Source organism: Rhizobium sp. AB2/73 (genome assembly GCF_020871915.1).
Taxonomy (GTDB): Bacteria; Pseudomonadota; Alphaproteobacteria; order Rhizobiales; family Rhizobiaceae; genus Rhizobium; species Rhizobium dioscoreae.
This window is the reverse complement of record NZ_CP067071.1, coordinates 222,739-338,081: the sequence shown is the minus strand read 5'-3', so window position 1 is coordinate 338,081 and position 115,343 is coordinate 222,739. Positions and strand designations below refer to the sequence as shown.

Below are 115,343 nucleotides of genomic sequence, written 5' to 3'. Positions count from 1 at the left end.
TCTGCTCGCTCGCCTTCCGCCTGGACGAACTGACACGGCCCAACATTATAGCCACCGCGCTGTTCGGCGATGGCGGAGCGGCCTGTGTGCTGCGAGCCGGCGAAGGCGGCATTGCTAAAATCGAATCGACCGGCGAACATCTTTTCCCCGACAGCCTCGGCATCATGGGCTGGAAGATCGACGATACCGGTTTTGGCATCATCCTCGAACAATCACTGCCGGTCTTCGCTGAAACGCATCTGAGGCGCGCGGTTGCCGGGATTCTGGAGCGATCGCGGCTACTACTCTCGGATATCGACCGCTTCATCTGTCATCCCGGCGGCGCCAAGGTATTGGCGGCGCTCGAAAGCGCACTCGGCCTGGAAGAAGGCTCGCTCGATATCGAACGCGAGGTGATCCGCGACTACGGCAACATGTCCTCTCCCACGGTGCTGTTCGTGCTGGAGCGGGTGATTGCGGCCGGATTGCCGGAGCGTTCCGCCCTGCTCGCCATGGGGCCGGGATTTTCGGCAAGCTGCATCACTCTCAGGAGGCTAGCTTGATGCTGTGGCCGTCAATCACGCTTCTGACCTTCGTAACGCTACAGCGGTTGGCGGAGCTTATCTACTCCAGGCGTAACACCGCCGCCCTGCTGGCTCGCGGCGCACAGGAATATGCACCAAAACATTATCCCATCATGGTGGCGATGCATACGGCATGGCTGATGGGGTTGTGGTTGCTCGCCATCGGCCGGTCGGTCGATCCCGTCTGGTTTGTGCTCTTCATGGTGCTGCAGGGACTGCGTCTCTGGGTGCTGGTGACACTCAAGGATCGTTGGACGACACGCATCATCATCCTGCCCCGCGCGCCGCTGGTGACCAAAGGACCCTATCGCTTCCTCAGCCATCCGAACTATGCCGTTGTCGTCGGCGAGATCGCCGTCTTGCCGCTCGCTTTCGGCATGCCGCTTTATGCCGCGATCTTTTCGCTGCTCAACGGCATCATTCTTGCTATCCGCATCCGCGCCGAAAACGCCTGCCTGCGACAGGCTGCAAGCTGATCCGCATTTTTCAATTGCGCCACTGAAATTTGGCAGGCATTTTCGATGCTTAGAGCGCGGTCAGGCAATGCGGAACGAACGACCGGGCGGCAATGCAATGAGCATGCGGATAGCAGGGTGAGATGACAAAGGACGCAATCGTTCTCGGTGCTGGTATCGTCGGGGTTTCTACGGCAATCCATCTGCAGCGGCGGGGACGGCAAGTTGTCCTCGTCGATCGCCAGCCACCGGGTCAGGGAACGTCCTTTGGCAATGCCGGCCTTATCCAGCGCGAGGGCGTGGTGCCCTATGGTTTTCCGCAGCAGTTCGGTCTGTTACTGCGCTATGCCTTCAATAACCGCATCGACGCGCATTACCATCTGCGCGCGTTGCCGGCGCAGATCGCCTTTCTTGCCCGCTATTGGTGGAACTCCAACACCAAGCGCCATGAGATGATTTCGCGCGCCTATGCGCCGCTGATCGAACATTCCGTCAGCGAGCACAATGACCTCATCGAAGCCTCGCATGCCGAGGAGCTCATTCGCAAGAACGGCTGGGTGGAACTGTTCCGCTCGAACGAAAAGCGCGATGCGGAATTTGCCGAAGCCGAGCGCCTCAACCGTGAATTCGGCATCGGCTATGATGCGCTGAGCAGCGCAGAGATCGCAAGTGCCGAGCCGCATCTGAGAGGCAGCTTTGCCGGAGCACTTCGCTGGCGTGATCCCTGGTCGGTGCTGGACCCGCACGGATTGACGGCCGCCTATCGGCGATATTTCGAAAGCATTGGCGGCCATGTGACGACCGGGGATGCCGTCTCGCTCGGCATGGCAGGTTCGGCGTGGAGAATGGTGACGGCGGAGGGATCGATCGAGGCGGAGGATGTTGTCGTCGCACTCGGCCCCTGGGCCGATATCGTCACGAAACGCTTCGGCTACGCTTTCCCGCTCGGCGTCAAGCGCGGCTACCATATGCATTACGCCGCCGAGGGCAATGCCATCCTCAACAACTGGATGCTGGATGCCGAGCGCGGCTATCTGCTGGCGCCGATGAGCCGCGGCATTCGTCTGACGACCGGCGCCGAATTCGCCCTGCGCGATGCACCGAAGACCCCGGTGCAGCTCGATCGTGCCGAGGCCGTCGCCCGCACCACCTTTCCGCTCGGCGAACGGCTCGATCCGGAACCCTGGATGGGCGCTCGCCCCTGTACGCCCGACATGATGCCGATCATCGGCAAGGCGCCGCGCCACAACGGCCTATGGTTCGCCTTCGGCCACGCGCATCATGGATTGACGCTCGGCCCGGTGACCGGCCGCGTGCTTGCCGAGCTCATCACCGGCGAGACACCCTTCATCGATATTTCCGCCTATGCGCCGGGCCGATTTGCACCCTGAGCTTTTGGCTTAAGAATTGTCCGGAGGCTTTTGACGGAGGCTTCGACAATGCCTTCGATCGTATCCTCGATATCGACAGTCACGACACCGGCTTCGCCGGTCGGCACTTCCAGCGTCTGCAGCTGGCTTTCGAGCAATGACGTCGGCATGAAATGCCCTTTGCGCTCGCCCATGCGCTTCGTCAGCAGCTCTTTCGAGCCTTCGAGATAGATGAAATAGAGGTGGCCGCCGGCAGACGCCCGCAGGCGTTCGCGATAGACGCGCTTCAGCGCCGAGCAGGTAACGACAACTCCCTCGTCTTTCGCAAGGCTTGCCGATATTTCCTGGCCGATCTTTTCCAGCCAGGGCCAGCGATCCTCATCCGTCAGCGGAATGCCCTTGCTCATCTTCTCGACATTGGCGGCCGGATGCAGAGCATCGCCTTCGATGAAATGGATGCCAAGCTTGGCCGCGACACCCTCACCGATTGAGGATTTGCCGCTGCCGCTCACACCCATGACGATGATGGCAAGGGGAATGTCTTGATTATCGCGCATAAGGCCTGTCCGGAATGATTGACTTGAACCGGGCACGACCGGTCTTCTCGCCAGCCGTGCCCGACTCACAACTTGGATCAATCCAGCGGAAAGAAACAGGAAAATTTATGCGTTCCTTCACCCGCAAGCTGCGGCTCGACCTGGCGGCACTTGTCCTGGGCACGCCAGCAGCGCGGATTGAAGTGGCAACCCTTCGGCGGATTGAGCGGCGACGGCAATTCGCCCTGAAGGCGGATACGGTTCTTTTCTCGATCCGGATCTGCGATCGGCGTCGCCGACAGAAGCGCGGCCGTATAGGGATGGCGCGGCCGGGTGAAGACTTCTTCCGCCGTGCCGGTTTCGACCGGTCGGCCGAGATACATCACCATCACGTCGTCGGCGATGTGGCGGACGACGGAGAGGCCGTGCGAGATAAAGAGATAGGCAAGCCCCATCTCCTTCTGCAGATCCATCAAAAGGTTCAGAACCTGCGCCTGGATCGACAGATCCAGCGCTGAGACCGGTTCGTCGAGCACCAGCACCTTCGGCTTCAGCATCAGGGCACGCGCAATGGCGATACGCTGGCGCTGGCCGCCGGAGAACATATGCGGATAGCGATCATAATGCTCCGGGCGCAGACCGACGCGCGCCATCATCTCCTCCGCCTTGCGGCGTCGTGTGGCGGCATCATCATCGGTGTTGATCTTCAGCGGCTCTTCCAGGATAGAGCCGACCTTCTGACGCGGATTGAGCGAACCATAGGGGTTCTGGAACACGATCTGCACGGCGCTGCGCAGGCTGCGGTCGCCAAGCTTCGCGGGCTTGCCGTCGATCAGCAATTCGCCAGCCGTCGGATTTTCGATCATCGTCACCAGACGGGCGAGCGTCGATTTACCACAGCCGGATTCACCGACGACAGCGAGCGTGCGGCCCGACTGCAGGCTGAAGCTGACGCCGTTCAGCGCCTTGACGGTAGCTTCCGGTTTGAAGGTGCCGCGCTTGACAGTGTAGAAACGGGCGAGATCGCGCCCTTCGAGAACAGCGCCGGTCATGCGGCACCTCCTGCTTTTTGCGTGACGGCAACGCCGGGGTGCCCGAGCGGCTTGCCATGTTCCAGCGGATAGTTGCAAAGGGCCAGACCCAGTTCAGACCCCTGCCGCTTGACGCCCTTGTCGCACTCCGGCGTGGCAAAGGAGCAGCGCGGCGCAAAGAGACAGCCTCTGGGACGATCGTGCTGACCGGGAACGACGCCAGCAATCGATGGCAGGCGCTCGCCGACTTCGGCACGCTCCGGCAGAGCCGAGAGAAGGGCTGCCGTATAGGGATGATGCGGATCGCGGAACAGGGCCTTGACCGGCTGCTCCTCGACCTTTTGACCGGCGTATTGCACCTGCACGCGCTCGGCGGTTTCGGCAACGACACCCATATCGTGGGTGATGAGCACGAGCGCCATGCCCTGCTCCCGCTGCAGGCGCACGAGCAGGTCGAGGATCTGCGCCTGGATCGTCACGTCGAGCGCGGTGGTCGGCTCATCGGCGATCAGCAGTTTCGGATTGCAGGCGAGCGCCATGGCGATCATGACGCGCTGGCTCATGCCGCCGGACATCTGATGCGGAAAGTTCGACAGCCGATCCTCGGGCGCGGGAATGCCGACCAGATTCAGCAGTTCGATCGAGCGCTCGCGGCGCGCCTTGCGGTCAAGCCCCATATGGATGCGCAGGGTCTCGCCGAGCTGGAAGCCGACCGTGAAGCACGGATTGAGGCTCGACATCGGCTCCTGGAAGATCATCGCCATGTCTTTGCCGATGATCTTGCGGCGCTGACGCGAGGAGATGCCGCGCAAGTCCTTGCCATCGAACATCATGCGGTCGGCGGTGATCTTCGCCGTCCAGGGCAGAAGCCCCATCATGGCGAGCATGGAAACGGATTTGCCGGAACCGGATTCGCCGACGATCGAGAGAATTTCTCCCTTGTCGCAGGTGAGCGAAACGCCATCGACCGCCCGGAACAGGCCGGACGAGGTCTGGAATTCAACGGATAGGTTTTCAATATCGAGGAGTGCCATTACGACCTCTTCAGCTTCGGGTCGAAGGCATCGCGCAGGCCGTCGCCCATCAGATTGATGGCGAGCACCGTGATCAGGATGCAGAGACCGGGGAAAGTAACGAGCCAAGGGTTGCTCTGGAAGAATTCACGCGAATCCGCGAGCATCGTGCCCCATTCCGGCGTCGGCGGCTGAGCGCCTTGGCCGAGGAAGCCGAGGGCTGCAGCATCGAGAATGGCGGCCGAGAAGGCGAGCGTCGCCTGTACGATCAGCGGACCGAGGCAATTCGGCAGGATCGTCTTGAACATCAGCCGCAGCGGACCGGCGCCGGCAACACGTGAGGCGATGACATATTCCTTGTCGCGCTCGGCCATGACGGATGCTCGCGTGAGACGAACGAAATGCGGCTGGTTGACGATGGAGATTGCAATCATCGCATTGGTCAGGCCCGGGCCGAGGATTGCCACCAGCACCAGGGCGAGCAGCAGAGAGGGAACCGCGAGGATGATGTCCATGATACGCATGATGATCGTATCGGTGCGGCCGCGAACATAACCGGCCACGAGGCCGATCAGGATGCCGGCCAGCGCCGAAAGCGAGGCAACCACCAAGCCGATGAACAGCGAGAACCGCGTGCCGTAGATTAGGCGCGACAGAAGATCGCGGCCGTTGGCATCGGTGCCGAGCAGGAAGCTGGTGGTGCCGCCTTCCGCCCAGGCCGGCGGCAGTCGCTGCATATCGCTGCCGTAAGCGGCATCGGGATTGTGAGGCGCCACGACCCCGGCAAAGATCGCCAGAAACAGGACGAAGAGGAAGATCGCAAGGCCGATGACGGCGCCTTTATTGCGAGAGAAATAATACCAGAACTCCGCAAGAGCGGAAGGACGGTCGGATTTGACACTAACCGTTTTGACGCTAACCGTGCTCATGGGGCCGCTCCTAGTGACGAATACGTGGGTTGACGAAGCCGTAGAGCAGATCGACAGCAAGATTGACGAGCATGACGATGCCAGCGATCAGCAACAGGCCACCCTGGACCACCGGATAATCACGCTTGAAGACGGCATCGATCATCCATTTGCCGATGCCTGGCCAGGAGAAGATGCTTTCCGTCAGGATGGCGCCGCCAAGCAGCACGCCGACCTGCAGGCCGATCGTGGTGACGACGGGGATCATCGCATTTCGCAACGCATGCACGGAAACGACGCGCAGCGGTGAGAGCCCCTTGGAGCGCGCCGTGCGCACATAATCCTCGCCCAGCACTTCCAGCATGGCTGAGCGCGTCTGGCGCGCAATGACGGCGAGCGGAATGGTGCCGAGCACGATGGTCGGCAGGATCAGCGAATTCAAGGCGGACCAGAAGGCGCCCTTCTGACCGGAGAGGAGGCTGTCGATCAGCATGAAGCCGGTGATCGGCTTGAAGAAATAGATGAGGCCGATGCGGCCGGAAACCGGCGTCCAGTGCAGATAGCCGTTGAAGACGATGATCAGCAGCAGGCCCCACCAGAAGATCGGCATTGAATAGCCGACAAGAGCCACGCCCATGACGCTTTGATCGAACCATGTCCCCCGCTTGACGGCGGCGAAAACGCCGGCCGGAATGCCAAGACAGATCGCAAGGATCATGGCGCAGATCGACAATTCGAGCGTTGCCGGGAAGAAGGTCAGGAAGTCGGTGAGCACGTCGCGCTTTGTCGTGATCGACGTGCCGAGATCGCCGTGCAGGGCGCTCCAGATGTATTTGCCGTACTGGACGATCATCGGCTGGTCGTAGCCGAGATCGTGGGAGATTTGCGCATGACGTTCCGGCGACATGACGCGTTCGCCCGACAGCAGCATGACAGGATCGCCGGGAAGCAGGCGGATGAAGGAGAAGGCGACGATCGATACGCCGAGAAATGTCGGGATCAGCACCGCTAGCCGGCTGAGAAGAAATCGCAACATGGCAGATGTCCAAATTTTTCCGGCGGTCAGACAGGGTGTCTGACCGCCGGGTCGCCCGGTCTTAGCCGGGCATTCTCACAGATTTTTCGTTATTCGGCGATATCGACGCCGTCGAAGCGATGAACGCCGACCGGATCCTGGAAGTAACCGGAGACATTCTTCGTCATCGGGATGAACTCTTCCGAATGGTCGATGGTCATCCAGGGAGCTTCGCGCTTGAAGACGACCTGAGCCTGTTCGTAGAGCTTGGTGCGCTCCTTGACGTCGGCTGTCTGCTTGGCCTTCTTCACGAGATCGTCGAATTCCTTGTTGCACCACTGCGCGCGGTTGTTGCCGCCGACGGCATCGCAGCCGAGAAGCGTGTCAAGGAAGTTGTCCGGGTCGCCGTTGTCACCGGTCCAGCCGAGGATGGCCGCACCGTCGCGGTCCTTGGCTGAAGAGAGCTTCAGGTACTGAGCCCAGTCATAGGTGACGATCTCGACCTTCACGCCGATCTTGGCCAGGTCTGCCTGCATGAGTTCGGCGGCACGGCGTGCGTTCAGCATATACGGACGCGAAACCGGCATTGCCCAGATCTTCATGCTGAGATCCTTGACGCCAGCCTTTTCAAGCAGCTTCTTGGCTTCGTCCGGATTGTAGGCGTCGTCCTTGATATCCTTGTTGTAGGACCACATGGTCGGCGGGATCGGGTTGGTCGCAACCTTGCCGGAACCCTGGAAGACGGCATCAACGATGGCCTGCTTGTTGACGGCCATGTTGATAGCCTTGCGCACTTCGACCTTGTCGAACGGCGCAACGAGCGTGTTGTAGGCGAGGTAGGAAACGTTCAGACCGGCCTGTTCGAGAACCTTGAGGTTCTTGTCAGCCTTCAGATCCTTGATGTCGGCGGCGTTCGGGTAAGGCATGAGGTTGCATTCGCCGGACTTCAGCTTCTGCGCGCGGACGGATGCATCCGGCGTAATCGCGAAGACGAGATCGTCGATCTTCTCCTTGCCCTTGAAGTAGGTTTCGTTCGCCTTGTAGCGGATGACGGCATCCGGCTGGTAGGCGACGAAGGTGAACGCGCCGGTGCCGAGAGGCTGCTGATTCATCTGCTCCATCTTCTTGTCGGCCTGCAGCTTGTCTGCATATTCCTTCGACAGGATCGAGGCGAAGTCCATGGCGAGGTCGGCGAGGAACGGAGCTTCCGGACGGTTCAGAACGAACTTGACGGTGAGGTCGTCAACCTTGTCGATCGACTTGATGAGCTTGGGGAAGCCCATGCCGTCGGCATATTCATAGGAACCGCCGGCAACATACTTGGCCCACGGATTGTCCGTACCGAGCTGACGGCCGATCGAGAAGATGACGTCGTCGGCATTGAGGTCACGCGTCGGCGTGAAGAAATCGGTCGTCTGGAACTTCACGCCCTTGCGAAGCTTGAAGGTGTATTCCTTGCCGTCGGGAGAAACGGTCCAGCTTTCGGCGAGGCCGGGTTCGATCTCGGTGCTGCCGTGCTTGAATTCGACAAGACGGCTATAAACCGTGCGCGAGGAAGCATCAAATGTGGTGCCGGCGGTATAGATGCCGGGATCGAAACCTTCCGGCGAACCTTCCGAGCAATAGACAAGCGTTTTCGACCAGGCGGACGTCGCCATGACCGAAGCCAAGGCTGTCACTGCCAGCAGGACAGAAATCTTTTTCATGATATCGTTTCCCAGATTTGTTATTCTTTTGAAGCCGTGGACACCACCAGAGGTTCCCATCCGGATCGCGCCGATGGAACTTTATTTTAAGTTTGAAAGCAACAAGCGCCGCCTAAAATTTTTCCAATTTCTATAGTTTGGAAATTTTTGGGCGAAAAAACCTTTGAATTGGTAATTTTCTGGCAAAAAATTACGTCCTTTTGGTTGATTCAGAATGATTTGCCGTTTTCCTCTTCCATCCGCCAACGGCTTATTGCCCGGATAGGAGGCAATACAAACGAAAATCCGCAGCTACCGGCGGTAACTGCGGACCAAAACATGACCGAACTTCGGATAACCGATCAGGCGGCCGGAGCCGCGACCACCGGCTTCTTCGCAATCGCCTTGTGATCCTTGTCGGTGAGGCCGAGCAGGAAGTTGATCTGCGGACGGGCCTTGACGAGGTCGTCGATGGAATATTCGGTCAGAACGTCGAAGAAAGCGTTTAGCGCCTTGCGCAACGCCGAGTTGAGGCCACAGCTATCGACCAGCGGGCATTCCACCACGCCATCCTCGAAGCACTCCGCCATGGCGAAACTGTCCTCGGTGACGCGGACGACGTCGAACAGGCTGATATCGGTCGCCGGCTTCGCAAGCCGCACACCGCCATTGCGGCCACGCACAGTTTCAACGAGACCTGCCTTGGTCAGCGGCTGCAGGATCTTGAAGAGGAACAGCTCGGACACGCTGTATGCCTTGGCGATCTCCGGGATGCGGCTCAGATGGCCATCATTGGCGGCGCAATACATCAGCATGCGCACGGCGTAATTGGTCTGCTTGGTCAAGCGCATACCGATCTCCTGGAATCGAGGCTGCTTAGGGGCTGGACCCGTATATAGTGGCTTTCTTAGTTTTGAACAATTCCAAAATATGAAATTCATATTCAGCTTATTTAGAAAGCCTGCCATCAAGCCCCTGCCGATCTCCAATCGGCGATGCCCCGAAGCTCATGGCACGGAAATCCAGACCGCCATTTCGCAGCCGCCCGGCTCGCGGAAATGAAACCGACGACCGCCCGGAAAATCGAAGGCAGGACGGGTGATGACGCCGCCGGCAAATTCGACGGCGCGCTGCGCGGCCTCCAGATCGGTGGTACGCACGACGGGCAAAGGCGTGCCGGCCGCCTCCCCCGCATCTCCGTCAATGCCGGCATCTATTCCGGCCGCCTCGATGACATGGTAGGTCGGCCCATAGCTGACAAAGCTCCAGTCGAAGGCTTCCTCGAAGAAGCGGCGGGTCTTCAGGCCATCTTTCGACGGAAATTCGAGGTAGTCGATCTGATAGGTCACGGCCATCGCTCGGCCCTCCCGTTGTTCTTGTTTTGTTCTAGATGAAAACAGCGGCCATGACAAGATGACTCGATCGAAAACAAACGCAATAAAAAAGCCGCCGCCCGAAAATACCGGACGACGGCTGATAAGAGCCGGTGATTGCGATGCTTACTTCATGGTCGGCATCACGAATTCCGCACCGTCCTTGATACCGGACGGCCAGCGGGCGGTGATCGTCTTGGTGCGCGTCCAGAACTTGATCGAATCCGTGCCATGCTGGTTGAGATCGCCGAAGCTCGATGCCTTCCAGCCACCGAAGGAGTGGTAGGCAAGCGGAACCGGGATCGGAACGTTGACGCCGATCATGCCGATGTTGATGCGCGAGGCGAAGTCGCGGGCCGCATCGCCGTCACGGGTGTAGATGGCGACGCCGTTGCCGTATTCGTGCTTCATCGGCAGATCGAGCGCTTCTTCGTAGTTCTTGGCGCGGACGACCGAGAGAACCGGTCCGAAGATCTCGGTCTTGTAGATATCCATGTCCGGCTTGACGTGATCGAACAGCGTGCCGCCGACGAAATAGCCGTCCTCATAGCCCTGCAGCTTGAAGCCGCGACCGTCGACGACCAGCTTGGCACCTTCCTCGACGCCGCGGTCAATCAGGCCATTGACGCGGTTATAGGCATCCTTGGTGACGAGCGGGCCCATGTCGGCCTTGTCATCGGTATAGGGGCCGATGCGCAGGGATTCGATCTTCGGCACCAGCTTCTCGACGAGACGGTTGGCGGTCTCTTCGCCGACCGGAACTGCGACAGAGACCGCCATGCAGCGCTCGCCGGCGGAGCCGTAGCCGGCGCCCATCAGTGCGTTGACGGCCTGGTCCATATCCGCGTCGGGCATGATGATCATATGGTTCTTGGCGCCGCCGAAGCACTGGGCGCGCTTACCGTTCATCGCGGCCGTGCCGTAGACGTAGCGGGCGATCGGCGTGGAGCCCACGAAGGAAACGGCAGCGATATCCGGATCGGTCAGGATGGCGTCGACGGCCGCCTTGTCGCCGTTGACGACGTTGAGGATGCCGGCAGGCAGGCCGGCTTCGATCATCAGCTCGGCCAAGCGGAGCGGCACGGACGGATCGCGCTCGGACGGCTTCAGGATGAAGGCGTTGCCGCAGGCGATTGCCGGGGCGAACATCCACATCGGGATCATGGCCGGGAAGTTGAACGGCGTGATGCCGGCACCGACGCCGACAGCCTGACGGATGGAATACATGTCGATCGCCGGGCCGGCGCCTTCAGTGAACTCACCCTTCTGCAGATGCGGAATGCCGCAAACGAATTCGCAGACTTCGAGGCCCCGGATGATATCGCCCTTGGAATCCTCGACCGTCTTGCCGTGCTCCTTGGAAAGAAGCGTCGCCAGCTCATCCATGTTCTGATTCAGAAGCTCGACGAATTTGAAGAAGACGCGGGCGCGGCGCTGCGGGTTGGTGGCAGCCCATTTCGGCTGAGCGGCCTTGGCATTTTCGACGGCTGCGCGCAGTTCCTCGACGCTGGCGAGCGCGACGGTCGCCTGCACTTCGCCGGTTGCCGGATTGTAGACGTTGCTCGCGCGTCCGCTCGTGCCGGCGACGTGCTTGCCGCCGATGAAATGACCGATCTCACGCATGGATGTGCCTCCTCGTTTTCTTGGATGCTGACAGGATGGCACTTCAATTTGCACAAATCAATGAGCTGCTATAAGCAACCGTTGTGCAAAAATTGAAGTCCTTCTTGTGCAAGAGAGAAGTGTAAATGGATTGGGATGATGTCCGGATGTTTCTGGCCGTGGCGCGCACCGGCCAAATCCTGGCCGCTTCGAAACGGCTCGGCGTCAACCACGCCACCCTCTCTCGTCGCGTGACGACGCTGGAAGAGCGCTTGAAGACACGGTTGCTCGTACGCCGCACCAATGGCTGCGACCTGACCGCTGAGGGCGAGATCTTCCTGCATGCGGCGGAGCGCATGGAAACGGAGATGCTGCGCGCGCAGGCGAGCGTCGGCCACCTCGACAGCGCGATCACCGGGACGGTGCGCATCGGCGCGCCTGATGGCTTCGGCGTTTCTTTCCTCGCGCCGCGGCTCGGGCGGCTGATCGCCCGTTATCCGGAGCTGCGTATCCAGCTTGTGCCTGTTCCCCGCTCCTTCTCGCTGTCACAGCGCGAGGCCGATATCGCCATCACGCTCGAACGTCCCGAGCAAGGTCGCCTGGTCTCATCGAAACTGACGGATTACACGCTTGGGCTCTATGCTTCCAAAGCCTATCTGGAACAGGCTGGATTGCCCGACAGCGTGGAAGCACTCAAGCTGCATCCGCGCGTGGGCTATGTCGAAGACCTGATCTTTACGGCTTCGCTCAATTTTTCCGGCGAGATCATGCGCAGTTGGGACGCCTCCTTCGAGATTTCCACCGCCATCGGCCAAACGGAAGCGGTGCGCTCCGGCGCCGGCATCGGCATCCTGCATGACTACATCGCCAGGCAGTTTCCGGAGCTGACGCGCATCCTGCCCGATTTGTCCATTAAGCGTGCCTATTGGACGACCTATCATGAAAGTGCCCGCGACCTGGTGCGCGTGCGCACCGTCGCGGACTTCCTGCAGGAGCTTGTCAGCGAGGAGCGGCGGATCTTCCTGTAAAATGATGCCGATGGACGCGCTTCCTGCTCGCATGCAGAGGTCACGGCATCAAGCTGCACCACCATGACGGCGCATGCGGCGGCTGAGCCTCCGCATGCTTCGGCGGCTCCTCATTCTCATCCGGATTGGGAACGGGAACCTCATCCGGCAGCCTGTCCGGATCCGGTTCCTCGACAGGCGGCTTCGGCGTCCAGCCGGGTTCGGGCATCGGAGGCGTCTCGGGGATCGGCTCGTTCGGTACAGACATGTCCGCTCCTTTTGTCTCGTTGCCGATATGGACACAACGACCAGCGATGCGGACGGTTCCAAGATATTTCGGCATGCGGCCCGCATTGTGGCGTGGGCGCGGACAGCCACTCCTTCCCGTTCGTCCCTTGCTGCTGGACAAAGGCCGGACGAAGCCTAGTATTTCGGACAGAGAACAGGGAGCAAGGACGATGAGCGACAAGAAGCAGCAGAAACTGGACGAGAAAAAGCACAAGGAACAGGACGATTATCTGGAGGAAGCGCTGGAAGAGACGTTTCCGGCAAGCGATCCGATATCGCCAGGTCACGTGTCCAAGAAGCCTGAAGACAAGAAATAATCCCACGAGGCCAAAGGCGTCGGTATCTTGTAAAGGATGGATCGGGAGAGAATGGTACGGTTGAGTGGGGTCGAACCACTGACCTCAGGTGCCACAAACCTGCGCTCTAACCAACTGAGCTACAACCGCACATGATCGCGTTGCCGCGTCAACGGGGGTCACATACGAGGACTTTGAAATTATTTCAAGTCCTATCTCCCCGCAATATAAAAAAGCTTTGCAGATATCCAAATGATGATGCTGGGCCGGATATCGGTCAAGCCGGCTTGAGCTGCAAATGAAAAGTCCCGCCCCAGGGTTTTCACCTGGGAACGGGACATTCATGCCTTGGGAGGCTTATTGGAAATGATCAGGCCTTGAAGGAGGCCATTGCCTTTTCAGCGGCGTCCTTGGCGGGCTTTGCCAGCTTTTCGGCAACCTTCTTGGTGGTGTCCTGAATGGACTTGGCCTGCTCGACGGTGACTTCGGCCTGCTTGCGGATGAAGGCGGTCTGAAGTTCGAAGAGTTCTGCAACGGACTTGACGCGAAGCAGGGCTTCCATGTGAGCCAGCGAGCTTTCGGCATTGGTGCGCAGAACGTCGATGGCCTTGAGGCCGATTTCGACCGAGCCGGCCTGTGCGGTCTGCACGGTTGCTTCAACAGTCTTGCCTGCTTCTTCGGTGGCAGCCTTCAGCTTGGCAAAGGCTTCCTTGGACTGGGCAGCACCCTTTTCCGCGAAGTCGCGGAAGGATTCGGAGAACTTGGACGGATCGAATGCAGCCGTTGAAAAAACGTCGTCTTTCTTTACAGTAGCCATGATTACGCTCCTAAAAGGGCCCTCCCTGAGGCGCCCGTCGTGAACTTGTGTGAGGGGTATATAATATAAATTATTGTGCAGTGCAACATATTTGTGCGCCGCACAATACATTAACCTTTCCGGCCGAAAAATGGGCCGCTCGCTGGACCGAAAAGCGCAGCGCCGTTATTAATAAATTGTTAAATCACGAGAGGCGATCACGCCCGCAAAACAGGTTGGAAAATGCCCGCAATTCAATATCCGTTCATTGACATTGCCGTGCATCCGCGCGTTCGGGAGCGTTTCGCGCGCGGTGAAGCCATGGTCATGTTCTCGACCGGCATGGATCGCGTGCTCTGGGCCAATGGCGCCGGCGCCAACCTTTTCGGCTATGATGTCATTTACGATTTCGTCGAACAGGGACCGAAGCCAGGCGACGTCTCGTTCCGCCAGATCGAGGCGACGGCGCGCGGCCTTGGTGCTATCGGCGATCAGCGCACATTCCTGATCCGCATGGCCTCCGGCTTCCAGCGGGCTGTCGTCAATGCCGCCGTCGAGCTGATCCGCATTCAGGCCGGCGAAGAGGCGGTGCTGTTTTCCTCTCCAGTTTCTTCGAAGCCGCTTTCCTCGGCCGAATGCGCCAAGCGCATGATCGACGGGTTCGACGATCCTGATACCCATATTGCCGTCATCGGCCGCGACGGCGAAATCGTTACCGCCTCTGCCGGCTTCAGGACACTCGGCGTAACGCCGCAGACCGCACGGATGCTGACGACCATGGCCGGAGCCCAGCCGGACCGGCTGATCAAGCGACCGATCCCGACCGGACGTGGCTACCTGCCCGCCGCCATCGGCAAGCTCTCCGAAATTCCGGCCCTACACCTGCTCTTCGTTGTCGAAACAGTGCTTGGCCATCTCGACCCGACGGGCGGCCTTGCCGAGGAGACCAGCCTTGCCGCCATCGAGCCGCAGGCGGAGGAAGTCCGTAAGGAGCTGGAAGCAGCGGCGGCGGACGAGGAGCCGAAAGCTGCTCCGGCCGCACCCTTCGGCGATATCATCGATGCGGTAGCTGGCATCGAAGAGCTGGACGAAACGCCGGAATATCGCGAGGACGAACAAGCGGAGGCGCCACCAGCCACCGGAAGCTCCGGTGAGACCGGAACGGACGCGACCGCCGATGCGGATGGCACGCCCGGCGCAGTTGCCGAGACCGAAGTTCACGCCAATGAGCATCAACCGGAAACCGTGCCGGATAGCGAAGATAAGACCGCCGCAGAGACAAAGACGGCAGCGGAACCGCCTCCGCCGGAAACTCACACCAATCCGGAAACCCGCACCGATATTGAAAACACCCCTACGGAAGGTTTCAGCTTCAAGCACAACGGGCGCGCCACCCGTTTCGTCTGGAAGATCGATGCCGCCGGTCATTTCAGCGAGGTTTCCCGCGAATTTGCCGATGCGGTGGGGCCGCATGCCGCCCAGATTGCCGGCACGGCCTTTGCCGATGTCGCCCGCCGCTTCAATCTCGATCCGGACGGCAAGATCGCGGAACTATTGGCGCGGCGCGACACATGGTCCGGCCGCACGATCTACTGGCCGGTGGAGGGTACGAGCCTGACCGTGCCGGTCGATCTCGCCGCTTTGCCGACCTATACCCGCAGCCGCGAATTCGATGGCTTCCGGGGCTTCGGCGTCGTCCGCCTGGCGGATGCCATCGAAGATCCGATGAAGCGCGGCATGACCCTCGGCACACAGGCAGTTGAAGACACCGCGCCCATCGCCGAATTGCCCCCCGAAGTGAAAGCTGCATCCAACGAGCAATCACCCGCTACCGAAGCTGTACCATCCCCAGCGGAAGAGATTGAAAATCCCGCTCAGGATAGCGCAGAATCCGCCTCGATCTCGCAGTACGAACCGCCGGCACTGCGGATTTCCGAGACGCCGAACCGTCGTGAGTCGGACAAGGTCGTTCGTCTGCATGAGCGTCGGACATTGACGCAGACTGGCCTTTCGCTGAGCGAACAGGCAGCGTTCCGCGAAATCGCACGACAGCTCGAGCCCTTCGGCAAGCGCACGGAACCGCCGGCGGAGCAGCCTCACGACGGGCAGCATGAGGCGGGTACGGATACTCCTCCACAACCGAATGCGGCCGACGAAATCCTCTCCGAGGCATCTGAAACTACGGACGGACACGGCCATGCCGATGACCAGTCGCCAGCAGCGACAATTGCGGAAGAGAATGTCGCGACGCCAGTCGTGAAATTCGTCGAGGCTACGGATGACAACGGCTCGAAAACGGCTGACGGGGCCGCAGCCGAAGCGTCGCCGACATCGGCCGAGCCGGAGGAAGACTTCGATCCCCTCGAGGTTCTGAACAACGCCATTCCGCCGCGTGTGAAAATGCGCACCGGCCTGTCGCCCGATATCGTCGACCAACTGCCGCTCGCGATTCTCATCCACGCCGGCGACCGCCTGATCCACGGCAATCCGGAATTCCTGCGGCTGACCGGCTATGACAGCCTCGACGAACTCGAGCAGGTCGGCGGGCTGGATGCGTTGCTGCAACGCAACGATCTCGAAGGCAAGACCGAGCAGCCCGGCACTATGATGGTCGTACGCGCCGACGATGCGCTCGTGCCGGTGACGGCCCGCCTGCAGTCGATCCGCTGGGAAGATGGTACGGCCTTGATGCTGGCGTTGATGCCGGTGGGAAGAAGCGAACCGGTACCGCCGCCAATTCCTGAAGAAGCCCGCCCCGAGCGCATCCTCGAAAAGGTCGCCAAGCTGCAGGTCGAAATCGAGGAACTGCGCTCGACGCTGGAAACGGCGACGGACGGCGTGATCATCATCGGCCAGGACGGCGAGATCCGCTCGATGAACCGCTCGGCAAGCGCCCTCTTCAACTACGACGACCAGGAGACCCGCGGCAAGCCCTTCGTCATGCTGTTTGCGCATGAAAGCCAGAAGGCAGTGCTCGACTATCTCGGCGGCCTTTCGGGCCATGGTGTCGCGAGCGTGCTGAACGACGGCCGTGAAGTGATCGGCCGCGAGGCGTCCGGCGGCTTCGTGCCGCTGTTCATGACCATGGGCCGGCTGAATTCCTCGAACGGTTACTGCGCCGTCATCCGCGACATCACGCAATGGAAGCGGACCGAAGAGGAGCTGCGCAACGCCAAGCGCGCCGCCGAAACCGCCAATGCGCACAAGACGGATTTCCTTGCCCGCGTCAGCCACGAAATCCGCACGCCGCTCAACGCCATCATCGGCTTTTCCGACATGATGGCCGGAGAGCGCTTCGGGCCGATCGGCCATTCGCGCTATATCGAATATGCGACCGATATCGGCCGCTCCGGCCGCCATGTGCTCGACATCGTGAACGACCTTCTCGATATCTCGAAGATCGAAGCCGGCGAGATGGATCTCGATTTTGCGTCGGTCGGCCTGAACGAAGCGATCACCGAGGCAGTGTCGCTGGTGCAGCCGCAGGCCAACAGCCAGCGTGTCATTATCCGCACCGCACTTTCTCAGTCTGTGCCGAATGTCGTGGCCGATCTGCGCTCGATCAAGCAGATCGCGCTCAACATTCTCTCCAATGCCATCCGCTTCACGCCATCGGGCGGGCAGATCGTCGTGTCGACGGCGTATGAGGGCAATGGCAGCGTCGTGATGCGCATCCGGGATACCGGCGTCGGCATGACACGCTCGGAGCTGGAGCAGGCCATGAAGCCGTTCAGGCAGGTGTCCACGAATTCCCGCAAGCGCGGCGACGGCACCGGCCTCGGCCTGCCACTGACCAAGGCGATGGTCGATGCCAACCGCGCAACTTTCTCGATCAATTCCGCCCCGAACGAGGGCACGCTGGTCGAGATCACCTTCCCCTCGCCGAGGGTGCTGGCGAACTGAGACAATCTCGGCTCGTGATCAAAACCAGAGATCGCGCACGCATCGTCCGTCGGAAGGAAGATCTTCAAACGTGTCGAGCCCATCGAAGTGATCGACCGGCAGGTCGGCAACGAGATCCGGCGGCGCCAGCCGCACATTGACGGCCATACGCCGGCGCCCATCCTTTTGCAGCCTTAAGCCCCGCCAGCTCACGACGCAGGCGCAGGATGGGCAGAACAGTATTTCGAGAGATGGCTTGTCCTTGCCGACGCGGGTATAGGAGGCAGTCCGGCCGGTCACTGAGATCCGCTCCCCTTCGTAGTCATAGGCCCACAGCGTGCCGTAGCGCCGGCAGAGCGTACAGTTGCAGGCCGTGATCGAGCCTGGAACGCCTTCAAGCGTCCAGCCCGCCTTGCCGCAATGACAGGAGCCGATCAGCATGGGTGCACCACTCCATTCGCTGCCTGGTCGAAGGAGCGGCATTCTGCCTTAGTCACGAGATCCCTGCAAATGCGCGGGAGGACACGAATTCTCACTTCGGGCTACCGACGCCGCGAATGCTCGGCTTTCAGGAAACAAGGACAGTCCAGCCAACACCCAAAGCGGCAGACGCCAGCAAGGTCGATATCACTGACATCTTCAGGCGAAAGATGGCCATCGCGGCCAACAGGGTCAGTAAGAGCGAGGGCGGTGAAAGCGAGGTCAGGACGGGCACATCAATCGTCCAAGAACCATAGGTGAGACTCGTGGTCTCACGGAACAGCACGTGGAGCCCGAACCAAATAGCAAGATTGAGGATGACGCCCACCACCGCCGCCGTTATTGCCGACATGGCGCCGGTCAGCGCGACATTCCCACGCATCTTCTCGATGAATGGCGCGCCTGCGAAAATCCAAAGGAAGCTCGGCAGGAAGGTGACCCATGTTGTCAGCACGGCGGCAAAGGTTGCTGCCGCAAGGGGGCTGAGGGTGCCGGGATTGCGATAGCCCGCCAGGAAACCAACGAACTGCGTGACCATGATCAGCGGTCCAGGCGTCGTTTCCGCCATTCCCAGACCATCGAGCATCTCACCCGGCCGCAGCCAACCCAGCTGCTGCACGGCCTCCTGCGCGACATAGGCCAGCACGGCATAGGCGCCGCCAAAGGTGACGACTGCCATCTCGCTGAAGAATATCCCGATTTTGGAAAAGACGTTGTCGGGGCCGAGCGTAACCACCAGAGCCACAACCGGAATGAGCCACGCGGCCGCCAGCACACCTGACGTCTTCAACGACCAGGCGAGGTTCGGTCGCGCGTGCAAAGGGATCTCCTCGCCAAGAACGGAGTCCTTATCCTCCAGAATTGCCCCGGAGCCCGACTTGTGTCCGCCGCCCATCGTGAAGGCCGCGACTCCTGCCCGAGACGCCAGGTAACCGATAAGTCCGGCTCCAACGATGATGACGGGAAACGGAACATGCAGGAAGAAGATCGCCACGAAGGCGGCGGCGGCCAAACCAACCATAGTCCTGCTCTTGAGGGCTCGGCTCCCGATGCGAAAAACCGCCTGAATGACGACCGCCAGGACGGCGCATTTGAGCCCGAAGAACATCCCTTCGATAAAAGTCAGGTTTCCGAAGAGGACGTAGACATAACTGAGCGCGAGGATTGCCAGGAAACCCGGCAGGACGAACAGAATGCCGGCGATCAGGCCGCCCAGCGTCCTGTTCAGCAGCCAGCCGATATAGATGGCAAGCTGATGCGCTTCCGGACCCGGCAGCAACATGCAGTAGTTCAGGGCATGAAGGAACCTGTGCTCTCCTACCCATTTCTTCTCGTCGACGACGATGCGGTGCATGACGGCGATCTGCCCCGCCGGTCCGCCGAAGCTCAGGGCGGCAACACGGATCCACACCCTCACCGCCTCACCGAGGGGCACGATATCCCGTTCGGCCGCGCTTGGTCGTGCGACCATATTCTTTACGAGATTCGTCATGCTCTCTTACACCTTCCTCGGATTTGGCCAGTTGTGCGTCTCTTCCGTTGCATCACGACACCAGCGATAGAAGGCATCGTAAAGCGTCATGCCGGCTTCCAGCTGCTGCAGGTCGTCGTTGAACATTCGCGAAAGCCCAAGCGAGGCCGCAAGCAGCCCGGGCACCTCAGGCGCGAGCTCGGGCCGGGCGGTATCGGCTCCCCGGACGATGGTTGCAAGATGAAGTAGAGGTTCGCTTCCAAGGCCAAATTCCTCGATCATGACATCGAAGGTGCATAACTCACCACGATGGCTCCAGAAGACGTCTTCGATATCGAATGGTGTTGCCTTAAAGCGATCGGCAACAGGCGCAACTTCGGTCGCCGGAACGAACAGGAAGATCGCTGATGGATCGATAAAGCGCCGGATCAGCCATGGGCAGGCGATGCGATCGATCTTCGGCCTTGCCCTTGTTACCCATACCGTCCGGCCGCTAGCATCTCGCGGAGGCAGCTTTTCCTCGGCGATCAACAGGTACTTCGCGCTGCGCCACGCTTCGAACCCACCTTCAAGGACCTCCGCCTCCTTTCCGACGACACGCAGATGGGCAGCAACTCCGTGAGCGAGTTTCTGTCCTTTTTGGCAGAGTATGATGGCAGGTCCCGCCAATTCGTTCGCCCAGTCCGCCACCCTTCGATAGTCGCGGCGGATGGAGCCGGGAATAAGACGGGGATCGGCGGCGAAATCCTCGTCATTGCGGACATCGATAATCGTCGGCAAACTGGGCGTGCCGATAATACGATTGAGCTTGTCGGGTGTGATTTCCAGAAATGACGGCACCGCGCGTCCTCCGTTGGCTCGGTTTTAAGGACGCGATTCTTCAGCCGTGGCCTCGTGGGGTGATCGCAACCCCATAATCGATTTTCTGCCTGACGCGTTCCAAATGTCAAGCCGAATAAGCGCGTGCTGCACCGGCAGGCGGGCATGCTCTCAGCGTCCGCAGCCCAATCACCGATTGCCCGCGACTTCACTGCCGCTGCGACGCCCCGGAAGACGATGGGAGCGCCGCGCTGGCCTGAGCGCGGCGTTCGAACTCACTCCCCGCGTGCCTTCGCAGCCTTGCGAGCTGCCCTGGAATTCGGATTGCCACCTTTCGGCGGGCCTTCGTTCTTGGCGAAGGCCGGTTTGCCGGGCTTTTTCGTCCAGGGCTTCTTGTCGGAACGCTCGGAAACGCCGCCCTCGCCTGCATGCGCCCGCTCCGGCTTGCGGTCGGACTTCCATTTCGGCTTCGGGCCGTCATTCGAACGCGGTCCCTTGTCAGCGAAGGGCTTCTTCTTAGCGAACCCGCCTTCCCGCTTGGCCTGGAAATCCGGCGTGCCTGCAAGCGGCTTGACGCGGATGCCGCGCTCGAGCGTCTTGTCCGGGCCGATGGCCGCGAGGAAGCGCTCAAAACTTTCCTGCGAGAGCTCGACGAAGGTCTCCTCGGGCTGCATCTTGATGGCGCCGATGTCGCGCTTGGTCAGATTGCCGTTGCGGCAAAGCATGGGGATCAGCCAGCGCGGCTCGGCATTCTGCTTGCGTCCAACCGAGAGCGATACCCAGAGGCCATCGGTGAAGTCGTTGCGTCCCCCCTCATCGCGAGGCGTAACGGGAAAATCGTCGCGGCGGGGCTTTCTGCGTTCACCTTCCGCCGGCACGTCCTGCAATTCCTCGGGCGCGGAGTGACCGGTGCGGTATTGCCGCAGGAATGCTGCCGCCACCTGCTCGGCGCCATGGCGCTCCAACAGCTGTTGGACGATCGAGTGCTCGTCTTCGGCAAGCGGCGCTGTAAAGACCGGATCGGCGAGAAGACGCTCGTCGTCCCGCTGGCTCACCTCGTCGGCTGACGGCGGCTTTGCCCAGGTGGCGTGGATACGGGCGGCTTCCAGCAGGCGCTCTGTGCGGCGACGGGCGCTTAGCGGCACGATCATGGCGCTGACGCCCTTGTTGCCGGCGCGGCCGGTGCGGCCGCTGCGATGCAGCAGCGTTTCCGGATTGGTCGGCAGATCGGCATGGATGACCAGTTCCAGGCCCGGCAGGTCGATGCCGCGGGCAGCAACATCGGTTGCGATACAGACGCGGGCGCGGCCGTCTCGCATGGCCTGCAGAGCGTGCGTGCGCTCGTTCTGGCTGAGTTCACCTGAGAGCGCAACGACCGAAAAGCCGCGATTGTTGAAGCGGGCCGTCAGGTGATTGACGGCGGCGCGCGTCGAGCAGAATACGATGGCATTGCGCGCCTCATAGTAGCGCAGCACGTTGATGATGGCATTCTCCTTGTCGCTCGGCACCACGGTCAGCGCGCGATAGTCGATATCGACATGCTGCTTGGCTTCGGAAGCGGTGGCGATGCGGACCGCGTCGCGCTGGTAGTTTTCGGCAAGCTTGGCGATCGAGCGCGGCACCGTGGCGGAAAACATCAGGGTGCGGCGCTCGGAGGGTGCTGCTTCCAGAATGAATTCCAGATCCTCGCGGAAACCGAGATCGAGCATCTCGTCGGCTTCGTCGAGCACGACGGCCTTGAGTTCGGAGATATCGAGCGAGTTGCGGCGGATGTGATCGCAGAGGCGACCGGGTGTGCCGACGACGATATGAGCGCCGCGCTCGAGCGTGCGTCGCTCCGTGCGCATGTCCATGCCGCCGACGCAGGAGGCGATCGTCGCGCCAGTCAGCCCATAGAGCCATTCCAGCTCGCGCTGCACCTGCAGCGCCAGTTCACGGGTCGGCGCGATCGCCAGTGCCAGTGGCGCTCCTGCGGGGCCAAACCGTTCCGCGCCGGCGAGGAGGCCGGGCGCCAGCGCCAGGCCGAAGGCAACCGTCTTGCCCGAGCCGGTCTGGGCCGAGACAAGCGCATCCTTGCCGGCGAGGCCGGGATCGAGCATGGCCTTTTGCACCGGCGTCAGCGTTTCATACCCGCGCTTCGCCAAAGCCTGGGCAATCGCAGGAGCGATGCCTTCGAATTCAGTCATCATCTGTCTTTCGGAATTCTTCGCACACCATCAGGCGGCGATCATCGTGGTTCGCACGTCGCGAACCTCTTCTTCAAGCGTGCACATACTTGCTCAATGCGGCAATGTACAGAGCAGAGGCGGATTCGCGGCGAGGAAACGAAAAAAAGGCAGCGAACCGCGCTGCCTTTGAAGTTTATGCTGTCGAAAGCAAGCTCGAGTCGGGGAACTTCATGTCTCGGGAGCCGAGATTGACTCCAATCCGCTCCAGCTCATGCGAACGGCCTCAAGTTGGGCTTTACTTTTGACCAAGCTTTCTTAACGCGAGGTTAGCAAACGATGGTCATCGTTTGCCCCTCAATTTTAAGGCTGACCTTAACTTTTGAGTTCTTCCAGCCCGGCAAAGAGATCCAGCGCTTCCGGATTGGCGAGCGCTTCCTTGTTCTTGACCGGGCGGCCATGCACCACCTCGCGCACCGCAAGCTCCACGATCTTGCCGGATTTCGTGCGGGGGATATCGGCAACGGCGATGATCTTGGCCGGCACATGGCGCGGCGAGGCGCCGGTGCGGATGCGGGTCTTCATCGCCTTGACGAGATCTTCGGTCAGGGAGACGCCGGCGGCAAGGCGAACGAAGAGCACGACGCGGACATCATCGTCCCAATCCTGACCAATGCAGAGCGCCTCCAGAACCTCGGGAATCTGCTCGACTTGGTTGTAGATCTCGGCCGTGCCGATGCGCACGCCGCCGGGATTGAGCGTGGCATCGGAGCGACCGTGAATAATGAGGCCGCCATGCTCTGTCCATTCGGCGAAATCCCCGTGGCACCAGATATTGTCGAAGCGCTCGAAATAGGCGGCGCGATATTTGGCACGCTCGGGATCATTCCAGAACATGACTGGCATGGAAGGGAAGGCTTTGGTGCAGACAAGCTCGCCCTTCTCGCCGCGTACCGGCTTGCCTTCGTCGTTCCAGACATCGACGGCAAGTCCGAGGCCCGGCCCCTGGATCTCGCCGCGCCAGACCGCTTGCAGCGGGTTGCCGAGCACGAAGCAGGAGACGATATCGGTGCCGCCTGAAATCGAGGCCAGCTGGATATCGTCCTTGATGCCCTCATAGACGAAGGTGAAGCCCTCCGGCGACAACGGCGAGCCGGTGGAGGTCATCAGCCGCAGGCTTGAAAGATCGTGCGAGTTTTTTGGCGTGAGGCCGCTCTTGTGAACCGCGTCGATATATTTGGCAGAGGTGCCGAACAGCGCGAATTTTTCTTCCTGCGCGTAGTCAAACAGGATGTTGCCGTCGGGCGCGAAGGGCGATCCGTCGTAGAGGCAGAGCGTCGCGCCGGCGGCAAGGCCGGTCGCCAGCCAGTTCCACATCATCCAGCCGCAGGTGGTGAAATAGAAGACCTTCTCACCAGGCACGACGCCGCAATGGAGGCGATGCTCCTTGAGGAGCTGCAGCAGCGCGCCTCCGGTGGAGTGCACTATGCATTTCGGAACGCCTGTGGTGCCTGAAGAAAACAGGATGAAGAGCGGGTGGGAGAAGGACACGGGCACAAATTCGACCGGCTTCGCCTCGAAGGGCGCGACCAGATCACCAAGGGTCCTCGCGCCCGGTGTCGCTGCCACGACGGCTTCGGCATTGCCCGCGTAGGGCACGATGATGGTAGGCGCTTTCAGGCGCTGGGCGATGGCGCTGACCTTTGCTGTGACGTCCTGCAGCTTGCCGCCGTACCAATAGCCGCTGCACGCGATGAAGAGCTTCGGCTCGATCTGGCCGAAACGATCCATGACGCCCTGCTCGCCGAAATCCGGCGAACAGGAGGACCAGATCGCACCGATCGACGCGGCCGCCAGCATGCAGGCAATGGTTTCGGGCATGTTCGGCATCATTGCAGCGATGCGGTCGCCCTTGCCGATACCCTCGGCGCGATAGGCCTGCTGCAGGCGGGAGACCATGGCGGCCAGCCGATCCCATGACCAGCGATCGCGCACCTTGTCCTCGCCCCAGAACACAAGCGCATCGCCCTCGCCGCTTCGCGAGAGCAGGTTTTCCGCGAAATTCAGCTCGGCATCGGGAAAGAAGCGGGCATCCAGCATGACATCGCCATGGATCAACGCCCGTTCACCGCGCTTGCCCTTCACACCGCAGAAATCCCAGACCGCCGACCAGAAGTTCTCACGGTCGGCGATGGACCAGGCGTGGAGGCTGGCAAAGTCGGACAGCGGGAGGTCGAAACGGCGGTTGCATTCCTGCATGAAAGCGAACATCGGACTCTGGCGGCGAAATGTTTCCGATGGTGTCCAGAGCGGCTGCTGATCCTGCATATTTCTCTCCCGCTTTTTGCACTATATAGCAATGCTGCAGCGCATTAATAAAATCACGGTGTTGTGGGTATTGCCAGTGCGTGACGTTTGCATCCGACAAACATTTCCTATATCCGGCAAACTCAGGCAGATTATCCCTACCAGTTCAAGAGTCTCCACGGGATCATGAGAGCTTCGAAAAACAACAAGTGGCGGTTGACGATGCGTTCGGCCTCGCGCTGGCTGCCTGCCGTTGCTCGCACGACCGGCATCATTCTTCTCACGATCCTCATCGTGTTCGCTGTCTTCAGAGCGACCGCGCCTTTCCTGATTTCAAGCGGTCTGGTGCGCTCCGGCATCGAGAAGGCATTGTCGGACTGGACGGGATATCGAGCCCAGATCGAAGGCGACCCGACGCTCGAATTCTGGCCGACCCCGCGCGTCACGCTCAATCAGGTCACCATCCGCGAGCCGTCGAGAAACGGCAAGGTCCTTGGCCATGTCGACAGCCTCTCTGCGGATTTCTCGCTGTGGTCGGCGATCCGCGGGCATGCGCATTTTCACGAATTCCATTTCCTGCGCCCGATTCTCTATATCCGCCGCGACGAGAACGGCCTGATCGACTGGACGAACGAAGGCCGCCTTTCCAAGGCGATCGAACAGGCCGAAACCTCCTCCGGCCAGGGCATGCGGATGAGCAAGGAACAGGATGCAGCCATCGGCATGCTGACCATTGAGGACGGAAGCGTCGAAATGACCGACGAGCGTAGCGGCAGCATCTACAAGCTGAACGCCGTCAATGCCGACATCGCCTGGCCGCGGCTTTCCCAGTCGCTGAGCGCTGTCATTCTTGCCCGCTTCAACGGTCAGGACATCAAGCTGAACTTCGACTCGACGCAGCCCCTGCTCTTCTTCGCCGGCAAAAATGTGAACACCACGACCAGCTTCGTTTCGCCGCTGATCAACTGGACCTATACAGGCATTACCAGCATATCGGATTTTTCGGCACTTTCGGGCAATCTGGATCTCAGTGTGCCGAACGTGCCCTCCTTCATCGCATGGAGCGGGCAGCGCCTGCCGGCAGCCGACGCCCTCAAGAATATTTCGCTCAGCGCCAATATCGCAGCAATCGACAAAGGCCTGCGCTTCAACAACCTCAGCTTCAAAGTCAACGATTCCGCCGCTTCCGGCATCATGGATCTGAACTATACGAAATCGGGCAAGCCGAAGATTTCCGGTACGCTTGCCTTCGACCAGATGAACCTCAATCCGTTCCTGGCCGCCTTCTCCATGCGTCTGGCCGCGGAAACCGCGATTGACGCGCTGTTGAACGGCAATCCGCTGCAGCGGCTCGATCTCGATATGCGGCTGTCGTCGAACAAGGCGGCTCTCGGCCCCTTCCAGTTCGAGAATATCGGCGCCAGCCTGCTGGTGGCGGGCGGCAAGGCAAAATTCGACATAGGCGACAGCAGCTTCGAGAGCGGTTCGCTGACCGCGCATCTGGAGGTCGCACCAGGCGATTTCGATGGCGGCGGCAAATTGCAGATATCGATCCGCAACGCCGATTTCGGCGGCCTCTTCACGCGCCTGAAGCTGATAGGCCCATTGCCGATGCCCTCATCGGCTTCACTGGATCTTTCGCTCAGCACCTCGAAGCCGATCTGGGTTGCCACGCTCAGCGACGTCGCCGGCACGCTGCACTTCACCTCGTCGGCAGGATCGTTTCGCCAATTCGATATCTCGACCTTCCGGACGCTCGCCGCCGAGAAGGCTTTCTTCCGGATGAGCGATATCGCCGATTCTTCTTTCGACTTCGATAGCATCAGCGTGGATGCCAGTTTTGCGAAGGGTTCCGCCGAGGTGCAGAACGCGGCCATTGCGGGCCGCAACGAAACGATCAGCTTTAACGGCGTCGTTCCGTTCCGCACCAACGGGCTGGCACTCTCCGGCGCGCTCGAGGCGACCTCGCCCTCCGACGCGGACGAACTGCCGATGCTGCCCTTCTTCATCGGCGGCAGCTGGCCGAATCCAGTGATTTCGCCGGTCGCAACGCTTCTGCAGAAGCCCATACAACAGCCGTAGTTCTTTCACGCCGTCCAGCCGCAGCACTTCAAGCTGCCGCAGCCGCCTGCTCGTCCCTCTGCCGTTGGACCTCCCGGCGCTTCGTCGCGATGGAGGCGCAGATAACGCCCACGGCGACCACGCCGATCAGGATGGTGCAGATGGCGTTGATCTCCGGCGTCACGCCAAGCTTCACCTGACTATATATCAGCATCGGCAGGGTCTTGGCGCCGGCACCCGAAGCGAAAGTGGCAATGACCAGATCGTCGAGCGATAGGGTGAGTGCCAGCACCCAGCCGGAGAAGACCGCCGGTGCGATGATCGGCAGCGTCACCTCGAAGAAGGTGCGCACCGGCGGCGCACCGAGATCCATCGCCGCTTCCTCGATCGAGCGATCGAAGGTTAGCAGGCGCGACTGCACGACAACGGCGACGAAGCACATGGTGAGCGTCGTATGCGCCATGACGATCGTCCAGAAGCCGCGATCGACGCCTGAGGTGACGAAGAGCAGCAGCAGCGACAAGCCGGTGATGACATCTGGCATGACCAGCGGCGCATAGATCATGCCCGAAAACAGAATGCGGCCGCGGAAGCGCGTATAGCGTACCAGGGTAATGGCCGCGAGTGTGCCGAGCACCGTCGCAATCGTCGCCGAGAGCAACGCGATGCGCACTGTCAGCCATGCGGCATTCAGCATCGTGTCATTGCTGAAAAGATGCACATACCATTGCGTCGAAAAGCCACCCCAGACGGTGACGAGGCGCGAGCTGTTGAAGGAATAGATGACCAGCAGCAGGATCGGCAGGTAGAGGAAGGCCAGACCGAGCGTGACCGAGACGATGTTGAAGCGGGACCAGCGGATCATAAATTATCTCCCCTTCTCATCGGCTTTCGCCTGGAAATGCTGGAAGAAGACGATGGGCACCACCAGCACCAGCAGGAGGATGGTCGCCACCGCCGAGGCGAGCGGCCAGTCTGTATTGCTGTAGAATTCCGTCCAGAGCACCTTGCCGATCATCAGGGTTTGCGAGCCGCCGAGCAGGTCGGGGATGACGAACTCACCGACGGCTGGGATGAAGACCAGCATGCAGCCGGCGATAACACCGGGAAGCGAGAGCGGAAAGGTGACCCGCCAGAAGGCGCCGATCGGCGTGCAGCCGAGATCCTGCGCCGCCTCGATCAGCGTGCCGTCCATCTTTTCCAGCGCGGAATAAAGCGGCAGCACCATGAAGGGCAGGTAGGAATAGACCATGCCGATATAGACGGCGGTATTGGTGTTCAGGATGACCAGCGGCTCATGGATGATGCCGAGCGCCATCAGAAGCTGGTTCAGGAGGCCCGTCGTGCTCAGGATCGACATCCAGGAATAGACGCGGATCAGGAAGCTCGTCCAGAAGGGCAGAATGACCAGCATCAGCAAGGTCGGCCGGATCGTGCGCGGCGCCTGCGCCATGCCGTAAGCGATCGGATAGGCGATGATCAGCGTCAATAACGTGGAGATGCCGGCGATCTGCAGGCTCTCGATATAGGCGTTCATGTAGAGCGGGTCGCCGGCAAGCCATGTGTAATTGTCGAACGACATGGTCTGCAGCTTGTCCCACCAGTCGCTGAAACTGTCGCTCCAGGCGAAGGACGGGTCGTAGGGCGGCACCGACAAGGCCTTCGTCGACAGCGAGATGCGGAAGACGATGAGGAAGGGCGCGAGAAAGAAGATCAGCAACCAGGCATAGGGAACGATGATCACGAGGCGCTGATAGATTAGGGAACCGAGCGCTTTCATGATCAATCCTTCAGCAAGACGCCGGCATTTTCGTCGAAGGAGACCCAGACGTTCTGGTCGTAGGCGAATGGCTCTTCCACGGCGCGGACAGCGTTCAGCGACGAGGCCTTGACCACCTGCCCGCTCTTCAGCTTGACGTGGAAGACGGTCATGTCGCCGAGATAGGCGATATCCCATATCTCGCCTTCGGCCGCATTGACCGAGGCATTGGCCGGCGGGCGCGGCGTCACTCTGAGCTTCTCCGGACGGATGGCGAGGCTGGCTCGGCTTCCCGCGGAGGGCGCGTCTCCCGAAGCCGTGCGCACCGTGAAGCCCGATTCGACCGCTATCTCGACGATGCCGGATTGTGCCGAGGTGACGTTGCCGTCGAGGATGTTCACATCGCCGATGAAGTCGGCAACGAAGCGGCAGTTGGGCGCCTCGTAGATCTCGGCCGGCGTTGCCACCTGCACCACCTTGCCGTGGCTCATGACCGCGATGCGATCGGCCATGGTCATCGCTTCTTCCTGGTCGTGGGTGACGACGACGAAGGTGAGCCCCAGGCTCTGCTGCAGATCCATGAGTTCGAACTGCGTCTCTTCGCGCAGCTTCTTGTCGAGCGCGCCAAGGGGTTCGTCGAGCAGCAGCACCTTCGGGCGTTTCGCAAGCGAGCGGGCCAAGGCCACGCGCTGGCGCTGGCCGCCGGACAGTTGGTTAGGCTTGCGCTTGGCGAATTGCTCCAGCTTGACGAGCTTCAGCATCTGCGCGACGCGATCGTCGATCTCGGCTTTCGGCATGCCATCCTGGCGCAGACCGAAGGCGATGTTCTTTTCCACCGACATATGGGGAAACAGCGCATAGGACTGGAACATCATGTTGACGGGGCGGCGATAGGGCGGCGTGCCGGCAAGATCCTGGCCATCCAGCACGATCTCGCCCGTCGTCGGCTGTTCGAAGCCCGCGAGCATGCGCAAAAGCGTGGACTTGCCGCAGCCGGATGCACCGAGAAGGGCAAAGAATTCACGATTGTAGATATTGAGGGAGAGGTTATCGACGGCGGTAAAATCACCGAACTTCTTGGTCACGTTCTTGAAGGAAATGTAAGGCTTGGCCGAAGGATCGATCCAAGGAGCAAAGGAACGCCGGATATTACCGAGTGACTTCATTATCTATCCCCAATTGAACGCCATTGTGGCGCGCGTCGCGCCGGCTCTTCCCCATCCCGGCACGCTCGTGATTCCTGACTTTATCCTCATAAGGAAAGGCCCGGACGTTGCCGTCCGGGCCGCTTCGATTTATTGGCCTGTCGTGACCTTTGTCCACAAGCGCGTCGCCACGCGCTGCGTTTTAGAGTCCCAGGGGGTCAGCGTATACAGTTTCTCGCGAACCGCATCCGTGGGATAAACGGCCGGATCATCGAGTACATCCTTGCTCACGAACTGCTGCGACGCCTTGTTGCCGTTGGCATAGGCGGTGAAGTTGCTGGCCTTCGCGATGACCTCAGGTTTCATGATGTAGTTGAGGAAGATATGCGCCTCTTCGACATGCGGCGCATCGGCGGGGATCGCCATGACGTCGAACCACATCTGCGCGCCCTTCGTCGGGATCGAATAGGCGATGTTGACGCCGTTCTTCGCTTCGGCGGCGCGGTTGCGGGCCTGCAGCACGTCGCCGGAATAACCAAACGCCAGGCAGATATCGCCATTGGCAAGCGCGTTAATGTATTCGGAGGAGTGGAACTTGCGCACGAAGGGACGGATCGCGGTCAGGAGATCCTCGGCCTTCTTGAGGTCCTCCTGCTTTGTCGAATTCGGGTCGAGGCCCAGATAGCGCAGCGCGGCTGGGATGACGTCGGTCGGCGAATCCAGCACGTAAATGCCGCAATCCTTGAACTTGGCGGCGAGCTTCGGATCGAAGATGACGTTGATATCGGGAGCGTCGTCGGTGCCGAGGATCTGCTTCACCTTGTCGACGTTGTAGCCGACACCGCTCGTGCCCCACATATAGTCGATGGCGTATTGGTTACCAGGATCATAGGTGGCGATGCGCTGCTGCACCGTATCCCACATGTTGGAGATGTTTGGCAGCTTGGACTTGTCGAGCTTCTGGAAGACGCCGGCCTTGATCTGGCGCTGCAGGAAATAGGCCGTCGGGACGACGATGTCGTAGCCGGTCTTGCCGGCCAGCAGCTTGGTTTCCAGCGTCTCGTTCTGGTCGAAGGTATCGTAGACGACCTTGATGCCGGTTTCCTTGGTGAAGTCCTCCAGGATCGAGTTGTCGATATAATCCGACCAGTTGTAGATATTGACGACCTTGTCTTCTGCCTGAGCGACCGTTGCCAGCGAAACGACGGCAAACGCCGTTGCTGCAAGCCGTGCGAACATGGACTTCATAGTCTCTCCTGTTTTGTTCAAGGGCATCCAGGCGATACCCAACCCTCTGTTTTTCCCGCTAGACTAGAAAGGAAATCGGAAGGCGACAAGGAAAAAAGCAAGCCGGCATAAGCTTTAGCCGTTTTCCCTGAAAACGGCCGATCTCCCCGCGAAATTGCCCGCCAAGAGACAATGCCGTTCGCACGCAATTGTGAACGCAGGGCTTGCTTCGTACGTGAATGCGCAAGCTGGCTTTGCTAACATCGAGGCGTTCTCGTCCGCGGACATTCTCAAGCTTGTTTCGCCATCCTGCCCAGCGGGCAAACTCAAACCCATCATCGGGGACCTATCATGCAATATCAAAAATTCGGCAATACCGGCCTCAGCGTCTCGCGCCTGTGTCTCGGCACGATGACCTTCGGGCTGCAGATCGAGCAGGAAGACATCGCTCATGCCATCCTCGACAAGGCGGCCGATGCGGGCGTCAATTTCATCGACACCGCCGATGTCTACCCGCTCGGCGGCGGCGAGCAGCTTGCCGGCCGCACCGAGGAGATTGTCGGCCGCTGGCTGAAGGGCAAGCGCGACCGCATCATCATCGCGACGAAGGCTGTCGGAAAGGTCGGCCCGTCTCCTTGGAATCAGGGCGCATCGCGCAAGCATCTTCTCGACGCCATCGACGCTTCGCTGCGGCGGCTGGGCACCGATTATGTCGACCTTTACCAGCTGCATTCGGACGATCGCGAGACGCCGATCGACGAGACGCTGGAGGCGCTCGATACCATCGTGCGCTCCGGCAAGGCCCGCTATGTCGGCGTGTCGAACTTCCTCGCCTACCGGCTGGCACTTGCGCTCGGCCGCGCCGATTTTCTGCGTACTGCCCGCTTCGTTTCGGTGCAGCCGCGCTACAATCTCTTGTTCCGCCAGATCGAGCGCGAGCTGCTGCCGCTCGCCGAGGAACAGCGCCTCGCCGTCATCCCCTATAACCCTATCGCCGGCGGCCTCCTTACCGGCAAGCACAAGCACGATGTAGCCCCAACAGAAGGGCGTTTCAGCGCACAGCTTCGCAGCGCCGGCAGCAATTATCTGCAGCGCTATTGGCATGAACGCGAATTTGCCACGATCGAGAAGTTGCGCGGCATAGCCGAAGAGGCCGGGCAATCGCTGACCAAGCTTGCCGTCGCCTGGGTTGCTGCCAACCCGGTCATCACCTCAGCCATTATAGGCGCCAGCCGTCCCGAACAGCTCACGGACACGCTGGCCGCCATCGACCTGAAACTCGATTCGGAACTGAAGGCGAAGCTTGACGAGGCCACGGTCGAATATCGCTGGGGCGACGCGGCTCGGTGAAGAAGCACGAACGGCGGTCAATTGCCGCCGGTTTCTTTACAGATAGGTCGGACGCTTGCCGGCAAAGAGCTCGGCGTGGCTTTTCAGCAATTTGGTCATGCGGTCGACCACGGTGCGGATCTCCCGGCGATGACGGTCGGCATTGTTCATGACAATCCACTGCCGATGGCGCAGCTCCGGAATTTCCTCGCCGACCCGCGCCAGCCGCGGCTCCTGGTCGCCGACGAAGCAGGGTAGTACGGCAATGCCGGAGCCGGCAAGCACCAGATCGTGCAGCGAACGCGGGCGACTGACGGTAAAAACGATTTCCTCGCGCTTGTTCTGGTGCGGCCAGCGCAGATAGGCCGAGATCGCCTCCTCCTCCGCTACCGCGATCCAGCGCTGCGGGCCGGAAAAACGCATGTTGCGGGCCTGATAGGCGGCATAGGCGACATCGCCGGTCTTGATGGCGGCGAGATTGGTCTCCTCCGGCTCGAAGGCGCGGATGCCGATATCGCTTTCGCGATGGGCGAGGCTGGCACGGCGTTCGCCGAGATGAAGGTCGATGCCGAACCCGTCACGCTCCGAGCAGATAGTCGGCATGTTCTGGCTGAGCAGCCAGCCGACCCAGGTGCCGGCAGCGATACGCACGATCGATGCGCCCTGAGCATCGCGCTGCCAGCTATCGACCTTGCGGGCGGCGGCTTCCATCTCCAGCAGTTGGTCGAACAGGGCCTGGCCGTTGCCGGTCAGCGTGTAGCCCGCCTGGCTGCGCTCGAACAGCGGGCGTCCGACCTGCCCCTCCAGCTCCAGCATGCGCCGGCCGATCGTCGCCGGGCTCAAGCCGCTGGAAGCAACCGCGCCGGTCAGGCCGCCACCACGGGCGACATCCAGAAAAAGCTGATAGGAATCCCATGTCGTGTTTTTCATAATTGAAAAACATAAGATGATCATGGCTGTTTATAAAGCAAATTCGCATGTGTAGTTGAAGGGATGCCTCACGGAAGGAGACATCTCATGATGGACAGCATGGCCCTGGCGAAAGCCATAGAAATACAGAGCCTGGCGCGCGAAGAGCAATGGCGCTGCGACGAGGATTTATTCTACCTCGACTACGGGCTCGAGCCGCCGCGGCTCTTCATATGGATTGAGCGGATATTTGTCGCTTTGAGCACCCGACTCCAGGCAATGAAAAAGGCGGACCGGCCGGAAATGGGCCGATCCGCCTGCGATAGCAACACCAGCTGCGGTCAGGCCGCCTGCTCGCGCATGTAGTTCGCGCTATAGCCGGTCTCGATCTTGAACTGCAGGATAAGGTGCAGCAGGGCATCGGCCTCGGTGGCGAGCTCGCGGCTCGCCGCCGTGGTTTCTTCTACCATGCCGGCATTCTGCTGGGTCATCTGATCCATGTGATTGACCGAGGAGTTGACCTCCTGCAGCGCGCTTGCCTGATCGTGGCTGGCGCGGGCGATCATTTCCACATGGTGGCTGATCGTCACGATCTGGCTGCTGATCTGCGCGAGCACCGAACCGGCCTCCTGCACGTACTGCGAACCGGAATTGACCTCCTCGGTCGACTTGTTGATGAGCCCCTTGATCTCCTTGGCGGCAGCGGCCGAGCGCTGTGCCAGCTCGCGCACCTCCATGGCGACGACCGCGAAGCCCTTGCCCGCATCGCCCGCGCGGGCGGCTTCGATACCGGCATTGAGCGCAAGAAGGTTGGTCTGGAAAGCGATCTCATCAATGACGCCGATGATCTGCTCGATCCGGCGCGAGGCGTCTTCGATACGCGACATGGCATCGATGGCGTTGCCGACGACGACGGAGCTGTCATCGGCGCTGCGCTTGGCTTCGCGCACGATTGCATCGGCGTCCTTCGCGCGCTCGGCAGATGAACGGACCGTCGTGGTGATCTGGTCGACGGCAGCGGCGGTCTGCTCCAGCGAAGAGGCCTGCTGCTCGGTGCGCTTGGAGAGATCCTCGGCGGAAGCCGCCATCTGAGCGCCGTTGCTCTGGATCATCTCGACATTGCTGCGGACCTGGCTCAGCGTCTGTTGCAGGCGGGACAGCGAACTGTTGAAGTCCTGGCGCAGCTGCTCGAGCCGGCCAATGAAAGGCGTGTCGATCGTCGCCGAGATATCGCCCTGGGCAAGGCGCTCGAGACCGGCGGCAAGCTCGCTGACGGCATAGTCGATCTGACGGTCAAGCTCGCGCTTTTCGGCATCGTTGCGCTGGCGTTCGTGCTCTGCGGCAGCACGTTCCTCGTCACTCTGCTCCTCGATGCGGATCTTCGAAATGGCGTTTTCCTTGAAGATGCCGAGGGCTCTGGCCATGTCGCCGATCTCGTCGCGGCGCTGCTCGCCGGAGATCGAGGTCTCCAGCATGCCATCGGCGATGCGGCGCATGGCGGCGGTGATCTGCCCGATCGGACGCTGCAGGGTCAGGACGAGCGCGATGCCACCAGCAACCGAGAGGATGATGCCGAGTGCAGTTGCCAGGATGGATATGGAATTTGCCTGGTTGCGCTCGCTGCCGGCGCTCTGCTTCTGCGTCTCGGCGAAAGCGGTCAGCTGGCCCCAGACCTGATCGAGCTGCTGGCGGGCACTGGCATATTCGCCGATCCGCTGATTGATGGTATCGACCAACTTGCCGCCGGCCTCATCCATGGACTTGATGGCCGGACGAATGGCCGAGTCGATGTCGCCGGCGAAATCCATGCTTTTCGCGCTCTGGTTCAGCGTATCGATATCGCCACCGAGCTTGGAGACTTCCTGGCGCAGGCGGACGAGATTGTCCTTGTTCGTATTGGCGTTGAAATCGGCCAGCACGAGCTGCAGCGAATAGATCGAGTCTTCAAGGCGGCGCGTGTCCTGCAGGACCGAATTGGTCTGTGCGACGCGGGCGTCGAGGGAGACGAAGGTCGTGGTCGCCTGGCGCATCATCTGCGTCGCCGTCAGCTGCGTATAGGTCGAGGTCTGGCGGAAGCGCGAAAGCAGCCGGCTGATATTGGTGATTGTATCGTCGGTCGGAACATCCGTGCTTTCGGTGAAGGCGGCAAGATCCTTGATGGTACCCACGAGCGACTGGACAACACTCTTCTGGTTTTGCGGCAAGGCAAGGTCGATGGAGCGCTGTGCCTTGTTCAGATCCGGCAGGCGATCCTTCAGAAGCTTGACCTTGTCGGCCGGCGTCGCCGCGTTATTGAAGTCTTGCGCCACGGCAACCAGTAGGTCGCCGCCCTTCAGCAACCGATCGGCCGAGCGCAGGGTCGAGGTCGCATCCGCCTGGTCCTTCCGCATCTGGTCTTCAAGCTGCTGGCTATTGAAATTGACGTTGAAGCGGGCGCTGATCAACGCACGCTGGGCGTCGTCGATCGTCTTGCGCAGCGAGAGTTCCTGTTCGTGCAGAGACCACAGCCTGCCGACGAGGTTGGACATGTCGGCGGTCTTTGCCATCGCGTCGGTCAGATTGTCGCGGCCATCCGCATCCGCACCGAGCTGGCCGAGGGTCGCATTCAGCACGCCCTGCTGCGACTTGATGTCCTCATAGAGCTTGTCGCGCTGCTGCGTGTTGGTGATGCGCAGGAAGTCATCCATGGAACCATAGAGGTTCTTGAACCCGGTCAGGGACTGCAGGACGCTGTTGGAGATCTCCATGCGGCCCTGAAGCAGGCCCGACGCATAAAGCCCGGTGAGGCCCACGGCGGAAATGCTGATGACGAACGGCAGGACGAATATCAGGACTTTCGTCTTGATGTTGAAACGCGACAATATCTTGTCAATGAACATTTTGGCCCAGACCTCTCACACACCGCTCCCCCCGTCGACGCCGCCTCGGCGCTGACCGGATGTATAATCATCGCTCTTGAAATATCGGCAGGCGGGGTTCCCGAGTATAAGTCGGGAAGCAATCATTGCTTCGGCTCCAGCTTGCAGTAGAGCGCCCCAAGAAATCGACAGGGATTGTCGGCGTGATTAATTAATTTTCAGATAAGGACGTAGTGTGACCCGCAGCATACAATCAAACGCTGAAAAGCGGAGGGAGAGATCTATCTCTGTGCGCGAGCCAAGGCTGCCGTTCAACGACGGCCAAGAGCAATGTGGCGGCTGAAATCAGAAGCCGCGTACGGTAAGGTAGGCGATGCAAGCGGCGGTAACGCCGGTCGCCAACATCAACAGCCTTGCCGCCAAAAGCTTGGCATTGTCACGGGTCTGAGCGATTGCAATGGCGCGGGCGCGACGATGTGTTCTGTTCATGAGTATATTCCCATTTTCGCACTGACACGATAACCGGCAAACGGTGCGTTCGGCAACTGCCAATGTATTCACTAATAATGTAGGGAAGGAAAACGCGAGAAACAGAGGCGGGTTCCATTTTCTCAAGGTGCCGATAAGGCCTTGAAACGGCGGTTCAAGCCGCTTCGCCGGCTACATGCCCGGAGGCCCACGCCCATTGGAAATTATAGCCGCCGAGCCAGCCGGTCACGTCGACGCATTCGCCGATGAAGAACAGGCCGGGATGGGTTTTCGCCTGCATCGTCCGCGAATCGAGGCAAGCCGTGTCGATGCCGCCGAGGGTCACTTCGGCGGTCCGATAGCCTTCCGATCCGGAAGGTTTGACCGGCCAGGACTGAATAGAAGCCGCGAGCTGCTGCAGGCGTTTGTCCGATAGATCGGCCATGTTGCCCGAGATGCCTTCGCTCTCGACAATATGCTGAGCCAACCGTTTCGGCAGAATTTCCGCAAGCGCCGTCTGCGCCGATTGCCGGCCATTGACCTGCTTGGCCTTCTTCAGCAGTGCGAAAATGTCGATATCGGGCTCGATTACGACGGTGATCTCCTCGCCCTCTCGCCAATAAGATGAAATCTGCAGGATGGCGGGGCCGCTGAGGCCGCGATGAGTAAAAAGCAACGCCTCACGGAACGCCGTCTTGCCGTGACGGATCTCCGCAGGCGCGGCAATGCCGGAAAGCGGCGCCAGACGCTGAAGCAATTGCGGATCGAGGGTCAGCGGCACAAGGCCGGGCCGGGTTTCGACAACAGGCAAACCAAATTGCTCGGCGATGCGATAGGCGAAACCGGTAGCCCCCATCTTGGGGATCGACTTGCCGCCGGTCGCCACCACCAGCGAGGATGCCTCGAAAACGCCTTCGGAGGTGCCGACACGATAGCCGCCGGCGGTTTGCTCGATGTCGCCGATTTCCGTTCGCAACCGCAGCGCTGCCCCAGCCGCGCGCATCTCGTCCGTCAGCATCCGGATGATGTCCTTGGCGCTGTCGTCGCAGAAGAGTTGGCCAAGCGTCTTCTCATGCCAGGCGATGCCATGGCGCTCGACCATGGCCAGAAAATCGGCAGGCGTGAAACGCGCCAGCGCCGATTTGGCGAAATGCGGATTGGCGGACAGGAAGTTCTTCGGACCGGCATGGATGTTGGTGAAATTGCAGCGGCCGCCGCCGGAAATGCGGATCTTTTCGCCGGGTGCGGCGGCATGATCGAGCACGAGAACGGACCGACCGCGCCGGCCGGCGCGGATGGCGCACATCATGCCGGCAGCGCCTGCGCCAAGGACGATCACATCATATCTGCCGGTCACGCTTCAGCCCTTTATTCTTCGCCGCGCTCTCTGTCATTTTTCCATCATACGGCGAAAGTCCGAGCGGTTTTCCCCCTCGCCAATTGGCAAACTGCAGTTATGATGCACTCACCGATCAACCCAAATACGGTGTTTTATGCCCGCGAGAAAGACCCCGCTGAAAGCTTCCATACCCGTCTCGAAAGCACCAATAGTACCCCCCAGTCTGAGATCGGCACGCGGCGTGGCAAACTGGAAGGAAGCGGCTCAATGGTTGCGGGCACGCGGGATCGAGGACATAGAATGCATCACGCCGGACCTTGCCGGCGTGCCACGCGGCAAGATGATGCCGACCTCGAAATTCACCTCCAACACGTCGCTGGCACTCCCCTCGGCGATCTATCGGCACACGATCTCCGGCGAGTATCCGGAAGAGACCGAAAGCTTCCGCTACGAGCCGCGCGACAACGACCTGAAGCTGGTCCCCGACCTGTCCACGCTGTCAGTCGTGCCCTGGGAAACGGATCCGACCGCGCAGGTCATCTGCGATATCGTCAATTCCGAGGGACAGGAAGTCTCCTATACGCCGCGCAACGTACTGAAGCGCATCATGGGGCTCTATCGCGATCGCGGCTGGAAGCCGGTGGTGGCGCCGGAAATCGAATTCTATCTCGTCGCCAAGAATGACGATCCGGATTATCCGCTGCACCCGCCGAAGGGTCGTTCCGGCCGCTCGATCCTCGGCGGCCAGGGCTATTCGATCGCCGGCATCAACGAGTTCGACGAGTTGATCGACGATATCTATCACTTCTCCGAGAAGCAGGGTCTCGAGATCGACACGCTGATCCATGAAGAAGGGCCGGCGCAGCTGGAAATCAACCTGCGCCATGGTGATCCGATCGAACTTGCCGACCAGGTGTTCATGTTCAAGCGCACGATCCGCGAGGCGGCGCTGAAGCACGGCATCTATGCGACCTTCATGGCCAAGCCGATGCAGAGCCAGCCGGGATCGGCGATGCATATCCACCAGTCGGTCGTGAACATCGAGACGGGCAAGAACGTCTTCACCAATCCGGACGGCAGCCCCTCGCCCGAGTTCTTTCATTTCATCGGCGGCATGCAGCGCTTCGTGCCGAATGCGCTCGCTATGCTGGCGCCCTATGTGAACTCCTATCGCCGGCTGGCGCCGAACATGTCCTGCCCTGTCAACAATGCCTGGGGCTACGACAACCGTACCACGGCTTTCCGCGTGCCAATCTCCGATCCGCAGGCGAGGCGTGTGGAAAACCGGCTGCCGAGCTCGGATGCCAATCCCTATCTGGCGCTCGCGGCCTCGCTCGCCTCCGGCCTGCTCGGCATCATGAAAAAGGTGGAGCCGACGGCGCCGACCGAGGATTCCGCCAACGAAGGCTCTATCGACCTGCCCCGCGGTCTCCTCGAAGCCATCGCGCTGATGGAAGACGAGCCGGCCTTCGAAGAGGTCTTCGGCAAGGATTTCATCGGCATCTATGCCGGCGTGAAACGCGGCGAATTCGAGACCTTCATGCAGGTGATCAGCCCGTGGGAGCGGGAATTCCTTCTGCTCAACGTGTGAGGAAGCTGTCCATGACGCTACAGGAAACATGGCAGAGTCCGATTGCGCCGGGCCTTTCCCTCTACCAGGCGACCGTCGGCCCGCGTCCGATCTATCCGAAGCTCGACGGGTCGCGCCGGGCGGACGTCGCGATCGTCGGTGGCGGCTATACCGGCCTGCAGGCCGCCTATAATCTCGCCAAGGGCGGCGTCGACGTCGTTCTGATCGACGCCAACCGCTTCGGCGACGGGGCTTCCGGCCGCAACGGCGGACAGCTCGGCACCGGCCAGCGCTGGTGGCCGGAGGAGATGGAAGAGAAGATCGGCTACGAGCGCTCGAAGGCTCTCTTCGATCTGGCCGAGAATGCCAAGCGCCATCTGCTCGATTTCGCCTCCGAACATGACATCGACATCGACTTCCTGCCCGGCCAGATGAATGTCACGCATAAGCGCGGCTACAAGCGCGACTATATGGACAATGCGGAGATCGCCGCGACCCGATACGGCTACCCGCATATGACCTTCATGGATCGGGCAGAAACCCAGGAGCGGCTGGGTTCGCAATTCTATCTTTATGGCGTCCGGGATATGGGCACGGGCCATATCCATCCGCTGAAGCTGCTCATCGGTCTCGCCCGCGTCGCGGCTGAGGCCGGTGCGTCTCTCTTCGAGATGACCAAGGCGAAGGGTTTTCGGCAGCCCGGCGGCAAGACGATCATCGAAACGGATGGCGGCGAGATCACCGCCGACCGGGTGCTGATCGCCTGCAACGGCTATATCGGCAATCTGGAGCCGGTGACGGCAAGTCACGTCATGCCGATCCGCTCCTTCATCGGTGCGACCGAACCGCTCGACCGCTTTCCGGCCGTGCTGCCCGGCAATGAAGCGGTGGCCGATTCGCGATTCGTCGTGCGCTATTTCCGCAAATCGAGGGATGGACGCCTGCTGTTCGGCGGGCGCGAGGCTTATACGTCAGACAATCCACGCGACATAACGCAGCACATCCGCCGGCAAATCACCGAAATCTATCCGGCTCTTAGCGATATCAGGATCGACTATGCCTGGGGCGGTTCGGTCGGCATCACCATGCCGCGCCAGCCCTTCGTGCGCGAAGTCATGCCGGGTGTCACTTCGATCGGCGGTTATTCCGGCCACGGGGTGATGCTGTCAAATTATTGCGGTAAACTCTATGCGAAAACGGTTCTCGGGAATGCGGACGAGCTTCATCTCTTTAAGGAGCTGAACATTCCGCCCTTCCCCGGCGGTGCACGCATGCGGGCGCCTCTGCTGTTCCTGGCGCTCTCGTGGTTTGCGTTGCGCGACAGGTTTTGAAAACCGGAAGATGATTTCTTTCGCCGGTAATCCGCTCTAGAAACCGAGTCTGAATTTTGCGATGCACACTGGCCTTTTTAAATCGATTAGATTAAAAGGGGCCTCAACCAAGACCGATTGAGAGATAGCTCATGAGCAGCCAGATCATTCCCGTTGAACCATTTGATTATGTCGTTTTCGGCGGCAGCGGCGACCTTGCCGAACGCAAGCTCCTGCCCGCTCTTTACCATCGTCAGGTCGAAGGTCAGTTTTCCGAGCCAACCCGCATTATCGGCGCTTCGCGCAGCGCGCTTTCCAATGAAGAATACCGCAAATTTGCCGACGCCGCCCTCAAGGAACACCTGAAGAAGGGCGAATATGACGACGCCGAGGTCAAGAAGTTCCTGGCTCGCTTGTTCTACGTGCCGGTCGACGCCCGCAGCGACGCCGGCTGGGATCAGCTCAAGAAGATCCTGGACGAAGGCAAGGAGCGCGTGCGCGCCTTCTATCTCGCCGTCGCTCCGGGCATCTTCGGCGACATCTCGCAGAAGATCCACGATCACAAGCTGATCACCAAGCAGACCCGCATCGTCGTCGAAAAGCCGATCGGCCGCGACCTTGCATCCGCCCTGCAGCTGAACGACACGATCGGAAAGGTCTTCAAGGAAGAGCAGATCTTCCGTATCGACCATTATCTCGGCAAGGAAACCGTGCAGAACCTGATGGCGCTGCGCTTTGCCAACGCTCTCTACGAGCCGCTATGGAACGCTAACCACATCGACCACGTGCAGATCACCGTCGCTGAATCGGTCGGTCTCGAAGGCCGCGCCGGCTACTATGACACCGCTGGCGCCCTGCGCGACATGGTGCAGAACCACATCCTGCAGCTGCTTTGCCTGACCGCGATGGAAATCCCCTCCTCGATGGATTCGGAAGCCGTTCGCGACGAGAAGCTGAAGGTGCTGCGCGCGCTGAAGCCGATCGACGCTTCCAACGTCGAGCAGGCGACCGTTCGCGGCCAGTATCGTGCCGGCGCTTCGGCAGGCGGCCCGGTCAAAGGCTACCTCGATGAGCTGGAAGGCGGCGTTTCCAATACCGAAACCTTCGTCGCCATCAAGGCCGAGATCGGCAACTGGCGCTGGGCTGGCGTTCCCTTCTACATCCGCACCGGCAAGCGCCTTGCGGGCCGCATGTCGGAGATCGTCATCACCTTCAAACACATTCCGCACACCATCTTCGACCAGGCCGCCGGCCGCATCGTCGCTAACCAGCTCATCATCCGCCTGCAGCCGGACGAAGGCGTCAAGCAGTCGCTGATGATCAAGGACCCTGGCCCGGGCGGCATGCGCCTGCGCAACGTTTCGCTCGACATGAGCTTTGCGTCTGCCTTCAACGTCCGCAATCCGGACGCCTACGAGCGCCTGCTGATGGACGTCATCCGCTCCAACCAGACGCTGTTCATGCGCCGCGACGAGGTGGAAGCAGCATGGAAGTGGGTCGACCCGATCCTCAAGGGTTGGGAAGAAGCCGGCCAGCAGGTTCAGGGCTATACGGCCGGCACCTGGGGGCCGAGCCAGGCCATCGCGCTCATCGAGCGTGACGGCCGCACCTGGCACGACGACATCTAATCCGGGGCGATAACGATGACAGCGAATATGCATGCTTTTGCCAATGGTGCCGAACTCGCCGGCAAGCTCGCGGACAAGGTGGCCGAGACCCTCTCGGTCGCCGTCGCGACGCGCGGCTCCGCAAGCATCGCGGTCTCCGGCGGCTCGACGCCGAAGGCCTTCTTCCAGGCGCTGTCATCGCGCTCGATCGAATGGGGCAAGGTGACGATCACCCTCGTCGACGAACGGTTCGTGCCGGCGGACAATCCGCGTTCGAACCACCTGCTCGTTCAGGAAAATCTGCTGAAGGACAAGGCGGCAGCCGCCAAGTTCCTTCCGCTCTATCAGGCTGCGGCCTCCGTCGAGGAGGCTGCCGTCATCGCCACGGAAGAAACCAAAGCGGTAGGCCATCCCTTCGATATCGCCATCCTCGGCATGGGCAATGACGGCCACACCGCTTCCTTCTTTCCGGGCGGCAGCAATCTCGCAACCGCACTCGATCCGAACACCCCGCGCGGCATCATCACGATGGAAGCGGAAGGTGCCGGCGAGCCGCGGCTGACATTCACCTTCTCCAGCCTTCAGGATGCCCGATTGCTGGTGCTCCATATCGAGGGAGAAGGAAAGAAAGAGGTTCTCGCCAAAGCCGAAGCGGCGGGCGAGGAAACCGAGATGCCGATCCGCTCCATGCTGCGGCGGGCGGCTTCCCCGGTCGAGATTTATTGGGCTCCCTGACACGGCCGACGGGCCTCGTCATCGAACCCTGAATGACACAGCAACCATGCTGCGCCATGTGCCCTTGCGGGCGCAGCGACAAAGCATTGACTTTTGGATCCCGCGCCGCGCCCTTTACCGAAACAGATCTCACGGGCACCGCGCAGAACAGACGGAGGCAGATCGACCATGGCCGCTGACGCCCGCATATCAGCGATTACCGCACGCATCGTCGAGCGCTCGAAACCGACGCGCGAGCGCTATCTGGACCGCCTGCGTAGCGCCGCAAGCAAGGGAGCACAACGCTCCGTGCTTGGCTGCGCCAATCTTGCGCATGGCTTCGCCATCTGTTCCCCCTCCGAGAAGGACGCACTGGCCGGAGACCAGGTGCCCAATCTCGGGATCATCACCTCCTATAACGACATGCTCTCGGCGCATCAGCCGTTCGAAACCTATCCTGCGATCATCCGCGAGGCTGCGGCCGAAGCGGGCGGTATCGCCCAGGTGGCCGGCGGCGTGCCGGCCATGTGCGACGGCGTAACGCAGGGCCAGCCCGGCATGGAACTCTCGCTCTTCTCGCGTGACCTGATCGCCATGTCGGCTGCCGTCGGCCTGTCGCACAATATGTTCGATGCCGCCGTCTTCCTCGGCGTCTGCGACAAGATCGTCCCCGGCCTCGTCATCGCCGCCCTCTCCTTCGGCCATCTGCCTGCCGTCTTCATCCCGGCCGGCCCGATGACCTCGGGGCTGCCGAATGACGAGAAGTCACGCGTGCGCCAGCTCTATGCCGAAGGTAAGGTCGGCCGCGCCGAACTCCTCGAAGCGGAATCGAAATCCTATCACGGCCCCGGCACCTGCACCTTCTACGGCACGGCCAATTCCAATCAGATGCTGATGGAGATCATGGGCTTCCATATGCCGGGCGCCTCCTTCGTCAACCCCGGCACGCCGCTGCGCGAAGCCCTGACGCGCGAGGCGACCAAGCGCGCACTCGCCATCACCGCCATGGGCAATGAATTCACGCCGGCCGGCGAGATGATCGACGAGCGTTCGATCGTCAACGGCGTCGTCGGCCTGCATGCGACCGGCGGCTCGACGAACCACACGATGCACATCGTCGCCATGGCGCGCGCCGCCGGCATCGTGCTCACCTGGCAGGATATTTCCGAGCTTTCCGACATCATCCCGCTGCTTGCCCGCGTCTATCCGAACGGCCTTGCCGACGTGAACCATTTCCATGCTGCCGGCGGCATGGGCTTCCTCATCAAGGAACTTCTGAAGAAGGGGCTGCTGCACGACGACGTGCGCACCGTCTACGGCCAGGGCCTCGAGAGCTACTCCATCGACGTCAAGCTCGGTGCTGACGGCAATGTGGTGCGCGAGCCCGCCCCGGAAAAAAGCCACGACCCGAAAGTGCTGGCAAGCATCGACACGCCCTTCCAGAGCAATGGCGGCCTGAAGATGCTGCGCGGCAATATCGGCAAGGCGGTCATCAAGATTTCCGCCGTCAAGCCGGAGCGCCACATCATCGAAGCGCCGGCCGTGATCTTCCACGACCAGCTCGAGATGCAGCAGGCCTTCAAGGACGGCAAGCTGAACCGCGATTTCGTCGCCGTCGTCCGCTTCCAGGGACCGAAGGCCAACGGCATGCCCGAGCTGCACAAGCTGACGCCGGCACTCGGCGTGCTGCAGGATCGCGGTTTCCGCGTGGCTCTGTTGACCGACGGCCGCATGTCGGGCGCATCGGGCAAGGTCCCGGCCGCCATTCATGTAACGCCGGAGGCCGTCGACGGCGGCCCGATCGCCCGCATCCGGGAAGGCGACATCATCCGCATCGATGCGATCGCCGGTACGCTGGAAGTCCTCGTCGATGCCGCCGATATGGCGGAGCGCGAGCCGGTCGTGGCCGATCTCTCGGAGAATGAATTCGGCATGGGCCGCGAACTCTTCGCTCCCTTCCGTCACGCCGCAGGGCCGGCGGATCAGGGCGCAAGCGTCCTGTTCCGCCACTGAGATTGTCCGCCGGATTTCGGCAGGGCGACATCGAAGGCTGATCAAGGAGCTTTCGTTGCAGTATTTCCTGCTTCCGGTGGAGCCTTGTCCGTCCAGGCAGGCGGAAGGCCAAGTCGTGCTCCCACAAAGCCCGTTACGCCCGGTGACTTCCCGAACGCCTTGCAGGCCTCATACTTGGGCGCGCGGCCGACGAGGGCCGCCAATCTCGCCCGGGATGGGAAAGAGGGTGCAGCGCCGAACGGCGTCTTGCCCTTGACCAGCATCTTGCTGAAATCGCCGCCGAATTTGGCGGCGAGGCTATAGGCATCCCCTTCCTTGGCGATGGTGCCCGAATCAAAGAATGCGTTCGCGCCTCGTCCCCAGATCATGACAGCTTTTTGTACGCCTTGGGGATTGAAAGCCTCCGCCTCAAGCGAGAGGCTGCCCATGCCGATCGGAATGCGCGGAACGGGAACCGGTACACCCGGCAGCAATACGCTCTTGCCGACGGACGCGACTTTCGAGACTCCGACGGCGGTGGCATTGGTGGCCTTGACCTGCGTCACGACGGCGCGGACGGTCAAATCCGCCGGCTCGGACAGACCGACGACGGCAAAGCGCTCGCCCAACCCGGAACAAAGCGCCCTGTCGACGGCATTGGTGACGAGATCGCGCTGCTTAAGTGTGAAGGCGGCGCTTTCGGCGCGCATGGAAAAGGCCGTGGGAATGATCTTCACGGTTTTGGCCGCAAGAACATCGTCCTTGCTCACCCTCAGAAGCGAGTGTGCGGCCAACCCGTCCGATCGGGCCAGGCCATCATAGGATCGCAGGGATCCCGCCCGATCCAGCGGCGCGGCGGCACAGCCCCCCAGCACGCTCAACAGCAGAGCCATCGAGCAAATATCGCGCGTCCTACGGCTTTCGGCGGCATATGGACCATAGGTCTTACTTCCAGCGTGATTTGAGATTGCATTGGCTGCCATGGATGTTTGTGCTCCTGCACCGGGTTATGAACATCAGCATCAACATTAAATATCGCACTGAGTGTAATATTAATATCGGCCGATTTGCGGCAATCGGGGAGCGAGGCGGAGAATTTATTTCACCAGAGATTGAGACCACAGAGAAGGAGCCACGGGGCATGCGCCAGATTTGAGCGGCGTTGCGACTCATGCCAAGATGATCCAATGCACGATGCACCATCCAAGCCGGAAGGCCTGCGCCAGCAGAAGCGCCGCGTGACCTTTCAACGCATAGCGGACGTCGGAATGAAATCCTTTCTTGAGAAAGGTTATCAGGAAACGACAATCGAGGAGATTGCGGCGGCGGCCGGGATTTCCCGCCGGACTTTCTTTTATTACTTCAAGAGCAAGGACGATATTCTTCTGGCGCATCAGCGCCGATATATGGACGCGCTGCGGACTGGCATCATGGAGAATGCCTCAGCCGGGCGACCCCTAGAGGTCGTCCATCAAGCCACCCTGGGACTTGTGGCCCGCATCGAGGCGGAAGCGCCTCGGCTTCTGGAGACTGCCAAGCTTTTACGTCAAAGCGAGATCTTGCGCGCCCGCGCACGAGGCAACTCTTTGCAGCTCGAGCAAATCGCCTACCAGGCCCTGTGCGAATTGTTTCCGACGAAGGACCCGGACGGTCTGCGGCTGGTTTCGATGATCGCAGTCAGTCCGCTGCGCCTGTCGGTCGACAAATGGTTGCGGGAAAATGGCAGGCTGCCGCTGATCAAATATCTTGAGGAAGCGCTCGAAAAATGGCGGACGGAAATCTGAACCGTCTGCCGTGTGGATCGCTATGCCTGTTTCTTGTGGCCGTCGATCAGGCGCGGATATCGAGCACGCGGTTCTTATGGGCCGGATGCGTGCTGTAGACGAAGATCTTGTTCATTTCCCTCTCGGTGAGAAGACGCAGGAAACGAACTTCGACGGTGTTGTTGGAGAAGACCTTCATCAACACGCAGCCGATCTTGGTAATGCGCGCGTCGGGGATATCCAGATAGAATTGTTTCGGCAGATTATACTGGGTGAGGATCGCGAGAACCGCACTGCTCTGCGAGATACGGATAATATCGCAGCGGCGGGACGCAAGGTTCATCACGCCCTTTTCGGTGTATTCGAGGCGCGCCGCGTTCATCGTATCTTCCATGCGAAACCGCACCTCGCGGTCATACATGAAAGATTCTTCTTTGTTGAGGAAATGCTGACCCGAATTAGCTCTGCCGAACGCGGCCATCTTAGGAGACCCCTGAAGTATATTATGGAGGGAGACTATCAGCCGGTCTTTAACAGAAGGTTTGAACGCGCCGGCCCAAGATGAATTTTGTTGTTCACCTTTGTTTGAGCCGGCGACGCTCCCGTAAGCCACTACTTGCGATAGGAATGGCCGCTGGCATCGAACAGATGCAGCTTCTGCCGGTCGGCCGTAAAGCGCATCTTCTGCCCGCGATGAATATCGGCAATGCCGGGAATCTTGACGATAATCGGCTCGCCATCGACCAGACCTTCGAGATAGAGCTGGGTCACTTCGCCGAGCGCCTCGACGATGGAAACCTCGCCTTCGAAGAGATAGTCGTCACCCGTCGCGACACGCAAATCTTCCGGACGCACACCGAAGCTCGCCGCCTTGCCCTTCTCGTCGGCCGTCGTGGGAACATCGAGCGTTACGGCCTTGCCGCCTGTCAGCGTCACGGTGGTCGTCGAGCCGGTTTCGGTTACCGTCGCCGGGATGACGTTCATGGCGGGCGAGCCGATGAACTTGGCGACGAACAGATTGGCCGGGCGCTCGTAAAGCTCGAGCGGTGCACCGACCTGTTCGACGCGGCCAGCCGACAGCACCACGATGCGATCGGCCAGCGTCATGGCCTCCACCTGGTCGTGGGTGACGTAAATCATCGTCGTCTCCGGCATCGACTGGCTGAGCTTGGCGATCTCGATGCGGGTCGCGACACGCAGGGCGGCGTCAAGGTTCGACAGCGGCTCGTCGAACAGGAAGACTTTCGGATTGCGGCAGATGGCGCGGCCGATGGCGACGCGCTGGCGCTGACCACCCGAAAGTGCCTTCGGTAGACGCTCCAGATATTGCGTGAGTTGCAGGCTCGCTGCCGCCGCCCTCACGCGCCGGTCGATCTCCTGCTTGCTTTCGCCGGCGATGCGCATGCCGAAGGCCATGTTGTCGTAGACCGTCATATGCGGGTAGAGCGCGTAGGACTGGAAGACCATGGCAATGCCGCGCCGCGACGGCGGCACCTCATTCACCTTCTGTCCGGCAATCATCATATCCCCGGCCGTAATGCTCTCCAGGCCGGCGATCATCCTGAGCAAGGTGGACTTGCCGCAGCCGGAGGGGCCGACGAAGACGATGAATTCGCCTTCGTTGATCTCCAGATCGATGCCGTGCAGCACATGCACGCTGCCGTAGGATTTTTTGATATCCTTCAGAACAAGTCCCGTCATTATGCTTCCTCCTCCCAAAGGTCAGGCAAGACGCGCGAAGTAGGCGCCCCAAGCCGGAATATCGATCCTGCTGCCGTAGTTGTTGCTGGTAAAGCCGTGTCCCGTCAACGCCTGCCAATTGCCATCAGGCAGGGTTGCCAGCGTTTCGACAGGGCTCATGTTGAAGACGCAGAGAATGGTCTCACCGGCATAAGTGCGGGTGTAGATCAGCACTTCGCCCTGCGGCTCCGAAAAGGCAATCTCGCCCTTGGCGAAGGCCGGATGCTGCTTGCGGAAGGCGAGGAAGCGACGGTACTGCTCCAGCACCGAATTTTCATCGCCCTGCTGGACGCTGACGGCGCGCAGGATATGCTCGACCGGCACCGGCAGCCAAGGCTTGACGGTGGAAAAGCCTCCCTGCGCCACCTGGCTGTCCCAGACCATCGGCGTGCGGCAACCATCCCGCCCCTTGAATTCCGGCCAGAACTGAATGCCATAGGGGTCCTGCAGGTCCTGATAGGCGAGATCGGCTTCCGTCAGCGCCAGTTCCTCGCCCTGATAGAGGCAGACGGAACCGCGCAGGGTCAGCAGCAGCGCCGCATAGAGCTTGGCGAAGGCATCGCGGTCCGCCACCAGATTGCCCCAGCGGCTGACATGTCGCACGACGTCGTGGTTGGAGAAGGCCCAGCACGCCCAGCCTTCCGGAGCAGCCGTATCGAAGTCATTCATCACCTCTTCGACGCGATCCGGCGACAGGGCATCCGGCGCCAGGAATTCGAAGGCGTAGCACATATGCATCTTGTCGCCGCCGGAGGTGTATTCGCCGACGATTTCGAGGCCGCGCTGACTGTCGCCCACTTCGCCGACGGCAGCAATGGCTGGATATTCGTCGAGGACGGCGCGGAAGCGCTTGAGGAACTCCAGGTTCTCGGGGCGATTCTTGTCGTAGAGATGCTCCTGGAAGTTATAGGGATTGACCGCCGGTGCAGTGGAGGCGTTGCGGCGCGAGGGCTCCAGCGCCGGGTTGTCGCGCAATTCCTTGTCGTGGAAGTAAAAATTGATGGTGTCGAGACGGAAGCCATCGACGCCACGGTCGAGCCAGAAACGTACGACATCAAGCAAGCGATCCTGCACCTCTGGATTATGCAGGTTCATATCCGGCTGCGAGGTCAGGAAGTTGTGCAGGTAATATTGCATGCGGGTCGGATCCCACGCCCAGGCCGAGCCGCCGAAGATCGACAGCCAGTTGTTGGGCGGCGTGCCGTCCGGCCTGGCGTCTGCCCAGACATACCAATCGGCCTTGGGGTTATTCTTGCTCGAGCGGCTTTCAACGAACCATGGATGGCGATCCGAGCTGTGAGACAGCACCAGATCGATCATCACCTTGATGCCGAGACGATGAGCCTCCGTCACCATCGCATCGAAATCGGCGAGCGAACCGAAGATCGGATCGACGTCCTCATAATTGGAGACGTCATAGCCGAAATCGCGCATCGGCGACGTGAAGAACGGCGAAATCCAGATCGCATCGACGCCAAGCGATGCGACATGCGGCAGGCGGACGGCGATGCCCTTGAGATCGCCGATGCCGTCGCCGTTGGAGTCCTGATAGGAACGCGGATAGATCTGATAGATCACGGCGCCGCGCCACCAGTCCTTATCAACTTCCGAAGCCGATTGAAGAGCAATGCTCATGCTGAGTGGGTCCTGTAGTAAGTAGGTGTTTTTGAATCAGCCCCCCTTCACCGACCCGGCAAGCAGACCGCGCACGAGATAGCGCTGCAAACCAAAGAAGACGAGGAGTGGGATAAGGATGGTGACGAAGGCCGAGGCCGTCAGGATTTCCCAGTTGCCGCCGCGCGAGCCGAGCAGCGCGTTGAGGGCGGCCGTGAGCACGAGGTGATCCTTGTCGGTGCCGAGGAAGACCATCGCGATCAAAAGGTCGTTCCACACCCAAAGAAACTGGAAGATCGCGAAGGAGGCCAGTGCCGGGAATGACAACGGCAGGATGATCTTGACGAAAATGTCGAAATCGCTGGCGCCATCGACGCGCGCGGATTCGATGATTTCCTTCGGCAGGCCGGCAATGTAATTGCGCAGGAGATAGATGGCGAGCGGCAGACCGAAGGCCGTGTGCGCCAGCCAGATGCCGGGATAGGTCTTCGACGGCACGCCGAACATCTGGCCGATCTCGTTATAGATGCGCAGAAGCGGAATCAGCGACATCTGCAGCGGCACGACGATCAGGCCGACGACGAGCGCAATCAGAACCGCGCGGCCTGGAAACTCCATCCAGGCAAGCGCATAGGCCGCAAAGGCGGCTATCAGGATCGGAATGACCGTCGCGGGAATCGTTACCGTCAGCGAGTTGATGAAAGACTGGCCGATACCCTCGCCGCCTAGCACGTTGCGATAGTTGTCGAGCGTGAATTGGGGCGGCGTGGCAACCGTCAAATAGACGCGCTTCGCCCGCGCATCAGCTTCGAACGGACCATTCTTCTGATAGCGATAGCTTCCGTCGGAGTTGATCGTCAGCGTCTCACCATTTTCCAGCGCGGCGGGAGCGCCAGCCTTGTAGGCTGCCGGCTCCTGTACGCGCAGGCCGAAGGACTGGATCTTGCCGCCGCCTTCGATGGCGAGCGTGCCTGATATCACGAAATTTGCGCCGTCCGGCTTTGCCTTATCCGGACCGTCGAGGCGGGCTGCCGTGGTGCGCGACGAGCCGGCAAAGGCCGTCCACCAGCCGGAAGCGACGATCTGATCCTTGTCGCGCAGTGCTGTGACGAAAATGCCGAGCGTCGGCAGCAGCCAGAGCAAGACGATGAGCAGCACCGCGGCGTGAACGAAGATGCGGGCGGGGCCGATGCGACCGAGATTTCCAACCATGTCAGCGCCCCTTCGTTTCTGCGTTTGCACGGCGGATGTTCCAGATCATGATCGGCGTGACTGCGATCATGATGACGAGCGCGATAACGGCGCTTCGACCACTGTCGCCGCCGCCGCGGAACATCCAGTTGAACATCAGATTGGCGAGCACCATCGTGTTCCATTGACCGTTGGTCATGGTGAGCACGATGTCAAACACCTTGAGGACGAGGATGGTGATCGTGGTCCAAACCGTGGCAATCGTGCCCCAGACCTGCGGCACCATGATTTTCCAGAAGATCTGCCAGCCATTGGCGCCGTCGATAACGGCTGCTTCGATGGTTTCTTCCGGAATGCCGCGCAAAGCCGCCGAGAGGATGACCATGGCGAAGCCTGTCTGAATCCAGATCAGCATGACCATCAGGAAGAAATTGTTCCAGAACGGAATGGTGATCCAGACCTCTGGCGTGCCGCCGAACAACTGGACGACGGCGTTCAGAAGGCCGATCTGCGCATCCGTGCCGCCGCGATATTCATAGATGAATTTCCAGATGACCGAGGCGCCGACGAAGGAGATCGCCATCGGCATGAAGATGACGGCCTTGGCGATATTGCCCCACCAGATGCGGTCGGTCATGACGGCGATGACGAGACCGAAGAAGGTGCAGGCGGCCGGCACGACCGCCAGCCAGAGGATGTTGTTGAAGATCGACTGACGGAATTCGATGTCGTTGAGCGCCCACATATAGTTGGCGCCGCCGACGAACTTGCTGCCGTCCGGGCCATAGAAGGACAGAATGAAAGTCGCGACGACGGGATAGACGAGATAGACGACGAGCAGGAACAAGGCCGGCCCCAGGAACAGCCAGGGGCGGATGAGACCGCGGCGGCGAAGGTTGACGGCCGCTCGATGAACGTCGTCCCCCTCTCTTGCCGGAAAGATCAAGTCCAAGAGCTTGTTGGAAAACCAGAAATAAGCGGCGCAAATGGCAACGCCGAATATCATGGCGCCAATCGCCGATACGATCTGCGAAAACATCCCTTCCCTCCCCGAATTTACCTGCTTTTGTCCATCAGCCCGCCGTCGGCCACGCGTAAGGGCGCGCCGTCATATGCCTCATAGCGCCGCCGGCTTCGACCGGCGGCGCCGGAGCTATAATGTCTTACTTGATGGCGTCCCAGGATTTCTGGATACCGTCGGCCACATCCTGCGCGGACTTGCCGCCGACGAAATCCACCATGCCGGTCCAGAACGAGCCTGCGCCGATCTTGCCCGGCATCAGGTCGGACCCGTCGAAGCGGAAGGTGGTGGCCGTGGTCAGGATTTCGCCTTCCTTACGCAGCGTGTCGTTAGCGTAGGCAGCCGTGTTGACGGATTTGTAGGGCGTCAGGAAGCCGGACTGGGCCATCCAGACTTCCTGGGCGATCGGCGTTTGCAGGAACTGGATAAAGGCGCGGGCGGCCTTCGAATCCTTGGTTATGGCTGCCAGCGTGCCGGCGCCGAGAACCGGCTTGCCGAGTTCAGGATGCGCGGCGCTGGGCGGGAAGTAGAAGAAGTCCGCATCCTGGCCGAGCTTGGTGCCTTCCGGGAAGAAGGACGGGATGAAGGATGCCTGCTTGTGCATGTAGCACTTCGGTGGAACCGTGAAGAGACCCTTCGGGCTGTCACGGAAGTCGGTCGAGGCAACGGCCGCAACGCCGCCGGCAACATATTTCGGATTCTTGGAGAACTTGCCGAATTCCTCGATGGCGGCAACGACCTTCGGATCGTTGAACTTCAGTGAGTTATCGACCCAGTGGTCATAATCCTGCGGCGTGTTCAGACGCAGCATAAGATCTTCGACCCAATCGGTTGCCGGCCAGCCGGTCGCACCGCCCGAACCGAGGCCGATGCACCAGGGGGTGCCGCCGTCCTTGACGATCTGATCCGAAAGCTTGATCAGATCCTCCATGGTCGTCGGAACCTTGTAGCCGGCTTCCTCGAAATTCTCCGGCACATACCAGACCAATGACTTCAGGTCGGCCTTGTAGGGGAAGGCATAGAAGGCGTCCTTGCCGTCCTTACCCTTGTAGGTGCCGTAGCCGACCCAGCTATCGCCGGCGCCATAATTGGTCTTGACCCAGGAAGCGAGATCATCGCCGAGCGGCGTCAGATAACCCTTGCTGGCAAGGTTGGCGAGCAGGCCCGGCTGCGGGAGAATAGCGACGTTCGGCGGCGAGCCCGCCTGCGTGTCGATGACGATCTGCTGCTCGTAATTTTCCGAGGACGAATATTTGGCGTTCACGCCGGTCGCTTCGGTGAAGTAGTTCAGAACGCTGGTGAAGAGAGCCTCGTCCTCGCCGCGCCAGGGGCCGAAGATGGTCAGCGTCTCGCCCTTCAGGTCGGCATGCGCCGCCTTGAAGTCGTCATAGCTCTTCCAGTTGAACTTGGAGTCCTGGCCCGGCTGGAACTTCAGATCGGCAGCCATCGCCGTACCGGCCACCAGGGCGGCGGCAGCGACGGTCATCAGAAACATTTTCTTCATGCGGTTGTCCTCCCTAATAACGAAACCCATGAGCCCAGGCACTGTTTTGTGCCGCGCGCGCTATTCCTCAAAGCGCTTTGGCTACTTCTGTCATCCATTGAGAGCGGGATAAAGTCAAGCGATTTTCAGATTTCAGCCAGTATACACAGCAATTCTCGCGTTGCAGCATAGAATGCATGTCGATTTTTCACTAATTATCTTGTCTCCCATGCTTCTGCTGCTACATAATTGAAAGCGCTTTGAAAGCCTGAGACTTTTCGGGAGGTTGTCTCGGCATCGTGGCCGCATGCAGTGGGAGGAGCTGGAATACCGTGAATCTGAAGCAGCTATCGCAAATGCTGGGGCTGTCGCAGACGACAGTCAGCCGGGCATTGAACGGATATCCGGAGGTCAATCGCGAGACTCGCGAGCGCGTTCTCAAAGCGGTTCGGGAAACCGGCTACCGACCGAACAAGGCGGCCCAGAGACTAGCCACCGGCAAAGCCGGCTCAATCGGGCTCGTCATGCCGACTTCACCGGGAAATTCCTCGGATGTGCACTTCTCGGAGTTTCTGACCGGCCTTGGCGAGGAAGCCTTGCGGCACGACTTCCATTTCGTATTGACGCCGGCGGATCCGAACGATGAGGTCGGCGCCTTGCGACGGCTCGCCGCCAGCGGCAACGTCGACGCGCTGTTCGTCAATTATATGCGCGGCCACGACCCGCGCCTGGAGATGCTGAAGTCGCTATCCATGCCCTTTCTCGTGCATGGACGCTCCATCGGCTCCGAGCCAGACTATCCCTTCCTCGACATCGACAATGAAGCCGCTTTCTACGACGCCACGAAGCTGCTGCTGCAGCTCGGACACCGGCGCTTCGCCCTCTTGAACGGCCCGATCTATTTCGATTTCGCCATTCGCCGGAAGAACGGCATGGATGCGGCTCTTGCCGAGCGTGGCCTGGCGCTTGACGAAGCCTGCGTCAGCCATACGCCAATGACGGATGAACAGGGCTTGTTAGCCATGGAGCGCATTCTGCAAATGGAAAAGGACAAGCGCCCGACCGCGGTGCTCTGCTCCAGTACCGTGCTGGCGCTCGGCGCCGTTCGCGCCATCAATCAGGCAAAGCTGAGACTGGGCGAAGACATCTCGATGATCGCCCATGATGACGTGCTGACCCTGCTCAAGCCAGAAAATTTCACCGTGCCGCTAACGACCACGCGCTCATCATTGCGCGCAGCCGGCGTGCGCATCGCCGAGCGGCTGATCGGCGAAATCAAGCGTACCGAAACATTTCCCGCGCAGGAATTGTGGAAGGCCGAATTGATCGTGCGCGCATCGACCGGCGTTGCACCGACCGACTGAAATCTGTTTAGAATTTCGGCGGCTTCTTACCCGCGGCGCGATGGGCTGCAATGACGGTATTGGCCATCAGCATGGCGATGGTCATCGGTCCGACACCGCCTGGAACCGGCGTGATCGCGGCGGCAACATTCGAGGCTTCCGCATAGGCGACATCGCCCACCAGCCGGCTCTTGCCTTCGCCACGCTCCGGTGCCGCGACCCGGTTGATGCCGACATCGATGACAGTGGCACCGGGCTTGATCCAGTCGGCCTTGACCATCTCGGGACGGCCGACGGCCGCCACCAGAATATCGGCACCTTTGGCGACCGAGGCGAGATCCTTCGTGCGCGAATGCGCCGTCGTGACCGTCGCATTGGCATTGAGCAGCAGTTGCGCCATCGGCTTGCCGAACAGGTTGGAGCGGCCGATGACGACGGCATTCAGCCCCGACAGGTCCTCGCCATGGATGGAGCGCACCAAAAGCATGGCGCCGGCCGGCGTGCACGAGATCAGCCCGGTTTCGAGATCGCCGGTCGCCAGCTTGCCGGCATTGACGACATGCAGGCCATCGACATCCTTCTCCGGCCGGATCGACTGAATGATCGCATCGGCATTCAGATGCTTCGGCAGCGGCAGCTGCACGAGAATGCCGTGGATGGACGGATCGTCGTTCAGCGATTGGACGAGTCTTGCCAGCTCTTCCTGCGTCGTTTCTGCCGACAGCGTGTGCTGGATGGACTTGAAGCCGCACTCCTTGGCCATCTTGCTCTTGGAGTTCACATAGGCGTGGCTGGCCGGATCGTCGCCGACGATGACGACCGCAAGCCCGGTCTTCACGCCGGCCTCCGCCTCAAGTCCCGCTGATGCCGCCTTCACGGCCTCGATCACCGAAGCTGCCGCTTGTTTCCCGTCGATCACTGTCGTCACGCTCGTCTCCCGATCATGAATTCGCTGGCAATCTACAGGCCATCCGCCCGACGGAGTTGCCTGCCAACGCCCTATGGTGTCTGAAAGCGGTAATTGCAAGGGAAAACGATGGGGCGCTCAGCCGCGATCCTGATGCCGGCGCACTGCGTAGGTTTCGACCTTGGCACGGAGGGATGCAAGCTCCTGCTGGATGCGGACCCACTCGTCCGCCATATCGAGCTGATCTGCACCATCGGAAACAAGAGCAGCCGATGGTTCCGGCGTGATCGCCGGCAATGATGGGAGCTCCATATCATCGTCATGATGCAAAGCGCGAGCCATCGGCATGATGCTCTCTTCGTCCGCTTGGTCTTCTGCCAATTCCGCGCCAGCCAGCCACTTGCGCAGGAATATGGCGCAAAGTGCCAGGCCAAGCCCCGCGAGGAAGCCGGCAGCCTGATTGCTCGCCAGATGATCATCCAGCGGCGCGGCGGAAGCGACCGCCTGGGACAATACCGTCAGCGGTGGCTTGGCTTCCGACACCGTCATGGCGGCATTCTGCTGGTCCGCCTCATAGCGGCTCTGCGCTGTCGCGACGGCATCCTGGAGCTGTGCGAGACGGCCGAGATCGACATCGCTCCCCGCCGGGCTGGCGGCAGTCATTTGCGAAGAGAGAGAGGCCTGTTTCTCAAGAGCCGCTTTCACGGCCGCGTCGCTGCTGACGGCCAGACGCTGCAGCTGGCTGCGCATATTGGCCGCAAGATCATCGACGGTGGCCTGCTGTGCAAGCAGGCGAGGATGGCGCGGGCCGAGCTGCACCGAGAGCTGGGTCAGCTGTGATTTGGCGGCGTTGTAGCGGCTGCGCAGATCATCAAGTCCCGGCGACGAAAGATCGCCTGACAATGCGCCGGTCAGCACCGATGCCAGCGTGGCCGATTTGACGGCCGCGAGACGGGCCTTGGCGGTGCGTACCGCCAGATCGGCTGCCTTTATCTGTACATCCAGCTGCTGACGCTGCTGCCGGAGCGCTTCCGCCGCAGCAATCCTGTCTTCGCCATAGCGCGCCTTGAATTCGGCAAGGGCAGTGGAGGCGCGATCGAGCTCCTTTCGGCTGCGATCAGCCGCCGTTTCTACCTCAAGCGACGTACCGGCCGCCTTTGCAACGGCGGGATCATAAAGGGAAGCGATAACAAGCCGGTTGGCAATATCGGCCGATCTGGCAGGATCGCCCGACGTAACGCTCAGGCGCAGCAGACCCGTCTGATTATCGATATCGACGGTAATATCTTTGCGCAGCGTTGCCTGCGCGCGTGACGGCGCGTCGGATGCGTTGCCACTGCCGGAAAGCAGCTCGACGGCAACCCCGAGAGCGCCTGCGCGACTGCCGGTAAATTCCGGATCGCGGTCAAGCTTCATCCTGGCGACAATGTCGGACAATACGGATGGAGCGACGAGACGCGCCGCCGCGACATCCAGCAGGGCCTGACGCCCGCGACCTTCGCCCTCCGCATGCAAAACAGCCTGCGACACATAGAGCGGCGGCGGAGCAAGCAGAGTGGGAATAGCCGCTCCCATCAGCGCGGCCGCGGCAATGAAACAGAGAGCGCCAAAGCTGAGGGACCAGCGTCCGGCCCGGGATACTTGTTCAACGACAACCGGAGCGGGGACGACCTGCTGCGGAAGCTCCCCTATGCCTTCAAGCAGATCGGGCACGAATTCCAGCAAATCGGGCGTAGGCTCCGATGCCAGCTCTGATATTTCGCGGCGTTCCGGGCGGTAGGCGTGCGAGACATCTTCCGTCTGCTCGGCCGCCGTTCCGATCTCCGGCGATCTTCGTCTACCGGACACCGGATAGGGATCGCCATTCAACCGTCTGCGCAGGATGGCGCGCAGTTCCGCATCGCGCGGGTCGTCGGAGTTGGCAGCGCGTAAGTTCACCGCGCTACCCAAGCCATCATCTTCATCGTAAGGGGAGACATGCCGGACGGGTCGCCGCGAAACCGTTTGGGTTTGCGCATCGTCGGGGTGGAATCCGGTCCTGGCTTTGCTTTCAAACATGGCGGGTTATCTCGCGCACATGGTCCGAGACCAATGCAAATGGTTAACCCACTCTAAAATTTCATGCCAAATAAAGAGTTAACGCCAAGCCCGCAAATACTAGCTTGCTAATTTATTCGGCGGCGCAATACGCCGCTGCGGCAACGGATGCGGCTCCGCGCGAAGGACGCGCTCCTTGCGGCCGAACTGATGCCTGACAACCTGATAGAAGAATAGCGGTATGCCCAGCATGTAACGCCGCCAGAGCCTGTTCGGCTCCAACACCAAACGGAACAACCATTCGCTGCGCATCGCGCGCACGAGCCTTGGCGCCCGCGGCACCGTCTCGGAAATGAAATCGAACAACGCGCCGACGGTCAGAACAAGACGGGCGTGCTGCGGGCCGACATGCTCGGCGACCCATTTTTCCTGCAGCGGCGTACCCATGCCGACGATCAGCACATCGATCTTCTGGCGGCTGATTTCCGCCGTCACGACACTGCTCCGAGCCGGATCGAAGAACCCGTCCGATACGACGACGAACTGGTGCCACGGGGCATGCCGGCGAAATTTCTCCGCTGCCTGCTCGACGACGGAGCGCTTGCCGCCCAAGAGGCCGATCCGTTTCGGCTTCTCCATGAATGTCAGCAGCGCGGGGACGAAATCGGTACCGTTCAGATTGGCGGGGAAGGGTTCGCCATGAGCAACGCGCGAGGCGATATCGAGGCCGATACCGTCGGGAAGCACCAGATTGCGCTCGAGAACACTGCGGTAGGTTTCATCGCGCAACATGACGAGCATGTTATGCGCATTGACGAAGGAGATCGAGGTCTGTCCGACTGGCAGGGAAGCGAGTTCGTTGACGAAGGTCAGCGCATCATCCCAGTCGAGATCGCATACGGGCAGATCGAAGATCATGCGGCGCGACGCGACGACGGCAAAATCGGCTACCTGGTTCAATCCAACACCCTCCTGCCCGGCATCGCTAACGCGCATGATGCCGGTACGCATAAAGCCCATGCCCCTCACCGTTCATCGGTGCGGCGACTGGGAGGCATGGCTTGGAGGAGTTTATAGCAAGACAAATCCAACTTTCCGTTAGGAAGGAAGGTTGGATTTGCCGGATGTCATCAGGGATCTGTTAAGCATACTTGCGGAATATAAGATATTGCTTACATCCTGCGTGAATCGGCATCTTCCGGCCGGGAGATATTACTCGACCGGCACCTTGTCCTTGGCCGCATCCTGCACGATCTTGACAGGCTTGACCGTTCTCTTGCCCACGCTTTCCCCACCGTGGGTTTCTTCCTTGGAGAGATAGTCAAGTTGTTCGATCAGCACGTCGGCGACGTAATCACCGCCGAGCCGCTCGTTCATCCGCTTCTTCAGATCGGCACGGAAGGCGGCAACGTCGAAATTCTGCGTATGCGAAATATCGATCGTCTTGTTGCCGATCAGCAGCGAAAAAAGTTCGTCCGTCGTCAGCTCCGGCAGGGGAATCTGCAGAGCATTCGCCTTGCCCTTTTCCATCATGAAGGAAATGCGCGTCAGGAAATAGCCGGTCACCTGGCCGTTGGAGATAACGGGGACATTGATCGACTCGCCCTTGACGAGCTCCCGCTGCGCCTTCTTGGCGTCATCAGGACTGATCGCGGGCGCCGTCGCCACCTGCACCGAAAAATAGACCGAGGCCAATGTTACGGCGCAGACCCACAGGCCGGTGATAACGAGCTTGATCATCCGGCCTCACGGACGCGGAATTGCTCCTGCGAATAGGTGCCATCCGCATCGGCATTCTGCACGGCATTCTTCAAAATCTCGGCGACGGCGCGCACGGCCTCGAGATGAGCCTCGACGCGGCGGGCGTTCAGAACCAGCTTCTTCTTCAGATCATGCAGCTGCTCGATATGGGCGGCGGCGAGATCGGCCGGATCGGTATCGCGAAACAGCATCGACAATTCGTAAAGGCAGCGGCTCTTGTGTGCGTTCGATACCTTGAGATCGAATTCCGGGTCGGCGCCGATCCGGTTGTTCTCATTGTCGATGATCATCTCCAGGCGGCCAAGGACAGACTTGATCCGATAGTCCTGCGACATCATTTCCATGTTTGTTACCTCGCTCATGCTTTCTGGGACGTCAACGAATTCTGGTTGGTGATGCTGTTGTTGCCGTCGTTATCGGCATCGGCGGCGGCCAGCGTCTTGCGCTGAAAATCGGTAATCGCACTGAGTGCCATCTTCTTGTCATTCTCATCGGTCGCGGAGTGGATGGCGCCAGCATTGCGCATTTTGTCGACCTGCTCCTTGTACATTTTCTCGGCGATGCCCACGCCGCCATTCTTGGAGATCGTATCGCCCAGCTGCTCGGCCATCATGCCCTTCCAGATTTCGCCGGCGGAACCCTTGCCGTAGAGCGTCTCGCTGCTCGGCAGCATGTTCTTCACGAAGTTCTGCAGCACCATGGACTCGAACTTGCGATAGGCCTGCGGGACCTTGGTCCCGGCCACATGGGTATTGGCGTTGGCGAGGCCCGCCTGGGTGGCGGCGCTGTTCATCGCATCCACCGTCGCGCCGAAACCATTGCCGTTTTCGGCCAGGCTGGTGGCGGCGAAAGCGGCCCGATTGGCAGCAAGCTTGGCCTGCGCGGCCTCGACATCGGCGGGATTTGCCGCCTTGACGACATCGAGGACCAAATCACTCGGAGGCGAAATAGCCACGTCACGTCTCCTTCTGCTCTCGCATATCCTCAAAATGCGCGGCTCAGCGCCCATTTCAGGACATGTCGAATCAAACTGTCAGAGCAGGTCGGCAACCCAACGATGCGAATCCCGCTCCATGATCGCGATGATTATTATTTTTGAACCTTGCTGGAGGCTGGCGTTGCGCCGGCGAAACGCTGATCGATGATATCGTAGACGGCATTGTCGTCCGATTCTCGCAATTCGAGCTCGCGCGCATCCTTCATGTGCTCTTCCAGCCTATCGGCCTTGGTGCGCTCCTGCTGGACCTTCATCTGAATGAGCGTCTGGATGCTTTCCAGCTGCTGATCCCGGATCATCAGGCGGCCGTAACGCTCGGCGTAATGGATCGAGAATGCCATGTGCACGGGATCGACCGAACCGATGGCAACCATGACCCGCTCCATCGCTTCCGTCACTTCGGCGCGCTGCCGGGTCGTATCGGCAAGCTCGTTTTCCGCCATCCGTTCCAGATGGCGCTGCACCGCGACCAGGCGCTTCAGTTTTTCGGAGCGGTTTTTCTCCGCCATCGTCTACCTACCCGCCGGCTGCTTTCGCCGGCTCTGCCCGGTTCGGGCTTCGTCATCTGTCCGCCTACGGGCTAATGTCCGTTAAAGACGGTGAGGAACGCACTTGAAAACTGACTGACCAGAGCCGCGATGCTGAGATAGAGCATGAACAGCCCTCCCATCAGCAGATACGGCGTGGAAATGAAATAGATCGGTATCTGCGGTGCCAGCTTGTTGATGAAACCGATCGAAATCTGGAACATCAGGCCGTAGAGCACGAAGGGGCTTGCCAGCCGCAGCATGATGAAGAAGGTCGTCTCCAGCGTATCCGTAATCGAGATCAGCGCGGCGCGCGGCTCAATGTGGCCGCCGAAGGGAATGACCGAATAGGAATCGACCAGCGCCTGCAAAACATAATGGTGAAAATCCATAATGAAGAGAATCATCAGTCCGCAAAAGCTGACGAGGCTGGTGAGCGATGTTTCGTTCGATTCCTCGATGATGTCGGCGCCGCCGGGCGCGTTGAATCCGATCATCATCGATATGACCGTGCCGGTGAATTGCAGGCCCAGCGTATAGATCCTCGCCATCATCCCATACATCAATCCGATGACGGTTTCGGTAAAGATGAGGCCGATATAGTTCGCATCGCCCTTCGATACCTGCGGATAGATCGTGTTCCAGAGCAGCGGCAGGATCGCCATCGTCAGAGCCGCCGAAAGCAGCAGCCTGATCTGCGGGGGAACGCGACCGGAGGAAAATCCCGGGAGGACCATCATGCAGCCGCCGATGCGGCAGAAGGCGACGAACAGCGCCAGAATGGTCCCCTGCGGGTCTGAAATCATGAAATCGAACCTAGAATCTTGATCTCGATCCCCTTGGCCAATTCCACATGCGACAGGACCGGAAGCGTCGCGAACAGGCGTTCGATGATCATGCGCACATAGGAGCGCGTTTCCGGCGACGTGACAAGAACGAAGGGCATGCCCCGGTCCATGTATTCACGGATAACTTTGCCGGCCTGCTCGCTGAACTCTTCCAGGCTGCGCGGGTCGATGTCGAATTCGACGATTTCGCCCTTCTGGTCGCGCTTCAGCGCCTGGTGGAAAATCAGATCCCATTTGCTGCCGAGTCTGAGGACGCGCAGCACGCCGTTATCGGCCAGATCGCCGCAGAGTTGCTGCGCCATGCGTACGCGCACGTGCTCGACGATCTGCTCGGTCTTGCGCACATGCGGCGCGAGTTCGGCGACCGCTTCGAGGATGAGATGCAGGTTGCGGATGGAAACACGCTCGGCGAGCAACAGCTTCAGCACGGCCTGCAGGCCGGAATAGGACATATGCGACGAGCAGATTTCGTCGGCGAGCTTCTTGTATTCCGGATCGAGACGCTCGATCAGGATCTTGACGTCCTTGTAGGACAGCAATGCCGGCAGGTTGTTGCGGATGACTTCGCTCATATGGGTGAGCACGACCGAGACGTTGTCGATCGGCTGGAAACCCTCGCGCTTCAGATCCTCGGTAAAGGCTTCGAGAACGGAGACGGCGGGCATGCCGAAAGCGGGCTCGCGAATCTCGTCGCCCGGAACGGTCGGCTTGCGGCCGGAACCGGTGACGACAAGCACTTCGCCGACGCGCAGCATGTTGGAGGCGATCGTCGTGCCGTGGATGCGGATCTGATACGACTTATCGGCAATCGCCATGTCGTCGATCACCTTGATCTCCGGCACGACGAAGCCGTATTGCGTCGCGAACTTCTTACGCATCTTGCCGACGCGGAAGGCCAGCTCCTGGTGAGCGCCGAGCAGGCGGGTGGAGACGATCTTGCCGAGCGCCAGTTCGATTTCGGCAGTCTTCAGAACCGACTTGACAGAATCCTTTTCCATTTCCTTCGTCTGCATCACCTTCTGCTCTTCAGCATCGCGGCGAAGCTTGTTCTCGGCTTCGATCTGGCGCGGAATGAACCAGGCGCCGGCGGCCATCAGGCCGCCAAGGAAAACGAAGGGAAGGAAAGGCATGCCAGGCATGATGGCCAGGATGCCCATGAGAACCGCCGAGACGGCGAGCGCGCGCGGATAGCCGCTCAGCTGGTTGACGACGGCCTGGTCGGTAGAGCCGGAGGTGCCGCCGCGCGAAACGAGAAGGCCGGCAGCAAGAGAGACGATGAGCGCCGGCATCTGCGAAACCAGACCGTCGCCGACGGAGAGCTTCACGAAAACGTCGGCAGCCTGGCCGATCGGCATGCCATGACGGAAATAGCCGATAATGATGCCGCCGAAGACGTTGATGCAGGTAATCAGAAGGCCGGCAACCGCGTCGCCGCGCACGAACTTGGAGGCACCGTCCATCGCGCCGAAGAAGGAGCTTTCCTCTTCCAGTTCGCGGCGGCGGCGCTGCGCTTCCTTCTCGTCGATGAGGCCGGCGGAAAGATCGGCATCGATCGCCATCTGCTTGCCGGGGATGGCATCGAGAGTGAAGCGGGCGCCGACTTCGGCGATACGCGTCGCACCCTTGGTGATGACGATGAAGTTGATGGTGATGAGGATCAGGAAGACGATCAGACCGATGACGAAATCGCCGGACATGACCAGGCTGGAAAAGCCGGCGATGACGCCGCCGGCGGCATCATGCCCTTCATAGCCGTGCGAAAGGATGACGCGGGTCGTGGCGATGTTCAGCGCCAGACGCGTCATCGTCGCGATCAGCAGGATCGTCGGGAAAGACGAGAATTCCAGCGGCTTCTTGATCCAGAGCGCCACCATGAGGATCAGCACGGAGAACGCGATCGAGAAAGCCAGTCCAAGGTCGATCAGAAACGGCGGGATCGGCAGGAACAGCACGCACAGGATGACCATGATACCGAGGGCAAACCCGATATCGCGTATGCTGGGATTGGCTTTGGGAAGTGCTATTGCGGGTGGTTGTGCCATCGACCGGTTCCGTCTCTTCATGAGAGGTGGCAAACGGCCGAGCCGTCTGCCCTATGGGAACCGACCTCTAAAGGTCGAAGCTTGCGCGAGCATGGCCGTTGCCATCGATGCGCGCGATCCGGAGGCCGAAATGGCCTTCAGACTTACCTTAGAAACCCGATTGGATGCGGGAGAAGACGAGATTGGTGAAGATCGAAATCTGCGCGCCGACGAACGGTGCCGAGACGCCGATCGTGACCATGACGGCGACGATCTTCGGCACGAAGGTCAAGGTCGCCTCCTGCACCTGGGTGAGCGCCTGAATCAGCGCGATCACCAGACCGACGACCATGGCGGCGACGACAGCCGGACCGGAAGCCACAAGCACCGTCCAGATAGCAGCCTGGAAAATATCCAAGGCATCAGCTTCATTCATAACCTGTCCACTCCCGGTTCAGCGGCACATCATGTGCCGCTGGTCTGATCCGTATTCGACGAATCACTGCTGCTACTATCACTCGACGTGGCCGAGGTATCAATGGTCGTGCCTGCCGGAGCGATCGTCACGCCGGCCTGGATCAGAATCTTGTCGCCGGCATTTGTTTCGGCGATGATACCGTCCGTATAGACGCTTACCTGTTTGATCGTGCCGGTGGTCTTGCCGTCGGCGCTCATGATCTGCTTGCCGATATAATCGGAAGCCTGCGAGATCCACTGGTTCTGCAGCACGGTTTCCAGATGCGAGTTCGTCTGGATCTGCTGCTCGACCTGCGAAAAACTGGCGAGCTGGGAAATCTGCTGGCTGGCATCCATCGGACTGGTCGGATCCTGATTCTTCATCTGCGCGATGAGGAGTTGCAGGAAATCGTTATAGTTCAAGGTCGCCTTTGCGGATGCGGCGGCAGCATTGTTGGCGGTGTTGGAGGTGTTGGTGCTGGTGCTGCTGCCGACGCCGTCTACCGCTGCCATGGGGCGATCTCCCGGCGGATGTGCTCGATCGTGGCCGCCGGCATTTCCTGGCTGTTCAGAATATGGTCCTCGATCGGATACAGGCTGCGAATCGCCTTCAGCGCATCGAAAGCGCGGCCGGTGGCGACGAGGCCGTCGATGCGTTTCAGCTCGGCCAGCACTTCCTCATTGTGGAAGCACGACAGCAGCATGACGATCGACTTGCGGAACATCGCCGTCGACTGTTCCTTGCCTTCCGGATTGATGAGAATCATCTGCGCGATGAAATAGAGCTGACGCAAGGGCGTCGTCGCGTCCTCCGGCTGGAGCACGTGGTTCTCGAGCAGGAATGTCACGTCATTCAGGAATTCCAGAGCAACCTTGCGATCGACGCGCAGGACGGCCCCGTTGATAAAGATCTTTTCCCCGGCTTTAAGCGATATGCGAAGCGTACTTTTCATTTAAGTCCATCCCTGATGATGGTGGTGACATCGATGATGCCTTGATAGTTTTCCGACTGGCGCCGCCTGATCCGTTCGCATTCCTTCAATATCCAGATGGCGATCGAAATCAGATTGGCGCGCAGCTCGACGTTGAGCTGGTTCTCCGGGCTTTTGAGATCCTCGACAAAGCTTATCCATAGGCGTCGCGTATAGAAGAGAGCCTCGATCGCTTCGCGGCCGTATTTCCCCGCATCACGGGCCGCAGAGAGAAGAGCTACCGACCGGTCCAGAACTTGTCGTTCTCGTTCCTTGGCGTCGGCCACTGCATCCTGCATGACTTCCGCATATGAGAACTGATACATTCATGCATCCTTCCTGGTCATTACTTCCCTTTGATCATCAAAGGTAATTTACAAGGCTTAACTGCTGGATCTTTGAAACAATCGTGTAAGCCGTTTCGAGTTGTGTCTGGAGACTGTTGACCTTGGTCGACGCCTCGTAGGGATCGACTCCGGTCAAGTCGCCGATACTGGTATTGAGAATAGTCTTCTGGGAGTTCAGCGTCGTATTCGCGTCCGACAGGCGCGACTGCGAGAGGCCGAGCTGGCTTGCCTGACTATTCAACCCGTCGATCGACTGGCGCGTATAACTGATGGCCTGCTGCGTGACGGCATTCACCGCGCTTTGATTGAGGCCGGGCGGCGTACCCATTAGTGCATTGGTCACGCTGGTCGCCAGTGCCAGATACCTCATGCCGGACGAATTCGAGTTCGTCGAGGTTTCGATGACTTCCGAATTATTGATGCGGCTCGTCATATTCTGATCGGAAGCGCTCGACCAGCTCGACCAGCCGCTGTCGGACGTGAACATCGGCGCGACGGTATTGGTGATGAAATCCGTTATCTGGCTCGCTGATATGGTCTGTGCGGTTACCGGCGGAGATAGATTTGCCATGTAAGTCGCAAGCTGCGCCTGAATATCCGCGTTCGTTGCAGAGGAATTATCCGTCATCGGCTGGACGTCGGTATTGGTTCCGGCAAAAAGATACTCGCCATTCACCATCGTATTGGCCGATGCAATGACGCTCGACAGGGTCGACGTCGCAGTCTGCTGCGCCAGGGCGACGCTGCTGCCGTCGGTGTTGCCGCTCAGCGCCACAAGCTGGTCCATCAGGTTCTGCGCCTGTGTGCCCATGCCGGTCAAGGCGGTTTGCGACGTCGTCATACGCTGGTTCGCAATGGAATTGCTGCTGAGGATGGAGTCGATGCGCGAAACTTCCCGTGTCAGATTCACGTTGAGCGATGTGCTGCTGCCGAGCGCGACCCCGATATCGGCATAGACGCCGGTGGTGGCCTCCGTCGAAGCGCTCGTCATCTCGTTCTGCGCCTGACGGATCGTCTGGCGCATCGCGTTCTGAATGGCCGTGCTCGAAATGAAAGAAAGTTTCATGGCTTATCTCACAATATCCAGTACCGATTGGAGCATTTCGTTGACGGTGTTCAATATCTTCGTTCCAGCCTTATAGGACTGCTCGATATCCATCATCAGCGTCAGTTCTTCATCGAGATTGACGCCCGTCGCATTCGAATAGGCGCTCGAGGAGCGCGAGAGAGCAGCAGAGGTATTTTCCCCAGCCGTCGTTGCCGTGCTGCGCTGGCCCTCGAGCCAACCGATGGAGCTCGCCGAATAATCCATGAGCGTGGCATTGGTGTCGGAGCCAGCGGCAGGATCGAACGCCATCTTCGTATTCATGGCAGTGATAAAGCCATCAAGCTGGGTGGAATATCCACTGTCGCCGCTGGTATTCTTGGTATAACCGGTTTCACCAGTAGTACTATCGTTATTAATACCACCATCACGCAGCAACGTCGGGTCACCACCTTGAGACGTGATTAATTTCGAATTAACGGCTATCGAGCCCGCCAAGCCCGTGACTGCCGTACCGCTGGCCGGAACGGTGCCACCGCTCCAGGTGAACAGGCCAGGCAGAGTCGGTTTTGAAGAATCGCTGTTCGTTTCCGCAAAGACGGTAACCAGCCCTCGAGCCATTTCATCAAGCTGCTTCTGATAGGTCGGCGCGACATCATCGCGAATCTGAAGTGCCGCCTGAAGCGTGCCTTGTGCCGTCGTATTCGCGCCCTGGCCTGGAGTCAGCGCAACGCCATCGATGTAAACGCTGTTGCCTGCCGTGTCTGCCGTGTAGGTACCTGTCGGCTGGAACGTCACCGAGCGCGGAATGGTCTCGAACAATGTTGTTCCGCTCGTGGTGTAAAGCGCCATATCGTTGTTGCCGCGCGTCACGGTTGTCACGCCGACGATCTTCGAAATCTGGTTCAGGATCGAGTCGCGCTGGTCCATTGCATCGGCAAGGGCGCTCGATGTCGGGCCAGCCGTGGTCGTTGCCGATTTCACCGCGTCGTTGGCGGTCTGGAACTGCTTGAGCAGGCTGTTCAGCGTATCGACGTCGGAGCTGATCTGCTTGTCGGCGTCGGTACGGGCGCTCTGCACTGCCGCCGTGGCATTGTTGAGCGATGTCGCCAGGCTCTGGGCCGCATTGATCGCAGATTGCGCCGCCGTCGCGTTGGATGGCGATCCCGCATAATTCTGCATCGCATCCTGAAATGCCGACAAATAGGTCGCCGGCGCGATCTCGTTGTCGTTGCCACCAAGCGTGGCCGACTGAAGGTTGCTGTAGGCATTCAGCAGCAGCTGCTGTGCCGAATCCGACGAGGCCGAGCTGAGATAGGCCTTCTGTAAAGCCGGTTCGCTGCTGCGGGCGATCTGCACTACCTGAGCACCAGCCATATTGGTCGTCACCACCGCCTGACGACGCGAATAATTCGTGTTGTTGGCATTGGCGATATTGTTCGACACGACGCTGCTCTGCGTGCCGGTATTGTTGAATATTGCCTGCGCGTTATTGAGAGCTGTTGTGAGCGACATGACTGACTCGATACCCTATTCGTTTTAGCGCGGCAGATTGGCCGAAGGCGCGCAGGAAGTGTCGGAATAGCCTGTCAGAGCAAGGCCGGCGAAATAGACCAGATTTTCATTGGCAGATGGACGATCACCGGAACGAACCGGCGCCACCCTCCCGCAAACATTGCGCAAGACGAGAGCACCGTCGCCTGCAGAGATAGCACGGCGGACCGGCGTTACACCGACACAGCCGCCAAAAACGGCGCCGAGGCGAACCGCCTGCGCATCCGCTTCCGCAAGTGCAGTCTTCATGCTGCCGAAATTCCTCATCTGGAATCCTCGTTATCCTTCATACGACTGAGAGTAGGTGGCGGGCCTTGCGTGAAGCTGTCTGAGAGGACGAAAAACCGATCATCGCGAAAAGCTTCGTCAACAGCGCCATCGGGCGATCATGCTACGGACTGCCGTGCACCGAAATGGTAAGGAACAGCGTACCTTCCGGCGCCGTGCCGATCAGGCAACCGAAAAGGAACAGGCCCGAGAATCAGCTGATTCTCGGGCCTGTTCATGGGTTTAGTACGGGGATGCGCGACCGGAGCATCAGCTCCAGTCGATGCAGTAGCCGAGGAAGCGCTTCGAATCGACCGGGTCGAAGCCGAGCTTCTTGCGCAGCTTCTTGCGCAGCTTCGAAATATGGCTTTCGACGACGTTCTCTTCGACTTCCTCATCGAAGATGCCGTAGATGGCGTTGAAGATCTGGGTCTTCGTCACACGGCGACCGCGATTGGCGATCAAATATTCGAGGATGCGGCGCTCGCGGCGCGGCAAGGCGAATACGGAACCGTTGATTTCCGGATCGCGCCCATCTGCAAAGACGCGAATGGGGCCGATATCGGTATAGTTGCTGATCGCCTTCAACCGGCGGCGGATCGCCGCGGCCCTGGCAAGAATTTCGCGAGGATGCACCGGCTTGCGCACGACATCGTCGACGCCACAATCGAAAAGTGCAAGCGTGGCTTCCAGCGAGGGCTGGTCGCTAACCGCGATAACAGGTGCTGCCGTCCGGTCGCGAATCGCCCTTGGAAGCTCATGCACCTGCTGACCCTGTCCGATCAGAAAGGCTTCCACCGCAGCAATATCGCCCTCTGCTGCCGTCGTCACCCATTCGCCGAATTCACGCGGATCAAATCCCGTCGAAGGGATGCCCTCGCGTCCAAACAGTGATGTATATCCGTCCTTAACGAGCTCTCGCTCATCAACCACTACGATCATTCGTCCGCCTCCGAATCAGTGTGGTGTTTCGATGATCTATGGGTACGAATCGGGCGAATCACGAACAACTGTCGGAAATGAGTGGCAGAAATTAATAATTGATTAACTTTATAGGGGCGATTTGCACTAGATATAGTAGGTGGCCGGCGTTTTACACCGATAAAAAAGTTGTTAGCGGACGTATTATTAACATGCGCATTTTAGGCAAATCGACGGCAGTCAACCGCTTCGATTGGGTTAGCGCCGGCTAACCGGAGAGGGTATGCAACCTATAATTGCTTATTCCCGGCAGAACGTCGCCGCATTGGGCGTCCATTTTCCGTAGCCTGTGGCGACCAGGTTAGCGATCACACGGCAGACATAGACCTTCTGGGCCGGGTCATTGTTCGGGCCGGCATGGTATCTAGCTACCGCCATTGTCCAGGTCTCATGCCTGTCATGCAGATTGCGGAGAAACTTTGCGGCGTACTCGACATTGCTGCGCGGGTCGAACATGGCGTTGACGGATGTAAAGTTTTCGCCGTGGAAATACTGATTGATCTGCATGCAGCCGACATCGATAAGCTTTGCCCCGTTCTGCCGTGCGGCGGCGAATATCTGCAGGGCGGCGTCCTCGGATGGCGGAAAGATCGGACGTCCCTCCACATTGAGAGCGTAGGGATAGAGCGATCCTTTGCGACCCGTTTCCGTTAGACCCACCGAATAAAGAATCCCTTCCGGTATTCCGTATTTCGCGGCGGCAGACTGGATTTCGCGTTCGCAAAGACCGACGGCACCATTGTCAGGCGGCGCCGGATTGCCCGAGGCATGTGCCTCAGAGGTAAACCGCCCCAGAGCGAGAACGCTGCACGCCACCAGCAGCGCCGTCCTCAACACCGCGCTCACCCGAACTGCGATTGCCATCGTTTCCATTTGCCTGCTGCCCTGAATAGTTCTGGCCTCTGGGGCGTGCGTCGCCCCCCTGTCCCTGGTTGAAAAGGGACTGCTGCTGTGGCTGGTTCGATCCGGAATTGCGCCCGCTATCCGACTGCTGGTCGGCATTGGACGCCATGGAGACGGTGATATTGTCGACCTGATAGCCTTGTGCGCGCAATGCATCGACCATGCGGCTTTGATCGGCGTGAAGCTGCCTGTAGGCTTCGCTCGTCTGAACCTTCAGGTCGACGCTCAGCTGGTCTCCGGAGAGCCGCATCGTTGCCGTCACGTCGCCGAGATTGTCGGGGCGCAGCTGGATCTTCAGCGTATTGACGACCTTGCCGGTGCTGGTCAGGTTCGCGGCATTGGAGAGCGCCGAGCCTGGCTGCATCGCCGCCGACCATTCGTGGTCGCCCGCCAGGGTTCCAGCAACGAGTGCCGAGTTGGAATTGGCGGCAAGCCCGAGATAGCGGCGCGAATCCAGCACGGTGACCGCCACCGCATCGCCGCCCGCAGCAGCACCGACTTTGACATCGGCAACGTCATCGCCGCTCTTGCTGATCGACAGGTCGAGCGCGCTGCCACGGCCATCCGCCCGCGTCAGACGGAATGTTTGCGCGGCATCCGCTCCCTTGCCGTCGTCTGGCAGCGTCAAGGCCGTGTCCGAGGCGTCCGCGAGGGCAGCTTTGCCTGATGGCAATATCTGGACCTTGGCATCGTCTATTGTCTTGCCCGCCAGCATCGTGCTGGCCTGGATTGTGCTGGCCCGGGTCGTGCTGACCTGCGTCGCCACGATAGGCTGCGCGACGTTCAGCAGCGACCATGCATCAGAAATCGTATTGGCCGGCTGGCTGCCTTGCGTCGATGCAGACTTACCGTCATCCGTGGACTGGACATCCTTTCCATCCTTCACGGCGGGCATCTTACCGTCGCCCTTGACCGGCGCCGTCTGACCGTTAGTCGTCGCGGCATCGGCCAGTTGCTGCGCGATCTCGGTCAGCTGATCGAGCGCCGTCGGGGGCACCTGCACCTTGCCGGCGTCAATTGTCGGTGTGGCGGGATCGGCGGCTGCGGACGGCTGATCGCCATCAATAGGGATAGCCTCGCCGTCGGCAGCCGCGGAGGCTGCCTTCTGCAACTCGATCAGCGATTTCGAGAGCGAGGCGACACCGGCGGGCTGCGAAGCTTTCGTGCCCTTGGCAAGGCCGGCGGGATTGGCGAGATTGGCTCCGGACGTATCGATCATTCCAACTCCGGCATTGGCGCTGTCATCGACGGTAAGGGTTATCGCGGCGAGATTGCTCGCTGCCGTCTTCACCGCGCCAGTGTCGTCATCCGCATTGTCGCCGGTTGTCGTGTTCGCATCCGTCGCCACATCGGTTCCGGTATTCGAACCGGCGGATTTGCGTCCATTGCCGAGCGAACTGGTCAGAGCATCGATAAAACCCTTGCCGTCATCCTGCTTTGTTGAGCGAGTGCCTTTGGCAACAGCAAGAATATCCGCCCCCGATGAGGCGCCAGACACACCGATGTCGTTCATATCAATGACTTTCCTGCTTCAACAGGCCGTCGATGGCATCCAGCTTCGAGCGGCTCGTCGTGACGAATGCGTTGAACGAAGAGTCGGCCTCCTGCCGCCCTCCTTCCGGGACGGGAGCCGCGTTTGGCGGGACTCCCTGCTCAACACCCGCCGTGCCGGGAGATTGGCCTCCCGATTGATTCGTCACAGCAGCATCGTGTTCAGTCTTCTGTTGATTGGGCAAGTTAGGAACATTGCCTTGCCCGAGGCTTGCAGCGTCGGGCGTGCGCAGTATCTCCGCCGCCACAGCCTTCGCGGCGTCGCGCAGAGCCCGGTCGCGCGCATTCAGTTCGCCCGCCGGCATCTGGTTCACATCGTTGATCGCGGACTTCCATTCAGGCGTGGATATGCCCGCCACGCCGCCATAGAAGTTCGCCAGCGCGCCAAAGGCATCGCTGCCGTCATTGGAGATCGCCTGGGCGCGGTTGGCTGCGAGCGCGGCAAGATCGGCCTTGCCGGCGATCGCGGCACGGCGTGCCATGCGCAGATAGATCTCCCGCTGTCTCGGCGGGTCCATGAAGGACAGGATGTCGATGATGTCCTGTTGCTTGACATCGGAATCGTGATCCACCACCAGTTGCACGAAAAGATCGGCAAACTGGCTGGCGTAGGGCGAATGCAGGAAGCGCCGCGTATAACGCTGCGCATAATCGAGCCCTTGCGGCACCATGCCCGCATCGGCGCAGAGAGCCAGCGAGCGGCGTAGCGCCGATTCCTCGACGATCGTGCCGGGCGCCATCAGCCGCGCCCAGTCGTAAAGCGGCAAGGCGGCCTTGGCGTTCTTGCCCGACATGACATTGCCAGCAACCAACGAGAGGTACGACCCGATCGGCTTGTCGCGATATTCCTTGGAGATATCGACAAGCGTGTTGACGACGAGCAGACCCTTGCCGTTCAGGTATTTCCTCAGAACATCCGCAACGCGATTGTCGAAATTGCCATTGACGTCACGCGACATCAAATATTCGAGCGTTTCGGGATTGCCGCCGCTCATGGTGTAGATCAGTGCCGCATCGACGTTACGGTTATCCTCGAATACGGATTTGTCCGCATTGCGCAAGCGCTCGTCTATGGTGGCGAGCAGAAAGCGCTGCATCTCTCCGGCGGAACTGTCGCCGGCAACAACGGAATCCTGGACGAATTCGAGCGAGCGCAGCATCTTGTAGAGCGGCAGGTTGTCCTGCCCCTCAGCGCTTGCAGCCCCCGGCATCAACATGCCGAGGGTGAGCGTGAGCGCAAGGTGATGACGATGCTGTTTGCGCGCCATGGACTATCCCTGCTTGCCTTGGCTCGACTTGCTCTTGCCCGAAGCGGGCTTCGCGGGAGCCTTCGTTCCCGAAGCCGCGGGATCCGTCGCTGCCTGGTTCGAGGGGTTAGCGATCAGGATCTCGATACGGCGGTTGGCATCGTTGAAGGGATCGTTGGGCAGTTTCAGACGCCTGTCCGCAAAACCGGACACTTGAACGATCCGCTTCTCGTCCAGCCCGCCGCTCGTCAGCATGTAATAGGCGCTCTGGGCACGATCGAGCGACAGGCGCCAGTTGTCATTGCGACCGCCGACCATATAGGGGCGTCCATCGGTATGGCCGCGGATCAGGATCGGTCCCTTGCGTTCCGCCAGGATCTTTCCGATCTTTTCCATCGCCAGCACCATCTCGCGCCGGGGAACCGCCGAACCGATATTGAACATCGGATCGTTTGTCTGATCGGAGATCGTTACGAGCACGCCGCCTTCCGCGGCGCTGACCTGCAGCCCTTCGGCCAGCTGACCGGCAACACCCTTGATCTCGGCCTGGATGGTCTGCTGCAGATCCTTGGCCTCCTGCTGCTGCGCCGTCGTCGGCTGAACATCCTTGTTCTCCGGCAAAGCGGCATTGTCCTCAGGCGCGGAGGCGCCGCTCTGCGCGGAAGCCTTGGCGACCTGTTGTGCCTGCGTCTGCTTGTCCTGCTGTTTGCCGGTTGCCTGCTGCTCGCTTACCGTCGGCTGCTGCTCGGGCGTCTGCGGCCGATCCGCGGGCTGGCCTGTATCGGCCGCCGTTGCCTTCGACAATGCCACGACTTCGCCCTTGGGCGATTGATCCGACTTGGCGGACTGTTCCTCGTTCGCCTTCTTCGACGCACTGGAAACCTGAACCTGCTTGGTCCAGAAATCCGGATCGAACGGATCGCGATAGGCTTGGCCGCCATCGGCACCGGTCGCTGGACCCGACTGAGCCGCGCCACCCTCGCCCTTGGCGCTGACATTGGCCTGCTGCCCGACCTCCTGTGCGATCTCGGCCAGGACCGAATAGGGGTTTTCGAAGAAATCCGCTTCGGAATAGTTCGTCTGGTCGCCCGATGTCGAGGTCAGGTCCTCGCCGGTCTTGGCCGATTTGCCGTCATTCGGCTTTTCCTGCGGCTTGTCGGACTTCTGCTGATTCTTTTCGCCCTGAGCCTGATCGACGGGCTTCTTGAGGCCCTTTTCCGTCGGCTTCTCGTCGGCAAGCTTGATGGGATTGAAATAGGAGGCGACCGAGGCCTTCGTCTCCTCATTGGCAGCGTTCACCAGCCACATGACCAGGAAGAAGGCCATCATGGCCGTCATGAAGTCGGCATAGGCGATTTTCCACGCGCCGCCATGGCCGCCTTCGTGATCGCCGCCGCCGTGGCGCTTGACGATGATGATCTCGTGCTTGCCGTGATTTTGATCGCCGTCGCTCATTTCAGGATCTCTTTCAGGCTAGCGGCCCAGGCGGACATACGGGTCACGAGAACGCTCTCGCCGATCGCAACGGTGAGATCGACATCGTCGGCCTCCACATGGCGCAATAACGCTCCGTCATCGCCGAGATGATCGTGAAGGGCCTCGAAAAGATGACGCGGACCGCTGACAGAGATCGGCCCGGCGCTGCCGTCGAGGATCGCGGCCCTGACCAGTTCGGCAAGATCGGCGACGGCCTTGGCAGTCAGCGTCTCGGTCATGATCGGCGCAAGAATGGCGGCGGCTTCGGTGCTGATCGCCTGCCCGAGCATCGTGGCGATGCGCGTCATATCCGCAGCGATCTTTTCCGCCGCCTGCTCTTCGTAGCGTATCCGCAGCGCATCCATTTCGGCGCGAAACGACTGGGCCATGGCATCGATCTCGGCCTGATGCCTTTGCGTCAGTTCCTGCGTCGCCGCCTCATGCCCTTCCGCATAGGCGACACGGCGCTCGGCCTCGACATCAACGGCCGGCTCGAGCGGGCTTTCGGCAAACTCGACCGGTTCCGCAAACGCCATATCCTCGACATGGGGCGGCGGGGCCTGTTCGGCGCTGAAATCCTTGAGATATCGGGACAGTGTCAAGCTCACGCGCGCATCTCCCCGTTCGCGCCGCAGAGACGCTGCAAGTCGATGCCGACAGCCGGCCGATCCATTCCCATTCTCAAAACGTCGATCATCACGCTTCCGGTTTCCGTCCTCAGGCAGCACCTTCCGGGACCAATGTCACCGGCACATTGTGCAGCCAAGCCACTGCGAAGGACCGTAGGCAGCCAAACTTGTGCGAGGATGAATGCGATGCGGTATTACCGATCGGACGGCGGCGCCCGGCAATCATTTCGACTGGAGAATAATCAGCACCTTGCTCGCCATGCTATTGGCGATCGACAATGCCTGCACACCCATCTGCTGCGCCGTCTGCAGGGCGCTCTGCCGCGCAGAGGCCTCTTCCATATTCGTATCGACGAGATCGCCGACGCTGCTCTTGATGGCATCGCTGAGCTTGGAAATATAATCCGACTGATCGTCGATGTTCGACTTCATCAGGCCCAATGTCGAATCCGCCGATGTTGCCGACTTCAGGAGCGAGTTGGTAACATTGATCATATCGGTCAGTTCGTCATCGGTCGTGCTGCTCGATAGGGCGATCTCGTTTCCGCCCGTCGGCGTCGTGCCGCCGGTGGCGGAGAGGAGGTAATAATTGCGGGGCGTGCTGCTGCCGCTGCTCGAAGCATCGAAGGTGCTTGCATCAACATTCTTCGTCAACAAACCCCGCTCGGGTTTGACAGTATCGACCATCAAGGTCTGGGAACTGTCATAGCTGATCGTCGTGAAGCTGATCTGGCCGCCCGTTCCACGCGTGAAGTTGCTGATCACCGACTGCTGAGTGGAGGGTTGCTGCTCCGTGTTATAGAGCCAGTTCTCGCCGGAAAATGATGCCGACTGGGTGACGGATTGCAACTGGTTCTTGAGCTGCTGTATGTCGGAGTTGATAGCGTTCTTGTCGGTGCCTGGTTCCTTTGCCGAAACCAGCTTGGACTGAATCTGGGTCAACAGGCTGACGACCGTATCCATGGCGGTGGATGCGGTATCGACCTTGGACGCACCGAGGCCTAGCGCGTCCGTAATCGTGGCAAGGCTGTTCTGGTCCGTGCGCATGGTGGTCGCCATAGACCAATAGGTGGGATCGTCGCTCGCCGTCTGGATGCGGTAACCGGACGAAACCTGCTGCTGCACGACATCGAGATCTTTGTTGATACCGCGCAACACGGTCAGCGCCGCCGACGTGGTGGGATTCGTCGTCACATTGCTCATCTGAAAATCCGTAGTTCCATTGGGACTGGCAAGCCGGACCGATCCGGCAGCAACGATTGGCCTCATGCCCACCAGCGGGAGATATCCCAGCGCGGCCCGTCGCTAAAGCGCGATCCGGCAATCGCTTGGAAGGAGAACGGAGCCGGATCTGCGCAGAGACTGCAAATCAATTAGCGGCAACGTTAACAAAAGCTTATACGCGGCGACAAGAGGGAAAAGCCGCCGCGCCATTTCCACGCAAGCTCCAGTCAAGGCTCACTTGAAGAGAGCAAGAACATTCTGCGCGCTCGTGTTGGCAATCTGCAGCGACTGAATGGCCAATTGCTGCTGGGTCTGCAGCGCCGAGAGCCTGCTCGATTCTTCTTCCATATCCGCGTCGACGAGCTTGCCGACGCCGGAATCGATGGTATCGCGCAGAGTGGAGACGAAGCTCGTCTGCAGATCGATGCGGGTCGAGAGAGAGCCGAGCTGCGACGCCGTGCTGTTCATGGCGTTGAGGGCGCCCTGCACCAGGTTCATCGCCAAACCGATATCGCCGCTCGTCATGTTGGTGATATCCAGGCTGAAGACGGAATAGTCGTTGCCGTTGATGGTCTGCTTGCTGCCGAGGATGCCCGAGCTCGTATCGATCGTCCCGCTGCTGTTCGCGCCGAACAGGACGTTGCCCTGCGAGCTGGTATCGAAGGCGTAGCTGGTGCTGTTGACGGAAACCGTACCGTTATTGTTGCGCACGAAGGAGGAGACGACGGAGGCGGAGGCGCCATTGACCGCATACATCCAGTTCTGCCCGGAGAAGGATGCGGATTGCGCAATGCTCTCCAGCTGCTGTTGCAGCTGCGTGACCTCTTCCTGGACGTCGGCCTTCGACACGCTGTTTTCCGTTGCCGCGACGAGCTTGTCCTTGATCTGCTGAACGACCGTGATGGCGTTGTCCATCGCCGTATAGGCGGTGTCGACCTTTGCCGCGCCCAGGCCCAATGCGTCCGAAACGGCTGAAAGCGCGCTATTGTCGGATCGCATGGTGGTCGCGATCGACCAATAGGCGGCATTGTCGGCTGCCTTGGCCACCTTGTAGCCCGAGGAAACGCGGCTCTGCGTATCCTGCAGGTTCGTGTTGATGGAGCGCAGAGTCTGGAGAGCGGACATCGCCGCGTCGTTGGTGAGAATGCTGGTCATCGAAAAGTGCCCCTTATGGCTGAATTTGGAAGGGACATTCCGGTCTGCGGCCGGGAACGGCAATCAGCCTCATGCTTGTTAACCGCCTCTTAGGGGAGGTTAACCAACCGTTGCGCTAGCTGCAACTGACAGGAATAGGGTTAATAAAAGATTAATGCCGACCACAAAAGTTAACGGAATCATCCTTTCCGTTAAATGGCCGTCAGGCATCGCGCCATCGCCCCCGCTACCTTTCATTGAGCCCGAGGGAGGCCTATCCGCGCAGCGTGCGTCGACATGCCGCTTTCCAGCCGGATATCATCGTCTGATGCGCAGCAAGTACCGCAAGTCAGCCTCGCGCCACCTTCGGCATCGTAGATAGCCGCTATCAGTCCAATGTCGGACGAAGACGGCCGTCTTCTCCAGCGTCCCGGCGATGATGCCGGCACCAGCGGCCATATGCGAGGTTGAGATGTTCAGTTTGCAGGACGCCGGATGCGCGGCGGTTGATCGCCAAGAGCGAACAAGCCTCGACCCCGACGACTGGCAGGCTCTGCGCAGGCAGGGTCACCAGATGCTCGACGACATGTTCGATCATCTCCAGACGCTCGGAACAAAGCCGGTCTGGCAACACGCCCCCTCCTCCGCCCGCGCCCTGTTCGATGCGCCGCTGCCGGTCGAAGCCAGCGACCTGGCCGAAGTCCACGCCATTTTCCGGGAAAATATCCTCCCCTATGGCAGCGGTAATATTCACCCGGGTTTCATGGGCTGGGTCCAGGGCGGCGGCACGGTTACCGGCATGCTGGCCGAAATGCTCGCCGGCGGGTTGAATGCCAATCTCGGCGGACGCGACCATATGCCGATCGAAGTCGAGCGCCAGATCATCCGCTGGGCGCGCGAGATCTTCTCCTTTCCGGAGACGGCAGGCGGTATTTTCCTCACCGGCGCATCGCAAGCCAATTTCGCCGCGGTGCAGATCGCCAGATGCCGGAAGCTCGGCCGCGATGTGCGCGCGACCGGTCTGTCCGACGAATCCCGGCTCGTCGCCTATGCATCGAACGAGGTTCATGGCTGTGTTCCCCGCGCGTTCGAAATGTCCGGTATCGGCAGCGCTCAGCTCCGGCGCATTGCCGTCAATAATCTTGGCCAGATCGATATCGCCGCGCTGGAAGAGGCGATCCTTCGCGATAAACGGGAAGGTCTTATGCCGTTCCTCGTCATCGGCAGTGCGGGAACGGTCAATACCGGCGCCGTCGACGACCTCGCCGGTTTGCGGCATATCGCCGACAGTTACGAGCTTCACTTTCACATCGACGGCGCGCTGGGCGCCCTCGGCGTGTTGAGCCCCGACCTTGCGCATCTGTTCGCAGGGATCGACAGTTGCGATTCGCTCGCTTTCGATTTCCACAAATGGGGCCAGGTGCCATACGATGCCGGCTTCCTGCTCGTGCGCGACAGTGAATGGCAGCGGCAGACCTTTGCCTCGGACGCCGCCTATCTAAGCCGCGCAGCCACCGGGCTTGCAGGCGGAGACTGGTGGCCCTGCGACTACGGTCCGGATCTGTCGCGCGGCTTCAGGGCGCTGAAGACCTGGTTCACGCTGAAAACCTACGGCGTCAAAGCTCTCGGAGACGCCATAAGCGCCAACTGCCGGCTGGCCCACAGCCTGGCCGAGCGCATCGAACAGGAACCTCGGCTGACATTGCTCGCACCGGTCGCGCTCAATATCGTCTGCTTCGCCTATGTCGGCGAGGATGGAACTGTACCTGCATCCGTCAACTCCCAGATCGTCGAGCGGCTGCACGCCGAAGGCCGCGTCGCTCCATCCCTGACCCATCTGAACGGACAACCGGCGATCCGCGCCGCGATCGTGAACCATCGCACGCGACAGGCGGATATCGACGAGCTCGTTCATAGCGTTTTGACAATCGGCTCCCGACAGGATTTCCCCCAATGCTGATGACCAAAGCCCCAGGCATCGAACCGGCTTCGACCAATATGCCGGACGCCTCCCGAATTCTCGGCATGCAGAGAATCGTCTCGCTCGTCTATGCCGGCCGCGACGTGACGCCGCTATGGAACGAGCTCATGCAGCGCGTGACGGCCGATTCGACCGATGCGGCCGCACTCATGGACCTGGCGATCATCCTGCAAACGCTCGGCCGCACCGAAGAGGCACGCCAGATCCTGAAGAACGCCGTGCAGCTGCGGCGGGACTTCCGCGTCGTCCACGGCAACGGAACCGGGCCGCGCCTCTTGGCCTTCGTCACTGAAGGCGATTTCATGGCCAATACGCCGCTGGATTTTCTGCTGGCGGGCAGCGATTGCGTACTGTGGCTGCGCTATGTCGACCTGCAAACCTCTGCACTCATCGGTCTGCCGGAGCATGACGTCGCGTTCATGGCAATCGGAGAGTCAACTGAAAACGCGCCCCTGCTCGCGCATATGCGGGGACTCCTTGCGAAGTTCGACGGTCTGGTGATGAACCGCAATCCGGAACTGATCGCGAGGCTTACGCGCGACGGGGTAAGCGGAATGCTGGCAAACGAACCGTCGATCCTCTCCCCTACCACCCATCGCGTATCGCGCGACGATCTCGCAGCCGTCGGAGCCGGCGCCAAGCGGCTGAAAGACTGCGCCCCATGCCTGGCCTTCCCGCTGGTCGTGCGCCCGCTCAGCACGCATGCCGGCAATGGAATGGAGCGCGTCTCCGATCCGGCTGAACTGGCGGCCTTTCTCGCGACACAGCAGGCATCCGAGCTTTACGTGGCACCCTTCATCGATTTCCGCGGGGCCGACGGCTATTACAACAAGCAGCGCGTCGTATTCATCGACGGCAAGGCCTTCGCCAGCCACATGGCGCTCTCGGACCATTGGATGGTGCACTATCTGAGTGCCGGGATGGGCCAGAGTGCGGCAAAACGAGCTGTCGAACAGGCATGGATGGAAGATTTCGACTGCGATTTCGCCGTCCGCCACGAAGAGAGTTTTGCAGCGCTCTGCCGTCATATCAAACTCGACTATTTCGGCATCGACTGCGCGGAGCTTCCTGACGGTCGCCTGCTGGTATTCGAGCTCGATGTGGCAATGGTGGTCCACAATATGGACGACCCTATCGTCTATCCCTACAAGCAGGTTGCCATGCGCAAGCTGTTCGATGGCTTCGTCGATGCCATCAGGCGAAGGACGGATAGCGCGCTTTAGGCAATTCCAGGAAAAGTGCGCAGCGGTTTTCCGTCCGGAATTGCGTGACCAAAGAGATAGGCGGCTCAGAGATTCTGTGAAAAACTGAACCGCTCTAAAGCACGTCGCGATCTTTCAGATTCGCTTCCTGTGCTTTAGGTCCTTGATTTTGCGCATGTCGGTCTCGCAAAACCGCTACACACTTTTGCGCGACATGCTTTAGGCTCGCAGCCGGATTGCGGCGTTGCGCAAAACGAAAACCGCGCCTTCCGGGGAAGGCGCGGCAAGGTCGTTTTCCTGTTTGGCCAACGTGTGCTGGCGCTTCCTATTAACGGAAGAGCGACAGGATCTGCTGGGTCGAGGAGTTGGCGATCGACAGGGACTGAACAGCCAGCTGCTGCTGCGTCTGCAGAGCGGACAGCTTGCTCGATTCTTCTTCCATGTCGGCGTCAACCAGCTTGCCAACGCCCGACTGGATCGAGTCCGACAGCGAGGAAGCGAAGCTCGTCTGCAGGTCGATACGGCTGGAGATGGAGCCGAGCTTCGAACCCAGGCTGGTCAGCGAGTTCAGAGCGGTCTGAACCATGTTGAGCGCGCTGGAGATCTGGCCGCCCGTCATGTTGGTGATGTCGAGGCTGAAGACCGAAGCGTTGACGGTGCTGTCCTGCGTGCCGAGGATGCCCGAAGACGTGTTGATCGTGCCGTCTGCATTGGCGCCGAACAGAACGTTGCCGGTTGCGCCGGTGTTGAAGGCGTAAGAGGTCGAGCTGACCGAAACGGTGCCGTTGGTGCCCCGGATGAACGAGGAAACAACCGAAGCCGAGTCGTTGTTTGCAGCCATGACCCAGTTTTCGCCGTTGAACGAAGCCGACTGGGCAACACTCTGAAGCTGCTGCTGCAACTGCGTGATTTCTTCCTGAACGGACTTCTTGTCGACCGACGGTTCCATCGCGGTTGCAAGCTTGTCCTTGATCTGGCCGACGACGTCGATCGCGCTGGTGACGGCCGTCGATGCGGTGTCAACCTTGGCGGCGCCGAGGCCGAGAGCGTCGGAAACGGCGCCGATGGCGCTGTTGTCGGACTTCATGCTCGTGGCGATCGACCAGTAAGCAGCGTTGTCGGAAGCCTTGGAGATGCGCAGGCCGGAAGAAACGGCGTTCTGCGTGTCCTGCAGGTTCGAGCCGATGGTACGCAGCGTCTGGAGAGCAGCCATTGCGGCGTTGTTGGTAAGAATGCTCGTCATGATATTTGCCCCTTTGGCAGTGGTTGAATAAGGGACATTCCGGACCTAAAACCGGTAACGGCATTCAGCATCATGCCTATTAACCAAATTCGTTAAGGTTAACTCGCCGCTTCGATGGTCCTAAGAAACAGCAATATAGTTAAGAAAAGCTGAACCGCATTTAGCCAAAAAATATAAAAAAAACCGCGCCTTAGATAGGCGCGGTTAACTTGTTGTTTAGGATTTTCGACCAACGCGCAGCGTTGGCGCTTCCTATTAACGGAAGAGCGACAGGATCGACTGGGTCGAGGAGTTGGCGATCGACAGGGACTGGATGGCCAGCTGCTGCTGCGTCTGCAGAGCGGACAGCTTGCTCGATTCTTCTTCCATGTCGGCGTCAACCAGCTTGCCAACACCTGACTGGATCGAGTCCGACAGCGAAGAAGCGAAGCTCGTCTGCAGGTCGATACGGCTGGAGATGGAGCCGAGCTTCGAACCCAGGCTGGTCATGGAGTTCAGAGCGGTCTGAACCATGTTGAGCGCGCTGGAGATCTGACCAGACGTCATCTTGCTGATGTCGAGGCTGAAGACCGAAGCGCCGACGGTGCTGTCCTGCGTGCCGAGGATGCCCGAAGACGTGTTGATCGTGCCGTCTGCATTGGCGCCGAACAGAACGTTGCCGGTTGCGCCGGTGTTGAAGGCGTAAGAGGTCGTGCTGACCGAAACGGTGCCGTTGGTGCCCCGGATGAACGAGGAAACAACCGAAGCCGAGCCGTTGTTTGCAGCCATGACCCAGTTTTCGCCGTTGAACGAAGCCGACTGGGCAACACTCTGAAGCTGCTGCTGCAGCTGGCCGATTTCTTCCTGAACCGACTTCTTGTCAACCGAGCCTTCCATGGCGGTTGCAAGCTTGTCCTTGATCTGGCCGACGATGTCGATCGCGCTGGTGACGGCCGTCGATGCGGTGTCAACCTTGGCGGCGCCGAGGCCGAGAGCGTCGGAAACGGCGCCGATGGCGCTGTTGTCGGACTTCATGCTCGTGGCGATCGACCAGTAAGCAGCGTTGTCGGAAGCCTTGGAGATGCGCAGGCCGGAAGAAACAGCCTGCTGCGTGTTCTGCAGGTTGCCGCTGATATTCTGCAGCGTCTGGAGGGCGGCCATTGCGGAATTGTTGGTGATAATGCTGGTCATAGGAGTGTCCCCTGGAAACTGGATACAAAAGGAGGACATACCGGACTGGAAATACCGGCGATGACGGAGCAGCTTCATGCCCCTCGATCCATTTTCCTAGAGGACCAAACCCGTCATGTCGCGAGAAAGTTCGCATCCATTGCTTGCCAATTTCTTAAATCAGAAGCCGGTGGAAACCGCCTCTCTGGAACGTGGCTAAGAATCCGTAAAAGCAATTTCGACCGGTGCTTCGGTTTCAGGCAAGCTCCGTGAGGGATCATGAAGCGAATCCATGATGCCGGCCCTCGCCCTTCGACGGGAGCCAGTCAACATATCGCTCGGAGTTCTCGCTCGTGAATACGAAAAATGCCTTTGTGACAGCGTCCGGCTTCTACCAGAAGGGCCAATATACGCGCGCACTCGAAACGCTGAACGAGCTGCTGAACGTCGACAGATCGCCCAAGACTTATGCGCTGCTGGCAAAGACGCTGCTGAAACTCGGCTTCCGATCGGATGCGGCGAGCGCCTACGAGCTAGCCGGCCGGCAAAAGCCCCAGCGCGACGACTATCTTCGGGAAGCTCTGCTGCTGCACGGCGATTGCGGCAACGACGATCAGGCTCTCGCGATCGGAAGCCTGATCCTGCCCCTGGCATTCAAGGATCCGGACCTTGCCTTCGTCCTCAGCCGCATCTTTCTCGCCCGTCAGCAAAAGGATTTGCTGACGGGCTTCAAGACGGTGCTGGTCGAAGGACCGGAACTCAAACATCGCCAGATGGCCGCAAGGCTGCTGACCGACGATCTCTATGACGAAAGCAACCGGCACATCGTCACGACCCTGTTCAAGAAGCATCCCGACCATGTCATTTTCCGCGCGCTCTACCTGATCTTCGCGCGCGAGGTGTCCGATCTGGCCGCCGTCGAAAAACATATGGCCCCCGTCATGGCATCGCTTGCACAGGGCAAGCTCGAACATGTCATTCCGGACAATCCCTTCTTTCATCTCCACTGGTGCGGCGACGAGGCGCTTAACAAGCTCGCGGTCCACGACACCGATCCATTGCCGGCGGGCCATGCGGAAGCCCGCCGCAAGCTGCCGCATACATGGGGCGGCAAGATCCGCATCGGCTATCTCTCCTCCGACTTCTGGCCGGGACACGCGACGATGAAGCTGATGCAGCGCGTCCTCGAGTTGCACGACAAGGATCGGTTCGAAATCACCCTTTTCGACCACTCGGAGGCGGCTCACCAGAAAGAGGAGGCTTTCGACTATTCGGCACTAGGGACGACGGTCGACATTCGCGGCCTTTCCAACCAGGCTGCGGCAGAAGCGATCCGCGCCCGCGGAATCGACATTCTCGTCGATCTCAAGGGGCATACAAAGGGAAGTCGCGCTTTTATCCTCAACTACATGCCCGCTCCGATCCATGTCGCCTGGCTGGGCTTTCCGGGCACGACCGTCAACATCGACCTCGACTACATCATCGGCGACCAGTACGTGCTGCCGGATCAGTCGAAGGCGCATTTCTACGAAAAATATTGCCGCCTGCCCGAATGCTACCAGCCGAACGATCCGCTCAACCGCCCGAAGCCGCGGCCGACAACGCGTGCGGAGCACGGGCTGCCCGAGGACGCTTTCGTCTACGCTTCCTTCAACGGCAACCGCAAGATCACGCCGCAGATGGTCGACGTATGGTGCAATATTCTCAAGCGCAGCAAGAACAGCGTGCTTTGGCTGCTGTGCAACGGCCCTCGCGCGGAGGCCAATATCTGGTCGCGCCTGGAAGCCCGCGGCGTCAACCGCAAGCGGGTCGTCTTTACCAGCCGCATTCGCTACGAGGACCATATCGACCGCCAGCAGCTTGCCGATCTCGGCCTCGATACCTTCCCCGTCAACGGCCATACGACGACCTCGGAACAGCTCTGGGGCGGCCTGCCGGTTCTCACCGTCAAGGGCACCAATTTCGCTTCGCGCGTCAGTGAAAGCCTGCTGAATGCCATCGGCCTGCCGGAATTGGTGGCCGACGACGTCCAGGCCTATGAAGACATGGCGGTGCAGCTCGCCGGCCAGCCTGAGCGGATTGCCCAGTTCAAGGAAACGCTGGCGGCCAATCGCTACATCAAGCCGCTCTTCGATGCCGAACGCTTCACGCATCATCTGGAGACGGCCTTTGAGATGATGGCGGCGCGGGCCAAGCAGGGGCTTGCACCCGATCACATGGACGTGCCGGCACTGCCGGCGCGCGCGGAACCGTTCATGGAAGACGACCGGAATTCGGCGGCAATCGCGGCCGAATAAGTTCCAGCGATCATCGGGGCAAGGGCTCCGGTGATCGCCTTCCGCTCATAACATCAGTGGAAAGAGCGGACCAGGCTGCCGACCAGAAGGTTCCAGCCGTCGATCAGCACGAAAAAGAGAATCTTGAACGGCAGAGAGATCGACGTTGGCGGCAGCATCATCATGCCCATCGCCATGACGATGGTGGAAACGATCAGGTCGATGACCAGAAACGGCAGGACCACAAGGAAACCGATTTCGAAGCCTCGGCGAATTTCCGAGATCATGAAGGCCGGGATCAGCACGCGATAATCGATCTTGTTGTCGACCACCGTCGTCTGGCCGCGTTCCTGCGCGAGGTCGACGAAAAGCTTCAGGTCCTTGTCGCGCGTATTGTTGGACATGAAGGTGCGGAAGGGCTCGGCGATGCGCTGCACGGCATCTCCTTCCGAAATCTGATTGGCGAGCAGCGGCTGCACGCCGTCCTTCCAGGCCTGATCGAAGGTCGGCGACATGACGTAGAAGGTCATGAAAAGGGCCAGGCTCAGCAGGATCATGTTCGACGGCGTCGTCGCAAGGCCCATGCCGGTGCGCAGGATCGAAAACGCGATGATGAAGCGCGGAAAGCTCGTCACCATGATCAGGATACCCGGCGCGATCGACAGGATCGTCAGAAGCCCGAAGGTACGGATGATCCAGGCGGCAACCGAGCCGTTGACCGGCGCGTTCAGAAGATCGGTGGGAAGCTGCTGCGACAATTGCTGCGCCGCCGCGAGCTCCGGCGACAATGCAGCAATGACGAATATGGACAGGGCAAGTGCTAATCGACTCATTCGATCACGAAAGTTCTGAAGATAACTTTCGATACCCGTCCTTCCGAGCGCAGGTCAACACGCTCCTGAATGTCATCCCTAAGATATTGCAGGCCCCGTGCACCTTCGATCTGCTGCAAGGAAACCGTGCGGATATAAGCCAGGATATCCTGATGGATCGCCTGGGCGAGCTGTGCGTCCGGCGGCCCCTTGAAAACCAGCGCAAGCTCCAGCCTGATCCAGCTCTGCGAGGGATAAGCAAGATTGGTGGTGATCGGATCGAGCGCCACGATGCCGTTTGCCTGGGCGGCTGCAGCAGCCTGCTTGCTGTCGCCGCCGGCCTTTGCAATCGCCTGCACGGCCGCGGTGGCCTCCTTGATCCGCGGCGCCACCATGGTTCCCAGGACCCAGCCGCCGCCGCCGCCGAGCACGGTCAGCACCAGTAGCCCGACGATCATCATGATCATCGGCGATCCCTTGCCCTTTGCCGATTCGTCTGCGGCTGCTGCCATATTCCCTATCCGTCCACTATCAAATCAGAGCGGCGAGAGCAGGTCGACGGCCTGCTGCCCCCTCGGCGGCTGCTGTATTTCCGTAAGGCGGCCACGGCCGCCATAGGAGATGCGCGCCTCGGCGATCTTGTCGTAGGAAATAGTATTCTCGGACGTGACGTCCTGCGGCCGGACGATGCCGGCGACGTTGAGAATACGGATTTCCTGGTTCATGCGCACTTCCTGCGAGCCGCTGATCATCAAGTTGCCGTTTTCGAGGATGCCCGTCACGACGGCTGCGACCAGAAGGTTGATCTGCTCGGAACGCTGCATCTTGCCCTTGCTGTCGGTGCTGGTGTCGGAGCCTGAAGTCGCGTCGGCATTGGTGCTTGGCTGCCAGCCGAAGATCTTGGCGGTGATGTTCCAGTTCATATCGCTCTTGTTCGTGCGATTGCGATTGGTCTCGTTATCCCAATTCGCCTTGTCATTGATCTGGATCGTAACGGTCAGGATGTCGCCGACATTGAGTGCGCGCGCATCCTTGAACAGGGCGGCCTGCGAATCATTCCAGAGCGAATAGCCTTGCGCGACCTGATGGGGCCGCTTCGGATACTGCGACATCTGCGGCGTCTGGGCATATTGCAGGCCGCTGCCGATCGGGCTCATGGCAGGCGCCCTGCCGATTTCCCTGAGGGCCTGCGACTGGCAACCGGCGAGGAAGACGACGATCGCACAGGCGGCCGTTAGACGCGTGTTCATGAGGGGTCCTTCGACTTCGATGTATTGGGGTCGGATGCGCTGGCGATGATATTGGTGATCATGGCCGCCTTCTTCGCATCCATTTCCGCCAGGATCAGGCTCGACTGGCGCGCGGAAAGCTTCATGATGATGGCTGCGGCAGTTACGGTCCTGACATCGTTGAGGCTTGCCGCTGCTGCATCCGGCTTCATGTTCTTGTAGATATCGACCAGGCCGAGATCGGCCGTCTTGAGGAAGTCGTCGCGCTTTTTCAGCCAGTCCTCATATTCGGCCTTGCGCTTGTCCATGGTGGCAATGCGCTGATCGACATCCGCCTGCAGCTTTTCCAGTTCCTGCTTTTGCAGCAGATAGCGCTGGTCTCGAGCCGGATCTGCGATATTGGTGCAGAACTGGCGGATCTCGTCCTGGCTCGAAGCTGGATCGGCGACCGGTTTCGGCGCCTCTTGCGCCGCGGCCGTCGTCAGCGACAACAGCGCGGCGAGGCTGCCGGTGATCAGCATTTTTCTGGCAATGGCGGTCGAGATCATTGCAATACGAGCTCCGCTTGCAGGGCGCCGGCCGACTTGATGCCTTGCAGGATGGCGATGATGCCGTCCGGCTTGACGCCGATGTTGTTGAGGCCGGAGACCAGCGTCTTCAAATCAGGTCCTTCCAGCACGGCCACGCGGCCGCCGCTCTTGGTGGCAGTGATGTCGGTCTGATCCTGGATCGCCGTCTGGCCGTCGGAGAAGGGTTCCGGCTGGATCACCTGCGGGTTCTCGCTCACCTGCACGGTCAGCGTTCCGTAGCTGACGGCGACCGGCGAGACGCGGACATCGGCGCCGATGACGATCGTTCCGGTGCGCTCGTTGATGACGACCTTGGCCGGCGTATCCGTCTGAACGTTGAGATTTTCAATGTCGGCCATCAGCCGTGTCAGATCCGCCATTTTCGGCTTGGCGATCGTCACCTCCTGCGAATCCTTGGCTTCCGCGATCGGCGCACCGAAACGCGAGGTCGCCCAGGTATTGACCGTATCGGCGATGCGAATCGAGGTGGAGAAGTCCGGATTGCGCAGTTGCAGGACCAGGTTAACGGAATCCTTGAAGCGCGACGGCAGTTCGCGCTCGATGATGGCGCCGCCGGGCACGCGGCCAGCCGTCGTGACACCTTCGGTCACCGTAGCGGCGGCGCCCTGCGCCTGGAAACCGGATACGATGACCGAGCCCTGCGCCACGGCATAGATCTGCCCGTCGGCGCCGCTCAGAGAAGTCATGATCAGTGTGCCGCCGCGCAGCGACGTCGCATCGCCGAGCGAGCTGACCGTCACGTCGATGCGACTGCCCGGGCTTGCAAAGGGCGGCAGGTTCGCCGTCACCATGACGGCGGCGGTGTTCTTGGCGGCAGACTGGCCACCCTGCGTCGAGATGCCGAGGTTCTGCAGCATCGCGCGCATAGACTGTTCGGTAAACGGCGAGGAACGCAGACCGTCGCCGGTCCCCTGGAGACCGACGATCAGGCCGTAGCCGATCAGCTGGTTGTCGCGGCCGGATTGCAGCGACGCAATATCCTTGATGCGCGATTGCATCGCGAGAGCCGGATCGGCCGCGATCAGGCTCGGCAATGCGAACAGGATTGCGAGTAGTTGACGAAGCCGTTTCATTTCGCGACCACGCGGATCGTACCGTTTTGAAGGACCGTGCCGTTGACGATGATGCCGGAGTCCATGTTGCGGGCGCGGACGTTATCGCCGACGGCGCCATCATCCAGCGGCGTGCCGGCCGCCGTGATCGTCATGGTACCCATGCTCATCACCAGACGGACATTGGAGCCGCGCGTTACCGCATAGGGTTGGCGTAGCGCGGAGATGGAAATCGTGCGGCCGGGAAGAAGCGTGCGCTTCGATACCAGACCGGTGACCTCCCGGAGCCGCTTGGCATAGTCTCCGCTCAGATTTGGATTGGTGACCTCGACCTCTTCGAGCTGGCCGCTGCTGATGATATCGCCCGGATAGATCGTCTCGGTCGGCACCACGGCAGTTCCGAGGCTGGAGCCGTCGGCACTCATTGCGCCGGCCGGCGCAGCCGACGCGAATACGACGGAGAGGCTCGCTGCGGCGAACCATGCCATTGCCAAGCTTTTCATCCGGCGAAACCTCATGTTCGGCCCGTCCCTCTTGCTACTTCAGGTTCTTGCTGACGATCTGCGCCATTTCGTCGGCCGTCGTGATGACCTTCGAATTCATCTCGTAGGCGCGTTGTGCAGTGATCAGATCGGTGATTTCCTTGACCGGATCGACATTCGACGATTCCAGATAGTTTTGCTTCAGATAGGCAAAGCCATTCTGGTTCGGATCGGAGACGACGGGATCGCCGGAGGCAGGCGTCTGCGTAAAGAGGTTGCTGCCCATCGGCTGCAGGCCGGCTTCATTGACGAAATTGGCGATCTGCAGCTGGCCGAGTACAGTCGGCGTGGTCGCCGTGCCGATGATCGCCGACACCTGGCCGGATTGGCTGATGGTGAGGCTGCTGGCGTTGTTCGGGATCGTGATGCCAGGCTCCAATACGTTGCCATCGGGGGTGACGATCTGGCCGGTGTCGCTCTTGTTGAAGGAGCCGGCGCGGGTATATGCGGTCGTGCCGTCGGGCATCTGGATCTGGAACCAGCCGCGACCTACGAGGGCTATGTCGAGCTCGTTCTGGGTCTGCGACAGCTCGCCCTGCACCTGGATGTTGCGCACGGCAACGGTCTGAACGCCAAGGCCAATATTGGCGCCTTCCGGCACGACTGCCTGATTCGGCCTGTTGGCGATGCCCTTGGCGCGCTCGGTCTGGTAGAGAAGGTCGGAAAACTCGGCGCGCGAGCGCTTGTAACCCGTCGTATTGATGTTCGCGATGTTGTTCGCGATCACTTCGAGATTGGTCTGCTGGGCGTCCATGCCCGTCGCGGCAATTGCGAGCGCTCTCATGCTTTCGTCCTTCGAGCCAGGGCGGAACCTTCGAAACCGCGAAGCGGCCTGCGAACAACTCACGCCAAATCAATTAATTAGAGCGGGAAACCCCGCGCTAGATCTGCATCTTAGTAATATCGAGGAACGCCGAGACCACCTTGTCGCGCAGTGCGATCGCGGTCTGCAGGGTCTGATCGGCCTGCATGACCTTGTCGACGACTTCGCGTGTACTCATCGTGCCCTTGATGCCGGCGAAGGAGGCGTTTTCGGCGTCCTTCAGCGAGTTGATGGAATCTTTCGCGACATTCGACATGACCGACGCGAAGCTCATTCCAGCATCCGCGCCCGCAGCGACGGCCGGCGAGGCATTCAGGGCGCTGGAAGCGGCGGAGGTCAGATCCGTGGCGATGCTGCCGAGGCCGCGGGTCGCCGAAAGAGAGGCTACATTCTTAATCGAGTCGATCATTGGTTCTTCAGCAGATCAATAGTGGAGGAAATGAGATCACGGGCCTGTCTGACCGTCTGCAGATTGGCCTCGTAGGAACGATTGGCCTCCCGCATATCGGCCATCTCGACGAGAATGTTGACGTTGGGCATCTTGACGTAGCCCTTTTGGTCGGCGGCCGGATTACTGGGATCGTATTCTTCGACGAATTTGCCCGTGTCCTCCCCGAGCTTCTTGACGCCGACCGTGGTGACGCCGTTGGCGCGATCCATCTCGGCGCCGAAGGTCACGGTCTTGCGCCGATAGGGATCGGCACCCGGCGTATCGCCCGTCGAACGGGCATTGGCGATATTTTCGGAGACAATGCGCAGACGAGTCGATTGAGCCTCCAGGCCGGAGCCCGCAATCTTCAATGCGGCTGATAAAGGGTCCATGACATCTTCACTTCATCTATTGTTTTACGGTCATCAACATCATGCGATGAAAGGAGCCGACGAGAGCGGTGTTCAAGCTGTACTGGCGCTTGATTTCACCGGCCTTGGCGAGCTCGTCTTCCAGGCCGACGGTGTTACCCGACTCCTGGACACCAATTTCCTGATTGAGCGGCGCTTCCTCCACGTTGACGTTGCCGCTCGTGCTGAATTCGCTGCCCGAAAGATGCGCGGGATTGGTCCGGACCATACCGACGTTCTGGTTGTCCAGAACGGCCTGGAACGGCGTGACATCCTTGGCGTGAAACTTCGGCGTATTGGCATTGGCGATATTGCCGGCAACAACCTGCTGACGTACCTGGAGCCACTCGGCTTGTCGCGAGGCCAGGTCAAAGAGCTGAATCGGTTGCATGGGCTTCTCTCCGTTCTTACACTGTGAATCTAGCGGGATAATCTTGCGTGGGACTTGCGAGAAATGCGTTCCTGCAAAGTCTTCGAAGTGCCTGAAATCCGGGCGATTCCGGGTTTTCCTCAATTGTTGCCGTAGACATCGCCCGTCGAGGTGACGATGACCCATTTTCCCTCTCGCTGTTCGATCGAGGCCAACCGGCTGTTGTCGGGCAAAAGCGATCCGACGCGCACGACATACATGCCGGTGTCGTCCTCGATCAGCGCGCGGCCATTGGCGACATGCAGCAGCTGGAAGGCGGACTTGCCGGGGAACGGCTGCTGATCGGCCGGCGGCCCCTTGTCGTCCTCACGGCCGGCATTGCTGACCGTTGCCGTCGTCAGCGGATCGGGAATCAAATCTTTCGGCTCGGAGGGATTCTTGTTCACCATGGCGAGCGGCGACACGCTGACGATGGTGCGGCCAGGCCAGTTCGGAAGATCGCGGGTTCGATCGCCTTCGGCCACCTGAATGCCGAACTTGTCGGGGTTCAGGAAGACATACCAGGGGAAGAAGGCAGAGGCACCGGCAAGCGCCAGTCCCGCAAAGGCGAGAGCCTTGTCCGTAACGGTTCGCCTTCTCGCCGATTTCGGCGGGGCGACCGGTTCGTCAGCGTCGGATTCTTTCACTTCTGGTCCCTTTTTAGGCATGACATTCGGCGATATCCGGCAGACCGCGGACAAGGAAAAATCGAGGTAGTGCTGTGTCGACCATCACTTGGCTCTGGCGGGGACACCGCTCGAAGCGTTTCTGAGAGCCGTCGCAAGATCGGTGAAGGCATCCGCCGACGGTTCTTCGCCCGGGGTTTGCTTCAGTATGTCGTAGATGATCGGCACCTGACGCACGGCGATGTCGAGATCGGCGTCGCTGCCTTGGCGATAGCCGCCGATCAGGCGCAGATCGCGCGTTTCCTCGTAGCGGTGCACCAGCGCCTTCAGGCGCGACACAAGCTTTTCCTGGTCGGAAGTCCAGGCCTTGCGGGCAAGACGCGATACGGATGCCAATGGATCGATCGGCGGGTAGCGCCCCTCTTCGGCAAGACTGCGCTGCAGGACGATGTGACCGTCGAGAATGCCACGGGTGGAATCGGCGATCGGATCATTGTGATTGTCGCCATCGACGAGGATGGAGATGATCGCGGTGATGGTGCCGGTGCCTTCCGGTCCGGGGCCTGCCCGCTCGAGAAGGCGCGGCAATTCGGTGAAGACGGACGCTGGATATCCGCGTGCGATCGGCGGCTCGCCGGAGGCAGTCGCCACTTCGCGGATGGCATGGGCGAAACGGGTGACGCTGTCGACGATCAGGAGAACGTTGTCGCCCTTGTCTCGGAAATGTTCGGCGATTGTGATGGCCGAAAGCGGCGCCATCTTGCGCAGCATCGGGCTTTCGTCGCTGGTCGCAACGACGGCGACCGACTTCTGCATGTGGGAACCGAGCGTATCCTCGATGAACTCACGCACTTCGCGGCCGCGTTCGCCGACGAGCGCAATCACCACCTTGTCGAAGGCTTCGGCCCTCGCCAGCATCGACAGCAGCGTCGACTTGCCGACGCCGGAACCGGCAAAGATGCCGAGGCGCTGTCCCAGGCAGAGCGGCGAGAAGATATCGATGGCGCGCACGCCGGTCTTGAAGCCGGTTTCGACGCGCTTTCGCGTCATCGAAGGCGGAGCCGTATTGGAGATTGGGCGTGCTTCCAGACCCGCTGTCAGCGGCCCCAACCCATCGATCGGCTCGCCGAGCGAGTTGATCGTGCGGCCGCACCAGCTGTCATCGGGCGCGATACGGAAGGCGCCCTTGCGAATGATGGTATCCTGGATGCCGATCGGCTCGCCGGGCTCGATCGGACAGACATAGGTGAGATCCGGTTCGACGCGGACGACCTCGCCGAGGTGGATGCCCGTCTGCGACCGATGCGCAACGAAATCGCCGAGACGCACCTGCCTGGAAAGGCCGGCAACCGTATAGTGTCCGGCAGCGATGGTGCGCACATGACCACCATGGGCCACGGCATTCTCCGCCATCGCATACTGGCCCGCCAGAAGGGCCATATGCGAAAGCTTCGGCGATATTGCGCCCTCCGGCAACCGATCCTCGACCATGACAAGCCCTCTTTACTGGCTGCCGCCGAGGGTCTTGATGGCATCGGTGAGCGTGCCTTCACTGCTGCTGGTGAGCGTGCTGATATTGTCGAAGGCACGGCTGACCTCGATCAGATTGGTCATTTCCCGCATGCCGTTGACGTTGGAATTTTCGAGATAGCCCTGGGCGATGCCGATGTTCGAGCGGTCGATGACAGCCTGTGGCGTATCGGTCGGCAGGATGCCGCTGTTTTCATAGCGCAGGAAGCCCTTGCTGACATCGGCGCTATAGAGACCGATCTGGCCCATGCTGCGGCCGTTCTGCATGATGGTCCCGTTCGACGCGACACTCGGCGGACCACCGGCGGGGTCGAGCTGGATCGGCGCACCGCCAGGATCGAGGACCGGGAAGCCACGCGTGGAAACCAGCGCGCCGCTTTCAGTCATGGTGAAGCGGCCATCGCGCGTCAGCACCAGGCCAGCCGGCGTGTTCATGCCGAAATAAGCGTCACCCTTGACGGCGAAATCGAAGAGATTGCCGGTGTTCTGAAGTTCGCCATTGTCAGTGGAGAGATAGTCGTTGCCTTGCGAGACGAAGGCGACCTTGGCGTTGAGCTTGTTTTGCGTATTGCTGAGGACCTGATCGAACTTGACCTCGGTACCGCGGAAGCCCGTCGTATTCACGTTGGCCAAATTGTCGGCGATCGTCGTCAGACGCCGCTCGAGCGCCATCTGGGACGACAGCGCGACATAAATACCAGACTGCATTTTCAACGCCCTCCGGACATTGGAGAATAACGGGAAAGGAAACGCCGCCGGCGCTCCTACATTTCGTTAGCGGGGCATGGATGCCCTTACCCGCCATCCTGCAGGGCTTGGCTTGTGCGAAGCTGACAAGGCAAAAAGGGATGTTCGGAGACCCATCGAACAGCCTCACGCAAGGCAGGTCCCCTAGTTCATCGTATGAAGCAACGTTCAGGTGTGGACCGACGATGAATATTATTATCGGATTTGTAGTGACCTGCGGCTGCATCATAGGCAGCTTCATGGCTATGGGCGGAGACGTAGGCGCGCTGTTCCAGCCCTTCGAATTTGTCATTATCGCAGGCGCCGGTCTCGGCGGCTTCATCATGGCCAATCCGATGAAGGTGGTGAAGGATTCGGGCAAGGCGCTCGGCGAGGCCTTCCGTCATGCGGTTCCCAAGGAGCGCGACTATCTCGACACGCTCGGCGTGCTCTATGCCCTAATGCGCGACCTGCGCACCAAGTCGCGCAACGAGATCGAAGCCCATATCGACAATCCCGACGAATCGACGATCTTCAAGGCCGCTCCGACGGTTCTGAAGAACAAGGATCTGACCGCCTTCATCTGCGATTATGTCCGCCTCATCATCATCGGCAACGCGCGCTCGCACGAGATCGAGGCGCTGATGGACGAAGAGCTCGACACGATGCAGCACGACAAGATGAAGCCCTATCATTCGATCACGATCATGGGCGATTCCTTCCCGGCGATCGGTATCGTCGCCGCCGTTCTCGGCGTCATCAAGGCGATGAGCCACATCAACGAATCACCGGAAGTGCTCGGCCACCTCATCGGCTCGGCGCTGGTCGGCACTTTCCTCGGCATCATCCTGTCCTATTCCGTCTGCGCACCGCTGGTTTCCCAGATCAAGGTCGTGCGCAACAAGCAGCATCGCCTCTACGTCATCGTGAAGCAGACGCTGCTTGCCTACATGAACGGATCGGTGCCGCAGGTCGCACTCGAATACGGCCGCAAGACCATCTCTTCCTACGAGCGTCCATCGATCGATGCCGTCGAGCAGGAAATGATGAACCCCGGCGGTGAAAGCAAGGCAGCCTGACGATCATGAGCCAGCAATCCGCGCATAGGGCACAGACGATGGACCGCACGCTTTTTGCCAAGCTCACGGGCAATCTCGGCGATCAGGCAACACTTGCGAAACTCGGCACCGCCTTCGCCCAGGTCTATGCCGAATTCCTGCCCGACATCATCAAGAGCGAAACGGGCCTGGATATCAACATCGCCTATGCCGGCTGCCAGTCCGGTTCGATGAACGAGCTGATCGCCAAGCTGGGCGGCAACCACGCGCTGGTCAACGGTTCGCTGCGCAACTGGGCCCCGAACTTCATTCTCGGCTGCGGCGCTGGCTTCATCATGACGCTGATGGAGCATATGCTTGGCGCGCGCGCCGAAGATATGGAAGCGCCGGTCGCGCGCCCGCTTTCGGTGATCGAACTCGATCTTTCCGTCATGGTGTTCGAAAAGATCGCCAAAGTGCTTCGCTCGGCGGTGAATGCTGCCGGCGGTTTCGAGCCCTACCTCGATCCGCCCTACAATATCGAGGATCGCCCGGTTGCCATCGGTGACAACGGTAACGACTTTGCCGCTGCGATCACGATGACGATCTCGCTCGGCAAATCGCTTTCCCAGATCGTCATCATCGTACCGCAACGGGATCTGCTGCGCACCGTCGTCAGCACGCCTCGCGCCAAGAACCCGACCGCCGCTTCCCAAGCATGGTCGGAGCAGCTCAGCGAGCAGGTCCGCCGCTCGCAGGTGACGCTTGAGGCGCGAATTCGGCTCGAATCGCTGACGCTCGACACCATTTCCAAGCTTGCGGTCGGCGATATCATTCCTTTCATGGACACGGGCGATGTCCGCGTCGAAGTCAGCGCCAACAGCAAAGACCTTTACATCTGCGAATTCGGCCGCTCTGGCGAAAATTATACGGTGCGCGTCAAGGACAACGTCAATTCCGACGACGAGCTTCTCAGACACTTGATGAATTGATCGGCTGGCGCGTGGCCCCGCACACGGCAGCTTGAGGCAAGTTTCAACTGGAATAGTGATTTCATGGCTACGAAGACGACACAGCAAAGCAGCGAGGAATCGCTGGAGATTTCAAACAGCGACGCCGCCTTGGACGAGGCCATCGATGGTCTGCGCGGCGTCCTGAAGAAAGACAATGAGGGCGGTCTGCCCGATTTCGAGGCCGACGCATTCGGCGCGCAAACAGGCACGGATCTCTCCACCTTCGGCGATTTCGGGGACGACAATTCCACTCCAGCCTTCGATGACGGCGAGTTCGGCGGCGTGTCCGCGGCACCGGCTGCCCCCGGCAGCGCGCTCACTGCGAATATGGACCTGATCATGGATATCCCGATCGACGTCCAGATCGTGCTCGGCAGCAGCCGCATGCCGGTGTCCGGCCTGATGAACCTGGCCGAGGGCGCAATCATCGCACTCGACAAGAAGATCGGCGAACCGGTCGAAATTACCGTGAACGGCCGCAAGATCGGCCGGGGCGAGATTACCGTTCTGGAACATGACGACACCAGATTCGGCATCAAGCTCACTGAAATTTATAACACGAAGAAAAGCTGAACCCGGCTCAGGATGAGCCCACTCCCCCTCGCGGGACGGAGACGAAGACCATGATGGACTTTGACGATTTCAGCGGCGCAATCGCCGAGAAACCGTTATCTCAGACTGAAAAAGCAGCCGCCGTCCTTCTCGCCATGGGCAAGCAAGTGGCAGGACGGCTGCTGAAATACTTCACGCAGGCCGAGCTGCAGATGATCATCGCTTCGGCGCAATCACTGCGGGTTATTCCGCCGGACGAGCTGGCACAGCTTGTGGCTGAATTCGAAGACCTCTTCACCGAGGGCGCCGGCCTCATGGACAACGCCAAGGCCATCGAGAGCATTCTCGAAGAAGGCCTGACACCGGACGAGGTCGACAGCCTGCTCGGCCGCCGTACCGCCTTCCAGGCTTACGAGACCTCCATTTGGGATCGCCTGGGCGAGGCCGATCCGGTCTTCGTCGCCAAGTTCTTCCTGCGCGAGCATCCTCAGACGATCGCCTATGTGCTTTCCATGATGCCTTCGGCCTTCGGCGCGAAGATCCTGCTGCAGCTCCCCGAGGCCCAGCGCGCCGACATCATGAACCGCACCGTCAATATCAAGGACGTCAGCCCCAAGGCTGCCCAGATCATCGAAAACCGCGTTCTCGGGCTGATGGCTGAGATCGACGCCGAACGCAACGCGTCGGGTTCCACGAAGGTTGCCGATCTGATGAACGAACTCGACAAGCCGGTGGTCGATACGCTGCTGAGTTCGCTGGAATCGATCAACAAGGAATCGGTCGAGAAGGTTCGCCCGAAGATCTTCCTCTTCGACGATCTCACCCGTATGCCGCAGCCGAGCCGCGTCCTGCTGCTCAACGACATCGCCGCCGACATACTGACGATGGCGCTGCGGGGATCCGGCAACGAGATCCGCGAGATCGTGTTGTCCTCGATCAGCCCGCGTCAGCGCCGCATGATCGAATCCGACCTGCAGATGGGCAATGCCGGCATCAATCCGCGCGAAATCGCGATTGCCCGGCGTGCCATCGCCCAGGAAGCCATTCGTCTGGCCAACTCCGGCCAGATCGAGCTCAAGACCAAGGAAAATACGCCTGTGGAAGAAGCGGCGTAAACGCGGCGCGACTCAGCTAAAACATCATAGACTGACAAGCTATGGGCCGCGCATGATGCGCGGCCTCTTTCCGTTTCGCAGAGGGCGGCTGCTTTGGCTGACGAAGACAAGGACAGTAAAACAGAAAAACCGACGGAGAAAAAACTCCGCGATACGATCGAGAAGGGCAATGTCCCTCACTCCAGGGAAGCAACGCTCTTTGCTTCCATGCTCGCGACCGTCATCTACGTTACCTTCTTTCTGCCCGAACGCATGGGCCGCATGGGCGAGGTTCTGCGCGATCTCTTTGAAAAGCCGGATCAATGGCAGCTGGAGACAGGCCCAGACGCCATCTCGCTGTTTACGCGCATAGGCTGGGAAGTCGGCAACATGGTGCTGCCGGCGGTCGTGCTCTTCTTCGTCTTCGGGATCGGCGCCTCGATCTTCCAGAACCTGCCCACCCCCGTTCTCGAACGAATCAGGCCACAGTTTTCGCGCATATCGCCGGCGAAAGGTTTCACGCGCATCTTCAGCGCGACCGGCATGGTGGAATTCGGCAAATCCCTCGCAAAAATCGTGCTGGTCAGCATCGTCATGTTTTTCGTGCTCCGCAGCCAGTTCTTCCATGCGATGGATTCGATGGTGTCCGACCCGCAGACCATCTTCGTGCGTCTGTCGACGATCGTTCAGCGCATCCTGATCATCGTGCTGATGGCAACCGTCGTCGTCGGCGTTGCCGACCTGTTGTGGAGCCGGCATCACTGGTTCGACCAATTGAAAATGACGAAGCAGGAGGTCAAGGACGAGCACAAGCAGTCGCAGGGTGACCCGATCGTCAAGTCTCGCCAGCGCTCGATCGCGCGCGACCGCGCCCGCCGCCGCATGATGAAGCAGGTGCCGCGCGCCACCCTCGTCATCGCCAACCCGACTCACTTCGCCGTCGCACTTCGCTATGTGCGCGAGGAAAACGACGCCCCTGTCGTCGTCGCCAAAGGCCAGGACCTGATTGCTCTGAAAATCAGGGAGATAGCCGAGGCCAACAATATTCCCGTTTTTGAAGACCCGCCGCTCGCGCGCTCCATGTTTGCGCAAGTCTCGGTTGATAGCGTCATACCGTCAGTATTTTACAAGGCTGTCGCAGAACTCATCCATCGGATCTATGCCGCGCAGTCGAATAGAAAACGGGTACGATAAACCAAATGAAAAAATGCCCCTACTCTGCCCAGCGTGAACAAATACTAGCCGAAGCCATCAGCCCGGTCGCAAGCGAGCTGCGCCTCCTCGATGCCGCCGATTTGATCTCGCTGCTGCGCTTCGAACGATATGGCAACCTCGCTGACCTCGTCGCCTCGGCCGCCGAGCTCTATTTTCTTCCCGGCACGGTCAATTTCGGGCTCGGCGGCGACTATAAGCTCGATTGGGGCGGGCCGGCGGAGGTGACGCTCGATCTGGAGATCAAGCCGCTGGGCGTTACCATCTATGCCAAGCTTTCGCTGGCGGAGCACCATGCGGGCATCGAGATCAACCACATCGCCTTCGACAAGGCCTCCGTCGATCCCGACGAGAACACGGCGCTGCTCGCCCGCAGCCTAAGGGACGCGCGTTACGTCGTCCGCGGCGAGGCCGCACACGCATTCTGAGGAAGTCCTTTTTCAAAAATCGGCAAAGTGATTCGCGAGAGCGGCGTGCATCCGGCAGAAACCGGGGCGCCGCTCTATTCATTTATTCAGTAACGTGTCGCAGGTGATTTCGTCTTGCGGCAGTGCCCCAAGGCGCCGCTATCTCAGCTAATATAGCCGAAGCGGATCGCCTTCGCGATGGCCTGGATGCGGTTGACGCTGTCGAGCTTTATCGTCGCCGATCCGAGATAAGCGTTGACTGTGTGCACCGACAATCCAAGCTTCTCGGCAATCTCCTCGCTGATGCGCCCGTCGCCGGCAAGCTGCAGGCAGGCGATTTCGCGCTCGCTCAGCGCTTCGGCCGCCTGGGAGCGCCGCTCATCCAGCGACAGGAGCTGCATCATGATCTGGCAGCTGCGGCCGTGCAGCTCGACGATCATATCGCTCGAGAGATCCATGAACTTAGCCGTGAAGACGGTGTAGCCGTTGCCGACGGCGCCGAGCCGCACGGGAAAGGCGGCGCCGGCAAAAGGCAGGAGATGCGGCTTCAGGCGCTGCGTGAAGACGGCAAAATCCGGCGTCTCGGCGGTGCTGTCGCTGTCGCGCCCGTTCCACATCAGCGGCAGCAGCGATTTGTCGATATGCTCGATCAGTGCTTCGCCATAGGCCTCTACAAAGGATTTGCCGACGACGGAGTTGGCCGAGCCCCAATTATCGATTTCGCATACCAGGCGCTGCTTATGCGGCAGGCCGGAGCCGTGCAGGCGATAAACGGCAAAATGCTGCGCGTCGATCAGCTTTTGCATCGACACCAGCTTCGGGAACAGATCGGAGCGGCCGGAGATCCGCCCGGAACGGGTAAGCCGTGATTCGCCCGGCATATCCGTCGTCCTGTCTGGCTGATAGCGCATCCGGTCGGCCCTTAAACGAGATTATTGCGCACGGCAAAGGCGATAGCCTCCGAGCGGGTCTTGGTGGCGGTCTTGCGCATGACGCTGGTAATGTAGTTGTTGATGGTATTGCGCGAGATCCCGAGGATCATCGCAATCTCATCGCTCGTCTTGCCTTCGGCGATCCAGAACAGGCATTCCAGTTCGCGCTCGGTCAGATCGAAATCGCGCTCCAGCTTACCCTCGAAGCAACGCGTGGAGCTGGCGAGGTAGCCGGCCAGGAGGCCGACATCCCTCAACCGCTCGGGCAGAAGCACCGCCGCTTCGCTCGCCAGCAACAGCAGGGAGAAGCGGGTGCGACCGACATTGAACGTCAAGGCATGATATTGCCGGCCCACACCGTCAGGCAGCGAGACATCATCGGGAAGCAGCGCCAGGCTTGGCTGAAACAGCGCCATGCACTTTTCAAGCTCGCCGATGCGGCCATAGCCGCTTGTCAGCTCCGCCGCCAGACGCCGGACGAGATCGAAGGGCCAATCGGAGGAAATCACGAAATCGACCCCGCTTTCCTGGATGAGATCGGACCTGACAAGAAGATAATGGGAGGCGCCGGCGTAGCTCGCCAAGGCGTGAAGGCCTGCCTGAAGATAGGCAGGACCTGAAATGGCATTCAGCTGGAGAATGAGCTGCTCGCGCGACATAGCTCCGGCGGACGCGATCGATCGCGCATCCCTATCGCCTTTGCTCATCTGCGATATCTGCATGTCCATACTTGCATTTCCTGCCGCTGTTGGACGATCGGCCGTCAACGAGAGCATTGTTCCGTCAGAACCCAATCCCTTCACCTCAGAGAATCGGCAGCCAATCTCAACGAGGCATCGAAGCCGGATCTTTCTCTACCGCGACCAAACACTTCCGGCGTATACGGATGGATGGGCGCATGTCCCATCCCTGAATTCGACACCCGCAATCGCACCGGCGCGCATTGCCGCAAGCACGACTACGAATCATGAGCTAATTTCCCGCTCCGGAATCTACAAACTTAAAACATGCGAACCGCGGAAAACGATGGTCGATTTGCTCGGAACACACAGTTGTTACGCAATAGATACAGTATTTGTAAGTCGATTCTTTTTACCCAGCAACCGTATATCATTGAAATTCCATCTTACGAACACGTCAATTCGTCTGGCAGCGACTAATTGATCACAGGTAGCATCGACAATGACGCAAGCTCAAATACAGCCCACTGGATAGAAAAGGACCGGGAACTTCCCGGTCCTTTTGTCAGGCGGCCTGGTCGACGGCCCATTTCCTGAGGATCTTTGCAGCGCGTTCTTCGCTGATTTCCACCATACGGGACAGACGGCGCTCCGGCCCTTCCTTGACGCGGCGATTGAATGTGCCGCCATCGTCGCCCATCGTCAACAGGTCGTCGGTACTGTCGAAGCCGAAGTCCGAGCCGAAGCCGTCCATCAGTGCCGCGCCGGGGCCGCCGACCGCCGGCGCGAAATCCGGCAATTCCAGGCCCGCTGCTTCCGGAAGAGCCGTGCTGCTGGACGAGCCGCCGAGCGAGCGGATCAGCGGACGGAAGCCCATCCAGACGATCAGGAAGGCGACCGCGACGAAGGCCAGCGAGTTGATGATGCCGGCCATGTTGCGGCTCAGCATATCGGTAATGCTGAAGCCGGAGGATGTGTCTTCAAGCAGCTGGCTGTCGAGGAAGTCCATGGCATTGACGGTAACGATGTCGCCGCGGGCCGGATCGACACCCGCTGCCGTTGCGACGATCTTCTGCATTTCCGCAATATAGGCGTCGATCTTGGCCTGATCAGCGCCCTGGCCGACCATTTGCGCGATGCGGCCCTTGTTGACCACCACGGCGACGGACAGTTTTTCGATCTTGTAGCTGGTGCGGGTCGTGGCCGTCGTCTTGCTGTTGATTTCGTAGTTGGTCTGCTCCTCGCGCTTGTCGGACTGATCGTTCGACGTCGGCGTGTTACCGCCGGACTGCGGGGCCGCCTGCGGAATATTTTGCTCCACGGTCGCGGCGCTGTCGGGCTGGCTCTGCTGCGACTTCTGCGCTTCCTTCACGGTGCGGACGGAGCGTTCGACCTTCGAGTCCGGATCGTATGTGGTTTCCTGCACCTGCTGGCTGTCGGTATTCAGCTGTGCCGTCACGCTGGAGCGGAAATTATCCATGCCGAGGAAGGGCGCCAAGGCCTTGTCGATGTTGGATTCGACTTCGCTCTGCACGTTCTGCACGATGCCGAGATTGCGGCTGAGAGCGCCGTTGCCGGGATCGTCGCCCGATGCGAGCAACTGGCCCGTGGAGTCGAGGATCGTCACATCATCGACCTCCAGGCCGGGAACGGCTGAGGCGACGAGGTGGCGGATAGCCGAAGCCGATTTGCGGGCAGCTTCCGCACTCGCGCGGATCATGACGGATGCGGTCGGCTTCTGATCCGCCTTCCGGAAATTGCCGACATCCTGCATGACGATGTGGACGCGGGCAGCGCTGATACCGGCGATCGAGGTGATGGTGCGGCTGATTTCGCCCTCGAGAGCACGGACGCGGGTGACTTCCTGCATGAAGGAGGTCAGACCGAGCGAGCCGACATTGTCAAAGAGCTCATAGCCGGCCTTGCCGCTGGTGGGCAGGCCACGTTCAGCAAGAAGCGCGCGGGCCTTGCCGGTCATGCCCGCCGGGACGGTCAGGCTGGAGCCATCCGTACCGACCTGGAAATTGATCTTGGCTTCCGCGAGCGCGATGCTGATCTGGTTGAGATCCGTCGCATCCAGGCCGACATACAGCGTCTCCTGTGCGGGCTTGTTGACATAGAGGGCCGCAAAAAGGATCAGCAGCATGGACACGGCGCCCACGCCCCCCAGGATCATCAGCCGCGTTCTCCCGAGATTCTGAAGATTCCGAAGCAGGGGAACTAATTGATTTAACAGATTCATTCTGTTCTCGCACGATTCGTCAAAGACCTGATGGCTTTGTGCTACGCGGCGAAAATAGAAATCGAAACTTGTGCGAGCGTTTCGTCCGGCCAGAAGAGCTCAGGAAAAAGCCGGGAAAAAATGCAGGAGATTATATAAAAAACAGTTCTATTGCTGACGACGCAGTCAGAAGAAATCGAAGTCGCCGGCAGCCTTTGCCATGGATTGGGCCAGGGACGGGGAATGCGCGTGAAAACTGCCACCGCCAAGCGCCCTTTGCATTTCCGTGAGCTTCACGAGGCTGAGCGCCGTTGCCAAATCCACCGTCCACGCCTCGGGCATGGCTCCGGCGATGTTATCGATGAATTCGGCGATGCCGCGCGTCTTCTGCACGGCGAGATCAATACCTTGGACGACCTTCATGGCCTCCGGCGAGGCCAGTATATTGGCGTCGCTGATGTCAAGCAGCTGAGGCTCGATGCGTTCGATCAGATAGGCGATGTCATGCAATTCGGAAACGATGCGCAGAAGGATAGCCGGAAGCGTCTCCTCAGTGGCAGCCGTCTCGACATGCTGTAGGGGGGTCATGCGGTTGCCTCGCTGATCAGAAAAATTCGATCGTGTCGTCGACCGGCTTGGGAGCAACGACCGGACGCTGCTCCAGCGCTACGGTCTTCTGTGTCTCGGCACCAGTCAGTGGGTATTGCCTGGCCCTTCCGGAGATCGGCCAATATTCGATCTTGCGTCCATGCTCGCCGCCCGTGCTGGAACTGACGACCGGAATACCCTCGTCTTTCAGAAACTGCATGGCAAAGATCGCGTTCTGCTCGCCGACATTGGAGAAGGTCGCGATCGTCTTGGCGCCGCCGAAGACTTTCGCCTCCAGCCGGTCGCGCCTCGCGCCCTTCTTCAGCAGGCCGTTGATCAGAAGTTCCATCAGGTGCACGCCGTAACGCGTCGCATCGCCACCGCTCATCGGCGAGTTCGCCATTCCCGGAAGGAGGAAATGGTTCATGCCGCCGACGCCGGCGATGGGATCGCGCAGACAGGCCGCCACGCAGGAGCCGAGGATGGTCGTCAGCACCACTTCGGGATCGTTGACGACCTTGTACTCACCCTGAATGATATGCACGCGGCGGGCCGCACCCTCAAGGATCATTTCAATGCTCCGAACACAGCCTCGATGGCTGCCTTCATCTTTTCGATGGTAAAGGGCTTGGCGAGCACGTTGTTGGCACCGAGCTGCGCCGCCTTCTGAACCAGCGCACGGTCGCCCTGCGCCGTCAGGATGATGAAGGCGGCCTTCTTGGTCGCCGGATTGGTGCGCACGGCCTGCAGGAGGCCTAGCCCGTCCATCTTCGGCATGTTGAAATCGGAGATGACGAGATGATGCGGCTGCTGCTGCATGATCTTCATCCCCTGCTCGCCGTCGCCGGCAGCCGTGATCTGCTTGAATCCGAGCTGCGTCAGCGCATCGCTCAGCAGCAGGCGGCTGGTGACCTGATCGTCAACGATCAGAACTTTGATTTTCTCCGCTAGAGACATTATTCGCTCCCTTCCTTTCGGGCGGCTGTGGCTTTCAAAATTTCCTCGCCAATGGCGTTCAGCGGAAACTGCTGTTCGACTGCACCAAGCTCGTGGGCGACCCTCGGCATGCCGTAGACCACACAGGTCTTCTCGTTCTGGCCGATGGTACGCGCGCCGGCATGGCGCATCTTGAGGAGACCGGCAGCGCCGTCGCGCCCCATGCCGGTCAGGATTACGCCGACGGCATTGCGGCCAGCCAGTTCGGCAACCGAATCAAAGAGCACGTCGACGGAAGGGCGATGGCCGTTCACCGGCCCGCCGTCCACCAGACGGCAATGGGGTGCCGCAGAATTGGCAACCCTGAGGTGCCTTTCGCCGCCCGGCGCCAGATAGATCTTGCCGATTTCGAGCCGCGCACCATCGGTCGCCTCCTGGACGACCGGGGCGCAGAGGCGATTCAGGCGCTCGGCGAAGCTGCGCGTGAAGGTCGGCGGCATATGCTGCGTGATGACCGTCGGCGGACAATTGGCCGGGAACTTCTGCAAGACGTTGATCAAGGCTTCGACGCCGCCGGTGGAGGAGCCGATGGCGACGATCTTGCGGCCCACACGGAAATCCGTGACGGCTGGCGGCTGCGCGCGCTGGGCGGCGGGCTTCACATATTGCCGTTGAGAGCGGGCAGCCGCCTTTACCTTCTCTGCCAGATCACAGAAAGGATGCGGCTCGCCAGGCGAAGGCTTTCCCACGCAATCGAACGCACCGATCTCGAGAGCGGCAAGCGTCGCGTCGGCGCCACGATGGGTCATCGTGGAGACCATGATGACGGGCATGGGCCTGAGCGTCATGATCTTTTCCAGGAATGCGAGGCCGTTCATGTTCGGCATCTCGATATCGAGCGTGACGACATCCGGATTGAGCGCCTTGATGGCGGCGCGCGCTTCCATCGCATCGCCGGCCTGGCCGATGACATCGACCTCTGGATCGGCACGCAGGACGGCGGTGATCAGACCGCGCATCGTCGGGGAGTCATCGACCACCAGAACACGAGCAGGAGAATTCATGGCTTCCTTCCCGCGGTCTTGCCGAGATAGCGATAGGTGGTGATACCGATATTGTCGAAGACGTGCTTGGCCTCGCCGGCGACCCGCTCGGAGTGGCCGATATAGAGATGGCCGGCATCCTGCAGCTGGCCGGCGAAGCGCGTCCAGATCTTCGTCTGCGTCGGCTCGTCGAAGTAGATGACGACGTTGCGGCAGAAGATGACGTCGAACAGGCCCTTGAAGGGCCATTGCCCGAGCAGGTTCAGCTCGTTGAAGGTGATGAGCCGCTTGACGCGATCGTCGATCTGGAATTTGCGGCGGCCCTGGACGTTGACTTCCTGGAACCACTGCTTACGCATGGCCGGAGAAACCGTTTCGAGAGAAGACTCGTCATAGGCGCCAGCGCGGGCAAGCCCGAGGATCTTGGGATCGATATCCGTCGCCAGGATCTTGAAATCGAAGTCCGCAACATTCGGCATCAAGGCAAGCACCGTCAGCGCGATCGAATAGGGTTCCTGGCCGTCCGAGCAGGCGGCCGACCAGATGCGCACCCGGCCTCCAGCCTTGGCGCGCGCCAACAGACCAGGCAGAACCTCGTCGCGCAGATGATCGAAATGATGGTTTTCGCGGAAGAAACGCGTGAAATTGGTCGTCAGATGCGACAGCATCTCGCGACGCGCAGCACTTCCCGCAGGCGAAGACACCAGCTGACAGTAGTCGCGGAAGCCGGAGAGCCCCAGCGCGCGGATATGCTTCGACAGCCTGGAATAGACGAGCGACGCCTTGCTCTCGTTGAGAGAAATGCCCGCATCCGCATAGATCATGGCGGCGATTTCCGAGAGATCGCGGCGTGTCAGCGGATATTCACCGCTCGCCAGTACCTCATCGGGAGACGCTTTGAAATCCATTGCTCCCATCACGCTCATGCAGCCTCGCTTTCGCCTTCGGGGAACAGGACTTCCAGTTCGATCAGGCAGATCATGCGGCGGTCGATCGCCACGATGCCGCGGGCAAACTGCCGCTCGTGATCGGACGAGACTTCCGGCGTCGGCTGGATGCTGTCGTCGGTGATCGTCAGAATGTCCGATACGGCGTCAACAAGAAGACCGACCACCTTGCGCTTGACTTGCGCAACGATGATCACATGCCGCGCCGTCGGCTCCGCCCGCTTCATGCCGAGCCGAGCGGAGAGATCGATGATCGGCAGCACGGCGCCGCGTAGGTTGATGACGCCGAGCATGTAACCGGGCGCATGCGGCATGGCCGTTGCCGGGGTCCAGCCGCGGATTTCACGAACCGACATGATGTCGACGCAGAATTCCTGGTCGCCGATGCGGAAGGCGATCAGCTCGCGATTGCCCTGGCTCAGGCTCTTGACGGCATAGGACATCAACTCACCCCACCGCCGCATAAGACATTTCAGGCTTCAGCGACTGGCCGCGCGAAGCGCCGACCACTGCATCGACGTCAAGGATCAGCGCCACGCGGCCATCGCCGAGGATGGTTGCCGCCGCAATGCCCGGAACATGCGTGTAGTTGGCCTCAAGGCTCTTGATGACGACCTGGCGCTGGCCCTGAATGGCATCGACCATGAGGGCGCGCTGACCGCCGCCTTCCGATTCAACCAGCAGCGCGACGCCTTCGACCGGATTGGCCTGGGTAGCGCGGAAATTCAGAATACGGCCGACATCGACCAGCGGGCAGAAGCTGTTGCGGATCGAGATCAGGCGATGGTTCGCACCGAAGGAGTGGATAGCGGAAGCCTCAGGCTGCAACGTCTCGACGATCGCCGTCAGCGGCACGACGAGCGTCTGGCCGGCAACGGTGACCACCATGCCGTCGAGAACTGCAAGCGTCAGCGGCAGGCTCATCGTGAAGACGGAACCCTGCCCCGGCTTGGAGCTGATGTTGATGCGGCCGCCGAGCGCCTGGATCGAACGCTTGACGACGTCCATGCCGACGCCGCGGCCCGAGATGTCGGAGATCTTGTCGGCGGTCGAGAAGCCCGGCAGGAAGATCAGGTTGTCGACCTCCTCATCCGAAAGATTGGCATCGGCTGCGATCAGATCGTTATCGATCGCCTTCTGGCGGACTTTCTCGCGGTTGATGCCGGCGCCATCGTCGGCAAGCTCGATGAGGATGCGGCCGGAGCGATGCTTTGCCGTCAGGCGAACGGTGCCTTCCGGGTTCTTGCCGAGTGCCGCGCGTTTTTCCGGCGTTTCGACGCCATGGTCGACCGCATTGCGGATCATGTGGGTGAGCGGCTCGGCAAGCTTGTCGATGACGGTCTTGTCGACTTCGGTGTTCTCGCCCTCGGTGATCAGGCGGATCGACTTGCCGGTCATGTCGGCGATTTCGCGGACGATACGCGACATACGCTGGAAGACCGGCTTCACCGGCTGGGCGCGGATCGCCATGACGCTGTCCTGAATCTCGCGGGTGAGCTGCTGAAGCTCTTCGAGACCCATGTTGATGGAGGATGCGCCGTTATTGTCGTTCTCGATGACGCTCTGGGAAAGCATCGCCTGATTGATGACAAGCTCGCCGACGAGGTTGATCAGGCGGTCGACACGATCGAGATCGACACGGATGGTCTGCCCGGCGGCGGCAGCGGCGGCACTGTTCTGTGCCGCGGCTGCGTTGGAAGCGGCAGCGGCGGCAAGGGCGGCTTCCTTCTTCTCGACGCGTGCGGCAGCCGAGGCCAGCTGCGTGACGTTGCTTGCGGTTTCCGCAGCAGCCACGGCGGCAGCGACATCGTTTCTCGGCGCGGATGTCTCCTCTACGGTTTCGGCAGCCGGTGCGGCGCCGTCATGGAGGATCGAGAGATCGAAGGGCACCGGTATCATCGGCAATTCTTCGCCGCTCGAAGACCCGCCGCTTCCAGCCAGCTGGACATCGAGATCGCAGTCCCATTCAGCAAATTCGAAGACAGTGCGAATGGCATCTTCGCCCTTGTCTGTCTTGATCGAGATTGCCCACTTGAAATAGGCGCCTTCGGGATCGAGGTCGATGAGACCCGGCAGCGCATCCATGTCGCAGAAGATATTCATCTCGCCGAGCCGCGAGAGATCGCGCAGCAGCAGCGTCGCATCGTTGCCCTTAGCGTAGAGATCAGAGCGCGGCTTGAAGTTGACTTCGTATTCCGGCGTCGTATCGACCGCCGGCTCATCGCTGCCGAAATCGTCGTCGAAGCTGAAGGGGATCGGCTGGAAACCACTTTCATCCGTTGGCGCGGGCGCGGCCACAACGGGCTTCGGAGCAACATCGGCAAGCACTGAGGCTGACGGCGCGGGAATATCGCCGTTTGCCAAGGCTTCCAGTTCCTTGACCAGGCCGCGGCTGCGGGCCTGATCGACGCTGCCGCCATCACGCGCGGCGTTGGTGAGATCCGCCAGGACGTCGGCGGCCTTGAGCATGACCTTCAGGACATCCTGGGTCGGCTCCAGCTTGTTGGATCGAACGCAATCGAGTGTGGTCTCGAAGACGTGGGCGAATGCGACCAGGTCGTCCAGACCGAAGGCACCTGCCCCACCCTTGATGGAATGAACGGCGCGGAACACGGCATTGACGGTTTCCGGGTCGCGGTCGCCATCATTCATTTTCAGGAGACCGGATTCCAGTTCGGCGAGCTGCTCTTCGCACTCCTGGAAGAAAATCTCTTTGATTTCGTTCATGTCCATGAGGGATGGATCCTGTCTAGGCGGTTACGCGCTCGATGGCATCGATCAGCTTGGCGGGATCGAACGGCTTGACGATCCAGCCGGTCGCACCGGCCTGGCGGGCACGGTTCTTCTTTTCCGCATCGCTTTCGGTGGTCAGAACGAGGATCGGAACGGCGCGGTATCTGTCGTTGCGGCGAACGCCCTCGATGAAGCCGAAGCCGTCGAGCCGCGGCATGTTGATATCCGTGACGATGACGTCGGGATTGGCTTCTTCCAGGATTTCCAGGCCCTCGACACCGTCTTCGGCCTGAATGGTCTCGAAACCCGCATTGTTGAGGGTGACGAGAAGCATGTTTCGAATGGTCCGTGAATCATCCACGGTCAGCACTTTTTTCTTCATTGCCGGATCTCCTTGGCAAGCAGATGGGAGATATCCACCCCGATCACCTGCATCGTTTTTTGAAATGCATCCGACACCTTGGAGAAGGTGAAGGAGAGCTTGTCCTCATCCCAGGTCTTGGCGGCGGCCATGATGACCTGCACGCACAAGGTCCCGATCCTTTCGACGCCGGACGCATCGATCGCGACATTGCTGCCGCGCAACCCCATCAACGTGCCGCGAAGGGCGGAGGCCTCGTTGAGGTCCAGCACCGCGGCCAGACTGATTGTCTTTTCGCCTTTCCTGCTCGGCATCGCTTTATTCCCTGTTGTCTGAAATCGGGCCGATCGGCCCGCATGTGCATGAAACTGAAAAATCAAAAGGCATTGCGTTCGCCTCCCGTCGCGGTCCTGCGAAGCGGGAAGCCGAAATCGGCCATCTCGTCTTCGTCCCGCACGGTATTGAACTCATCACGAGCCGAAAGCTGCCGTTGCGGCGCGGCCTTGACCGAAGTCGCATGGCGCCGCTCGCGCTCGATGCGGAATTCGCGGACGGTCCGGCCAAGTTCGACGACGACGGCATGGAGGTGATCGGCATCTTCCTCGGAGCGGCTTGCCTCGTTCCCGGCGGCTGCGGCACGCTCGCTGTAGCCGCCAATATCGGAAATCAACGCCTTGAGGCCGGCGAGCTGTTCGTCGCTTGCCGCAGCAATGCCTGATATGGCGTCGTTGATATCGGTCACCTGGCGGACGATGCTGCCGATCGCATCCTGGGTGCGACCAACCATCTGGACGCCCGCATCCACCTGCGCCTTTGTTCCCGTCACCAAAGCCTTGATCTCGCGTGCCGCATCGGCGGAACGCTGGGCAAGCGCGCGAACTTCCTGCGCGACGACGGCAAAGCCGCGGCCGCTGTCACCGGCGCGGGCTGCCTCGATACCGGCATTCAGTGCGAGAAGATTGGTCTGGAAGGCAATCTCATCGATGACGCCGATGATCTGACCGATCTTTTCAGCCGAGGTCTCGATATCGGCCATGGCCGAGATTGCCTGACCGACGATCCGCCCGCTGTCTTCCGCCGCCGTACGCGTAGATGCGGCGACGCGCTCGGCCGAGCGCGTATTGGCAGCATTGCCGCGGACCTGTTCGGCAAGCTCCGCAAGCTGCCGGGCGGACGCCGCAAGGCCCTGCGACTGCTCCGATGACGTTTCCGCCAGGGATTTCGAGGCGCGGGCGATGGTCTCGGCCGTCGTCTCAGCCGCCAGCACGCCGCCGGATAGAACCGAAAACTGCTGCTGGATATCCGCCATCGCCGCATTCAAGGCTTCCGCAACCTCGGCATAGGCTTCGGGACAATCCATCGGCAGGCGCGTCGTCAGATCGCGGTCGGCAAGGCCGCCGGCAAGCTCAGCGAGGAAGGCTGCAGCCTCGGCGCGATCAGCCGTCCGCTGTTCCGCCAGAGCGCGCTGGTGGCCGACCCGCAATTCGTTGAACCGCAGCGATACAGCAATCTCGACATCGACCATGACGAGCCGCACGATCGCTGTGACGAGTTCGTTCAGTTCGCGGGCGCGGCGCTTGGCTCCCGGCAGGATGGCGCGGCCGCCCATGTCTTCCAGGAGCCCTGCAAGAATGTGCTCCAGCATCACGCCATGGCCCGCGACGTGCCAGCGCGGGTCGAGACCCATCTTGCTTTCGCTGTCGGACAGAACCTTGACGCGCTCGGCATAGAGGCTGTCGAAACGCGCATCCGTCAGCACATCCCAGTGCGACGACTGCAAATCCTGGAGCCGTTCGAGCTGGCTTTCACTGGTGAAATTGCGGGCGGCATCCGGAAACGTCTGGAAGCGATGGAAAAGATCGCGCAGGCCGCCTTTGAGATGTGCCTCTAGCTTCGGCCGGTGACGGCGCAAGGTTTCGCATTGCTCGGCATCGAGACCAGCAAAACGCAAGCGGTCGCGAAGGCTGCCAGCCTGCGCCTTGCCTGCCTGATCTGACGGCGAATCGTGCGCCAAAGTCGTCCCTGCCGAACTGCCGCGCATTCAAGCGCCGGCGAAGCCGCTGATGATCCGCGCCAGGCGCAATGAGGAGGCGAGGAAAGGCAGACGTAGCCGTCGATCATTTGATCGAGGCACCGAAGCTCGCTCGTTCATCAAAGTCTATTGCGGACCTGTTTGATGACATGGATACCGGATCGGACCCGGTACGACGGGGCGGCTTCATGCCTGCTGAGAACGAGTCACAATTTTCCCATTCCGACGTTCAGGCTCAATATTTATGGTTAATTCCTTGCCCGAAGGTTAATGACGGAAGAAGGCATGTCTCCTACTGATCTACACTAAATTAGCGATTACTTTCCGATATAGTTTGTCGTCGTGGAAGAACATCGATCGCAAGTCACGAGCAAGCTTCATCCCTTACTCCCCAAGGGATAGACAGTTTCGATGTCGCTACGGAGAGAGCAATGATTGTTCTTGGTTTGACCGCCTCGCTGATGGCCAGCTTGACGCTTGCTGCCTTCATGCTTCTGTACCGCATCGAAGAGGCGCGCGGCAAAGCTACCCCTCGCATTCTCTAGGCAAGCTTTAGCGGACATCTGATATCCGAAATCGGACATACGGCACTTCGCGGCCACGATGCGAGCGCTGCTGTTCCCGCGGATGGCAGGGAGCTAGCTTTGGCCTCAATAGTTCCGTATTAAGCCTCACGATCAGGCACCGAGACCCATCCTTTAATGCTCGACACGACCCATTCCCGAACAAATGCCCAGAAACTTTCGCTGGGCCTCGCCCTTGCGATTATCTTCGGAGTAACGCTCTGGCGCGTGCTCATGTTGCTCCTCAACAGGACGGACCTCTTCGTCGATGAGGCGCAATATTGGTTTTGGGGCCAGAATCTGGATTTCGGCTATTATTCGAAGCCGCCGATGATTGCCTGGGTCATCCGCTTCTTCAATACGATCTCCGGCTCGGATTCGACCTTCTGGATCCGCATATCGGCGCCGCTTTTCCATCTCGCCACCGCCCTGATGCTGATGTGCACGACGCGGCGGCTGATCGATGACGAGACGGGACGCGAGATCGCGCCATGGGTCGGCGTCATCTTCATCACGCTGCCGGCTGCCTCGCTTTCCGCCGTGCTGGTATCGACCGACACGATCCAGATCCTGTTCGTGACCATCGCCATATGGGCTTTTATCGGCCTGACCAGGCGTTCCTCGGTGCTGGAAGCTGTCATCCTCGGTGCCAGCCTCGGCATCGCCTTCCTGACGAAATATTCGGTGCTCTTCCTTCTGCCCGGCGTCGGCATTGCCATGCTGACGATGCGTTCGGCGCGTATCGCGTGGCAGGACGTTGCCATTGCCGCCATTATCGGGGCCATCGTCGTTTCCCCCAATCTCTGGTGGAATCTCACCCATGATGCGACGACCATAAAGCACACCGAAAACATCGCCCAATGGAGCAAGAGCGGCGGCGGCAACACCCCGCTGAAGCACATACTCAACGGACTGAGCTTCTTCGGCGCCCAGTTCGGCGTGGTGGGCCCGGTCGTCTTCTATGCGCTTTTGTGGGCGACGTGGCGATTGATCCGCGGGCAGAGCGACGACAGGGAAAAGCTGCTGTTCTGGCTATCGGTGCCTGTCGTGGCGCTGATCACGCTGCAGGCCCTCCTCGCCAAGGCCTATGCCAACTGGGCCGTCTCGGCCTATGCCGCAGGCACCATTCTCGCCGTCTGGCTGCTCTATCGCCTGACGAAAAAGGGGCTGAGCACCTCCCTGATCATAGGCGCCGTTATCGCCTTCGTGATCCCGGTGCTGACGGTGTTTGCCTACGACATCAAGCTGCCGAACGGCGATCTCGTCATGAAGCGCTATGTCGGCCGCAGCGTCATCAGTGAAGAAATCGCCAATATCGCCACGGAGGCGAAACTGACTGAAATCGTTGCCCAGGACCGCGACATCCTCGCCGATCTCTACTACACGCTGAAAGGCAAGCCGTTCCACATCTATGCCCGCCACTTCGGCGGCTTCCCCGCGAATTATTACGAGCAGGATTTCTCCCTGCCGGCCAGCGTGACCGGTCCGGTCTTGTTCGTCGACAACGATCCGATCGATTGCCCGGAAGGCCAGGCCGAGCTCATCAAGAGCTGGTCGCCACCCTATGGCGAGAT

At 60.2% G+C, this 115,343-nt stretch carries 109 protein-coding genes and 1 tRNA gene (2 of these 110 only partly in view); 26 read left to right on the top strand and 84 right to left on the bottom strand.

What is annotated here, in order from left to right; all coding sequences use genetic code 11:
• The 3 genes from I8E17_RS01720 to I8E17_RS01710 form a co-directional block, all read left to right on the top strand.
• Positions 1–542, top strand: the 3' portion of a protein-coding gene (locus tag I8E17_RS01720; protein ID WP_069612347.1) for a type III polyketide synthase. 511 nt of this gene lie to the left of the window's left edge; the window shows 542 of its 1,053 coding nt (coding positions 512–1,053); its start codon lies beyond the left edge, outside the window; its stop codon occupies positions 540–542.
• Positions 542–1,039 carry an isoprenylcysteine carboxylmethyltransferase family protein gene (locus I8E17_RS01715; protein WP_069612346.1) on the top strand — a complete coding sequence of 166 codons (498 nt, stop codon included), beginning with the start codon at positions 542–544 and terminating at the stop codon, positions 1,037–1,039. Before I8E17_RS01720 ends, I8E17_RS01715 begins: the two co-directional genes overlap by 1 nt.
• A 122-nt stretch (positions 1,040–1,161) precedes the next feature.
• The gene (locus tag I8E17_RS01710; RefSeq protein WP_069612345.1) at positions 1,162–2,409 is read left to right on the top strand and encodes an FAD-binding oxidoreductase; all 1,248 of its coding nucleotides are present in this window, start codon (positions 1,162–1,164) and stop codon (positions 2,407–2,409) included.
• On the opposite strand, the gene I8E17_RS01705 is transcribed toward I8E17_RS01710, so the two are convergent.
• The 9 genes from I8E17_RS01705 to I8E17_RS01665 form a co-directional block, all read right to left on the bottom strand.
• Complete coding sequence (locus tag I8E17_RS01705) at positions 2,382–2,945, bottom strand: gluconokinase (RefSeq protein ID WP_069612344.1); 564 nt, start codon at positions 2,943–2,945, stop codon at positions 2,382–2,384. The two genes, I8E17_RS01710 and I8E17_RS01705, sit on opposite strands and share 28 nt — an antisense overlap.
• Positions 2,946–3,022: 77 nt before the next feature.
• Positions 3,023–3,976 (bottom strand): peptide ABC transporter ATP-binding protein, encoded by a 954-nt coding sequence (locus I8E17_RS01700; RefSeq protein WP_069612343.1) that lies wholly within the window; start codon positions 3,974–3,976, stop codon positions 3,023–3,025.
• Positions 3,973–4,989, bottom strand: a complete 1,017-nt coding sequence (locus tag I8E17_RS01695; RefSeq protein WP_069612342.1) for an ABC transporter ATP-binding protein — start codon at positions 4,987–4,989, stop codon at positions 3,973–3,975. The genes I8E17_RS01700 and I8E17_RS01695 overlap by 4 nt, the downstream gene beginning before the upstream one ends.
• Entirely contained in the window at positions 4,989–5,897 is a 909-nt protein-coding gene (locus I8E17_RS01690) for an ABC transporter permease subunit (RefSeq protein ID WP_069612341.1), read from the bottom strand. The genes I8E17_RS01695 and I8E17_RS01690 overlap by 1 nt, the downstream gene beginning before the upstream one ends.
• Before the next feature lie 10 nt (positions 5,898–5,907).
• Positions 5,908–6,912 carry an ABC transporter permease subunit gene (locus I8E17_RS01685; RefSeq protein WP_069612340.1) on the bottom strand — a complete coding sequence of 335 codons (1,005 nt, stop codon included), beginning with the start codon at positions 6,910–6,912 and terminating at the stop codon, positions 5,908–5,910.
• An 89-nt stretch (positions 6,913–7,001) separates the two neighbouring features.
• On the bottom strand, positions 7,002–8,597 hold the full coding sequence (locus tag I8E17_RS01680) for an ABC transporter substrate-binding protein (protein ID WP_069612339.1): 1,596 nt from the start codon (positions 8,595–8,597) through the stop codon (positions 7,002–7,004).
• 341 nt (positions 8,598–8,938) lie between these two features.
• Positions 8,939–9,427 (bottom strand): iron-responsive transcriptional regulator RirA, encoded by a 489-nt coding sequence (gene rirA / locus I8E17_RS01675; protein WP_069612338.1) that lies wholly within the window; start codon positions 9,425–9,427, stop codon positions 8,939–8,941.
• Between the two features lie 156 nt (positions 9,428–9,583).
• The gene (locus tag I8E17_RS01670; protein WP_015338872.1) at positions 9,584–9,931 is read right to left on the bottom strand and encodes a VOC family protein; all 348 of its coding nucleotides are present in this window, start codon (positions 9,929–9,931) and stop codon (positions 9,584–9,586) included.
• A 144-nt stretch (positions 9,932–10,075) separates the two neighbouring features.
• Positions 10,076–11,572 carry a CoA-acylating methylmalonate-semialdehyde dehydrogenase gene (locus tag I8E17_RS01665; RefSeq protein WP_112722637.1) on the bottom strand — a complete coding sequence of 499 codons (1,497 nt, stop codon included), beginning with the start codon at positions 11,570–11,572 and terminating at the stop codon, positions 10,076–10,078.
• Between the two features lie 125 nt (positions 11,573–11,697).
• Between I8E17_RS01665 and I8E17_RS01660 the strand changes: the two genes are divergently transcribed.
• Entirely contained in the window at positions 11,698–12,579 is an 882-nt protein-coding gene (locus tag I8E17_RS01660) for a LysR family transcriptional regulator (protein ID WP_069612336.1), read from the top strand.
• Positions 12,580–12,619: 40 nt separating this feature from the next.
• On the opposite strand, the gene I8E17_RS01655 is transcribed toward I8E17_RS01660, so the two are convergent.
• A complete protein-coding gene (locus tag I8E17_RS01655) occupies positions 12,620–12,826 on the bottom strand; it encodes a hypothetical protein (protein ID WP_069612450.1) in 207 nt (68 codons plus the stop codon).
• Between the two features lie 190 nt (positions 12,827–13,016).
• On the opposite strand from I8E17_RS01655, the gene I8E17_RS01650 reads away from it, so the two are divergent.
• A complete protein-coding gene (locus tag I8E17_RS01650; RefSeq protein WP_167078186.1) occupies positions 13,017–13,163 on the top strand; it encodes a hypothetical protein in 147 nt (48 codons plus the stop codon).
• A gap of 52 nt (positions 13,164–13,215) precedes the next feature.
• On the opposite strand, the gene I8E17_RS01645 is transcribed toward I8E17_RS01650, so the two are convergent.
• Together I8E17_RS01645 and I8E17_RS01640 are read right to left on the bottom strand one after the other, a co-directional pair.
• A tRNA-His gene (locus tag I8E17_RS01645) sits at positions 13,216–13,292 on the bottom strand.
• A gap of 220 nt (positions 13,293–13,512) precedes the next feature.
• Positions 13,513–13,959, bottom strand: coding sequence for a phasin (locus I8E17_RS01640; protein ID WP_069612335.1), 447 nt, complete (start codon positions 13,957–13,959; stop codon positions 13,513–13,515).
• 222 nt (positions 13,960–14,181) lie between these two features.
• Here I8E17_RS01640 and I8E17_RS01635 point away from each other — a divergent pair, with 222 nt between their 5' ends.
• Positions 14,182–17,841: an ATP-binding protein gene (locus tag I8E17_RS01635; RefSeq protein WP_069612334.1), complete on the top strand. Its 3,660-nt coding sequence runs from the start codon at positions 14,182–14,184 to the stop codon at positions 17,839–17,841.
• Positions 17,842–17,859: 18 nt separating this feature from the next.
• Here the strand turns inward: I8E17_RS01635 and I8E17_RS01630 are convergent, their stop codons facing one another.
• The 5 genes from I8E17_RS01630 to I8E17_RS01610 form a co-directional block, all read right to left on the bottom strand.
• A complete protein-coding gene (locus I8E17_RS01630; RefSeq protein ID WP_069612333.1) occupies positions 17,860–18,261 on the bottom strand; it encodes a GFA family protein in 402 nt (133 codons plus the stop codon).
• A gap of 127 nt (positions 18,262–18,388) precedes the next feature.
• Entirely contained in the window at positions 18,389–19,771 is a 1,383-nt protein-coding gene (chrA, locus tag I8E17_RS01625; RefSeq protein ID WP_229002138.1) for a chromate efflux transporter, read from the bottom strand.
• 27 nt (positions 19,772–19,798) lie between these two features.
• Positions 19,799–20,611, bottom strand: coding sequence for a sulfurtransferase/chromate resistance protein (locus I8E17_RS01620; RefSeq protein WP_069612331.1), 813 nt, complete (start codon positions 20,609–20,611; stop codon positions 19,799–19,801).
• A 254-nt stretch (positions 20,612–20,865) separates the two neighbouring features.
• Complete coding sequence (locus I8E17_RS01615) at positions 20,866–22,776, bottom strand: DEAD/DEAH box helicase (protein ID WP_069612449.1); 1,911 nt, start codon at positions 22,774–22,776, stop codon at positions 20,866–20,868.
• Positions 22,777–23,130: 354 nt separating this feature from the next.
• Positions 23,131–25,083 (bottom strand): acetoacetate--CoA ligase, encoded by a 1,953-nt coding sequence (locus I8E17_RS01610; protein ID WP_069612330.1) that lies wholly within the window; start codon positions 25,081–25,083, stop codon positions 23,131–23,133.
• A gap of 165 nt (positions 25,084–25,248) precedes the next feature.
• Between I8E17_RS01610 and I8E17_RS01605 the strand changes: the two genes are divergently transcribed.
• Positions 25,249–27,144 (top strand): AsmA-like C-terminal region-containing protein, encoded by a 1,896-nt coding sequence (locus I8E17_RS01605; RefSeq protein WP_069612329.1) that lies wholly within the window; start codon positions 25,249–25,251, stop codon positions 27,142–27,144.
• Positions 27,145–27,172: 28 nt separating this feature from the next.
• Here the strand turns inward: I8E17_RS01605 and I8E17_RS01600 are convergent, their stop codons facing one another.
• The 4 genes from I8E17_RS01600 to I8E17_RS01585 all read right to left on the bottom strand — a co-directional run bounded on the left by I8E17_RS01600 (position 27,173) and on the right by I8E17_RS01585 (position 31,266).
• Complete coding sequence (locus I8E17_RS01600) at positions 27,173–27,988, bottom strand: ABC transporter permease subunit (RefSeq protein WP_069612328.1); 816 nt, start codon at positions 27,986–27,988, stop codon at positions 27,173–27,175.
• A 3-nt stretch (positions 27,989–27,991) separates the two neighbouring features.
• A complete protein-coding gene (locus I8E17_RS01595) occupies positions 27,992–28,903 on the bottom strand; it encodes an ABC transporter permease subunit (RefSeq protein WP_069612327.1) in 912 nt (303 codons plus the stop codon).
• A gap of 2 nt (positions 28,904–28,905) precedes the next feature.
• On the bottom strand, positions 28,906–30,048 hold the full coding sequence (locus tag I8E17_RS01590) for an ABC transporter ATP-binding protein (protein WP_069612326.1): 1,143 nt from the start codon (positions 30,046–30,048) through the stop codon (positions 28,906–28,908).
• A gap of 129 nt (positions 30,049–30,177) precedes the next feature.
• Positions 30,178–31,266 (bottom strand): polyamine ABC transporter substrate-binding protein, encoded by a 1,089-nt coding sequence (locus tag I8E17_RS01585; RefSeq protein WP_229002137.1) that lies wholly within the window; start codon positions 31,264–31,266, stop codon positions 30,178–30,180.
• A 339-nt stretch (positions 31,267–31,605) separates the two neighbouring features.
• Here I8E17_RS01585 and I8E17_RS01580 point away from each other — a divergent pair, with 339 nt between their 5' ends.
• Positions 31,606–32,604 (top strand): aldo/keto reductase, encoded by a 999-nt coding sequence (locus I8E17_RS01580; RefSeq protein ID WP_069612324.1) that lies wholly within the window; start codon positions 31,606–31,608, stop codon positions 32,602–32,604.
• A gap of 36 nt (positions 32,605–32,640) precedes the next feature.
• Here the strand turns inward: I8E17_RS01580 and I8E17_RS01575 are convergent, their stop codons facing one another.
• Positions 32,641–33,513, bottom strand: a complete 873-nt coding sequence (locus I8E17_RS01575; RefSeq protein ID WP_069612323.1) for a LysR family transcriptional regulator — start codon at positions 33,511–33,513, stop codon at positions 32,641–32,643.
• A gap of 87 nt (positions 33,514–33,600) precedes the next feature.
• Here I8E17_RS01575 and I8E17_RS01570 point away from each other — a divergent pair, with 87 nt between their 5' ends.
• A complete protein-coding gene (locus I8E17_RS01570; RefSeq protein WP_069612322.1) occupies positions 33,601–33,858 on the top strand; it encodes a hypothetical protein in 258 nt (85 codons plus the stop codon).
• Here I8E17_RS01570 and I8E17_RS01565 read toward each other — a convergent pair.
• The 3 genes from I8E17_RS01565 to I8E17_RS01555 all read right to left on the bottom strand — a co-directional run bounded on the left by I8E17_RS01565 (position 33,834) and on the right by I8E17_RS01555 (position 38,175).
• A complete protein-coding gene (locus I8E17_RS01565) occupies positions 33,834–36,371 on the bottom strand; it encodes a methyl-accepting chemotaxis protein (protein WP_069612321.1) in 2,538 nt (845 codons plus the stop codon). The genes I8E17_RS01570 and I8E17_RS01565 overlap by 25 nt on opposite strands.
• Positions 36,372–36,695: 324 nt before the next feature.
• A complete protein-coding gene (locus I8E17_RS01560) occupies positions 36,696–36,839 on the bottom strand; it encodes a hypothetical protein (RefSeq protein WP_173002499.1) in 144 nt (47 codons plus the stop codon).
• Between the two features lie 154 nt (positions 36,840–36,993).
• Positions 36,994–38,175: an NAD(P)/FAD-dependent oxidoreductase gene (locus I8E17_RS01555; RefSeq protein ID WP_083258160.1), complete on the bottom strand. Its 1,182-nt coding sequence runs from the start codon at positions 38,173–38,175 to the stop codon at positions 36,994–36,996.
• 136 nt (positions 38,176–38,311) lie between these two features.
• On the opposite strand from I8E17_RS01555, the gene I8E17_RS01550 reads away from it, so the two are divergent.
• The 5 genes from I8E17_RS01550 to edd all read left to right on the top strand — a co-directional run bounded on the left by I8E17_RS01550 (position 38,312) and on the right by edd (position 45,371).
• Positions 38,312–39,748, top strand: a complete 1,437-nt coding sequence (locus I8E17_RS01550; protein ID WP_069612320.1) for a glutamine synthetase family protein — start codon at positions 38,312–38,314, stop codon at positions 39,746–39,748.
• Between the two features lie 11 nt (positions 39,749–39,759).
• Positions 39,760–41,058: an FAD-binding oxidoreductase gene (locus tag I8E17_RS01545; RefSeq protein WP_069612319.1), complete on the top strand. Its 1,299-nt coding sequence runs from the start codon at positions 39,760–39,762 to the stop codon at positions 41,056–41,058.
• 131 nt (positions 41,059–41,189) lie between these two features.
• Positions 41,190–42,665, top strand: coding sequence for a glucose-6-phosphate dehydrogenase (gene zwf / locus I8E17_RS01540; protein WP_069612318.1), 1,476 nt, complete (start codon positions 41,190–41,192; stop codon positions 42,663–42,665).
• Between the two features lie 15 nt (positions 42,666–42,680).
• Positions 42,681–43,379 (top strand): 6-phosphogluconolactonase, encoded by a 699-nt coding sequence (gene pgl / locus I8E17_RS01535; protein ID WP_069612317.1) that lies wholly within the window; start codon positions 42,681–42,683, stop codon positions 43,377–43,379.
• Between the two features lie 168 nt (positions 43,380–43,547).
• On the top strand, positions 43,548–45,371 hold the full coding sequence (gene edd / locus I8E17_RS01530) for a phosphogluconate dehydratase (RefSeq protein WP_069612316.1): 1,824 nt from the start codon (positions 43,548–43,550) through the stop codon (positions 45,369–45,371).
• A gap of 41 nt (positions 45,372–45,412) precedes the next feature.
• Here edd and I8E17_RS01525 read toward each other — a convergent pair whose 3' ends face one another.
• On the bottom strand, positions 45,413–46,333 hold the full coding sequence (locus I8E17_RS01525) for a DUF3313 domain-containing protein (protein ID WP_069612315.1): 921 nt from the start codon (positions 46,331–46,333) through the stop codon (positions 45,413–45,415).
• A gap of 204 nt (positions 46,334–46,537) precedes the next feature.
• On the opposite strand from I8E17_RS01525, the gene I8E17_RS01520 reads away from it, so the two are divergent.
• Entirely contained in the window at positions 46,538–47,134 is a 597-nt protein-coding gene (locus I8E17_RS01520; protein WP_069612314.1) for a TetR/AcrR family transcriptional regulator, read from the top strand.
• A 46-nt stretch (positions 47,135–47,180) separates the two neighbouring features.
• On the opposite strand, the gene I8E17_RS01515 is transcribed toward I8E17_RS01520, so the two are convergent.
• The 6 genes from I8E17_RS01515 to I8E17_RS01490 form a co-directional block, all read right to left on the bottom strand.
• Positions 47,181–47,534 (bottom strand): hypothetical protein, encoded by a 354-nt coding sequence (locus I8E17_RS01515; RefSeq protein WP_069612447.1) that lies wholly within the window; start codon positions 47,532–47,534, stop codon positions 47,181–47,183.
• 191 nt (positions 47,535–47,725) lie between these two features.
• Complete coding sequence (gene ugpC / locus I8E17_RS01510) at positions 47,726–48,814, bottom strand: sn-glycerol-3-phosphate ABC transporter ATP-binding protein UgpC (RefSeq protein WP_069612313.1); 1,089 nt, start codon at positions 48,812–48,814, stop codon at positions 47,726–47,728.
• 21 nt (positions 48,815–48,835) lie between these two features.
• A complete protein-coding gene (locus tag I8E17_RS01505) occupies positions 48,836–50,488 on the bottom strand; it encodes an alpha-glucosidase (RefSeq protein WP_069612312.1) in 1,653 nt (550 codons plus the stop codon).
• Positions 50,489–50,524: 36 nt separating this feature from the next.
• A complete protein-coding gene (locus I8E17_RS01500; protein WP_069612311.1) occupies positions 50,525–51,679 on the bottom strand; it encodes a carbohydrate ABC transporter permease in 1,155 nt (384 codons plus the stop codon).
• 1 nt (position 51,680) lies between these two features.
• Positions 51,681–52,697, bottom strand: a complete 1,017-nt coding sequence (locus I8E17_RS01495) for a sugar ABC transporter permease (protein ID WP_069612310.1) — start codon at positions 52,695–52,697, stop codon at positions 51,681–51,683.
• 124 nt (positions 52,698–52,821) lie between these two features.
• On the bottom strand, positions 52,822–54,183 hold the full coding sequence (locus I8E17_RS01490; RefSeq protein ID WP_069612309.1) for an ABC transporter substrate-binding protein: 1,362 nt from the start codon (positions 54,181–54,183) through the stop codon (positions 52,822–52,824).
• A 311-nt stretch (positions 54,184–54,494) separates the two neighbouring features.
• Here I8E17_RS01490 and I8E17_RS01485 point away from each other — a divergent pair, with 311 nt between their 5' ends.
• Entirely contained in the window at positions 54,495–55,526 is a 1,032-nt protein-coding gene (locus tag I8E17_RS01485) for a substrate-binding domain-containing protein (protein ID WP_069612308.1), read from the top strand.
• 7 nt (positions 55,527–55,533) lie between these two features.
• Here the strand turns inward: I8E17_RS01485 and folD are convergent, their stop codons facing one another.
• The 24 genes from folD to I8E17_RS01365 all read right to left on the bottom strand — a co-directional run bounded on the left by folD (position 55,534) and on the right by I8E17_RS01365 (position 78,409).
• Positions 55,534–56,433, bottom strand: a complete 900-nt coding sequence (gene folD, locus I8E17_RS01480; RefSeq protein WP_219510994.1) for a bifunctional methylenetetrahydrofolate dehydrogenase/methenyltetrahydrofolate cyclohydrolase FolD — start codon at positions 56,431–56,433, stop codon at positions 55,534–55,536.
• A gap of 117 nt (positions 56,434–56,550) precedes the next feature.
• On the bottom strand, positions 56,551–58,350 hold the full coding sequence (locus I8E17_RS01475) for a succinoglycan biosynthesis transport protein (RefSeq protein ID WP_229002064.1): 1,800 nt from the start codon (positions 58,348–58,350) through the stop codon (positions 56,551–56,553).
• Positions 58,351–58,569: 219 nt separating this feature from the next.
• Positions 58,570–59,409 carry a WecB/TagA/CpsF family glycosyltransferase gene (locus I8E17_RS01470; RefSeq protein ID WP_069611394.1) on the bottom strand — a complete coding sequence of 280 codons (840 nt, stop codon included), beginning with the start codon at positions 59,407–59,409 and terminating at the stop codon, positions 58,570–58,572.
• A gap of 252 nt (positions 59,410–59,661) precedes the next feature.
• A complete protein-coding gene (locus tag I8E17_RS01465; protein WP_069611342.1) occupies positions 59,662–60,189 on the bottom strand; it encodes a hypothetical protein in 528 nt (175 codons plus the stop codon).
• Positions 60,186–60,554: a hypothetical protein gene (locus tag I8E17_RS01460; protein WP_069611341.1), complete on the bottom strand. Its 369-nt coding sequence runs from the start codon at positions 60,552–60,554 to the stop codon at positions 60,186–60,188. The genes I8E17_RS01465 and I8E17_RS01460 overlap by 4 nt, the downstream gene beginning before the upstream one ends.
• A 14-nt stretch (positions 60,555–60,568) precedes the next feature.
• On the bottom strand, positions 60,569–61,165 hold the full coding sequence (locus I8E17_RS01455) for a rod-binding protein (RefSeq protein WP_069611340.1): 597 nt from the start codon (positions 61,163–61,165) through the stop codon (positions 60,569–60,571).
• A gap of 134 nt (positions 61,166–61,299) precedes the next feature.
• Complete coding sequence (locus I8E17_RS01450) at positions 61,300–61,716, bottom strand: hypothetical protein (protein ID WP_069611339.1); 417 nt, start codon at positions 61,714–61,716, stop codon at positions 61,300–61,302.
• A gap of 71 nt (positions 61,717–61,787) precedes the next feature.
• A complete protein-coding gene (fliR, locus tag I8E17_RS01445; RefSeq protein WP_069611338.1) occupies positions 61,788–62,540 on the bottom strand; it encodes a flagellar biosynthetic protein FliR in 753 nt (250 codons plus the stop codon).
• Positions 62,537–64,624, bottom strand: a complete 2,088-nt coding sequence (flhA, locus tag I8E17_RS01440; protein ID WP_069611337.1) for a flagellar biosynthesis protein FlhA — start codon at positions 64,622–64,624, stop codon at positions 62,537–62,539. The genes fliR and flhA overlap by 4 nt, the downstream gene beginning before the upstream one ends.
• 148 nt (positions 64,625–64,772) lie before the next feature.
• Entirely contained in the window at positions 64,773–65,039 is a 267-nt protein-coding gene (fliQ, locus tag I8E17_RS01435; RefSeq protein WP_069611336.1) for a flagellar biosynthesis protein FliQ, read from the bottom strand.
• A 29-nt stretch (positions 65,040–65,068) separates the two neighbouring features.
• Complete coding sequence (gene flgD / locus I8E17_RS01430) at positions 65,069–65,572, bottom strand: flagellar hook assembly protein FlgD (protein WP_069611335.1); 504 nt, start codon at positions 65,570–65,572, stop codon at positions 65,069–65,071.
• Positions 65,560–66,012 carry a flagellar biosynthesis repressor FlbT gene (gene flbT / locus I8E17_RS01425; protein ID WP_069611334.1) on the bottom strand — a complete coding sequence of 151 codons (453 nt, stop codon included), beginning with the start codon at positions 66,010–66,012 and terminating at the stop codon, positions 65,560–65,562. The genes flgD and flbT overlap by 13 nt, the downstream gene beginning before the upstream one ends.
• A complete protein-coding gene (flaF, locus tag I8E17_RS01420; protein ID WP_069611333.1) occupies positions 66,009–66,356 on the bottom strand; it encodes a flagellar biosynthesis regulator FlaF in 348 nt (115 codons plus the stop codon). Before flaF ends, flbT begins: the two co-directional genes overlap by 4 nt.
• Before the next feature lie 37 nt (positions 66,357–66,393).
• Positions 66,394–67,443: a flagellar hook-associated family protein gene (locus I8E17_RS01415; protein ID WP_069611332.1), complete on the bottom strand. Its 1,050-nt coding sequence runs from the start codon at positions 67,441–67,443 to the stop codon at positions 66,394–66,396.
• Positions 67,444–67,446: 3 nt separating this feature from the next.
• Positions 67,447–68,937, bottom strand: coding sequence for a flagellar hook-associated protein FlgK (gene flgK, locus I8E17_RS01410; protein ID WP_069611331.1), 1,491 nt, complete (start codon positions 68,935–68,937; stop codon positions 67,447–67,449).
• A gap of 24 nt (positions 68,938–68,961) precedes the next feature.
• The gene (locus tag I8E17_RS01405; protein WP_141720028.1) at positions 68,962–69,225 is read right to left on the bottom strand and encodes a hypothetical protein; all 264 of its coding nucleotides are present in this window, start codon (positions 69,223–69,225) and stop codon (positions 68,962–68,964) included.
• A 288-nt stretch (positions 69,226–69,513) separates the two neighbouring features.
• A complete protein-coding gene (locus I8E17_RS01400) occupies positions 69,514–70,185 on the bottom strand; it encodes a winged helix-turn-helix domain-containing protein (RefSeq protein WP_069611329.1) in 672 nt (223 codons plus the stop codon).
• A gap of 279 nt (positions 70,186–70,464) precedes the next feature.
• On the bottom strand, positions 70,465–71,058 hold the full coding sequence (locus I8E17_RS01395) for a lytic transglycosylase domain-containing protein (RefSeq protein WP_069611328.1): 594 nt from the start codon (positions 71,056–71,058) through the stop codon (positions 70,465–70,467).
• Complete coding sequence (locus I8E17_RS01390) at positions 71,000–72,640, bottom strand: flagellar hook-length control protein FliK (protein ID WP_069611327.1); 1,641 nt, start codon at positions 72,638–72,640, stop codon at positions 71,000–71,002. Before I8E17_RS01390 ends, I8E17_RS01395 begins: the two co-directional genes overlap by 59 nt.
• A 1-nt stretch (position 72,641) precedes the next feature.
• On the bottom strand, positions 72,642–73,946 hold the full coding sequence (gene motC, locus I8E17_RS01385; RefSeq protein WP_069611326.1) for a chemotaxis protein MotC: 1,305 nt from the start codon (positions 73,944–73,946) through the stop codon (positions 72,642–72,644).
• A 3-nt stretch (positions 73,947–73,949) separates the two neighbouring features.
• Positions 73,950–75,380, bottom strand: a complete 1,431-nt coding sequence (locus I8E17_RS01380; RefSeq protein WP_069611325.1) for a MotB family protein — start codon at positions 75,378–75,380, stop codon at positions 73,950–73,952.
• Positions 75,377–76,009, bottom strand: a complete 633-nt coding sequence (locus I8E17_RS01375; protein ID WP_069611324.1) for a hypothetical protein — start codon at positions 76,007–76,009, stop codon at positions 75,377–75,379. Before I8E17_RS01375 ends, I8E17_RS01380 begins: the two co-directional genes overlap by 4 nt.
• A 243-nt stretch (positions 76,010–76,252) precedes the next feature.
• Complete coding sequence (locus tag I8E17_RS01370; RefSeq protein WP_069611393.1) at positions 76,253–77,233, bottom strand: flagellin; 981 nt, start codon at positions 77,231–77,233, stop codon at positions 76,253–76,255.
• A gap of 255 nt (positions 77,234–77,488) precedes the next feature.
• Entirely contained in the window at positions 77,489–78,409 is a 921-nt protein-coding gene (locus I8E17_RS01365) for a flagellin (RefSeq protein ID WP_069611323.1), read from the bottom strand.
• Between the two features lie 451 nt (positions 78,410–78,860).
• Between I8E17_RS01365 and I8E17_RS01360 the strand changes: the two genes are divergently transcribed.
• Together I8E17_RS01360 and I8E17_RS01355 are read left to right on the top strand one after the other, a co-directional pair.
• On the top strand, positions 78,861–80,348 hold the full coding sequence (locus tag I8E17_RS01360) for a pyridoxal-dependent decarboxylase (RefSeq protein ID WP_069611392.1): 1,488 nt from the start codon (positions 78,861–78,863) through the stop codon (positions 80,346–80,348).
• Complete coding sequence (locus I8E17_RS01355; RefSeq protein ID WP_069611322.1) at positions 80,342–81,592, top strand: glutathione synthase; 1,251 nt, start codon at positions 80,342–80,344, stop codon at positions 81,590–81,592. Before I8E17_RS01360 ends, I8E17_RS01355 begins: the two co-directional genes overlap by 7 nt.
• 307 nt (positions 81,593–81,899) lie before the next feature.
• Here I8E17_RS01355 and I8E17_RS01350 read toward each other — a convergent pair whose 3' ends face one another.
• Complete coding sequence (locus I8E17_RS01350; protein WP_069611321.1) at positions 81,900–82,814, bottom strand: flagellin; 915 nt, start codon at positions 82,812–82,814, stop codon at positions 81,900–81,902.
• Between the two features lie 255 nt (positions 82,815–83,069).
• Positions 83,070–83,984 (bottom strand): flagellin, encoded by a 915-nt coding sequence (locus I8E17_RS01345; RefSeq protein ID WP_113367281.1) that lies wholly within the window; start codon positions 83,982–83,984, stop codon positions 83,070–83,072.
• A 332-nt stretch (positions 83,985–84,316) separates the two neighbouring features.
• Here I8E17_RS01345 and I8E17_RS01340 point away from each other — a divergent pair, with 332 nt between their 5' ends.
• Positions 84,317–86,260 carry a glycosyl transferase gene (locus I8E17_RS01340; RefSeq protein ID WP_069611319.1) on the top strand — a complete coding sequence of 648 codons (1,944 nt, stop codon included), beginning with the start codon at positions 84,317–84,319 and terminating at the stop codon, positions 86,258–86,260.
• Positions 86,261–86,313: 53 nt separating this feature from the next.
• Here I8E17_RS01340 and fliP read toward each other — a convergent pair whose 3' ends face one another.
• The 13 genes from fliP to flgF form a co-directional block, all read right to left on the bottom strand.
• Complete coding sequence (gene fliP / locus I8E17_RS01335) at positions 86,314–87,072, bottom strand: flagellar type III secretion system pore protein FliP (protein ID WP_069611318.1); 759 nt, start codon at positions 87,070–87,072, stop codon at positions 86,314–86,316.
• A complete protein-coding gene (locus I8E17_RS01330; protein ID WP_069611317.1) occupies positions 87,069–87,563 on the bottom strand; it encodes a flagellar basal body-associated FliL family protein in 495 nt (164 codons plus the stop codon). Before I8E17_RS01330 ends, fliP begins: the two co-directional genes overlap by 4 nt.
• A gap of 24 nt (positions 87,564–87,587) precedes the next feature.
• On the bottom strand, positions 87,588–88,301 hold the full coding sequence (flgH, locus tag I8E17_RS01325) for a flagellar basal body L-ring protein FlgH (protein WP_069611316.1): 714 nt from the start codon (positions 88,299–88,301) through the stop codon (positions 87,588–87,590).
• Entirely contained in the window at positions 88,298–88,828 is a 531-nt protein-coding gene (locus tag I8E17_RS01320; protein ID WP_069611315.1) for a MotE family protein, read from the bottom strand. The genes flgH and I8E17_RS01320 overlap by 4 nt, the downstream gene beginning before the upstream one ends.
• Positions 88,825–89,943 (bottom strand): flagellar basal body P-ring protein FlgI, encoded by a 1,119-nt coding sequence (locus I8E17_RS01315; RefSeq protein ID WP_069611314.1) that lies wholly within the window; start codon positions 89,941–89,943, stop codon positions 88,825–88,827. The genes I8E17_RS01320 and I8E17_RS01315 overlap by 4 nt, the downstream gene beginning before the upstream one ends.
• Positions 89,940–90,440, bottom strand: a complete 501-nt coding sequence (gene flgA / locus I8E17_RS01310) for a flagellar basal body P-ring formation chaperone FlgA (RefSeq protein ID WP_069611313.1) — start codon at positions 90,438–90,440, stop codon at positions 89,940–89,942. The genes I8E17_RS01315 and flgA overlap by 4 nt, the downstream gene beginning before the upstream one ends.
• Positions 90,441–90,459: 19 nt before the next feature.
• Complete coding sequence (gene flgG, locus I8E17_RS01305; protein WP_069611312.1) at positions 90,460–91,248, bottom strand: flagellar basal-body rod protein FlgG; 789 nt, start codon at positions 91,246–91,248, stop codon at positions 90,460–90,462.
• A 97-nt stretch (positions 91,249–91,345) separates the two neighbouring features.
• The gene (locus I8E17_RS01300) at positions 91,346–91,696 is read right to left on the bottom strand and encodes a flagellar hook-basal body complex protein FliE (protein ID WP_069611311.1); all 351 of its coding nucleotides are present in this window, start codon (positions 91,694–91,696) and stop codon (positions 91,346–91,348) included.
• Complete coding sequence (gene flgC, locus I8E17_RS01295) at positions 91,693–92,109, bottom strand: flagellar basal body rod protein FlgC (protein ID WP_069611310.1); 417 nt, start codon at positions 92,107–92,109, stop codon at positions 91,693–91,695. The genes I8E17_RS01300 and flgC overlap by 4 nt, the downstream gene beginning before the upstream one ends.
• A gap of 16 nt (positions 92,110–92,125) precedes the next feature.
• Entirely contained in the window at positions 92,126–92,518 is a 393-nt protein-coding gene (gene flgB, locus I8E17_RS01290; RefSeq protein WP_069611309.1) for a flagellar basal body rod protein FlgB, read from the bottom strand.
• Between the two features lie 119 nt (positions 92,519–92,637).
• A complete protein-coding gene (locus I8E17_RS01285; RefSeq protein ID WP_069611308.1) occupies positions 92,638–93,183 on the bottom strand; it encodes a flagellar protein in 546 nt (181 codons plus the stop codon).
• An 84-nt stretch (positions 93,184–93,267) separates the two neighbouring features.
• Entirely contained in the window at positions 93,268–94,653 is a 1,386-nt protein-coding gene (gene fliI, locus I8E17_RS01280; RefSeq protein WP_069611307.1) for a flagellar protein export ATPase FliI, read from the bottom strand.
• A gap of 12 nt (positions 94,654–94,665) precedes the next feature.
• Positions 94,666–95,400: a flagellar basal-body rod protein FlgF gene (gene flgF / locus I8E17_RS01275; RefSeq protein WP_069611306.1), complete on the bottom strand. Its 735-nt coding sequence runs from the start codon at positions 95,398–95,400 to the stop codon at positions 94,666–94,668.
• Positions 95,401–95,624: 224 nt separating this feature from the next.
• Here flgF and motA point away from each other — a divergent pair, with 224 nt between their 5' ends.
• The 6 genes from motA to I8E17_RS01245 all read left to right on the top strand — a co-directional run bounded on the left by motA (position 95,625) and on the right by I8E17_RS01245 (position 100,754).
• Positions 95,625–96,497, top strand: coding sequence for a flagellar motor stator protein MotA (motA, locus tag I8E17_RS01270; RefSeq protein ID WP_069611305.1), 873 nt, complete (start codon positions 95,625–95,627; stop codon positions 96,495–96,497).
• Between the two features lie 5 nt (positions 96,498–96,502).
• The gene (locus tag I8E17_RS01265; RefSeq protein ID WP_069611304.1) at positions 96,503–97,447 is read left to right on the top strand and encodes a FliM/FliN family flagellar motor switch protein; all 945 of its coding nucleotides are present in this window, start codon (positions 96,503–96,505) and stop codon (positions 97,445–97,447) included.
• 63 nt (positions 97,448–97,510) lie between these two features.
• Positions 97,511–98,041, top strand: a complete 531-nt coding sequence (gene fliN, locus I8E17_RS01260; protein ID WP_069611303.1) for a flagellar motor switch protein FliN — start codon at positions 97,511–97,513, stop codon at positions 98,039–98,041.
• 50 nt (positions 98,042–98,091) lie between these two features.
• Positions 98,092–99,135, top strand: a complete 1,044-nt coding sequence (gene fliG / locus I8E17_RS01255; protein ID WP_069611302.1) for a flagellar motor switch protein FliG — start codon at positions 98,092–98,094, stop codon at positions 99,133–99,135.
• Positions 99,136–99,228: 93 nt separating this feature from the next.
• Entirely contained in the window at positions 99,229–100,308 is a 1,080-nt protein-coding gene (gene flhB, locus I8E17_RS01250; protein ID WP_069611301.1) for a flagellar biosynthesis protein FlhB, read from the top strand.
• 5 nt (positions 100,309–100,313) lie between these two features.
• The gene (locus I8E17_RS01245; protein ID WP_069611300.1) at positions 100,314–100,754 is read left to right on the top strand and encodes a hypothetical protein; all 441 of its coding nucleotides are present in this window, start codon (positions 100,314–100,316) and stop codon (positions 100,752–100,754) included.
• Between the two features lie 143 nt (positions 100,755–100,897).
• Here I8E17_RS01245 and I8E17_RS01240 read toward each other — a convergent pair whose 3' ends face one another.
• From I8E17_RS01240 to I8E17_RS01180, 13 genes are all read right to left on the bottom strand, one after another.
• Entirely contained in the window at positions 100,898–101,614 is a 717-nt protein-coding gene (locus I8E17_RS01240; protein ID WP_113367286.1) for a helix-turn-helix transcriptional regulator, read from the bottom strand.
• Between the two features lie 41 nt (positions 101,615–101,655).
• Positions 101,656–102,393: a helix-turn-helix transcriptional regulator gene (locus tag I8E17_RS01235; RefSeq protein ID WP_069611298.1), complete on the bottom strand. Its 738-nt coding sequence runs from the start codon at positions 102,391–102,393 to the stop codon at positions 101,656–101,658.
• 517 nt (positions 102,394–102,910) lie between these two features.
• Positions 102,911–104,587: a flagellar basal-body MS-ring/collar protein FliF gene (fliF, locus tag I8E17_RS01230; RefSeq protein WP_112724515.1), complete on the bottom strand. Its 1,677-nt coding sequence runs from the start codon at positions 104,585–104,587 to the stop codon at positions 102,911–102,913.
• A 165-nt stretch (positions 104,588–104,752) separates the two neighbouring features.
• Positions 104,753–105,154: a hypothetical protein gene (locus I8E17_RS01225; protein ID WP_069611296.1), complete on the bottom strand. Its 402-nt coding sequence runs from the start codon at positions 105,152–105,154 to the stop codon at positions 104,753–104,755.
• 16 nt (positions 105,155–105,170) lie between these two features.
• The gene (gene cheD / locus I8E17_RS01220; protein WP_069611295.1) at positions 105,171–105,725 is read right to left on the bottom strand and encodes a chemoreceptor glutamine deamidase CheD; all 555 of its coding nucleotides are present in this window, start codon (positions 105,723–105,725) and stop codon (positions 105,171–105,173) included.
• On the bottom strand, positions 105,722–106,111 hold the full coding sequence (locus I8E17_RS01215; RefSeq protein WP_007695708.1) for a response regulator: 390 nt from the start codon (positions 106,109–106,111) through the stop codon (positions 105,722–105,724). Before I8E17_RS01215 ends, cheD begins: the two co-directional genes overlap by 4 nt.
• The gene (cheB, locus tag I8E17_RS01210) at positions 106,111–107,154 is read right to left on the bottom strand and encodes a protein-glutamate O-methylesterase CheB (RefSeq protein ID WP_113367280.1); all 1,044 of its coding nucleotides are present in this window, start codon (positions 107,152–107,154) and stop codon (positions 106,111–106,113) included. Before cheB ends, I8E17_RS01215 begins: the two co-directional genes overlap by 1 nt.
• Positions 107,151–108,059, bottom strand: a complete 909-nt coding sequence (cheR, locus tag I8E17_RS01205; RefSeq protein ID WP_069611293.1) for a protein-glutamate O-methyltransferase CheR — start codon at positions 108,057–108,059, stop codon at positions 107,151–107,153. The genes cheB and cheR overlap by 4 nt, the downstream gene beginning before the upstream one ends.
• A complete protein-coding gene (locus I8E17_RS01200; RefSeq protein WP_069611292.1) occupies positions 108,056–108,523 on the bottom strand; it encodes a chemotaxis protein CheW in 468 nt (155 codons plus the stop codon). The genes cheR and I8E17_RS01200 overlap by 4 nt, the downstream gene beginning before the upstream one ends.
• 4 nt (positions 108,524–108,527) lie before the next feature.
• Complete coding sequence (locus tag I8E17_RS01195) at positions 108,528–110,813, bottom strand: chemotaxis protein CheA (protein WP_069611291.1); 2,286 nt, start codon at positions 110,811–110,813, stop codon at positions 108,528–108,530.
• A gap of 16 nt (positions 110,814–110,829) precedes the next feature.
• A complete protein-coding gene (cheY1, locus tag I8E17_RS01190; RefSeq protein ID WP_004128526.1) occupies positions 110,830–111,195 on the bottom strand; it encodes a chemotaxis response regulator CheY1 in 366 nt (121 codons plus the stop codon).
• Positions 111,192–111,488, bottom strand: a complete 297-nt coding sequence (locus I8E17_RS01185; protein ID WP_069611290.1) for an STAS domain-containing protein — start codon at positions 111,486–111,488, stop codon at positions 111,192–111,194. The genes cheY1 and I8E17_RS01185 overlap by 4 nt, the downstream gene beginning before the upstream one ends.
• Before the next feature lie 62 nt (positions 111,489–111,550).
• Positions 111,551–113,188, bottom strand: a complete 1,638-nt coding sequence (locus I8E17_RS01180; protein WP_069611391.1) for a globin-coupled sensor protein — start codon at positions 113,186–113,188, stop codon at positions 111,551–111,553.
• Between the two features lie 719 nt (positions 113,189–113,907).
• Between I8E17_RS01180 and I8E17_RS01175 the strand changes: the two genes are divergently transcribed.
• Positions 113,908–115,343 carry the 5' portion of a glycosyltransferase family 39 protein gene (locus tag I8E17_RS01175; RefSeq protein WP_069611289.1) on the top strand. 85 nt of this gene lie beyond the right edge of the window, so 1,436 of the gene's 1,521 nt are visible here — the first part of the coding sequence; the start codon lies at positions 113,908–113,910; the stop codon falls past the right edge of the window.

Bases quoted from the DNA above. Each gene is read 5' to 3' on its own strand.
- flgK (WP_069611331.1), bottom strand. From the start codon at position 68,937: ATGTCGCTCACAACAGCTCTCAATAACGCGCAGGCAATATTCAACAAT.
- I8E17_RS01360 (WP_069611392.1), top strand. From the start codon at position 78,861: ATGTTCAGTTTGCAGGACGCCGGATGCGCGGCGGTTGATCGCCAAGAG.
- motA (WP_069611305.1), top strand. From the start codon at position 95,625: ATGAATATTATTATCGGATTTGTAGTGACCTGCGGCTGCATCATAGGC.
- I8E17_RS01680 (WP_069612339.1), bottom strand. From the start codon at position 8,597: ATGAAAAAGATTTCTGTCCTGCTGGCAGTGACAGCCTTGGCTTCGGTC.
- edd (WP_069612316.1), top strand. From the start codon at position 43,548: ATGGCCGCTGACGCCCGCATATCAGCGATTACCGCACGCATCGTCGAG.
- flaF (WP_069611333.1), bottom strand. From the start codon at position 66,356: ATGTATCAGTTCTCATATGCGGAAGTCATGCAGGATGCAGTGGCCGAC.
- I8E17_RS01380 (WP_069611325.1), bottom strand. From the start codon at position 75,380: ATGAGCGACGGCGATCAAAATCACGGCAAGCACGAGATCATCATCGTC.
- rirA (WP_069612338.1), bottom strand. From the start codon at position 9,427: ATGCGCTTGACCAAGCAGACCAATTACGCCGTGCGCATGCTGATGTAT.
- I8E17_RS01635 (WP_069612334.1), top strand. From the start codon at position 14,182: ATGCCCGCAATTCAATATCCGTTCATTGACATTGCCGTGCATCCGCGC.
- cheR (WP_069611293.1), bottom strand. From the start codon at position 108,059: ATGAGCGTGATGGGAGCAATGGATTTCAAAGCGTCTCCCGATGAGGTA.
- motC (WP_069611326.1), bottom strand. From the start codon at position 73,946: ATGGCGCGCAAACAGCATCGTCATCACCTTGCGCTCACGCTCACCCTC.
- I8E17_RS01670 (WP_015338872.1), bottom strand. From the start codon at position 9,931: ATGGCCGTGACCTATCAGATCGACTACCTCGAATTTCCGTCGAAAGAT.
- I8E17_RS01390 (WP_069611327.1), bottom strand. From the start codon at position 72,640: ATGAACGACATCGGTGTGTCTGGCGCCTCATCGGGGGCGGATATTCTT.
- cheB (WP_113367280.1), bottom strand. From the start codon at position 107,154: ATGAATTCTCCTGCTCGTGTTCTGGTGGTCGATGACTCCCCGACGATG.
- I8E17_RS01655 (WP_069612450.1), bottom strand. From the start codon at position 12,826: ATGTCTGTACCGAACGAGCCGATCCCCGAGACGCCTCCGATGCCCGAA.
- I8E17_RS01350 (WP_069611321.1), bottom strand. From the start codon at position 82,814: ATGACGAGCATTCTTACCAACAACGCCGCAATGGCTGCTCTCCAGACG.
- flhA (WP_069611337.1), bottom strand. From the start codon at position 64,624: ATGGCACAACCACCCGCAATAGCACTTCCCAAAGCCAATCCCAGCATA.
- fliP (WP_069611318.1), bottom strand. From the start codon at position 87,072: ATGAGTCGATTAGCACTTGCCCTGTCCATATTCGTCATTGCTGCATTG.
- I8E17_RS01520 (WP_069612314.1), top strand. From the start codon at position 46,538: ATGCACGATGCACCATCCAAGCCGGAAGGCCTGCGCCAGCAGAAGCGC.
- I8E17_RS01365 (WP_069611323.1), bottom strand. From the start codon at position 78,409: ATGACCAGCATTCTCACCAACGACGCGGCGATGTCCGCTCTCCAGACT.
- I8E17_RS01400 (WP_069611329.1), bottom strand. From the start codon at position 70,185: ATGATCGTAGTGGTTGATGAGCGAGAGCTCGTTAAGGACGGATATACA.
- I8E17_RS01415 (WP_069611332.1), bottom strand. From the start codon at position 67,443: ATGAAACTTTCTTTCATTTCGAGCACGGCCATTCAGAACGCGATGCGC.
- flbT (WP_069611334.1), bottom strand. From the start codon at position 66,012: ATGAAAAGTACGCTTCGCATATCGCTTAAAGCCGGGGAAAAGATCTTT.
- I8E17_RS01505 (WP_069612312.1), bottom strand. From the start codon at position 50,488: ATGAGCATTGCTCTTCAATCGGCTTCGGAAGTTGATAAGGACTGGTGG.
- I8E17_RS01615 (WP_069612449.1), bottom strand. From the start codon at position 22,776: ATGACTGAATTCGAAGGCATCGCTCCTGCGATTGCCCAGGCTTTGGCG.
- fliF (WP_112724515.1), bottom strand. From the start codon at position 104,587: ATGAATCTGTTAAATCAATTAGTTCCCCTGCTTCGGAATCTTCAGAAT.
- I8E17_RS01610 (WP_069612330.1), bottom strand. From the start codon at position 25,083: ATGCAGGATCAGCAGCCGCTCTGGACACCATCGGAAACATTTCGCCGC.
- I8E17_RS01235 (WP_069611298.1), bottom strand. From the start codon at position 102,393: ATGGACATGCAGATATCGCAGATGAGCAAAGGCGATAGGGATGCGCGA.
- I8E17_RS01685 (WP_069612340.1), bottom strand. From the start codon at position 6,912: ATGTTGCGATTTCTTCTCAGCCGGCTAGCGGTGCTGATCCCGACATTT.
- I8E17_RS01710 (WP_069612345.1), top strand. From the start codon at position 1,162: ATGACAAAGGACGCAATCGTTCTCGGTGCTGGTATCGTCGGGGTTTCT.
- I8E17_RS01195 (WP_069611291.1), bottom strand. From the start codon at position 110,813: ATGGACATGAACGAAATCAAAGAGATTTTCTTCCAGGAGTGCGAAGAG.
- I8E17_RS01315 (WP_069611314.1), bottom strand. From the start codon at position 89,943: ATGAAACGGCTTCGTCAACTACTCGCAATCCTGTTCGCATTGCCGAGC.
- I8E17_RS01515 (WP_069612447.1), bottom strand. From the start codon at position 47,534: ATGTATGACCGCGAGGTGCGGTTTCGCATGGAAGATACGATGAACGCG.
- I8E17_RS01560 (WP_173002499.1), bottom strand. From the start codon at position 36,839: ATGAACAGAACACATCGTCGCGCCCGCGCCATTGCAATCGCTCAGACC.
- I8E17_RS01605 (WP_069612329.1), top strand. From the start codon at position 25,249: ATGAGAGCTTCGAAAAACAACAAGTGGCGGTTGACGATGCGTTCGGCC.
- flgA (WP_069611313.1), bottom strand. From the start codon at position 90,440: ATGAGGTTTCGCCGGATGAAAAGCTTGGCAATGGCATGGTTCGCCGCA.
- I8E17_RS01450 (WP_069611339.1), bottom strand. From the start codon at position 61,716: ATGGCGGAGAAAAACCGCTCCGAAAAACTGAAGCGCCTGGTCGCGGTG.
- I8E17_RS01550 (WP_069612320.1), top strand. From the start codon at position 38,312: ATGCCCGCGAGAAAGACCCCGCTGAAAGCTTCCATACCCGTCTCGAAA.
- I8E17_RS01525 (WP_069612315.1), bottom strand. From the start codon at position 46,333: ATGGCAGCCAATGCAATCTCAAATCACGCTGGAAGTAAGACCTATGGT.
- I8E17_RS01705 (WP_069612344.1), bottom strand. From the start codon at position 2,945: ATGCGCGATAATCAAGACATTCCCCTTGCCATCATCGTCATGGGTGTG.
- I8E17_RS01215 (WP_007695708.1), bottom strand. From the start codon at position 106,111: ATGTCTCTAGCGGAGAAAATCAAAGTTCTGATCGTTGACGATCAGGTC.
- pgl (WP_069612317.1), top strand. From the start codon at position 42,681: ATGACAGCGAATATGCATGCTTTTGCCAATGGTGCCGAACTCGCCGGC.
- I8E17_RS01595 (WP_069612327.1), bottom strand. From the start codon at position 28,903: ATGAAAGCGCTCGGTTCCCTAATCTATCAGCGCCTCGTGATCATCGTT.
- cheD (WP_069611295.1), bottom strand. From the start codon at position 105,725: ATGATCCTTGAGGGTGCGGCCCGCCGCGTGCATATCATTCAGGGTGAG.
- flgF (WP_069611306.1), bottom strand. From the start codon at position 95,400: ATGCAGTCTGGTATTTATGTCGCGCTGTCGTCCCAGATGGCGCTCGAG.
- I8E17_RS01630 (WP_069612333.1), bottom strand. From the start codon at position 18,261: ATGCTGATCGGCTCCTGTCATTGCGGCAAGGCGGGCTGGACGCTTGAA.
- I8E17_RS01265 (WP_069611304.1), top strand. From the start codon at position 96,503: ATGAGCCAGCAATCCGCGCATAGGGCACAGACGATGGACCGCACGCTT.
- I8E17_RS01600 (WP_069612328.1), bottom strand. From the start codon at position 27,988: ATGATCCGCTGGTCCCGCTTCAACATCGTCTCGGTCACGCTCGGTCTG.
- I8E17_RS01575 (WP_069612323.1), bottom strand. From the start codon at position 33,513: ATGAAAAACACGACATGGGATTCCTATCAGCTTTTTCTGGATGTCGCC.
- I8E17_RS01580 (WP_069612324.1), top strand. From the start codon at position 31,606: ATGCAATATCAAAAATTCGGCAATACCGGCCTCAGCGTCTCGCGCCTG.
- I8E17_RS01650 (WP_167078186.1), top strand. From the start codon at position 13,017: ATGAGCGACAAGAAGCAGCAGAAACTGGACGAGAAAAAGCACAAGGAA.
- I8E17_RS01640 (WP_069612335.1), bottom strand. From the start codon at position 13,959: ATGGCTACTGTAAAGAAAGACGACGTTTTTTCAACGGCTGCATTCGAT.
- I8E17_RS01355 (WP_069611322.1), top strand. From the start codon at position 80,342: ATGCTGATGACCAAAGCCCCAGGCATCGAACCGGCTTCGACCAATATG.
- I8E17_RS01225 (WP_069611296.1), bottom strand. From the start codon at position 105,154: ATGACCCCCCTACAGCATGTCGAGACGGCTGCCACTGAGGAGACGCTT.
- I8E17_RS01695 (WP_069612342.1), bottom strand. From the start codon at position 4,989: ATGGCACTCCTCGATATTGAAAACCTATCCGTTGAATTCCAGACCTCG.
- I8E17_RS01465 (WP_069611342.1), bottom strand. From the start codon at position 60,189: ATGATCAAGCTCGTTATCACCGGCCTGTGGGTCTGCGCCGTAACATTG.
- I8E17_RS01330 (WP_069611317.1), bottom strand. From the start codon at position 87,563: ATGGCAGCAGCCGCAGACGAATCGGCAAAGGGCAAGGGATCGCCGATG.
- I8E17_RS01495 (WP_069612310.1), bottom strand. From the start codon at position 52,697: ATGTTTTCGCAGATCGTATCGGCGATTGGCGCCATGATATTCGGCGTT.
- cheY1 (WP_004128526.1), bottom strand. From the start codon at position 111,195: ATGAAGAAAAAAGTGCTGACCGTGGATGATTCACGGACCATTCGAAAC.
- I8E17_RS01690 (WP_069612341.1), bottom strand. From the start codon at position 5,897: ATGAGCACGGTTAGCGTCAAAACGGTTAGTGTCAAATCCGACCGTCCT.
- chrA (WP_229002138.1), bottom strand. From the start codon at position 19,771: ATGGTCGCACGACCAAGCGCGGCCGAACGGGATATCGTGCCCCTCGGT.
- I8E17_RS01240 (WP_113367286.1), bottom strand. From the start codon at position 101,614: ATGCCGGGCGAATCACGGCTTACCCGTTCCGGGCGGATCTCCGGCCGC.
- fliQ (WP_069611336.1), bottom strand. From the start codon at position 65,039: ATGAATGAAGCTGATGCCTTGGATATTTTCCAGGCTGCTATCTGGACG.
- I8E17_RS01665 (WP_112722637.1), bottom strand. From the start codon at position 11,572: ATGCGTGAGATCGGTCATTTCATCGGCGGCAAGCACGTCGCCGGCACG.
- fliI (WP_069611307.1), bottom strand. From the start codon at position 94,653: ATGGTCGAGGATCGGTTGCCGGAGGGCGCAATATCGCCGAAGCTTTCG.
- I8E17_RS01300 (WP_069611311.1), bottom strand. From the start codon at position 91,696: ATGATCGACTCGATTAAGAATGTAGCCTCTCTTTCGGCGACCCGCGGC.
- I8E17_RS01370 (WP_069611393.1), bottom strand. From the start codon at position 77,233: ATGAGCAATGTGACGACGAATCCCACCACGTCGGCGGCGCTGACCGTG.
- flgD (WP_069611335.1), bottom strand. From the start codon at position 65,572: ATGGCAGCGGTAGACGGCGTCGGCAGCAGCACCAGCACCAACACCTCC.
- I8E17_RS01715 (WP_069612346.1), top strand. From the start codon at position 542: ATGCTGTGGCCGTCAATCACGCTTCTGACCTTCGTAACGCTACAGCGG.
- I8E17_RS01500 (WP_069612311.1), bottom strand. From the start codon at position 51,679: ATGGTTGGAAATCTCGGTCGCATCGGCCCCGCCCGCATCTTCGTTCAC.
- flgC (WP_069611310.1), bottom strand. From the start codon at position 92,109: ATGGACCCTTTATCAGCCGCATTGAAGATTGCGGGCTCCGGCCTGGAG.
- zwf (WP_069612318.1), top strand. From the start codon at position 41,190: ATGAGCAGCCAGATCATTCCCGTTGAACCATTTGATTATGTCGTTTTC.
- flgB (WP_069611309.1), bottom strand. From the start codon at position 92,518: ATGCAACCGATTCAGCTCTTTGACCTGGCCTCGCGACAAGCCGAGTGG.
- I8E17_RS01200 (WP_069611292.1), bottom strand. From the start codon at position 108,523: ATGTCCTATGCCGTCAAGAGCCTGAGCCAGGGCAATCGCGAGCTGATC.
- I8E17_RS01345 (WP_113367281.1), bottom strand. From the start codon at position 83,984: ATGACCAGCATTATCACCAACAATTCCGCAATGGCCGCCCTCCAGACG.
- fliR (WP_069611338.1), bottom strand. From the start codon at position 62,540: ATGATTTCAGACCCGCAGGGGACCATTCTGGCGCTGTTCGTCGCCTTC.
- I8E17_RS01570 (WP_069612322.1), top strand. From the start codon at position 33,601: ATGATGGACAGCATGGCCCTGGCGAAAGCCATAGAAATACAGAGCCTG.
- I8E17_RS01565 (WP_069612321.1), bottom strand. From the start codon at position 36,371: ATGTTCATTGACAAGATATTGTCGCGTTTCAACATCAAGACGAAAGTC.
- I8E17_RS01405 (WP_141720028.1), bottom strand. From the start codon at position 69,225: ATGAAGACTGCACTTGCGGAAGCGGATGCGCAGGCGGTTCGCCTCGGC.
- I8E17_RS01700 (WP_069612343.1), bottom strand. From the start codon at position 3,976: ATGACCGGCGCTGTTCTCGAAGGGCGCGATCTCGCCCGTTTCTACACT.
- flgH (WP_069611316.1), bottom strand. From the start codon at position 88,301: ATGAACACGCGTCTAACGGCCGCCTGTGCGATCGTCGTCTTCCTCGCC.
- I8E17_RS01545 (WP_069612319.1), top strand. From the start codon at position 39,760: ATGACGCTACAGGAAACATGGCAGAGTCCGATTGCGCCGGGCCTTTCC.
- fliN (WP_069611303.1), top strand. From the start codon at position 97,511: ATGGCTACGAAGACGACACAGCAAAGCAGCGAGGAATCGCTGGAGATT.
- ugpC (WP_069612313.1), bottom strand. From the start codon at position 48,814: ATGACGGGACTTGTTCTGAAGGATATCAAAAAATCCTACGGCAGCGTG.
- I8E17_RS01245 (WP_069611300.1), top strand. From the start codon at position 100,314: ATGAAAAAATGCCCCTACTCTGCCCAGCGTGAACAAATACTAGCCGAA.
- I8E17_RS01590 (WP_069612326.1), bottom strand. From the start codon at position 30,048: ATGAAGTCACTCGGTAATATCCGGCGTTCCTTTGCTCCTTGGATCGAT.
- I8E17_RS01660 (WP_069612336.1), top strand. From the start codon at position 11,698: ATGGATTGGGATGATGTCCGGATGTTTCTGGCCGTGGCGCGCACCGGC.
- flgG (WP_069611312.1), bottom strand. From the start codon at position 91,248: ATGAGAGCGCTCGCAATTGCCGCGACGGGCATGGACGCCCAGCAGACC.
- fliG (WP_069611302.1), top strand. From the start codon at position 98,092: ATGATGGACTTTGACGATTTCAGCGGCGCAATCGCCGAGAAACCGTTA.
- I8E17_RS01490 (WP_069612309.1), bottom strand. From the start codon at position 54,183: ATGAAGAAAATGTTTCTGATGACCGTCGCTGCCGCCGCCCTGGTGGCC.
- I8E17_RS01320 (WP_069611315.1), bottom strand. From the start codon at position 88,828: ATGATCTCGACCGCCATTGCCAGAAAAATGCTGATCACCGGCAGCCTC.
- I8E17_RS01185 (WP_069611290.1), bottom strand. From the start codon at position 111,488: ATGCCGAGCAGGAAAGGCGAAAAGACAATCAGTCTGGCCGCGGTGCTG.
- I8E17_RS01585 (WP_229002137.1), bottom strand. From the start codon at position 31,266: ATGTTCGCACGGCTTGCAGCAACGGCGTTTGCCGTCGTTTCGCTGGCA.
- I8E17_RS01460 (WP_069611341.1), bottom strand. From the start codon at position 60,554: ATGGAAATGATGTCGCAGGACTATCGGATCAAGTCTGTCCTTGGCCGC.